The sequence below is a fragment of the Streptomyces sp. 2-1 genome, from assembly GCF_048564895.1.
GTDB lineage: Bacteria > Actinomycetota > Actinomycetes > Streptomycetales > Streptomycetaceae > Streptomyces > Streptomyces phaeochromogenes.
In genome coordinates, this window is record NZ_CP183383.1 from 1593812 (window position 1) to 1709154 (window position 115343).

Here is a 115343-nt window from a genome sequence, read left to right on the forward strand (position 1 = left end):
TCGCGGGCGAGTTCCGGGGCGACACCGGGGCCGGAGTCGCGGACCACGATCTCCACGCTGGAGGCGTCTTGGCGCAGTTCGACCTCGACCCAGGCCTCGTGGCCGTCCGCCTCACCCGCGGCCCCGGCGACCCCTGCGACGGACGCGGCGTCGACGGCGTTGTCGACGAGGTTGCCGACCACGGTCGCCACGTCGGCGGCGTCCTCCGGTACGAGCCGGTCGAGCGCGGTGCTGTCGGAGATCCGCAGGCTGACCTTCCGTTCGGCGGCCAGGGAGGCCTTCGCCATGAGCAGGGCGGCGACGGCGGTGTCGCGGACGCGGCGGCTGAGGGTGACGTCCAGCGACTGGCGGCGCTGGTTCAACGCGCGGATGTAGCGCACGACTTCGTCCTCCTCGCCGATCTCGATCAGCCCGGAGATGGTGTGCAGCTGGTTGGCGAACTCGTGGGCCTGGGCCCGCAGCAGTTCGGAGGAGCTGCGGAAGGAGCCGATCTCCCGCTCCAGGCGGGCCAGTTCGGTGCGGTCGCGCAGGGTGGTGACCGAGCCGAGCAGGCGGCCGTCCTTGGTGACGGTCATCCGGTTCATCACCAGCACCCGGCCGTGCCGGATCACGACCTCGTCGCGCTCGTGGGGCGCGCCCTTGCGGTCGCCCACCAGGACGTCCCGCAGCCGTCCCTCGATGCCGAGTTCGGCCAGGCTCTGGCCCACGCAGTCCTCGGGAAGGTCCAGCAGGCGGCGGCCCATGTCATTGGCCAGGGTGAGCCGGTGCTGCGGGTCGAGGGCGATCACGCCCTCGGCGATCCCGTACAGCATCGCCTCGCGGTGCTCGGCCAGTCCGGCGATCTCGCGGGGCTCCAGCCCGAGGGTCTGCCGTTTGACGCGTCTGGCCAGCAGCCAGGAGCCCACCAGGCCGAGTCCGCTGGCGATGCCCAGATAGGCGAGCAGGTACGAGGACGCGCCGTTGAGGCGCTGCCACACCGTCGGGTCGGCCTCGCCGATCATCACCGTGCCCAGGTACTGACCGAGGTTCTGCTGTGTCGCGCCGAGTACCGGCACCTGGGCCACGAGCTGGCGGCTGCCGTCCAGGGTCAGCGAGCCCGACCAGCCCCGGCCCTCGGCGGCGCCCTCGCCGAGCGCGAGCCGGTCGCCGATCGCCGTGGCGTTCGTGGAGCTGACGATCCGGCCGTCGGCGTCCGTCACCGTCACGGAGGTGACCCCGGACTGGGTCTGTGTGGAGTTCACCAGCGGGGCGAGTGCCTCCAGCGGCGCGGGCCGTACGAGCTGGCTGCGGACCAGGGGGTTGGCGGCCAGCTGCTCGGCCAGCGCGGCGACCCGGCGGCCCTCCACGCGGTTGAAGGTCGCCTCCGACTGCGCGAGGGAGACCGCGGCGACGGCGAGCAGCACCACCACGACGATGGCGAGCTGGAGCACCAGCATCTCGCCCGCGAGGGTCTGACGGCGGAAGGTGGCGACCACGACGTACTCAATCTCTCGGGCCGACACGGCGTTGGGCGGCTCGTCCGGGGCGTCGCACCATCATGGACCCCGCTCACGTCGGGGAAAAGGGGCGAGCATGGAGCCGGGACAGAACTCCCGCCGTATCCTCACGACCGGCGGCGGTGGCCACAAAGACCACAACCTCCGTTGGTTCCGGAAGAGAGACAGGCGGCGGGCGTAGGGGCAACATGTGGCCCACGTCACCCTCCCCACAGGGCTTCCCCCCGACCTCATCGACGTACCGACAGGTGGTGGCATTCGTGCGCCTGCGCACCCTCCTCGCCCTGTTCGGGGCCGCCGTGCTCGTGCTCGTGGGCCCTCCGTTGCTCACGGCGGGCAGCGATTCCGCGACGGGCACGCAGATCCCGGGCCTGCGCTTCATGGTCCCCAACACGCCCGGCGGCGGCTATGACATCACGGCCCGTACGGCCGCGAAGAACGCCGAGGACGCCGAACTCACGCACAACATCGAGGTGTTCAACCTGCCCGGCGCCGGCGGCACCGTCGGACTGAGCCGGCTGGTGAGCGAGCACGGCAACGGCAAGCTCGCCATGTCGATGGGCCTCGGTGTGGTGGGCGCGGTCCGCTCCAACGACGCGCCCAAGACGCTCGCCGACACCACGCCGATCGCCCGGCTCACCGAGGAGCAGGACGTCGTGGTGGTCGGCAAGGACTCCCCGTACAAGACGATCGACCAGCTCATCGAGGCCTGGAAGAAGGACCCGGGCAAGCTGCCGGTGGGCGGCGGTTCCTCGCCCGGCGGGCCCGACCATCTCGCGCCCATGCTGATGGCGAAGGCCGCCGGTATCGCCCCGAAGGACGTCAACTACATACCCTTCGACGGCGGTGGCGAGCTGCTCGCCTCGATCCTCGGCAACAAGGTCGCCTTCGGGGTGTCCGGTGTCGGCGAGTACCTCGACCAGATCAAGGCGGGCGAGCTGCGGATTCTCGCGGTCACCGGTCCGGAGCGGGTCGACGAACTGTCCGAGGCGCCCACGCTGAAGGAGTCCGGCTACGACGTGGACTTCACCAACTGGCGGGGCATCGTGGCCCCGCCCGGCCTGTCGGACGCCGAGCGCGACAAGCTCGTACGCCTCGTCGAGGAGCTGCACGACTCCCCCGAGTGGCAGAAGTCGATGCAGCAGAACGGCTGGGACGACGCCTTCCTCACCGGCGAGAAGTTCGGTGACTTCCTCGACGCCCAGGACAAGCGCGTGGTTTCGGTACTGAAGGAGCTGGGACTGTGACGACGCCGACCACCGAAGCCTCCCCGACGCCGCCCACGGACGAACGGCGCTCGTGGCTCCGCGACCACTCCGAACTGGGCGTCTGCGTCCTGCTGTTGGCCCTGGGCGCGCTCGTGCTGGGCGACGCGCTCACCATGGACGTCGAGATAACCCAGCGCGGTCCCGTCGGGCCGAAGACCGTGCCCATCGTGGTCGGCATCGGGCTGCTCGTCATCGCCGCCCTGCTCGCCGTGGACGTACTGCGCGGCGGCCGTGGCGAGGCCGAGGGCGGCGAGGACATCGATCTGTCCGAACCGGCCGACTGGCGCACGGTGTTGCTGCTCGCCGGGGTGTTCCTGGGTACGGCCGTTCTCATCGAGCCCGCCGGTTTCCCCGTCGCGGGTGCGCTCCTCTTCTGGGGAGCGGCCTTCGCGCTCGGCAGCCGCCGCTTCGACAGGGACCCGCTCATCGCGGCCGTGCTCTCCCTCGTCACGTACGTGATCTTCAACAACCTGCTCGGGGTACCGCTGCCCGGCGGCCCGCTGATGGGAGTGCTGTGACATGGACGCCCTCAACTCCCTGATGGACGGGTTCGGTACGGCGCTCACCCCGATCAACCTGCTGTGGGCCGCCATCGGCGTGCTGCTCGGCACGGCGATCGGTGTGCTGCCCGGTATCGGACCCGCGATGGCGGTGGCCCTGCTGCTGCCGGTGACGTACGGCCTGAACCCGATCGGCGCGTTCATCATGTTCGCCGGGATCTACTACGGCGCGATGTTCGGCGGCTCGACCACCTCGATCCTGCTGAACACGCCGGGCGAGAGCGCGGCTGTGGTCGCGGCCATGGAGGGCAACCCGATGGCCAAGTCGGGGCGCGGCGCACAGGCGCTCGCGGCCGCCGCCATCGGCCACTTCGCGGGCGGTCTGATCGGCACGATTCTGCTGGTGATGCTCGCGCCGACGGTCGCCGAACTGGCGGTGGACATCGGTGCGCCGGACTACTTCGCCATCATGGTGCTCGCGTTCATCGCCGTGACGTCCGTGCTGGGCTCGTCCCGTATCCGGGGGCTCGCGTCCCTGCTGATCGGTCTGACGATCGGGCTGGTCGGCCTCGACCAGATGACCGGGCAGCAGCGGCTGACCTTCGGCTCGCTCCAACTCGCCGACGGTATCGACGTGGTGATCGTCGCGGTCGGTCTCTTCGCGATCGGCGAGGCCCTGTGGGTGGCGGCGCATCTACGGCGCAGTCCGGGCGAGCCCATACCGGTGGGCCTGCCCTGGCTGGGCAAGGCCGATGTGCGGCGGAGCTGGAAGTCGTGGCTGCGCGGACCGGTCATCGGTTTCCCGTTCGGCGCGATCCCGGCGGGCGGCGCCGAGATCCCCACCTTCCTGTCGTACGTGACGGAGAAGCGCCTGTCGAAGCACAAGGACGACTGGGGCAAGGGCGCGATCGAGGGCGTGGCGGGACCGGAGTCGGCGGCGTCCGCCTCGGCGGCGGGCACGCTGGTGTCCATGCTGACCCTGGGGCTGCCGACCACGGCGGTCGCGGCGGTCATGCTGGCCGCGTTCCAGCAGTACGGCATCCAGCCGGGCCCGCTCCTCTTCGAGCGCGAACCCGACCTGGTGTGGGGCCTGATCGCCTCCCTCTTCGTCGGCATGGTGCTGCTGCTCGCGCTCAACCTGCCGCTGGCCCCGGTGTGGGCGAAGCTGCTGCGCATCCCGCGCCCGTACCTGTACGCGGGGATCATGTTCTTCGCGGCGGTCGGCGCGTACGCGGTCGGCGGCGAGGTCATCGACCTGGTGATCCTCCTGATCATCGGCCTGATCGGCTTCGGCATGCGACGCTACGGTCTGCCGGTGCTGCCCGCCGTCATCGGCGTCATCCTCGGCCCCAACGCCGAACAGCAGCTCCGGCGCGCTCTGCAGATCAGCGACGGCAGCGTCACGGGCCTGGTCAACACGCCCTTCTCGGTGACCGTGTACGCGGTGATCGTGCTGCTGCTGGCCTGGCCGCTCCTGAAGAAGCTCGTGGTGCGCAAGCGAGCCGAGGCCTGATCGGTTCCCGGTGCCCCGACGGGCACCGGGAACCTCGTTCTCTCACTCCGGGTGGTGCCGCGTCGCCGGGGGCGCGGTCCGCCGGACACTCCAGTCGAAGGTCCCCCGGCACACCAAAGTCCCCTCGGCGTCGGTGACTTCGGCACCGGTGGAGAACCGGGCCCGGTCGGTCTGCCCGTCGAGGAGCGGACGCAGAGCGCGCCGAGCCTCGTCGGTGAGACGACAGGTGGCCACGAGCCGCCCGCGCGCCGGAGCGAGGAACTCCAGGGAAGCGGCAGCTCCCAGGGGCACGACCCCCTGAAAATCCTCGGGACGCGCCGCGGCGGCGATGATCGCTCCCAGACCCGCCGCGTCCACCAGCGCGACGAGGCCGCTGGAGTGCAGCGAGCCGATGACGTTCGTCACGGCCTCGGGGGTGTCCGACGCCACCTCGGCCGCACCGTCGGCGGCCCGGAGCACCTCGACACCCGCGGTCCGGTGGGCCGGTACGGGTTCCAGCAGCGAGCGCGCCAACGGCGTCATGTCCATCGGCGCAGCGTGGCACGCTCCGCTTACGGCCGGGTGTCCCGAGGGTGCCCAGTGCGTGCGGCGCACACGATCCGCCGACAACCACCGGCAACCGCCGGGAACTCCAGGGCATCCCCGTCCGACCACTGCAGCAGAAGCCCCGCACTGACGAGGCCGTTGCGCTGTGGTGTGCGGCTCGTCCGGACCTGGATCGAGGTTGCAGCTGTATGCACTGGTACGAGGACGACGGATTCTGGTCGGACTTCTCCGAGACCATGTTCTCCGGGCGCAGGCGTACGGAGACGGAGGGCATCGTCGCCAAGTCGCCGCTGCTGGAGTTCCCGCCCGGGAGCCGGGTGCTGGACCTGTGCTGCGGACCCGGTGTGTATCTGGTCCCCCTGGCCCGCCGCGGATACGCGGTGACGGGGGTGGACCTCAGTCCGGTCATGCTGGAGCGCGCCGGCGCCGTGTGCGAGGAGGCCGGGGCCGAAGTCCGGCTGGTGCGGGCGGACATGCTTACGCACGTCGAGCCCCGGTCGTACGACGTGGTGCTGAACGTCTTCACGTCGTTCGGCTACTTCGACGCCCCGGACGACAACGAGCGGGTGCTGCGCAACGCGTACGACTCGCTCGTACCGGGTGGCCAGTTACTCGTCGACGTGATGGGCAAGGAGGTCCTCGCGGGCTGGATCGGGCGGCCCCAGGTCGTCGAGCTCGACGGCGGCGCGTACGTGGTGCAGCGCGACACCGTGCTGGACAGCTGGACGCGGCTGCGCACCGACTGGACGCTCGTGCGCGACGGGATGGCGCGGGAGGCGTCGATCACCTCCTTCCTCTACAGCGCGGCCGAGTTGCGCGCGCTCTTCGAGGCTGCCGGCTTCACCGACGTGTGCTGCTACGGCGACTTCGACGGCGGCCCGTACGACAACCACGCGAAGCGGCTGATCGTGCGAGGGACCCGTCCTGAACTCTGCGCCGATGCGCGGGAACTCTGAGGCGGTCGCGGCCGACTACTGGTGAGCGGGCGGCCTTTGCGGCTGCCCGCGCCCGAACTGCCGTACGGACAAAGGGACTTCATGGCCGAAGCCGTATCCGAGACACCCTCCGCGGAGCCCGCAACCACCGAGCCTTCATGCGATGAGGCGCGTCACGAGGAGCCGCGTCAGGAGCCGGACCGTCGTGGTGCAGGGCGCGGCAGGCTGCTGACCGCGCTCGTGGTGCTCTCCGTGACGCTGGTGGTCTCCGTTCTGGCGGGAATCGCGCTGGGGCCGACCGTCGTGCCGCCGGCCGATGTCGTGCACTTCCTGTGGGCCGCCCTCACCGGCGGCGGGATCGGGGCCGACGAGGTGACCGGGTACTCCATCGTCTGGCATGTGCGCACCCCGCGGGTGCTGCTCGCCGCGGTCGTCGGAGCCGGGCTGGCCGTCGTCGGAGTCGCCATCCAGGCGCTGGTGCGCAACGCCCTCGCGGACCCGTTCGTGCTGGGCATCTCGTCCGGCGCGTCCGTCGGGGCGACCGCCGTGGTGGTGTTCGGGGTCTTCGCGAGCCTCGGGGTCTACGCCCTGTCGGCCGCCGCGTTCCTCGGCGCGCTCGGCGCCACGCTGCTGGTGTATCTGGCCGCGCGTGGCCCGCTGGGGCTGACACCGCTGCGGCTGGTGCTGACCGGGGTGGCGCTGGCGTACGGCTTCCAGGCGCTGATGAGCGTCCTGGTCTTCCTCTCCCCGAACGGCCAGGCCGCACGGACGGTGCTGTTCTGGCTGCTGGGCAGCCTCGGAGCGGCCTCCTGGGAGTCGTTGCCGCTGGTGACGGCGGCGGTCCTGGTCGCGATCGTCGTGCTGCTGCGGCAGAGCCGGTCGCTGGACGTGCTGGCGCTGGGCGACGAGACCGCGGCCAGCCTGGGCGTGGACGCCGACGCGCTGCGGCGCGGGCTGTTCCTGCTCACCGCCGCCGTCACCGGGCTGATCGTCGCGGTCAGCGGCGCGATCGCCTTCGTCGGCCTCGTCCTGCCCCACGTGGTGCGGATCCTCGTCGGTTCCACGCACCGCCGGGTGCTCGCGGTCACGCCGCTCGCCGGGGCCTGCTTCATGGTGTGGGTCGACCTGGTGGCCCGTACCGCCTTCGCGCCCGAGGAACTGCCGCTCGGGGTGATCACCGCACTGATCGGGGTGCCGGTGTTCATCACGCTGATGCGCCGCCGCGGCTATCTGTTCGGAGGCCGGTAGATGGTCCTGTCCCTGCGTGACCTGTCGGTCGAAGCGGCCGGGCGTGCCCTGGTGGACCGGCTGAACATCGATGTGGCCGCAGGCCGGATCGTCGGGCTCGTCGGCCCCAACGGCAGCGGCAAGTCGACCGCGCTGCGCTGTGTCTACCGGGCGTTGAGGCCGACGTCCGGGGCCGTCCTGCTCGACGGCACCGACCTGACGTCACTGAAACTGCGCGACAGCGCCCGGTCGATCGCCGCCCTGACCCAGGAGAGTCAGACCGAACTCGACTTCACCGTCGAGGAGGTGGTGGCCCTGGGCCGCGCTCCGCACGCCCGGGGCAACCATCCCCTCACCGCCCGCGAGCGCACCCTGTGCCGGCAGGCGATGGAACGGCTGGACGTCTCCCACCTCGCGGACCGCAGCGTGCTCACGCTCTCCGGCGGGGAGCGCCAACGCGTCCTCGTGGCGCGCGCCCTGGTCCAGGAACCCCGTGTCCTGGTCCTCGACGAACCCACCAACCACCTCGACGTACGGCACCAGGTGGAGCTGCTGTCCTTCCTGCGCGGCTCCGGGCTGACCGTGCTCACGGCCCTGCACGACCTCAACCTGGCGGCAGCCGCCTGCGACCGGATCGCCGTACTGAGCGCCGGCTCCCTGGTCTCCACCGGCGACCCGGCGGAGGTCCTAACCCCCGAGTTGGTCCGCAAGGTGTTCGGCGTCGACGTCACGGTCGTCCACCACCCGCGCACCGGCGCACCCCACCTGATCTACGACCTGACCGCCACGGCATCCACGACCTGACCGCCGCGGCACCTTCCGCACTTCCCGACGCCCCACCAGAAGGACGGCACTCATGATGCGACCACCGTTGCCCCGGACCTTGGCCGCCGTACTGCTCGCGGCCGGGCTCCTGACCACCGGCTGCGGCGCCGAGGTCGAGTCCGCGGCGAAGAACAAGAAGGACGACACCGTCACCGTCTCCAACTGCGGCGAGGACGTCACGTACACCCGCCCGAAGCGCGCGGTGGCCTACGACGTCAGCGGCGCCGAGAAGATGTTCTCCCTCGGGCTGGCCGACCGGATGCGCGGCTACGTCATGAACAAGCTCGGCGACCCGGCCATCAAGGGTTCGCCCTGGCGCGAGGACTACACCGGGGTCGAGCGGCTGGGGACCGAGCGCATCACCCGCGAGATCGTCGTCGACGCCAAGGCCGACTGGGTACTGGCCGGCTGGAACTCCGGCTTCAGCGAGGAACGGGGCATCACACCGGCCCTGTTGGAGAAGGTCGGCGTCGCCAGCTATCTCCACACCGAGACCTGCTGGGACTACGGCGACAAGAGCGTGGACGCCAAACCGCTGGACGCGCTCTACACCGACCTGGAGAACCTGGGCCGGATCTTCGGCGTCGAGAAGCGGGCCGACGAGCTCGTCACCGACCTCAAGGACCGCGTCGCCGCGCTGAAGAAGACCTGGCCCGAGAAGGGCGATCCGGCAAAGGTCTTCGTCTACGACTCGGGCACCGACCAGCCGTTCACCGCGGGCCGCCATGCCGCGCCGAACGACATCATCACCGCCGCCGGAGCGACCAACGTCTTCGACGGGCTCGACAAGGGCTGGACGACGGTCGGTTGGGAACCGGTGATCGAGGCGAAACCCGAAGTGATCGTGATCGTCGACTACGCCGACCAGCCCGCCAAGGACAAGATCGCCCACCTCAAGTCGCTCAAGAGCCTGAAGTCGGTACCGGCGGTGAAGAACAACCGCTTCTTCGTGATGTCGTACGGCGACGCCGTCAGCGGCCCCCGCAACGTCAAGGGCGCCGAGGACCTGGGCCGTTACCTGCGCGCGGTCGGGCGGTGACGGTGACTCCGACGCGTACCCCACCCGAACCAGCACCCGCACCCGCTCCCCCGGTCCACGAGCACATCACCGACGCGATGAAGGCCCCGGACCTGCTGCGACTGTCCGACAACGTGGTGCTGGCCCGCTTCGAGACTCTGAAGGTCTACGCCGCCCTCGGCGCGGTCCGCACCCTGCTGGAGCGCGGGACCGTCCAGCCGGGTCAAACCCTCGTCGACAGCTCCAGCGGCATCTACGCGCTGGCCCTGGCGATGGCGTGTCACCGCTACGGGCTGAACTGCCACATCGTCGCCTCCACCACCGTCGACGCCGCGATGCGCGCCCAGTTGGAGATCCTCGGGGCGACCGTGGACCAGATGCCGCCCTCGCAGGATCTGAGACTCGACCAGGAACGGCGGGTGCGCCGGGTGCGGCAGTTGCTGGCCGAGCGGCCCGGTCTGCACTGGATGCGGCAGTACCACGACGCCGTCCACTACACGGGCTACCGCGAGTTCGCCGACCTGGTCGACCGTGCGCTGCCCGACGCCCCGCTGACCGTCGTGGGTGCCGTGGGCACGGGGTCGTCCACCGGTGGTCTGGTGGATCCGCTGCGCGAACGCGGCCGGGCCGTACGGCTGTTGGGGGTGCAGCCCTTCGGGAGCGTCACCTTCGGCAGCGAGGGGTTCAGCGACCCCGAGGCGATCATCGCGGGCATCGGCAGCTCGATCCAGTTCGACAACGTCCGCCACGACCTCTACGACACGCTGCACTGGCTCGACTTCCGTCATGCCATGGCCGGTGCCGTCGGTCTGTTGCGGGAACATGCCGTGTTCGCCGGCCTGTCCACGGGCGCGGCCCACCTCGTCGCCGGCTGGGAGGCCGCGCGCCACCCCGAGCGGGTGCACGTGGTGATCGGCGCCGACACCGGACACCGCTACACCGAGCGCGTCTTCGCCCGCCACGAGGAGGCCCTCGACCCGAGCGTCCTCAAGCCCCACCAGATCACCGGGCTCGCCGATCTCGCCCCGCCCTGGTCGGTGATGGCGTGGGAACGGCGGCGCTACGACGTACGCGGGACCGCAGCGCCGGCACAGGTACCGGCACCGCTCGCCGCACCGACCGACGTATCTGCCGCCGTATCAACTGCCGCGACGATCAAGGAGGACCGGGCATCGTGACCATCGCCGCCCTGGAAGCACTCACCTTCGGACTGGGCCGCCTGGCGGAGGCGGCCGGCGGGGCCGGGCACCGGCTGTGCCTGCTGACCGGGGACCGGGCCGTCTACCGCCACGAACTCGCCCACCTCACGCCCGAAGCGCTCGCGGTGCTCGACATCATCGAGGTCGACACGTTCGACGAGTCCGCGTGCGCCGCCGCGCTGGCCGCGGTGCCCGATCTGCGGGGACTCGTCAACTCGACCGACACCTGGAGCGTTCCGGGCGCCGACCTGGCCGCCAAACTGGGCCTCCCCGGGCCGGACCCGGCCGCGGTCCGGCTGCTGCGCGACAAGAGCCGGGTGCGTGCTCTTCTGCACGAGCACGGCCTGAGCCGTGGCCGCGCCCTGACCGTCCGCGCCGACCCTGCCGATCCCTCCGACCCCGCCCGTGCCTCCACGGCCTCCGCAGCCGCCGAGATCCTCCGCGAGATCGGTCTGCCCGCGGTTCTGAAGGACTCGGCGGGCACCTCCTCCCGCAACGTGTGGCCGGTACGCGACGAAGAGCAGCTGCACGCCGCCCTCGCCGAGGCAGCCCAACGCGCCTTCGCCGGGCGGCTGTTCGCGGAGCCTTTCTTCTCCGGCCCCGTCTACAGCGCGGAGACTCTCAGTTGGGAGGGCGAGACGAGGCTGCTGGGCGTCCTGAGCCGCCAGATGTCCCACGAGCCGTCCGTCCGGGAGGAGGCCGCGGCGTTCCCCGTGGCCTTCCCGGATCCCGAACTCGGCCTGCTCCAGGACTGGGTGGGGCGCGTACTGGTGACCGCCGGTCATGACACCGGCTTCGCCCACGTGGAGTTCGTCCTCACCGCCGAGGGCCCGGAGCTGGTGGAGATCAATCGCCGAATCGGTGGTGCCCTCGTCGGTGAGGCGTTGTGCAGGGCACTGGGCACCAATGTCTACGAGGCCATGGTCGACACGGCTCTCGGCCGCCGCCCCGCGCTGCTGGACAGCCCGGTCGATGCCTCCTCGGGACCGGCCACCGGCTTCGTCCTCGTCTACCCGGACCGGCGAGGCACGCTCACCGGCTGGACCGGCCTCGACACCCTGTCCACCTTCCCCGGTTCGCCTGAGTGGTACCCAACCGCCGTTCCGGGAAGGCATGTTGAGCACCTGGCCGATCAGCGAGGCTGTACGGGGATCGTGCTGGCCGAGGCCGCGACGGCCGAACTGGCCCTGCACCGGGCGCTCAGCGCGGCCGGGAGCGTACGTCCGGTCGTCGCGGCCGACGACGAGGGGTGACGCCACCGGCCGAGCCGCCAGGCCGACTGCGATCCCGCCCGGCATGGTTCATCGGGCCGAAAAGCCTCAAAGGGCTGACCGGTCTCAGCGGCCCGCAGTACTTCCTGCTGGCCGGATCGTTCCTCATCCCACTGGGCAGCTTCGCGGTGCTGCCCTTCATGTCGGTGCTGCTGCACGAGCAGTTGGGGATGGGGCTCGGCGCCGTCGGCGTGGTGCTCGCAGTCGCCTCGTTCGTGCAGTTCGCCGGTGGTGTGGTGGGGGCGGTGGTCGCCGAGCGCATCGGGCTCCAACGCACCATGCTGCTCTCCCTGTTGATCCGTACGGCGGGCTTCGCCGGCTTCGTCCCGGGGCTCGGCCATCCCGCCGCGGCCGTCACCGCGCTGTTCCTCGTCTCCTGTGGCGCCGCGCTCTATCTGCCCGCCAACAAGGCGTACTTGGTGCACCGCGTGGCGGACGAGCGGCGCCCGCTGCTGCTGTCGGCGAGCGGCTCCGCCCTCAACGCCGGTATCGCGCTGGGTCCGCTCGCCGCCGCCCCCTTCGTACTCAGCGCCTCGGCAGGACTCTTCACCGCGGTCGCCGTACTGTTCGCGGCCATCACCGTGGGCCACGCACTGCTGCCCGTCGAAGCCCCCGACCACCACCCGGAAGAGGAGGCCGTCGAGGCCCAACATCCGCCCCGCCAACGGGAGAAGCCGTTCGCCGGGCTGCCGGTCCTGCCCTTCGCGGTCACCGTCCTGAGCGTGTACGTCTTCATGTTCTTCCAGCACTACCTCGCGGTCTACGCCGTGCCCCGCACCTCGACGGGGTTCTACGGTCTGGTCCTTGCCCTCTACGCCGTGCTCCTGGTGGTGGCCCAGCCGCTCCTGTCGGACCGGATTGCGCGCATGCCGTATCCCCGTGCCCTGCGACTCGGCTTCGCGGCGCTGGCCGCCGGCATGGCCACGCTCGCTCTCGGTCACCCTGCCGCCCTGCTGGCCGGAGCCCTGCTCATCTGCCTCGGCGAGATCGTGCTCTTCCTCAAGAACGACCTCGAAGCTCTCGCCCGGTCTCCCCGTGCCCCGGCCGTCGTCTTCGGCCACCAGCGGCTGGCCGCCGGAATCGGCGCGTTCGCCAGCGGCATCGCGGGAGGCGAGGGCTACGGACTGGCCGAACGCTCGGGGTATCCCGGTCTCTTCTGGGCCGCGGTCGCGGTGCAGTGCGCACTGCTGCCGCCGCTGCTGATCCGCACACTGCGCCGCCTCCGGCCCGGTCCCACGACCGACCACTGAGCCCTTCACATCGGGTCTATCTTCGACCCACCGCCATCATTGACGCCCTAAGCGGCCAGATCTACCCTTCGTCAGGAAATAGATCCGATGAATTGCTCGAAGCACTCGCATCGCTCTCATCTCTCCGAGGATTGGATTGGCATGCCCCCATCAAATCCATCGAGACGTACCGTTCTCGCCGCCGGAGGCTTACTCGCCGGAGGTGTCGCCTGGGCGATGACCCCGTCGACGTCCTCCGCCGCCTCCGCCACCACCTCCGCCGCGTCGCCCACGGACGGCTGGAGCAAGACCGCGTTCACGTACGGCATGCAGAAGCCGTGGAACCTGGACCTGGGCGACCGGTACAGCAACAGCGGAGGCGTCCACCGCATGTGGGTGTACGACACCGACGAGCCCATGTCGCAGGGCAGTTCCACCGACCCGCGCACCGAGATGCGCTGGCGGCAGGAGTACACGTCGGGACAGCACATGTGGGACGCCGACGTGTACCTTCCGTCCGGCACGAACGGCGCGACCTTCGTGCAGATCCTCCGTGTGATCCACCCGTCGGGCACGCCCGCCACTGACTTCATGCTCAACGCCTACAGCGCGAGCGGCGGCACGGTCAGGGCGTACGACAGCACGGTCCTCAGGACCAACGCCTACAACACGTGGTTCAACGTCAAGCTCGAACACAACGCCTCCAGTCGCAGCGTCAAGGTCTACTTCGACGACGAGCTGGTCCTGACGACCCAGGACCGGGGGCCCGCCACCCGCCACTTCAAGAACGGTGTCTACCACCACGGCAGCGGCCGGGCCGAGGCACGCTTCCGCAACCTCACGTACTGGACGCGGTGAACCATGTCGCAGCTTGGAGGCACCCGCGAATGACCTCTAGACGAGTTGTGCTCGGTTCGGTGCTGGGCGGCACGGCAGCCGCCGCACTGCCAGGAGTCGCCGAGGCGGCGCCCGCGCAAGTCCCGGACGCCGTCGGCGAGGATCTCACGGCCGGTTCCACCGGCGGCCGTTGGAAGCTCCGTAACCGCATGGGCTCGGACGGCGCGTGGACCGACTTCCTGCGCAGGCAGGACCTGGTGTGGCGCAGGATGCCCACGCTGTGGCACGAGGGCCCGTTCCTCGGCGACGGCCGGCTGGGCAGCATGGTCTACAAGGAGCCGGGTGCGAACAGCGTCCGCTTCACCGTCCAGCACGGCGAAGTGCAGGACCACCGGCCCGAGTTCGGCAGTGGCTGGGGCACCTGCCGACTGCCCGTCGGACATCTGACCCTCGATCCGGTCGGCACCATCGGCACGGTCGACTGGCGCCTGAGCCTGTGGAACGCCGAACTCACCGGCATCATCACCACCGACAAAGGCACCCTGACACTCTCCGCCCTCATCCACGACGGAATCCTCGCCGCACGCGTCACGGCCGGCGGCGACGAGGAGGTCCGCTGGACGTTCCACCCCGAGGAGGCCGTCAGCCCCCGGAAGATCAGCGAGGCACCGCCCACGGGTTACGTCGCCAACCCGCCCTGGACCACCCGCACCACCGGTGACGTCGAGCAGATGCTGCAGCCCCTCGTCGGCGGCGGCCAGACCGCGACGGCCTACCGCCGCTCCGGCGACACCCTGCTGCTCAACGTGGCTCACAGCCACCCCTCGGACACCCGGGCCGGCGAGGCCTCGCTGAAAAAGATCCAGCGTGCGGCTCCCTACGGATCGCTCCGCAGGCAACACACCCGCTGGTGGCACGCGTTCTACCGCAAGAGCTTCGTCTCGATCCCCGACGAACGGCTGCAGAGCTTCCACTGGATCCAGCTCTACAAGATCGCGTCGGCCAGCCGCGAGGGCGGGCCCGTGATGGCCACCTGCGGCCCCTGGCTCGAACCCACCCCCTGGCCCGCCGTGTGGTGGAACCTCAACGTCCAGCTGGAGTACTGGCTCATCCACGGCTCCAACCACCTGGAACTCGACTCGCTCGCCAGCACCCTGAGGCAGAACCAGGAACAGCTGATCGCGAACGTGCCCGCCGCGTACCGGGCGGACAGCGCCGGAGTCGGCCGCAGCTCCGACATGTTCGCCAACCGCGGCGTCCCCGTTCCGGGCAGCGGCGGCGAGGCGGGCAATCTGACCTGGGCCCTGCACAACGTATGGCTGAGCTACCGACACAGCATGGACGAGGACCTGCTGCGCGACACGGTGTACCCGCTGCTGCGTCGCGCGATCAACTACTACCTGCACTTCCTCCAGCCGGGCGACGACGGCAAGCTGCATCTGCCGTCGACGCTGTCCCCGGAGTATCCGGTGGTTCCCCCGAAGGACACCAACTACGATCTGGCGCTCATCCGTTGGGGCTGCGGCACGCTGCTGGAGGCGTCCGAGCGCCTGGGCGTCGACGACCCGCTCGCGCCGCGCTGGCAGGAGGTGCTGGCCAGGCTGACGCCGTATCCGGTGGACGGCGACGGCTTCATGATCGGCGCGGACACTCCGTACGCGCAGTCCCACCGCCACTACTCGCACCTGCTGATGGTCTATCCGCTGTATCTCGTGAACTGGGACCAGCCCGAGCAGCGCGAGCTGATCGAGAAGTCCCTCGTCCACTGGCACGCGCTGACCGGGTCCCACCGCGGCTACAGCTACACGGGCGCCGCGTCGCTGTACGCCATGATGGGCCGCGGCGACACAGCTCTCTCGTACCTGAAGAAGTTCTTCGACACCACCACTCGCTACCCGTGCCGGGCCAACACCCACTACACCGAGGCCGGGCCGGTCATCGAGACACCGCTGTCGGCGTCCCAGTCCCTGCACGACATGCTCTGCCAGAGCTGGGACGGTGTCGTACGGGTCTTTCCCGCCGTGCCCGACTCCTGGGCCGATGTCACCCTGCACGACTTCCGCACCCAGGGAGCCTTCCTGGTCAGCGCGGTCCGCAGCGGCGGCGTCACCAGCTTCGTACGTGTGCGAAGTCTGGCGGGCGAGCCGTTGCGCCTCCGGCACGGTCTGACCGGCGGGCGGGTGACCGCCGTCCTGGACGACGGCACCCGGGCCCGCACACATACGGCGGACGACGGCACTCTCGCCGTCGAACTGCCCAAGGGACGTGAGGTGTTGCTGTACGCGGGTGAGCGACCCGACCTCGTGATCGCCCCTGTCTCCCCGAGTGAGCCGGGAGAGCCCTGGGGACTGCCGTAGGCGGTTCGGCGTGGCCGGGCGGCCCCCGAGGAGCAACACCGCTGCCCGGTCACGCCGATACCCCCGCGAGCCACGACGCCGGCCGACCACGGCCGTCGCTCAGTGTCCGCGGAACGCCTCCTCCAGCCACCAGGCTCCTCGGTCCGCGACCACCTTGGCGTCGATGAGCAGGGGCGCGGAGCGTGGCCCGGCGAGCCAGTCCTCGACGGCCTTGAGATCCGCCCGCGTGTGTACGGTCACCGCCTCGAAGCCGTAGCCCCGCGCCACGGCGGCGATGTCCGTCGGCGGGAACTCCACGGTCTCCAGGGGATGTCCGTCCGGCCCGAAGTGGTGGACCTCTGCCCCGTAGGCATCGTCGTTGTAGACGACCACCACCATCGGCAGTCCGAGCCTGCGTACGGTGTCGAGTTCCGCGGCGCCCATCATCGCGCCGCCGTCCCCGAGCGCGGCCACGGGAAGCCGGTCCGGCCGCGCCAGTGCCGCGCCGATCGCGGTCGCGAGGCCCAGGCCGATCGACTGGAACGCCTGCGTGAAGCACAGGCCGTTCTCGTCCGGCACCGACAGGTACATGCACGGGTAGCCCATGAAGTTGCCGGAGTCCACGCCGATCACCCGCTCGGCGGGGAGGATGTCGTCGAGCGCGATGCTCAGCGTGCGCGGGTCGATGCGCTCGCGGGTGCTCGTGTCCTCGTACGGAACGTCCCGCCAGCGCACGCGTGCGGCGATTGCCTCGCCGGTGTCGGCGGTCCGAAAGCCCTGTCCTGCGTCTTGGGACTGCTGCCCTTGTCGGGTCTGTTTCCCTTGCTGGGACTGCCGGTTCGCGTCATCCGTCTCCAGCGCGCGCCGGGCCGTGAGTTCCACGTCGCCGGTGACTCCCAGGTGTACTTCCCGGTGCGCGCCGAGCGCCGATGCGTCGTCGTCGACCTGTACGACGGTGGTGTCCGCGCCGATCAGCCGGCCGTGCCGCATGGTCCACATGTTCAGCGCGCAGCCCCAGCCGACGATCAGGTCGGCCTCCTGGATCAGCTCGGCCGCCAGGGGCGAGGCGAAGCCTCCGGACACGTCGAGCGACCATGGGTCGCCGTGGAACAGGCCGCGGGCGACGGCCGATGTCGCCAGCAGCGCGCCATGGCGTTCGGCGAGCGCCACCAGGGCGTCCCGGGCGCCGGGCGAACGCGCTCCCCGGCCGGCCACGAAGACCGGCCGCCGGGACTTGTCCAGCACCCGCGCCAAGGCCTCCACAGCGGCGAACTCGGGCTCCAGCGAGGCCCGTTCGGGCGGTACGACGGTGAGAGCCGACGCGTCGTCGGGTACATCGAGGACCTGTACGCCCAGCGGGAGGTTGAGCAGCACGGTCCGCCGCTCGCACACGGCTCGCCATACTGCGTCCAGGGCTTCCGTGACGGCGTCTTCCGCCGAGGTCACGCGCGCAGTGACCGCGCCCACCGATCGAGCCAACGCGTCCTGGTCGACGTAGAAGTTGGACCGCGGTTCGGTCACCTCGGCCGCCAGCACGAGCAGCGGAGTACGGCTCTTGGCCGCCTCGGCGATGCCGGTCATGGCGTTCGTCAGGCCGGGTCCCTGATGAACGCTGAGCGCGGCCACCGTTCCGCTCATCCGGGCGTACGCGTCGGCCATGGTCGCCGCGCCACCTTCATGACGTGCGGCCACGAACCGCGAACCCGCCGCGACCATTGCGTTGGTGAGATGGAAGTTGCCCGAGCCGACCACGCCGAAGACCTGACCGACCCCGGCCGCGTACAGCGCCCGTCCGACGGCCTCGGCGACCTTCACGAACGTTCCACCAGGGCGAGCACCCGAGCGGGAGACCCGGACCCCGTGACGATCGGCAGCGGCCCCGCGACGACGACGGAGCCGGTCGCCGGCAGCGCCGCCAGGTTCTGCAACTGGGTCAGCCCGTACTTGTCGCTGCCCATGAGGTACGAGTGGCACGGGAAGGCCGGGTCGAACGAGTGGGCCCCGCCGGCGTCGGTGCCCACCGTCTCTACCCCGAGGCCGATGACGGGCGACTCCTGGGCCACCCAACGGGCGCATTCCGGCGACAGGCCGGGGGTGTGCGGGCCGTTCTCGTCGGCGTTCAGGAACGGCTCCTGCGCATGCGAGCGCGCGTCCCAGCCTGTGCGCACCAACAGCCAGCCGCCGTCGGGCAGCGGCCCGTGCTTCGCCTCCCATGCCTTCACGTGGTCGACCTCCACGAGGAAGTCCGGGTTCTCCCGCGCCTCCGCGGTGAAGTCCAGCACGACGGCGGGTGCGACCAGCCGGTTCACCGGTACGGACGCCACGTCGGCCAGGTCCTTGCCGGTCACCCAGTGGTTCGGGGCGTCGAAGTGGGTGCCGGTGTGCTCGCCGCTGCGGAAGTTGTTCCAGTACCAGGCCGGTCCCCGGTCGTCGTACCTGCTGATCTCGTCCAGCTCGAACACCGCCGTCTGGCCGAACTCGGGCGGCAACTGGAGTACCGGCGTCGTCGACGACAACGGCGCCGTCAGGTCGACGACTTCGATCGCCCCACTCCGCAGCGCGGACACCAGCGAGGCGAGGACGGACGGCTCGGGCATGAAGACCTCCATGAGGCAGCGCGGAACTGACAGCATGGCACCGGACATGACGATTACGGTTCCGTGGTACTCACAGTCCGGTTGAGTCGGTCGACGGTGATGGACGGGGGCACGATGTTCGGAGGGCGTACGGCCGCGATGGCGGCGGCGGTGATCGCGGTCGGGGTACTGGGACTGACCGGCTGCACGTCGGGCTCGGGCGGCGATTCGGCGAAGTCACCGGATGCGGCGACAGGCACGGCGAGTACTGCGGTCAGTACCGCGTCTCCTTCCTCCGCCAAGCCGCCGGTCTCACCCACGCCCTACCCGTCCGATTCGGCTTCGGCTTCGGCTTCGAGGAGTCCCTCGCCGGTGCCCGTCACCGGGCCCAAGCAGAAGCTGGTGACCATGACGGTCACCGGCGGCTTCGCGGGGGTCAACCAGAAGGTGGTTCTGCGGGGCGACGGCAGCGTCCTCGCCGAGGACAAGGGCGACCCCGTGGTGCGCCGTACGAGCGCGGCCCAGTTCAGGGAACTGCGCACGCTGCTCGGCGATCCGGCGCTCGCCGATGTCCCCGAGTTCACGATCGACACGGGGGCGGCCGACATGTTCCAGTACGCGCTGCAGTTCAACGGCCGCACGGTCATGACGGACCGCTCCGCCGACCAGCCCGCGCTCGACCGCCTCATCGACGCGCTCAGCGAATGGCTGCCGGGGCGCTGACCTCGTAGACCGAGCGAGGCAGGGGCTCATAAGCGAGGCAGATGTTGGGCGCAGGGGCACGTAACTCGTGATCATGCCCCTCGTTGGTCCGGCCGGACATCGAACACGACGCCCGGTCGGGCCCGGAAGACTGCTTGAGGTCACTTCACATGCGCAGCATCACCAAGAAGATCACCGCGGGGATCGGCACCCTTGCCGCGGCACTCGGCTGTGTCGTCGTCGCGGGGCCGCCCGCGGCGGCGTCCGGCAAGTGGTGCAACCACTCCGTCTGCATCGAGACGTACGACACGGGCACCTACCTGGGCAGGGTCGAGGTCTCGGTCACCAACACCAACCAGCCGCACCGCATCAGCGCCCGTGTCTGGACCACCAACGGCTGGGCCGCCAACACGAAGGTGGAGGACGTCTCCGCGTTCAGGACCTACCGGGACCAGGCCTACCCCCAGCGCAAGTTCCCCGCGGGCACCCGGCTCTGCGCGGAAGGCTTCCGCGGCGGCGCGAGCGTGGGCCTGCCCTGCGTCACGCTCACGAACTGACGTCAGTGGTGGAACGACTCGGCCCGTACATGGCGCATCACGCGGCTCGTCACCCGGTACCGGCCGTTCGGGACGGAGGGCGACTTGGTGACATGCACGGCGAGCGGTCCGGCCCAGGCGTAGCCCCGGCTCTCGCCGTGCCGGAGGAGGCTGTCGGTGAGCGCCTGGTCGACGCGACCGCCGTTCCGTTCCAGTTCCTGGTGGACGGACTCGGGCAGTTCGACACCGTAGGCGTTGGGGACGACGACCAGGTTCTCGCTGCACACGACGGCGTGGTCGTCGCACTCCCTGCGCAGGGCGGCGAGCAGTTCGACCGGTTCCTTGTGGCGGAACTGCGCGAGCAGCGACGCTCCGAAGCGCTCCATCGCTCGTTCCAGACCCGTGAGTCTGCTCGCGGCCTCGGGCTGCTCCGGCGCCGGGTCGTTGTTCGCGGTCTTGCGATGTTTCCCTTCGGGGACGGTCACGGCGGGCGGATCTCCTCGGTCGTGTGAATTCGTGTCGTTGTGCTCCATTCGTCTCCAGGTTCCCCGTAAGGGGAGAACGACTCTTCCCCGGCGCGTGCCGGGGCAGGTCCCGTCGGCAGCACTGCCTACGGGACCTGCCCATGACGGAATCGACGACCGGCCCCAACGGGTCAGCTGCTGGCCGGTGTCCAGCGGATCTGGGTACTGCACAGGGACACCAGGACCGCCGCCGCCGCGACCACCCCCAGCCCCCACACCAGGCTGCTGGCGTTCGCCACGAAGCCGATGAACGGCGGTCCGGCCAGCAGGCCCGTCGTACCCGTGGCGGCGACGAGGGCCAGCGCGTCCGAGCCCTGTTTGGCCGCGGCGACGTACACGCACGGGGTGACTGCCGCGCATCCCAGTCCGACGCAGGCGAACCCGATGAGGGCGGGGACCACTCCCCCGCTCACCAGGGCGAAGGCCAGCCCGGCGGCGGCCAGCGCGCTGCCGAGGAGAACGACCCGTCCGTCGCCCCAGCGGCTGCGCCAGCCGTCGGCGAAGAGGCGGGCCACCACCATCATTCCCGAGACCACGGCGATGCCCATGGGCGCCAGTTCCGCCGACGCCTTGGCCACGTCCTTCATATAGAGGGCGGACCAGTCCGTCATGGCGCCCTCGGTCACGGTGCCGAACGCCATGGCGCAGCACATCCACAGCGTCATACGGGACGGAAGGTTCCATCTGCCGCGGGCCTTCCGCTCCTTCTCCTCGGCGGGCGCGTCCTCGGAGAGGAGACCGGGGCGCGCGGCGGCCGTCAGCAGGACGAGGATCACGGCCGCCACGCCGAAGTGCGCCACGATCGACGAGGTCGCCGCGTTCATGCCGGAGGCGAGGAGCGCCGCGAGCAACGAGCCACCGCTGAAGGTCGCGTGCAGTCTGGCCATGGTGTTGCGTTCGTGCCGCGACTCAAGGGCAGCGCCCTGCGCGTTCATGGCGACGTTCAGGCATCCCACGAAGACGCCGTCGACGCCCATGACCAGCAGGGCGACCGGATAGTTGGGCGCCGCGGCCAGCGCCAGGAGCAGGACGGTCAGGCAGAGGGCCGACAGGAGCGCGAGCCGCGCCGATCCCAGCCGCTTCATGAGCACCGGGACCAAGGGGAACGACGCCACCGCGCCGATCCCCGCCGCCATCAGCAGCACGCCCACCTCGGCCGCGGTCAGGCCGAGTTCCACCTTGATGGCGGGGATGCGCGCGGCCCAGGTGGCGTACTGGAAGCCGAGGGAGCAGAACAGTGCGGCGATCGCCAACTGGCTGCGAAGGAAGGGGTCATGGACACGGGACACGCGCATCAGCTCGCTTCGTGGGGACGGAGGGGCCGCGCGGCACCACGCCGGTCGGCTCAGGCTGTGCACCCAGGTCGGTCGGCACCGCCTTGGACATGTAGACGGCGTTCGCGCCGTAGCCGCCGGGCGTGATCCCCGGGTGTGCGGTGTAGCCGCGGGCCGACCAGAACGTGTCGCTGCGGCCGACGGCGATCAGCGAGATCCGTTCGTACCCTCGCGACCGGGCCGTCAGGGTGAAGTGGTGAAGAAGGCGCTGGCCCAGGCCCCTGCCGCGAAGCCCCTCCTCGACAACGATGTCGTGGAGGTGAATATTGCGAGTTGCGGGCGAGGGGTGGGGCGGGACCACCGCCTCCTCCGCCCGTTCCAGGTCCGGATACCTGAGGGCCGGATAGGGCAGCGCCAACAGGTAGCCGGCCGGCCCGGACCCGACGTCCAGGACGAAGCACGTACCCGGCGAGATCTCCGCCCGCGACCGCAGCGCCGCGCGCCCCTCCGACAGCCCGAGCCCGGCGTACGCACGGGACTCGATCGCCACGATGCCGTCCCAGTCGGCCTCGGTGATGTGGCGTATGTGTACGACGTCGGTCACGGCCGTCCCGCCCTCGTCCAGGTGTACGGGAGCGGATCGAAACCGTTGAAGCCCTGGGTCATGTAACTGATCGCGTAGGCCCCGCTGGACATCACCCAGACCGGATCCCCCGACGCCAGGTCCTTGGGTACGTGGACAAGACCGCCGTGTTCATGGAGGTACGCGTCGTCGCTGTCGCAGGTGGGACCCGCCACGACGGCGGGAACGTACTCGGAGTCGGGGTGCGTGGGGAACACGAGCCGGTACTGCAGCGCGTCCATCTCGTAGAGCCCGTTGAACTTGCCGCAGCTCAGGTAGAGCCAGTGCTGCCGCTCGCCGTCCGGTCCCCGCCGCTCGGCGAGCCGGGCCACATGGGCCCGGATGGCTCCCTGGTCGGCGACCAGATGGCGCCCGGGCTCCATGACGAACCGGAGGTGGTCGCCGTGAACGCCCTTCAGGTACCGCATTCCCTCCCGGATCACGGCGAAGATCTTGTCCATCGGCGGATCCAGGGGCATGCCGAACCTGTCGAGGTATCCGAGTGCCGGAAGACCGCCGCCGAGGTTGACATGGTCCAGGGTCATCCCGCGCCGGCCCAGGGCGGTCAGGACGTCCGCCAGGGATTCGACGGCACTGTGCCAGGCGTCCGCCGTCATCTGCTGGGACCCGACGTGCACGGACAGGCCCGAGGGTGTCAGGCCCTGTTCCCGCGCCGCCTCAAGCACCTGTACGGCGTCGGCGGGCGAGCAGCCGAACTTGTTGCTGAGGCCCCACAGTGCCCCTTCCCCGCTGGTCGTCAGCCTGCAGAACACCCGGGCGCCCGGGGCATGGGCCGCGATGGCCGCCACGTCCTCCAGGCTGTCGGTCGCGAAGTCCCTGACGCCGAGGCGATGGGCGTCGGCAATGTCCCGGTCGGACTTGACTGTGTTGCCGTAGTGCATGCGGTCGAGCGGCACCCCTGCCCGCAGCGCCTGTTCCAGTTCACGCGGGCTCGCCCCGTCCACTCCGGCGCCGATTGCCGCCAGACTCGCGAGCACCTCGTCCACCGGACAGGCCTTCATCGCGAACCGCACGAGGACTTCGGGCAGTTCGCGCCGCAGCGTTTCGTAGCGGTCCTCGATACCGGTCAGGTCGAAGACGATCCGGTCGTCGTCGGCGGTCGCCAGTGCAGTGCGAAGGGCCGCGGACCCATGCATCGCCGACCAGTCCCCCGCTGCCCCATGCGTCGTGGCCGCCCTCACCCCGGCCGCCCCGGTGACGGGTTTACGGGGGTGTGCCGGGCCGCGTGCACCAGCGGTCCCCACGCCTCGGTCAGGAGGGCGAAGTCCTCCATGTCGCTGCGGGCCTCGTCGAGGAGCCGTTCGCGGCGCGTGGCCAGGTGGTCGGCGAACTCTGCGTACGCGCCGCCCAGTTTCCGGTACGCCGTGTCGAGGGCGTCCAACCGCTGGACGTTCTCGGTGCGGTCGAGCCGCGTGCTCTCACTCACCAGCCGGGCGATGACGGACGCGCGCACCTGTCCCCGCTCGTCGGTCAACTCCGGGCCGGCCTCGGCCATCCCGTCGTAGATGACGTTGAAGTAGAGCATCGACAGCAGGAACTTGACGTAGCGCAGCTGGTACGCCGTGAAGCCCGCGTCCGTTCTGCGTTCGCCGGTGTAGAAGTTCTCGATGTTCCGGTTGTGCAGCACACCGGGCAGCGCGGCGTCGTGGACCAAGTGGATCAGGAAGTAGTCGCTGCCGATGGTGTCGGTGGCCGGTGGCAGCGGCACGTGTTCGTGCACCCCGTGGAAGCTGATGTTGCACATGTCCACGCGCATGGGGTCGACCAGGGCGAGCGTCGAGTGGTCCCGGACGAACGGGTCCGTGCCCGCGCCGCGGAAGGACTCGTCGACGAGTTCCCTCTTCTGCTCGGCCGACCAGTGGCCGGGAGCCCAGAGGCTGACCAGGTCGAAGTAGACGTCGTGGTCGATCCGTTGGACCTCGCCGATGTCCACGGACAGCTCGCCCACGAAGGAGCTGCCCACCATCGCGACCCGCTTGTCCGCGTGTTGGGCGGCCAGCGCGTTCTCTGTGACGTGGTGCGCGGCGTCGGCCGCGCGTCTGCCGAGCGAGGTGAGTTCATGGTGGACGGGGAAGACGGTCTCGCCGTTCAGGACCTGGTACCGGCTGTCGGAGTCCCTGCGGTGCACGGACTCGCAGCCGAGTGCGGCGGCGATGAGGAACGCCCGGTTGGTGCAGGCACCGTAGGAGAGACCGGCGGGGAGCATCAGTTCCAGCAGGAGGTCGGGCTTGGTGGTTCCGGCCCGGCCGATCGCCCGCTGGAGGAAGTCCCGCTGCCGTGCCTCGTCGAGGTGATGCACGACGATCCGCGGGCCGACGGGGAGGCGGCGTACGGTCTCGGCGTGTTCCGCGTAGGCGGGTGCGTCGCAGGAGTCCAGGATCAGCAGGTGCACCTCGGTGTCGAAGTGCTCGGCCGCGTAGGCCGCCTCCTCACCGATGGCCTCGATCGTCGCGGAGCAGGGCCTGTTGGTGGGAAGGGTCAGACATATTCTGCGCATGCCGCTTCTCCGACCGGCTCGTCCAGTTCCGGACCGTTCCAGGACGCGAGGCCCAGCAACTTGGCTCCCAGTTCGCTGAGTTCGGCCCTGCCGTACCTCAGGGACTCGTGTCGCACGGCGTCGCCGAGCAGGGTCGCGTTCCAGTCCGGTGTGCTGAGGGTGCGCCATGACTCGACCCGTGAGTCCCTGAGGGTCTGGTGGGTCTCCAGCGCAGGCATCATCGACAGGTACTGCACCGCCCGCACACCGTTGCGGGTTGAGGTGTTGGGGGCCACTCCGTGGGCCAGCATGCCGTTGAAGATCAGCAGGTCGCCGGCTTCGAGTTCCGGTCGTACGACGGGGAATTCGGCCTTGTCGATCCTGGGCCGGATCGGGTCACGGTCGTCCGGCTGGAGTGCCTTCCACCGGTCAAGCTGCCGGAACAGCTCGGGGCAGCACTGGAAACCGCCGAGTTCCGGACTGGTGTCGTTGAGGGCGATGATCCCCTGGACCCGCTGCGGCGGTATGCCGAGCGTGGTGTCGACGTCCCAGTGCAGCTCGATGTCGAAGCCCTCGTCCGTGCTCGGGATCAGGGCCCGGTCGCGGTTCTTGACGTTGGGCGGGTTCAGGTTGAGCCGGTCGAGGGTCACCCACAGCTCTTCGCAGTCCCATACGTCGACGAAGGCGTCGTAGACCCGCTGCGCCTGGCGGCTGTCCCAGAGGAGTTGGTGCTGGTAGGCCTCGACGAACCCGTAGATGTGCAGGTCACGGTCGAGGTCCGAGCGGTACTCGCGCTCCTCGTACCAGGTGTCCGGGCGCTCGGGGTCGAGTCCTTGGAAGTCCCAGGTGAAGTCCAGCAGGCGCCGGGCGGCCGAGGCCGGGATGGCCTGCTTCACCACGACGTAGCCGTACGTCTGCCATAAGGCCAGGTCCTCCTCGGACAGCACCCTGAGCGGGATGGTCTTCTTCAGGTCGCGCAGCGGGGTCTGCGCCAGATAGGTCTCGCCGTCCGAACTGAAGTAGGGGACGCGAGACGCGGCTCGATGGAGATACTCGTCAGGCATGGGCGTGCAGTGCTCCGGACCTCGGGGTTCCCCGCCGACGGAGGTGTCGATGAGGACGGGAACGCGGTCACCGGTTGCTCGCGGCACGTGAATCGCGTGGATCCGGACGGGCGGCGGTCTGCGCAGCCCGCTTCCGGACGCGCACCGGCGCGCTGTACGACGGCACCGGAAGCAGCGCACGTCGCACGGCATGAAGAGAGACGGCCGGCCTGCAGGGTCACTGCATCGAGTGCCGCGCCAGCCCCCTCGAACTCGCGTGCCACTAATTTGGACTAGACCAACCGCCGTGTCAAACATGGTCGTTGACTGCGTGTCGCACCCAAATCGCCTGCGCCGAAGACCTGTTGAGGACCCCCGGAAGGCGGATCACCTGGCACAACAGCCCCAGGACAACGCCCACGCGGCGGCCCAACCTGCCTCTTGACACGAGCGGTTAGCCTGAGCGGAGACTCATTGGTCTGTACCAAGCTGTTCTGTTTCAAGCCATGTCGTGGTGTCGATGCGTCGTCATCGGCGGCACCGACACACGGGCCCTACCCGAAAGGCGAACGCACTCGATGGTCTCCAGCAAGCACAGCAAGGAGTTGCGGCGGCTGGCGCTCTCCGTCCTGCAGCCGGGGTTCGTGGGTACCGAGGCACCGGACTGGGTTCTGCGCGAGATCGGCGACGGGCTGGCATCCGTCGTGCTCTTCTCCCGCAACATCGTCTCGCTGGACCAGGTCGCCCGGCTGACCGGTCAACTGCGTGCGGAGAACCCCGAGTTGATCATCGCCATCGACGAGGAGGCCGGTGACGTCACCCGTATCGAGTCCGCCACCGGCTCCACCCGGCCGGGCAACTTCGCCCTCGGAACCGTCGACGACACCGAGCTCACCGAGTCCGTCGCCGCCGGTCTCGGCCGCCAACTGCGCGCCATCGGCGTGAGTCTCGACTACGCGCCCAGCGCGGACGTCAACTCCAACCCCGACAACCCGATCATCGGGGTCAGGTCCTTCGGCGTGGACCCGAAGGTGGTGTCCCGGCACACCGCCGCGTGGATCCGGGGGCTTCAGTCGGCCGGGGTCGCCGCCTGCGCCAAGCACTTCCCCGGGCACGGCGACGTCGCCGTCGACTCCCACCACGGCCTGCCCACCTACGGCGCCGACCGCGAAGAGATCGTCGCCCAGGCCCTGCCGCCGTTCCGGGCCGCCCTGGACGCCGGTGTTCGCGCGGTGATGAGCGGCCATCTCCTGGTGCCCGCGTACGATCCCGACCTGCCCGCCACCCTCAGCCCGCGCATCCTGGGCGACCTGCTCCGCGGGGAGCTCGGGTTCGAGGGGATGACGGTCACCGACGCCATCGAGATGGGTGCCGTCACCGACCTCTACGGCATCGACGGCGCCACCGTGAAAGCCGTCGCCGCCGGTGCCGACGCGGTCTGTGTCGGCGGCGAGAACGCCGAGGAGGCCACCGTCGGCCTTCTCGCCGATGCTCTCGCCGATGCCGTGGTCTCCGGCGACCTCACCCGGGAGCGGCTGGAGGAAGCGGCCGGGCGCGTACGGGAGTTCGCCGACTGGTCGGCCGGCCTGGTCCAGGCCGACACCGTCGACGCGATCAGCAGTGACATCGGTTTCATGGCAGCCCGTCGCGCCATCCGGCTGGCCGGAGCGGCGAGGGACGCCCTGCCCCTGTCCGCCGCGCCTCATGTGGTGGAGTTCGTGGCCACCACCAACCTGGCCATCGGCAAGGAGACGCCCTGGGGTGTCGCCGCCCCGCTGAGCGAGCGGCTGCCCGGCACGACCACCGTCCGGGTGCGGCACCAGGAGCTGGACTCACGGACCGCCGCCATCAGCGCCCTGAAGACCTGCGCGCTGGAACCGGCCGCCGGACGGCCCTTGGTGGTTGTCGTCAGGGACGCCTCCCGGCATGCGTGGATGGCCCGCGCCCTCGCGGACCTCATCGCGGCGCGTCCCGACGCGATCGTCGTGGAGATGGGTCTGCCGAGTGCCGCTGTTCCGGGGGCGGTACGGATCTTCACCCATGGCGCCACCGCTGCCTCCGGGGTGGCCGCCGCGGAGGTGTTGGTGGGGGCTCGGTAGGCCGTTGGGCGCGGCTGGTCGGCCGTGGGTCCTGGTAGGCCCTGCGTCCTGGTAGGCCGTGGCTTCTTGGGAGGCCACGGCCTGTCCCCGCACCGGAGCAGGCCCGTGTGCCGGCGTGCGCTTCGGGGCGGCCCGCGCCCTCAGCCCGATGCGGCTGCCGCCTCCGTCGCCGCTGCCCGGAACGGGCGGAAGAACGCGCGCACCTCTTCCGCGTACGACTCGGGCTCCTCGAACGGTGCGAAGTGCCCGCCGCGCGGGGGTTCGGTCACGCGTACGGCGTTCGTGGTGCGTTCGAGCCAGGCCCTCGGTGGGCGCACGACGTCGCCGCGGAAGAGTGAGAAGCCGGACGGTACCTCGACCCGGCGGGCGAGTTGTGCGGGCGGGATCGCGCCGTTCGCGTTGTACATGCGCATCGACGAACCGATCGTCCCCGTGAGCCAGTAGAGCGTGACGTTCGTGAGGATCTCGTCCTTGGTGAACGCCCGCTCGATGTCACCGTCGCAGTCGCTCCACGCCCGGAGCTTCTCGACGATCCACGCGGCGAGGCCGGCCGGTGAGTCGGTGAGCCCGACGGCGGCGGTCTGGGGCTTCGTGCGGTGCATGGCGGCGTAGGCGCCCTCGGTCGCGCTCCAGGCCCCGACGCCCTCGATCCAGGCGCGTTCCTCGGGCGCGAGGTCCGCCGGGTCTCCGGAGAACACGGGCAGGCCTCCGTCCATGCGGTGGACGGCCACGACCCGGTCGGGGTGGTCGAGCGCGAGGTAGCGGCTGACATGGCTGCCGATGTCTCCGCCCGCCGCACCGAACCGCTCGTAGCCGAGGACGCTCATGAGCTCGGCCCACAGTCCGGCGACGGCGATGGAGTCGAGCGGCGGGCCCGTGGGACGCTCGGAGTACCCGAAGCCCGGCACGTCGGGAACGACCACGTCGAACGCGTCGGCGGGGTCGGCGCCGTGCGCGCCGGGATCGGTGAGGAGCGGGATGACCTTCGTGTAGCGCCAGAACGAGTCCGGCCAGCCGTGGGTGAGGACGAGCGGCAGGACCGGCCCGGTCGGCGCGACGGCCCGGGCGTGTACAAAGTGGATGCCGAGGCCGCCGAGCGGGACGCGGAAGCGGGGCAGCCGGGCGAGCGCCGCCTCCTGCGCGGGCCAGTCGAACCCGTCCGCCCAGTAGGCGATCAGCTCGCGGAGGTAGGCGATGTCGGTGCCGAGCGACCACCCGGCGTCCTCGGGCGCATCCGGCCAGCGCGTCGCGCGCAATCGCGTACGGAGGTCTTCGAGCACCGCGGGATCGGTGTGCGGTGCGAACGGCTCGGGGCGGGGCGAAACGTCCGACATGCGACGCAGCCTACAAGCCGCGCCCCGGCGTGACCGCGCTGCCTCAACGGGGTACCGGGGTCACGGTGGCCCCGAAACCCGCTTCCTCGGGACTCCGACGACGCCGGACACGGCGGCCTTGAGAATGCGGCGGAAGGTGGGGCATTCCATATGGCTCGGCGCGGGGCAGGCAGCGGCATGGCGCAGGGAATCGCGCAGGACGCCCAGTTCGCGGATCGTCCTGTCCAGCTCGTCCGCCTTGTCCGTGAGCATCTGCCGGTCGATGCGCGGCTGCCCGTCGGGCGCGATCATGCGCGCGATCTCGTCGAGCGAGAACCCGGCGGTCCGCCCCAGCGCGATCAGCGCCAGGCGCTCCAGTACGCCGGGATCGTACTGACGGCGCAGGCCCAGCCTGCCGGTCGGGGCGATCAGCCCCTTCTCCTCGTAGAACCGCAGCGTCGAGGCGGGAACCCCGGCGCGGTGCGCCACCTCGGAGATGTCCAGGTCTGTCATTCTCTTGACCTCAAGTCGACTTGAAGTAGCACGCTTTCACCCAGGCCCGTCGAAGGCAACAGTTGAGGGCAAGCAGAGGAGACGACCATGGACGCCGAGCACAGGACCGATGACGAGCAGGCGGCACGCTGGAACGGGCCCGCCGCCGGTGCCTGGGTCGAGGCCCAGTCATTGGTGGACGGCGTGCTCAAGCCCTTCGAGGACCTCCTCGTCGAAGCCATGTCCGCCGATCACGGAGGCCAGGTGCTCGGCGGCGGAGGCCGGGTGCTCGACGTCGGCTGCGGCACCGGCTCCACCACGCTGGCCGTGGCGCGGCGGCTCGGAGCGGCTGGGCACATCGTGGGCGTCGACATTTCCGAGCCGATGCTCACCGCGGCCCGGGCGCGCGCCGAGGAGACGGACACGCCGGCGTCCTTCGTCCACGCCGACGCGCAGGAGTACGCGTTCGAACCCGCCACCTTCGACGCGGTCATGTCGCGCTTCGGCGTCATGTTCTTCAAGGACTCCGTCCGGGCCTTCGCGAACCTGCGGCGTGCCGCGAAGGACGGGGCCGTGCTCCGGTTCATCGCGTGGCGCGGCCCGGCGGAGAATCCGTTCATGACGACGGCCGAACGCGCCGCGGCACCGCTCCTTCCGAACCTCCCCGCCCGCCGGCCGGACGAGCCGGGGCAGTTCGCCTTCGCGGACGCGGACAGGGTCCGGCGCATCCTGGCGGAGGCAGGTTGGACCGGGATCGACATCCAGGCGAAGGGCGTGACCTGCACGCTCCCCGAGAGCGAGTTGATCCGCTACTTCACCCGGTTCGGTCCCGTCGGCCAGCTCCTGGGCGAGGCGGACGAGCAGACCCGTGCGCGGGTCGTCGAAACGGTCCGCGCCGCCTTCGACCCCTTTGTGGAGGGCCCTGAAGTCCGCTTCACGGCGGGCTGTTGGCTGGTCGAAGCCCGGGCATCGTCTGCGTGAACGGGGCGGCGGAAGGACCGACCGGGCCCACTCCTGAGCAGCCAACCATGGCCCCCGGGCGTCGATTCAACGGCGTCCCGGGTCAGCGCTTGGCGAACTGAGCCCCGGTCGACTGCACGGCGTTCGGCGTCAACGCGACCCCGTTGAGCGTGAGTTGCTCTCCGAAGATGTCCGTGACCCTGATCGCGCCGCCGCACCCGCTGCCGTCGTCGGAGATGAAGTAGTTGTACTCGGCGCGCGACAGCTGACGCCAGCCGCTGCCCGCGCGTACTTCGAGCCGGGCCACCGGGTTGCGGTGACCGATGACCTGGATGCCGCACCAGTAGCGGCTGGACCCGGTCTTGTACCGGACCGAGACCGTGTCGGCGGCACTTGGGCTCGACAGCGTCCAGGTGATCGGGATCTTGCCGGCCGAGGGCTGGGCGAGCTTGGCGAAGGCCTCGGCGCTGAGGTCGATCTGACCGGGTGCGCAGTCCCCTGGGCACTCGTTGGTGATACGAACCGTGATCGACGCCCCGTTGGCCGCGCGGACGAGTACGTACGCCCCGCACGCCTTGGCCGTTTCGTAGTCGGTGCTGTTCATCGCCGCGGTCATGACGTCACCGCTCGCGTCGTACATGCAGGCGCCCGAACCGTCCGCGTCGTAGAACGTGGCGACGCCCCGGTACGTGGCACCGGGCCGTATACGCCCTGCCAACGGCGCGGCGGCGGACCCGGTTCGCGGGGTGTCCACGGCCGATGGCTTCGCCGACGTGGCGGTCGGGCGGGCGGACTCCTTCCGCGGAGTCTTCTTGGCCGACGGCTTCGCCGAGGTCTCGGTCGCACTGACGGACGCGGTCGGAGACACCGACGCGGCCGGGACACCCGCCTGGGTACCGGCGGCGGGCTTGGCCTCGGCGTCCCCCGTGTCGGCCTTGCGATCGACGAGCAGCCCCACGATCAAGGAGACGACTATGAGCACCCCGGCCGCCCCGATGAACAGCCACCGTCTGTGCACCGGACCTCCTTGACTGCCGCGACCTGATTCTGCGACCTGATTCTGCGACCTGTTGCTGCGACCTGACTGCCGCGGGCGCGGGGTCAGTGATAGTCGCAGACCCGGGAGCACGGCGGCAAGCCTGAGTTTGTGGGGTGGTTGGTGGTCGGGGCCGCTGCCGCATGGTCTGTCGTGTATGCCGGCGGACATCGACGGTGCCCCTTCGGGCAGGCCACTGTGCCTCGATGACCGGTGACTCCTGCCAGGGGGGCCGCTAGCGTCCGAACGTGAGCCTGAACATTCCGCCGACACCACGCCCAGCCGCACTACCTCCGCGCAGCCAGCCCGGCACGTGACCGAGGAGAGGGAAGGCGCGGCAGCCGTTCGCGAGGCGGCGGGAACGGCCGAACCAGCTGGTACCGAAGAAGCGTTCAGTGGGCAACAACAAGCGCGGCGCCGCGGTCCCGGACCCTTCGCCCTGATCGTGGCGCCCAGTCTGGTAGCGCTGATCGGGGTCTCGGGATACCTGGCTCTGACCGGCGGGCTCTCTCCCGGCCAGTCCGAGGGGCCGGATCCGGCACAGACGTCCGTCGCCAACGTCGATGCCTCGTACGTCCCTTGGCTGCGCAAGGCGGCCGAGGCCTGCACGGTCGTCACCCCTTCCCTGCTCGCCGCCCAGATCGATCAGCGCTCCGGGTGGAGCAACGACAGCGCCAGCCTGTCGCAGCAGGGGATCGCAGGCTTCACTGACGCCGAATGGCGGACCTGGGGCCGGGACGACAACGGCAACGGCCGTTCCTCGCCGCGCGATCCGGAGGACGCCATCATGGCCCTCGGCCGGCAGGACTGCGCTCTCGCCGAGAAGGTGACCGACCTCAGGACCGAGGGCACCGTCAGCGGCGACCTGGTGGACCTCACGCTCGCCGCGTACACGGCCGGGACGGACTCGGTGAAGCGGGCGGGCCGTGTGCCCGCCGACGCGCGCACATTCCTCAAGCAGGTCAAGGCGCGGCTTCCACGGTACGAGGCGCTCGTCCGCCGAACCCCCGAGCAGAACGGCGGCGGCCAGAACGCCTCCGCCGTACTGACCCCTCCCGTCAGCACCCTCACGGTCACCTCGTCCTTCGGATCGCGTACGCATCCGCTCACCGGGGTCACCAAGCTCCACACGGGAGTGGACTTCGGCGCGCCTCAAGGGGCACAGGTGTCCGCCGCGCGTGACGGCCGGATCGAGTTCGCGGGCACGACCTCGGCGTACGGGATCCGTGTGGTGATCGACCACGGCACGATCGGCGGCAAGCGGCTGCAGACGACCTACAGTCACCTGTCGGCCCTCCAGGTCACGACGGGCCAGACCGTGACCGCCGGCTCCCCGATCGGGCTCGTCGGCTCCACCGGCCTGTCCACGGGACCCCACCTGCACTTCGAGGTCCTCCTCGACGGCCAGTACATGGACCCGCTGCCCTGGCTCGGCACCGCCCGCTGACCTTTACAGAAGAGGCGACCGCGACGGCTGTCCGCCGCGGTCGCCTCACGTGTGTACGAGGGCCGGCCTCAGCCGATGCGGTGCACCCGCTGGGTGGTCAGCTCGTAGCGGGCGCCGACGATGGCCAGCGCGCCCGAGTCCACCTTGGCAGCCAGGTCGGGCTCTGCCGCCAGCTGCGACCGTATGAGTCGTATGTTGGCGTCGATCGTCGCGTCGACGCGCGCGTCACCCTCCTTGGTGCGATCGATGGCCGGGCTGATCCGGTCGGCCAGGTACTGGATGTGGGCGGGCAGTTCCTCGCCCGACTCGTCCGCCTGGACCGTGGCCTTCACGGCCCCGCACGACTGGTGGCCGAGCACCATGAGCAGCGGGATCCCGAGTTCGAGCACCCCGTACGCGAGGCTGCCGAGCACGGCCTCGTCGAGGACCTGGCCCGCGCTGCGTACGGTCATCAGGTCGCCGAGGCCCTGGTCGAAGACCAGCTCCGGCGGCACCCGGGAGTCGATGCAGCCGAGCACGAGGGCGAAGGGGTGCTGAGCGGTCGTCAGCGACTGCCGGACGGCGGGAGACTCGTCGGGGTGCCGCTCGCGGAAGGCGCTCCAGCGGCGGTTGCCCGCCGCCAGCTCGCGCAGGGCCTCTTCGGCGGTGGTGGGCCGCTTGCGCGCGGGAGCGGTGGGGGCTGCGGCAGCCGCGGGTACGGCGCCGACGGCCAGGCCGGCGCCGAGAACCGCGGTCCCGGTGAGCGCAGCGCGGAGGAGGGAGCGCCGTGCGGGGGGTGTCGCGCCGGAGAGCGGGGCGACGGAGTCATTCCGCGGCTGGCGGACGGCTCTGTGGGGTGTTGAGTCAGAGATCACGAACGGGAACGTACGTCCGGCTCGACACCCCTCTGTTCGGCTTGCCGAATCATGGATGAGCATTGATGAACCATGATCAAGTGTTGAACCGTTCTTGGGTACTCCGAGGTACTTCCTTGGCCATGGCTCGGCGCCGCTCCCGGACACGACCAATCCAGTTTCCTATATGATTTTGCGGGCACCTTGACCCGCCGAGGAACGCAGACGCCACGCCCTCCGAGGCCTCCTCGCAGCCAACCCGAGCCGCGACTTAGCAGCATAAACCTCCTCCTGCGCCATCGGTCCGTGCCACAAGTCTTGACGCGTCAGCCTTCCTGTCCCACGATCTCCGCATCGATTTCCTATCTGATTCTTCAGGGGTGGGGCATGCGCTTCCCAACCAGATCCGTCCTGCCCGGAGTTGTCGCAGCCGTGGTGCTGGCTTCAGGGACAGCGGCCTGTACCTACAAGAACTCGGGCCCCGAGTCCGGCGGTCAGGCCGCGCCTGCCGCTCGGACCGGCGGCGGGGCCGAACTCGTGGACGGTTCCCGGACCAAGGTCGCCCTCGTGCCCGGCGGCGCCCACCCGTACTTCCAGCCCTGGAAGACGGCGGTCACCACCGCGCGAAAGACCTACGGCCTCGGAGCCGTCACCTTCGACGAGACGGCGGAGTGGGACCAGCAGAAGCAGAACAACCTGCTGTCCACGCTGGCGGCGCGCGGCTACAACTCCTTCGGGGTGTTCGGCGTCTCCCCCACCGACATCAACTCGACCTTCGCGGACCTCAGATCGCAGGGCTTCCCCGTCGCGTCCCTGGGTTCCTGCCCCGCCGGTGACAAGGACGAGGCCGACTTCTGCCTCTCCACGGATGTCGAACTCGCCGCCTACAAGGCCTCGAAGGCGGCGATCGAGGCCATGGGCGGTCGCGGCACTCTGGTCCACCTGACCGGCAACAACGTAGACGCCAATACGCAGTTGAGGATCAAGGGCGTCGCCCGGGCCGTGAAGGAGACGGGCGGCAAGGTGAAGCTCCTGCAGACCATCACCGACATCGACACGGACCTGCAGACCGCGCAGAAGGCGGTGTCCGACCTGATGGCGGCCAAGGGCGACAGGATCACGGGCATCGTCGCCACCGCCTACAACCCGGCGGTCGCCGCCGCGGACGCCGTCAGCACGTCCGGGTCGAAGGCGAAGGTCATCGCCATCGACGACGACGCCAAGATCCTGAGCGGCATCAAGCAGGGCACGGTCACGGCCACCGTGGTGCAGAACCCGGTCGGTCAGGCCGAGGTCGGGACTTGGGCGCTGGCGCTGCTGCAGACCAAGCAGTGCACGGTGCGCTCTCCCGGGGTGGAGGTGGACTCGGGTTCGTTCGTCGTCACCAAGGCGAACGTCTCCGGCTACGACAAGGCACGGCAGGCGAAGACCGCGCAGCTGAAGCAGCAGTTCGCCGACAAGATCCTCTCCTGCGGCTGACGGCCGACCACCGCTGATGGCCAACCACCCCGACAGAAAACGGAATTGCTGAATGAGCAGCATCATCACGACCGCGACCGCCCGGCTGGCCGACATAGCCGTCGAGCAGGACCGTACCGACGCGGTGCAGTCCTTCGTCAAACAGGAGACGGTCCTGGTCGACCTGGAGACGGCGGACGGCGTCGCGGGAACCGGCTACACCTACACGATCGGTACCGGCGGCACGTCCGTACTGGCCCTGCTGCGCGACCATCTGCTGCCCGCCCTCGTCGGACAGGACGCCCGCAACGTCGAGGCGCTGTGGCAGCGGTTGTTCGCCCTGACCCGGGCGACCACCACCGGAGCCATCACCTCGCTCGCCCTCGCCGCCGTGGACACCGCCCTGTGGGACGTGCGGTGCAAGCGGGCGGACGAGCCGCTGTGGCGGCTGGCCGGCGGACACCGCCGACAAGTCCCGGTCTACGACACCGAGGGCGGCTGGCTCCACCTGAGCGCCGAGGAACTGGTGAAAGGCGCCCTGCACGCACAGGAGTCGGGATGGGCGGGCGTCAAGATCAAGGTGGGCCGTCCGCATCCCGCCGAGGACGCGGAACGGCTGCGTGCCGTACGCGAGGCCGTCGGCCCCTCGCTGCACATCATGACCGACGCCAACCAGTCCCAGACGGCCTCCTCCGTCCTCCGGCTCGCGGCGGCGCTGGAGCCGTACGACCCGTACTGGCTGGAGGAGCCGCTGCCCGCGGACGACATCAGCGGTCATGCCCGTCTCGCGGGCGCGACGCGGATTCCCGTGGCCGTCGGGGAGTCCATGTACTCGCTCATGCAGTTCCGCAGCTATCTGGAGGCCGGCGCCGCCTCCGTCGTGCAGGTCGACGCCGCCCGGATCGGTGGCATCACACCGTGGCTGAAGGTCGCGCACCTGGCCGAGAGCCACAACGTCATGGTCTGCCCGCACTTCCTGATGGAACTGCATGTCAGCCTCGCCGCCGCGGTGCCCAACGGCCAATACGTCGAGTACATCCCGCAGTTGCGCGCCGTGACCCGGACCGAGCTGGCCATCCGCGACGGCATGGCCGAGGCCCCGGACGTGCCGGGCATCGGCATCGACTGGGACCTGGACGCGCTCGACGACCGGAGGGTGGCATGACGACGTCCATCAGCCCGCCGGACACCGTCCCGGAGGAGAAGACGGCAAGTCACCGCATGCCGTTCTGGGTCAACCAGCGGCTCGGCCTGCTGGTGCTGGTCATCGCGCTCAGTGTCCTGTTCGGAGCGCTGCGGCCGGCGTTCCTCGACCAGCGCCTGGTGCTCTTCCCGCTCCTGCGGGACGTCGCCACGCTGACCGTGGTGGCGCTCGCGCAGATGGTCGCCCTGTCCGTGGGGCACATGAATCTCGCGGTCGGGCGGATGGCGGCCTTCGGGGCCATGTTCGCGGGCCTCGGGTACGACCGGCTCGGACTGCCGATGCCTGTCGGGCTGCTGCTGTGCCTGGCCGCCGGTGCCGCCATCGGCGCCGTCACCGGCTGGCTCATCGCCCGTACCGGCGTGAGTTCGTTCGTGGTCACGCTGGCGATGGACTTCGCCCTGCTGGGGCTGGTGTCCCTGCTGTACTCGGCACTCACCGAGGACGCTGCCTTCACCACCCGCCCGTCCGGCATCGACGAACTGCGGTCCTACTCGCTCGCCGACATCTGTGCGGGGCCCATCTGCGGCTCGCCCGCCGTACCGCAGATCGCGCAGTTCACCGTGCTCGCCATGGTCGGCCTCGGCTTTCTGTACGGGTGCACGCGCATCGGCAGGGAACTGCTGCTCACCGGTGCCAACCCGGCGGCGGCGGAGCTGTCCGGCATTCCCACCGGGCGCCGTGTCCTGCTCGCGCACACGCTCTCCGGGCTGCTCGCGGCGCTCGCCGGATTCATGGCCGCCGCCGGCACGGGAACGTTCCGCGCCTCCATCGGCAACGACTTCATGCTGCCCTCCTTTCTGGGTGCGGTCCTCGGGGGCACCCTGCTCACCGGCGGGGTGGTGTCCGTGCTGGGCACGCTGCTCGGCACCGCCCTGGTCGGCGTGATCCGCAAGGGCCTCGACCTGCTCGGCGTCGGCCTGGAAAGCCTGAACATCTACCTCGGCTGTGTCCTCCTGCTGGCCCTGTCGGCCGACCGGATACGCACCGTGGTGTCCTATCGCAAGGTGGTGCGCTCGACATGAACCGCTTGAACGTGTTGCGCGGTCAAGGGAGTTGGAGTGGGGTGGCGCTGCGCCGGTTCTCCCGTTCCACGACGGCGATGCTGCTGTGCGTGGTCGTGACGGGATATGTGGCCCTGGGTGTGGCCTCGTCGGGCGCCTTCTTCGAAGGCCCCTCGGTACGCGTCTTCCTCCAGTACCTGGCGACCCCCATCCTCATCGGCCTGGCCCAGATGGTGGCGCTGTGCGTGGGTCAACTCAACCTGGCCGTCGGGGCCTTGGGCGGCTTCACCGCCTGTCTGACGGGCGTCCTCATGGCCGACCATGGGGTGCCCGCCGCGGTCGCCGTGATCGTGGGCCTGCTGACGGCGACGGCCATCGGCCTGGCGACCGGCCTCGTCATCGTGGCCACGCAGATCAACGGGTTCATCGTCACCCTCGCCACCATGACGATCTTCCTGGGAGCGCAGTACCGGCTCACCGGCACCCGTACCGTCGACGGCTACTCGCCCGCGCTGCGCGACCTCGGCACGGCGGCGCCGCTGAACATCCCCCTCGTCTTCGTCACCGCGCTCGTCGCGGCGGCCCTGCTGGCCGCCTTCATGTACCGCACGGTCGCGGGCAGGCGGCTTCTCGCCGCAGGCGGCAACCCCCTGGCGGCCCGGCTGTCCGGTATCTCCACCGACCGGCAGATCGTGGCCGCGCACACGCTGTCCGGCCTGCTGATCGGCGTGGCCGCCGTGACGGCCACCGCCTCGCTGCCCGGCGTCAATCGCAGCGTCGGCGGCGACTGGCTGCTGCCGAGCTTCGCCGCGCCCATCATCGGGGGCGTGGCGCTCACCGGCGGTTCAATAGCCGTGTTCGGAACGGTCCTTGCCGCCTTCGTCACGCGGCTGATCGATGCCGCGCGAGCGCAGTTCTCCCTGGACCCGAGCTGGGTGAACCTCCTGATCGGCCTGGTCGTGCTGGGTACGGTCGCCGGTGGCCGGCTGCACCAGAGTCGCCTGGGGAGGACGGGTGACACCGGATCCCCACCGGCGGAGGGCGGTAAGCAACCGCCCGCAGTCCTGCCGCAGCCGGGAGGTGCCCAGTGAGTACGGTCCTTCTCGAATGCCACGACCTGGTCAAGGTCTTCCCCGGTGTGCGGGCTCTGGACGGTGTCGGGCTGCGGCTCACCGCCGGCACCGTGCACGCGCTCCTCGGTGAGAACGGCGCCGGAAAGTCCACCCTGATCAAGGTCCTCACCGGGGTGCACTCCCCCGACGGCGGCGGACTCACCTGGTGCGGCGAACCGGTCCACCTGCGCTCGCCGTTGGAGGCGACCCGTACGGGCATCGGTGTCGTCCACCAGGAACGCAACCTGATCCCGGGCTTCTCCGTGGCGGAGAACATCACCCTGCAGAAGCCTCCCTCGCACCGCGGCCTGGTCGACCGCGAGGCCATGACCGCACCGGCCCTGGCATGTCTCGCGGAGCTCGGCGTCGACCTCGATCCGCATCAGCCCGTACGTGAACTGTCCGTCGCACAGCAGCAGTTGGTGGAGACGGCCAAGGCCCTCTACACCGAGAGCCGGGTGCTGCTCCTCGACGAACCCACCGCGTCCCTCTCCCCGCAGGAGACGGAGCGGCTGTTCGAGGTGATCCGGCGGCTGGCCGCCCGCGGCGCCTGTGTCGTCTTCGTCAGCCACAAGCTGGAGGAGGTCTTCGCCGTCTGCGACACCGTCACCGTGCTGCGCGACGGGAAGTCGGTGCTGGAGTCCGCGCCGCTGGCCGACCACACCCACGACGACATCGTCGGCCTCATGGTGGGCCGCGCCCACGCGGCGACCGAGATGCGCCCGCGCACGGTCGACCGCACCGCCACCCCAACTCTCGTACTGGACCAGGTCTCCACGGCCGGCGGGCACCGTGACATCAGCCTGGAGGTCCGGCCAGGGGAGATCGTGGGCCTGTACGGACTGGTCGGCGCCGGGCGGAGCGAACTGGTCAAGGCGGTGCTCGGCCTGGACCGCATCACCGGCGGCGAGGTCAGGGTGCACGGCAGGCCGGCCCGGATCACCTCGCCGCGCCAGGCCCTGCACGAGTTCGGCATCGGCTACGTCACCGAGAACCGCAAGGAGGAGGGCGTCTTCCTGGAGCAGCCCATCGTCCGCAACATCACGGTGACGGTGTGGAAGAGACTCGCCAAGGCACTCGGGTTCGTCTCGGCACGCGAGGAACGCGACACCGCCCAGGACCTCGTCGACCGGCTCGGCATCCGTATCGCGGGGCTCGGGCAGAACGCCGGTGAGCTCTCCGGCGGCAACCAGCAGAAGGTCAGCCTCGCCAAGTGGCTCGCGGCCGACACACGACTGCTCGTCATCGACGAACCGACGGTGGGCGTCGACGTCCGCACCAAGCACGCCTTCCACGAACTGATCTGGGACCTCGCCCGCGACGGCCTGCCCATCCTGCTGATCAGCAGCGACCTCGCCGAAATGGTCACTCTCGCGGACCGGATCGTCGTCATGACGGACCATCGCGTCCGCGGCGAGGTCGACAACGACCGCGACTACGACCACATGAGCGGCCAGGTCATCCGCCTGATCCACGACCGCGCGGACTCCACCGCCGACGCGAAGGCGGGAGTGGCGGACTAGGGGCCCCGAACTCCGGCCACCTCGGCGGCCGTTCGCCCTGCCCGCCTTCGGGCGTCTACCGGATCGAGGACGCGGGCGCGGGCTCGTCGCCCTCGTCGCGCTGACGCTCCATGCTGCGCGTGAGATGCTCCGTCATCGCTTCGGCGGCCCGCTCGGGATTGCGGCGCAGCACCGCGCGTACGATCCGCTCGTGCTCCGCGACTGTCGGGCCGCCCGCGCCGACGACGTTGCTGAGCCGGAAGATGTGCAGGTGTGCGTGGAGCCGCTCCACCGCGTCCGCCAGCAGCGGCCGGTGCGCGGCCTGTCCGACGGCTTCGTGGAAGCGCTGGTCGAGTGCGGCGAAGTCGCGGTAGGACGCGTACCGCCCGTTCGGGCTCGGCTGGACCTGCATCTCCTCGACGATCCGCTCCAGGCCGTCGAGTTGCGCCTCGGTGGCGTTCGCGGCGGCCAGCGCGGCAGCCCTGGGCTCCAGCAGCAGGCGCATCTCGAAGAGTTCCTCAAGGCCCTGACGGGTCAGCAACTCCGTGGCCCGATAGCCGGAGAGCGCGCGCTTCACCACCAGACCGTCGGACTCCAGCCGGGCCAGCGCCTCCCGGACGGGGGTCGGCGAGACCTTGAGGGCTCGGGCCAGCGACTCGATGCCCACGCGTGCGCCGGGGGCGATCTCGTGGTCCATGACCATCGCCTTGATGCTTTCGTAGACGCTGTCCGACAGGGCCTGCCGGACGGGCGGCACACTCCGCTCGTCGCCCTCGTCCGGGACACCTGCCGCGGAAGGACTGTGCGGCGGCATCCCGGCTCCTCCTCAAGACTCGGCGTATCCCTCACAGTTTATGCCGGTGGTGGCGGAGCACACCGGGAGTGGGTCAGGAAGCGCTGTCGCGCACGTCCAGGTGGGCCCAGAGATCCTCGGCCTGCGGCTCCGCGGCAGCCTCCTCCGCGGCTGCCGCGGCAGCGGCCTCCACCTCGGCACGCTTCGAGAAGGCCACGGCGCGGCGGGCCTTGGCGATGACCTCGGCCTGCTCCGCACCGAACCTCGCGGAGTCGAGCCGGGCGTTGAAGGCGGTCAGCACCTCGGGGTTCATCACCTCCAGCGCGGCGCGCAACTCGGCGAGCGTCTGGGGGCCCTCGGCGAACTCAAGCTGGTAGGGATCTTCGAACTGGTACGGATCCGAATCGGCCTGCGGGCTCGGCTCGTGCGGTAGCGCGGACATGTGCGTGACCTCCGGTCTTGATGGCTCACACGGTACGCGGTCGGTGTGCCCCGCCGTGCAGGGGTACGAACGATCAGCAGCCCCGCCGGCCTGCTGACCCTGAGGCACCGGGCGAGTGCGGATCGTGACATCCGAGGGAGATCCGGTCGCGGAAACGCCTCATCGCGCCGGAGGTGGCGAAGAACACGTCCGGGCGAAATGCGCGGCCCGCCCGCCGGGGCGCCACTTCTATCCGGTCCGGCTGACGCGCCATCAGACTCCCGCCAAATCCCTTGCGGCACAACCCTGTTGGGCCTGTCGGCGAGAGCGCGAAACCTCGGAGAAAGATCAAGTATGTCCGTGATCGTATGACGATGTCGCATTCCATACCGGGCGCCGCATTCGGTATCCCCCCTGGCGTTCACCGCGCGCGGGCACATACTCAGTCATGCGCTGCTGCTTCTCCGCTCCCCTCGCGGCCATGTCGGCCCTGCCCTCTCCCTGTGAAGTCCTACGTTCCGGTGCCCTCCTCGCCCCCACGCTGCTGCGGGCCGCCGCCGGAGCCCTCCACGGGTCCACACGCAAGAGCCACGCCCACCACCCCGACGCCTTGACGGCCGTCCATCTGGAACTGGTCACCCTGACCGAGGACCGCGCCATCATCACCTGGTACACCGGGGTGCCCGGCACCAACGACGGACTGGGCCACATGCTCCCCGCCGTCACGGAGGGTGAGGTCGTCTACGGCACCCACCCCTCCCGGCTGGACCGCAGCGCGGCGGAGGACCGGCCCACGGCGCACCACCACGTCGAGCTCACGGACCTGGAGCCGGGGCAGACGTACTACTACCAGGCCCGCTCGCGGGGCACGGCGGCCACGCCCACGCCGCTGCACCTCATCCGCGGCAACGCCGTCGGCACCAACCGCTACGGGCTGGGTTCGAGCGGGGGCCCGTACTCCTTCACCACGCCGCAGCCCCCGCCGGGGCGGCATCTGCTGTCGATAGCGCTCTGCAACGACTTCCACATCGGGGAGACCACCGCCGGTCTGATGGCCGGCCTGCCCCTGCTGCGCGGGGTGGCGCAGGAGCCGGGGCTCGCGCCGTATCCGGAGATCATGAGCCGGGCCCTGGTCGAGGAGGCCCGGCGCCGTGGGGCGGACCTGCTGCTGGCCGCGGGGGACATCTCGGCCGGGGGCGCGCCGCGGGACCTGGCGGAGGCCAAGCGGATCCTGGACGGCTTCGGCAGCCACGGACAGGACTACTTCGCCGTACGCGGAAACCACGACCGGCCCCGTCACCGCGACGCCGGAGACGCCTTCCGCGACGAGTTCCTCGGCGGCGCGGGGCCCGCGTACTTCGCCCGCGACCTCGGCGGGTTGCGGATCATCGGGCTCGACACTTACGAGAAGGACGGCAACGGCGCCGACGCCGGCGGGCTCGGCGACGAGCAACTGTCCTGGTTCCGGGCCCGGTTGAGGGAGCGCGGCGACCAGCCCACCGTCGTGTTCGGTCACCATCCGCTGACCGTGCGGGACTCCCTCTTCCCGGTGAGCGGTGGGCAGCGCCTCGGCCGCCGCCAGGCCCGCTCCATCCTCGACGCCTACGCCTCCGCGCCCGGTGTCTTCCTCCACCACGCGGGCCACACCCACCGCAACAAGCGCACCCTCCTGCCGCAGGCGCCGCACGTCACGCTGCAGGAGGTCAGTGCCGCCAAGGACTATCCCGGCGGCTTCAGCATGCTCCGGATCCACTCCGGCGGCTATGCCCTCAACCACTACAAGACCAGCAGCGCCCAGGCCCGTGAATGGGGCGAGCGCAGCCGTCGGGTGGCCGGGGGTCTGTGGCCGCACCACGCCCTGGGCCGCTCGGTCGCCGACCGCAACAGCGTGACCGCCCACGATCTGTCCGGCGTCAGCCCTCGCGGCGTTCCGGCCGCGGCACCGGCGGGCTTCCGCCCCGGCCTGGGCACCGCCGCCTCATAGCCGACGCCTCACAGCCGACGCGTCGTAACCGCCCTCTCGTATCCGACACCTCGCAACCAACGCCTCATGCCGGTTCCGGGAACCCGACCGGGCCCGTCGAGACCGGCATGGGGAAGATCAGCCGCAGTTTCTGAACCCTTCTGTTCTCGCGGAACATGAGCCAGGCGAGGGTCGGCGGGCAGATGTGGTCGGCGGCGTGGTCGGTGACGTTGTGCGTGACGTCCATTTCCCAGATGGTGATGTCGCGGCTGGCCACCACATGGCGCAGGCTCTGGCGCACCCCGAACTCCAAGGTCTGCCGCATGACGGGGACGGGATGCGTGCGTTCTCCCGGCCGACTGAGCGGGCCGACCAGTTCGCTGTCCACCGGCCACAACTCGGAGATCTCCTGCGGGAGGTTGCCGCGCTCGGACGCCTCCAGGGTCTCCACGGCCTCGTGCCGGCTCTCCTCGGTGAGCGCGGCGGCGTCGTCGTGCGTCTGGTTGGCGGTCGACAGCAGCACCTGGGCCATCTTCCCCCTGGCCTGGTTGAGCCGACTGCGCACGGTGCCGACCGGTACCTCGCACACGTCGGCGATCTCCTGGTAGGAGGTGATGCCGCTGAAGTGCCGCAGCATCAGCACCAGCCGGAGCTTGGGCGGCAGTTCGTCCACCGCGTCCCAGATCCAGTCCCGCATCGCGTGCTGCTCGATGAGCTGCTCCGGGTGCGAGCTCTCCTGGTCGCGGAGCCGCAGGTGGTCGAGCCCGTCCAGGCCGGGCGTCTCCCGGGTGTCGCGCAGGCGCGTGCGGGAGGCGTTGCGCACGATCGCGCGCAGCCACGCTCCCACGGCCGCCGGATCCCGTACGTCGCCGATGCGCCGCAGCGCGGTCAGCGCGGCGTCCTGCACCGCGTCCTCGGCGTCGGGGCCGTAGCCGAGCAGGCTCAACGCCACCGCGCGCATCGGCGCCTGGTGGCGGGCCAGCAGCAGGCCGAGGGCGCCGGTCTCGCCGGCCTGGGCCCTGCGTGTGAGGTCCTCATCCGTGGGCGGGTTGAGGGGCAACATGAGCTGAACGCCTCCGTGCGGACGAATCACGTACCGTGTGGTGCTTGGCGGACGGGGTCCCATCTTTCCCACTCGGCGATGTACGCGGGGTGGAACCCGGGCAAAAATTCGGGCAGCCCGTGCCTTCGCACTACAACCCCCGGGGACGGTGGACGGACTCCGGCAGCCAGCTTCCGTGGAAGCCGGCCGGGACGGGGTACGGCAGTTCCACCACGGCCTGCACGGCGAGGTCCGTCGCGTCGAGGACGACCAACTCCCCCGCCCGGCCGTCGTCGTCCGAGACGAGCGACAGGAGCCAGCCCTCGTCCTCGCCCGCGCCGTCCGCCGCCGGTACGAAGACGGCCTCCCCGGCGTAGCGACTGCCGGGCGTCCCGTAGGCGTGGCTGGTGCGGCGCGTCAGGTCGTGCTTGGTGATGCCGGCACCGGAGACGGTGTACAGGTATCGGTTCGGGCGCCCGGTGAGGGTCTCGTTGTGCGTGGGGAACTCGGCCGCGCGGTCGTCCAGTTGGGACTCGCTGACGCGGCCGGTGGCCGGGTCCAGTGTCCAGCGGTGCAGGACGGCGAGGGACTGGGAACGGCCCGGCTCCATCGCACCGGCCAGGCCGTTCGGGCCCGCGGGTCCGCCGATGTCCGTCCAAGCGCTCTGGAAGCCGGCATGGTCGTAGCGCACCGCGTCCAGCACGATGCGCCCCCGCGGGTCCTCGTAGGCGTTGCCGACGTGGAAGACATAGCAGGGGTCGACGTCGTACCACCTCACGTCGGTGCTGCCGGGTCTGCGGGACATCACTCCGAGCCGGGCGCCGTAACCCTCGTCCCACTGGTAGGGCATGCCGCCGCGCCCGGCGAACGCGGGGTCGAAGACGACGGGCAGGTCCATCCACAGGATGTGGTGCTCGGTGATGGCGAAGTCGTGCATCATCGTCGGGCCCGGCACGTCGATCCGTCGGCTGTCGAGCAGTTGCCCCTCCGCGGTGACCCGGTGGTAGGTGAGGTAGGGCGGGGCGCACCCGGTCCCGAAGAGGTGCAGTTCGCCGGTGACCGGGTCCTCTTTGGGGTGGGCGGTCATCGAGGTGGCCAGCCGCCCGCCGAAGTCGTACGGCCCGACGGTCTCCAGGGAGGGAGAGACCCAGTAGGGCAGGCCCGCCTCGCACAGCGCCAGCACGGTGTCGGCGTGCCGGATCACGTGGGTGTTGGCGGGTGTCACGGTGAGGTCGACGGTGGCGTTCCCGCGGATGAACGGATGTCCCTCCAGCTTGCGTGTACGGATCCACCGGTTGCGGTACCACTCGGCGCGTCCGCCCCGCAGCCGGATGCCGTGGAGCATGCCGTGGCCGGTGAACCAGTGGCCCGTGTCCTGGCCGGGCAGCGGGTTGGGGCCGTTGCGCAGATAGCGGCCGTCCAGGTCGGCCGGCAGGGAGCCCCGCACGGTGAGACCGGCCGCGCTGTGTTCCTCGGGGACCGGGGCGAAGCGGCCCTGGAGATACAGCGGAAGAGCTGTCTGGTCGGTCATCGCGCTCTCCTCGTGCCCTTGGTGCGGTGGGTTCTTCGGCCGTGCGAGGCTGCCGGAGCCTTGCGGAGGGGACCGCCGGTCAGGGAGCGGCCGCGGCCGGCGCCTGGGCCAGCAGTCGCGCCTGGGCCCGGGCGGGATAGACCTTCGTGAAGATCGCGGGTCCGACGAGGCCCGCGACATGGGCGGAGATGCCGGTCCAGGCCGGGGCGTCGACCGCGCCGCAGACGGCCAGGCCGGCGGCGATGAAGGTGAAACCGGCGCCCCAGGCCATGGTGATGTGGTTGTTGACCCGGATGAACTCCGGCATGTCCCAGTACTCGCGGGGTGTCTGACGCCTGGCGATACCCAGGGTGAAGGGGCGCCCGACCGCCAGGCTGCCCCAGGCGGTGGCGGCCAGCCATGCGAAGGAGATGACGTCGGTGTGGTCCGCCAGGACAGAGTCCGGGTCGGTGACGGCGACGGCGCCGACCACCACGAAGTACACGATGGCGCTGATCTCCAGGACCAGGGCGTCGAGATCGACACCGCGGCGGCGGTCCTGCAGCAGGAGCAGCAGCCCCGTGACGAGTCCTCCTATCGCACCCCAGCGCCAGTCGAAGGACGACACGACGCCGGAGACGATCCAGGGGATGAATCCACGCAGATAACCCATTGAACGTTCCTTGGTGAACAGAAGTGGACGGCCGCGGAGGAGTGGTGTTCCGCGGCCGATCGTTGGCCGGACGCCGACTAGATGCACGGCGGACGCCGAAGTTCGAACTTCGGCGTGTGGCGCTCGTCACAGGTGTTCAAGGGGGCGCTGGGTGAAGGGGGTTGCCCCCGGCCGAGGGGGGTGACCCCGGCCGGAGCGCTAGGAGGTCGCGGTCGCCGGGAGGTCGGGGCGGATCGGGTGGGCGCCGGGCGCGGCCGGGAGGGTGAGGACCATGGTGAGGCCGCCGCCGGGGGTGTCCTCGGCCGTGAGGGTGCCGCGCATCGCCTCCGCGAAGCCCCGGGCGACCGCGAGGCCGAGGCCCACTCCGGCGCCGCGCGGGGCGTCGCCGTACCGCTGGAAGGGTTCGAAGATGCGGTCCTTGCCCGCGTCCGGGACGCCCGGGCCGCGGTCCACCACCCGGACCTCCACGCGGTCGGCCATGGCACTCGCCGACACCAGGACCCGTTCCTCGGCGGGGCTGTACTTCACCGCGTTCTCGACGAGGTTGGCGACGGAACGCTCCAGCAGGCCGGGGTCGACGGCGACCATCGGCAGCGTCTCGGGGATGTCCAGTTCCACGCTGTCCTCGGGGACTCCGCCGAGCGCCATCGGGACCACCTCGTCGAGGTCGATCTCGCGGATCAGCGGCGTGACCGTGCCGGTCTGGAGCCGGGACATGTCGAGCAGGTTGCCCACGAGGTTGTCGAGGCGGTCCGCGCCCTCCTCGATCCCTTCGAGCAGTTCCGCCTGATCCTCCTCGGACCAGGCCACGTCCTCCGAACGGAGCGAGGAGACCGCGGCCTTGATCCCGGCGAGCGGGGTGCGCAGATCATGGCTGACGGCGGCGAGGAGGGCGGTGCGGATGCGGTTGCCCTCGGCCAGCGCACGTGACTGGTCGGCCTGGGACTGCAGCCGCTGGCGGTCCAGGACCACCGCGGCCTGCGCGGCGAACGCGGCGAGCACCCGCCGGTCCTCCGCCGGTAGCACCCGCCCCGACAGCGCGAGAGCCATGTGGTCGCCGACCGGCATGTCGACGTCCGCGTTCTCGGGGCTCTGACAGGGCCGCGGGCCCACGCTGCCCGCGCAGGTCCACGGATCGACGTCGCTGTCCCGTTCCAGCAGGGCGACCGACTCCATGCCGAAGGTCTCCCTGACCCGCTCCAACAGCGCCTCCAGGCTGGTCTCGCCGCGCAGCACACTGCCCGCCAGGACCGAGAGGATCTCCGACTCGGCCCGCAGCCGGGCCGCCTGGTGGGTACGCCGGGCCGCGAGGTCCACCACTGAGGCGACCGACACCGCGACCCCCACGAAGATGGCGATGGCGACGATGTTCTTGGGGTCGGCGATCGTCAGGGTGTGCACGGGCGGGGTGAAGAACCAGTTCAGCAGCAGCGAGCCCACCACGGCCGAGGCCAGCGCCGGGTAGAGGCCGCCGAGCAGGGCCGCGGCCACCGTCAGCGTCAGGAACAGCAGCATGTCGTTGGCCAGGCCGACCGACGGCGTGACGCTGGTGAGCAGCAATGTCAGGAGGGCGGGGCCGCCCACACCGACCAGCCAGCCCCAGATGACCCGGGACCGGCCGAGCCGCGCGCTCCGGGCGACGGGCAGACCGCGGCCCTTGCCCGCCTCGTCGTGGGTGATCAGGTGGACGTCGAGGTCGGGCCCCGACTCCCGGGCGACCGTGGCTCCGACGCCCGGTCCGAAGACGTACTGCCAGCCCTTGCGGCGGGACACCCCGAGGACGATCTGGGTGGCGTTCACCCCGCGTGCGAAGTCCAGGAGTGCCGTCGGTATGTCCTCCCCTATGACGTGGTGGAAGGTGCCGCCGAGGTCCTCCACGAGGGTGCGCTGGACGGCGAGTTCCTTCGGAGAGGCGGAGGTCAGGCCGTCGCTGCGGGCGATGTAAACGGCCAGTACTTCGCCGCCCGCGCCCTTCTCCGCCAGCCGGGCGGCTCGGCGGATCAGCGTACGGCCCTCGGGTCCGCCGGTCAGGCCGACGACGATCCGCTCGCGGGAGCCCCAGATCTTCGAGACCCGGTGCTCGCTGCGGTACTCGGTCAGGTACTCGTCCACCCGGTCCGCCACCCACAGCAGTGCCAGCTCGCGCAGGGCGGTCAGGTTGCCGGGGCGGAAGTAGTTGGACAGGGCCGCGTCGACCTTGTCCGGCTTGTAGATGTTGCCGTGCGCCATCCGGCGGCGCAGCGCCTGCGGGGACATGTCGACGAGCTCTATCTGGTCGGCCCGCCGCACGACCTCGTCCGGCACGGTCTCCTGCTGTCTTACGCCGGTGATGGACTCGACGACGTCACCCAGCGACTCCAGGTGCTGGATGTTGACGGTCGTGATCACGTCGATGCCGGCCGCGAGGAGTTCCTCGACGTCCTGCCAGCGCTTGGTGTTGCGCGAGCCGGGGATGTTCGTGTGGGGCAGCTCGTCGACGAGAGCCACCTCGGGGCGCCGCGCGAGCACCTCGTCCACGTCCATCTCGGTGAAGACCGTGCCCCGGTACTCCAACTCCTTGCGGGGTATCTGCTCCAGACCGTGCAGCATCACTTCCGTACGCGGCCGGTTGTGGTGCTCCACGAAGGCGACCACACAGTCGGTGCCCCGCTCGACGCGGCGGTGCGCCTCGGAGAGCATCGCGTACGTCTTGCCGACGCCCGGCGCCGCACCGAGGTAGATCCGAAGCTTGCCGCGTGCCATCTTCTCGTCTCTTCGTCTCTACGGGCGGGGTGTTGGGGTGCCGGGGCGGGTGCGTCGGGATGCAGGAGGCAGGTGTCCGAGGCGGCGCTTCAGCCTTCGAAGCGGTAGCCCATGCCGGGTTCCGTGATGAGGTAGCGGGGGTGGGAGGGGTCCGTCTCCAACTTGCGGCGCAGTTGCGCCATGTAGACCCGGAGATAGTTGGTCTTGTTGCTCTGGGAGACGCCCCACACCTCCTGGAGCAGGTGTTTCTGCGTGATCAGCCGGCCGGGGCTGGTGACCAGGATCTCCAGCAGATGCCATTCGGTCGGCGTGAGGCGTATGTCGCGCCCGGACCGGGTGGCCTTCTTGGCCAGCAGGTCGATGGTGAAGTCGTCCGTCGTGACCATGGCGGTCTCCTGGGCGAGCGGGGCGGTCTCGGTCCGGCGGACGGCGGCCCGCAGCCGGGCCAGCAGTTCGTCCATGCTGAACGGCTTGGTGACGTAGTCGTCGGCGCCCGCGTCGAGCGCCGCCACCTTCTCGTCGGAGGCCCGGCGGGCGGACAGCACCAGGATCGGTACGCGGGTCCAGCCGCGCAGCGCCTTGATGACGTCCACCCCGTCCATGTCCGGCAGGCCCAGGTCCAGGACGACCACGTCGGGCTGGCGCGCGGCGGCGAGCCGGAGCGCGGTGGCGCCGTCGGGTGCCGGGTCCACTCCGTACTTGCGGGCCTGAAGGTTGATCACCAGGGCCCGGACGAGCTGAGGGTCGTCCTCCACCACCAGTACCCGGGTCATCGGTGTACGCCTTTCCTGTTGCACGGAGGGCCGAGGTCGTACGGAACAAGCTTCATGGCTGCGGGAGTTGACGGAACGGGGTGTCGCCCCGGCCGCCAACTCCCGCATGATGCGCGTAAGGCCATCAGCTCTTCGCCACAAGTTCCTTGAGTGCGATGTTGAGTTGGAGGACGTTGACCGTGGGCTCTCCGATGAAGCCGAGCGTACGGCCGTCGGTGTGGTCGTCGACCAGCTTCTGGACCTGGGCGACGGGCAGCCCGTTCTTCTCCGCGACCCGGTGGACCTGGATGTCCGCGTACGCCGGGGAGATGTCCGGGTCCAGGCCGGAGCCGGAGGAGGTGACCGCGTCGGGCGGCACGCTCTTGACCGTGTAGCCGTTCACGGAGTTGTCCTTGATGACGGCGTCCTTGGCGGCGACGACCCACTGGCAGAGGGTGGCTTCCTCGGCCTTCGCCGGGTCCTTCGGGCAGACACCGTCGACCGCGCCGTTGTCACCGGAGCGGTTGGTGGCGCCGGACAGGATCAGCTTGTACTGGGTGTTGACGCTGTTGGTGCCCAGGCCGTTCTGCGGACGGCCCTGGAACCACTTCAGGTCCGGCTCCGGGGTCTCCTGGCCCTTCTTCAGCGGCAGGTTGTAGGCCTGGCCGATGAGCGAGGAGCCGACGACCTTGCCGTTCGACGTGATCTCCGAGCCGTTCGCCTTGTCGTTGAAGAGGCCCTGGGCGACGCCGGTGATGGCCAGCGGGTAGATGATGCCCGTCACCACCGTCAGGACGAGAAGCGCGCGCAGGCCGGCCCAGAGCAACCGAGCAGTGTTGGATACCGAGTTGTTCATAGCCGATCAGCCGATTCCGGGGATGAGGGAGATGATCAGGTCGATGATCTTGATGCCGATGAAGGGCGCGATCAGCCCGCCCAGCCCGTAGATCCCGAGGTTGCGCCGCAGCAGCTTGTCCGCGCTCACCGGCCGGTACTGCACACCCCGCAGGGCGAGCGGCACCAACGCGATGATGATCAGCGCGTTGAAGATGACCGCGGACAGGATCGCGGAGTCGGGCGAGGACAGCTGCATGATGTTCAGCTTGTCCAGGCCCGGATAGACCGCCGCGAACAGCGCCGGGATGATCGCGAAGTACTTCGCGACGTCGTTGGCGATGGAGAACGTCGTCAACGCGCCCCGGGTGATGAGGAGTTGCTTGCCGATCTCGACGATCTCGATGAGCTTGGTCGGGTTGGAGTCGAGGTCGACCATGTTGCCGGCCTCCTTCGCGGCCGATGTACCCGTGTTCATCGCCACGCCGACGTCCGCCTGGGCCAGCGCGGGCGCGTCGTTCGTGCCGTCGCCGGTCATCGCGACGAGCTTGCCGCCCGCCTGCTCCCGCTTGATGAGGGCCATCTTGTCCTCGGGGGTGGCCTCGGCGAGGAAGTCGTCGACGCCGGCCTCGTCCGCGATAGCCTTGGCGGTCAGCGGGTTGTCACCCGTGATCATGACGGTCTTGATGCCCATGCGGCGCAGTTCGTCGAACCGTTCGCGCATGCCGTCCTTGACGACGTCCTTGAGGTGGATGACGCCCAGCACCCGGGCACCTTCGCTGTCCTCGATCGCCACGAGCAGCGGGGTGCCGCCCGCCTCGGAGATCCGGTTGGCCAGGGTGTCGGCGTCCTCGGACACCTCGCCGCCCTGCTCCCGGACCCAGGCCATGACCGAACCGGCCGCGCCCTTGCGGATCTTGCGCCCGTCGACGTCCACGCCCGACATACGGGTCTGGGCGGTGAAGGCGATCCACTCGGCGCCGGACAGCTCGCCCTGGCTCCGCTCGCGCAGCCCGTACTTCTCCTTCGCCAGGACGACGATGGAGCGGCCCTCGGGCGTCTCGTCGGCCAGCGAGGAGAGCTGGGCGGCGTCGGCCAGGACGGCGTCGGTGGTGCCGCTCACCGGCACGAACTCGGAGGCCTGCCGGTTGCCGAGCGTGATGGTGCCGGTCTTGTCGAGGAGGAGGGTCGACACGTCGCCCGCCGCCTCAACTGCCCTGCCGGACATGGCCAATACGTTCCGCTGCACCAGCCGGTCCATGCCCGCGATGCCGATCGCGGAGAGCAGCGCGCCGATGGTGGTCGGGATCAGACAGACGAGCAGGGCCACCAGCACGACCATCGTGAGGTGCGTGCCCGCGTAGTCCGCGAACGGCGGCAGCGTGGCGACGGCCAGCAGGAAGACGATCGTCAGCGAGGCGAGCAGGATGTTCAGCGCGATCTCGTTGGGCGTCTTCTGCCGGGCCGCGCCCTCGACCAGGGCGATCATGCGGTCGATGAAGGTCTCGCCCGGCTTCGTCGTGATCTTGATGACGATGCGGTCGGACAGCACCTTCGTACCGCCGGTGACCGCGGACCGGTCGCCGCCCGACTCGCGGATGACCGGGGCCGACTCGCCGGTGATGGCCGACTCGTCCACGGACGCCACGCCCTCGACGACGTCACCGTCGCCGGGGATGATGTCGCCCGCCTCGCAGACGACCAGGTCGCCGACGCGCAGTTCGGTGCCGGGCACCTGCTCCTCGGAGCCGCCGTCCTTGGACAGCCGGCGCGCGACGGTGTCGGTCTTGGCCTTGCGCAGGGTGTCCGCCTGGGCCTTGCCGCGGCCCTCGGCCACCGCCTCCGCCAGGTTGGCGAAGATCACGGTGAGCCAGAGCCAGGCGCTGATGGCCCAGCCGAACCAGTCGCCCGGGTCCTTGAAGGAGAACACGGTCGTCAGGACCGAGCCCACCAGCACCACGAACATCACGGGGGACTTGACCATCACCCGCGGGTCGAGCTTGCGACAGGCGTCCGGCAGCGACTTCAGCAGCTGCTTCGGGTCGAACAGACCCGCGCCGACGCGCCCTTCGTCCTTGTGACCGGTCGGCACATCGCTGTGCGGCGCCCGGGTGGGAGTAGTCGTGGACACGGTGTCCTCTTGCTTCTCTATGCGGGTGGTCATGACGCCAGCCCCTCGGCCAGCGGCCCCAGCGCGAGCGCCGGGAAGTATGTCAGACCGGTGATGATGAGAATCGCGCCCACCAACAGCCCGGTGAACAGCGGCTTTTCGGTGCGCAGCGTGCCCGCGGTCGCGGGCACCGGCTTCTGCTCGGCGAGCGAGCCGGCCAGCGCGAGCACGAACACCATCGGCAGGAAGCGGCCGAGCAGCATCGCCAGACCCAGCGTGCTGTTGAACCACTGCGTGTCCGCGTTCAGACCCGCGAACGCCGAACCGTTGTTGTTCGAGGCCGAGGTGTAGGCGTACAGGATCTCGGAGAAGCCGTGCGCTCCGCTGTTCGTCATCGAGTTGCCCGGGGTCGGCAGGGCCATCGCCGCGGCGGTGAAGACGAGCACCAGCGCCGGGGTGATGAGGATGTAGCAGGCGGCGAACTTGATCTCGCGGGTGCCGATCTTCTTGCCCAGGTACTCGGGCGTACGGCCCACCATCAGACCGGCGATGAACACCGCGATGATGGCCATGATCAGCATGCCGTAGAGGCCGGAGCCGGTACCACCTGGCGCGATCTCACCCAGCTGCATGCCGAGCATGGTGATGCCGCCGCCGAGTCCGGTGAACGAGGAGTGGAAGGAGTCCACCGCGCCGGTCGAGGTCAGTGTCGTGGCCACCGCAAAGATCGACGAGGCGCCGACGCCGAAGCGGGTCTCCTTGCCCTCCAGCGCACCGCCGGCGACATCGAAGGCCGGGCCGTGGTGGGCGAACTCGGTCCACATCATCAGGGCCGTGAAGCCGATCCAGATGGTGACCATCGTGGCGAGGATCGCGTAGCCCTGCTTGAGCGAGCCGACCATCCGGCCGAAGGTCCGCGTGAGCGCGAACGGGATCAGCAGGATCAGGAAGATCTCGAACAGGTTGGAGAACGCGCTGGGGTTCTCGAAGGGGTGGGCGGAGTTGGCGTTGAAGTAGCCGCCGCCGTTGGTGCCCAGCTCCTTGATGGCCTCCTGGGAGGCGACCGCGCCACCGTTCCACTGCTGCGAACCGCCCGTGAACTGGCCGACCTCGTGGATGCCGGAGAAGTTCTGGATCGCGCCGCACGCCACGAGCACGATCGCGGCGATCACCGAGATCGGCAGCAGGATGCGGATCGTGCCGCGGACCAGGTCGGACCAGAAGTTGCCGAGCTCACCGGTGCGCGAGCGCGCGAAGCCCCGGACGAGTGCGACAGCCACCGCGATACCGACCGAGGCGGACAGGAAGTTCTGCACCGCGAGGCCGCCGGTCTGTACGACGTGGCCCATGGCCTGCTCGCCGTAGTACGACTGCCAGTTGGTGTTGGAGACGAACGACGCGGCGGTGTTGAACGCCTGGTCCGGGTCGATCGAGGAGAAGCCGAGCGAGCCGGGCAGACTGCCCTGGAAGCGCTGCAGCAGATACAGGAACAGCACGCTCACCGCGGAGAAGGCGAGGACACCGCGCAGGTACGCGGGCCACCGCATCTCCGTGTTGGGATTGGCGCCGATGCCCTTGTAGATCCACTTCTCGACGCGCAGGTGCTTGTCCGAGGAGTAGACCTTGGCCATGTAGTCGCCGAGGGGACGATAGGCGAGAGCCAGGGCCGCTATGAGAGCGACCATCTGGAGCACGCCGGCGAGTACGGGACTCATATCGCTGCTCAGAACCTCTCCGGGAAGATCAGGGCGAGGACGAGATAGCCCAGCAGGGCGACGGCCACGATCAGGCCGACGATGTTCTCGGCGGTCACAGCTTCGTCACCCCCTTGGCGACGAAAGCCACCAGCGCGAACACCGCGATCGTGGTGACGACGAAGGCCACGTCGGCCATCGCAAGCTCCTAGATGAGGTTCGAATCGAACGGACGATTAGAGGAAAGCGCCTCTCTGGCCGGATTCGAGCGCCGTTGACGGCTCCCATACGCAGGTTCGTACGGCTTTGACGGAACCCATACGGCGGGCTGATCCAACTGCGTGAACCAATCCCCCCGGGCGCCTGAACACCGCCGCGGTGAGCCCTCCGGGAGGAGTGCTTCCGGCGCGCGGGATCAGATGCGGAACCGCAGTCGGCAGATCACCGCGTCCGTGTCCTTGCGGACGGCATGGGCGACCACGGCACCCCGCTGGTTCTGCAGCAGCCGCTGCCACAGCCGGTCCGGCTCGACCTCGGGGATCAGGACGGTGACGCGGGTGCCGGGCTCGGCGGCGGCCGTCCCGCCCACGTACGCGGCGATCGGACGGCCCAGGGAGCGGCGCTCGGAGGTGAGCCGGACCAGCGGCACCCCGGGGTCCCAGCGCGCCCAGTCGCGCTCCAGGGCGTACAGCTGGGCGCGGTCCTCGGGGTCGGGGTGGCAGACGGTCACCGCGCGCACCTCGTCGCCGAGCGAGGCTGCGGCGTTCAGGGCCTCGACGGTCAGCCGTGACAGGTTCGACACGGGCACGATCACCACGGAGCGGTCGCGGTGCGGATGCTCGGGGATGCGGCCCAGGCCCAGGCGCTCGCCGATCCGGGCGTACGCGCGGTGCACGGCCGTGAAGGCCGCCACCAGCAGCGGCAGGGCGATGACGATCAGCCAGGCGCCCTCCTCGAACTTGGTCGCCGTCACGACCACGGCCGACACACCGGTCAGGAGGCCGCCGAAGCCGTTCAGCAGGGCCTTCCCGCGCCAGCCTCTCCCCCGCTCCCCGCGCCAGTGGACGACCATGCCGACCTGGGCGATCGTGAAGCCGACGAAGACACCGATGGCGAAGAGCGGCACGAGGGTGTTGGTGTCACCGCCGGAGAAGACCAGCAGCGCGGCGGAGACCAGGGACAGCGCGAGTACGCCGTGGCGGTGGACCTGGCGGTCGGCCTTGAGGGCGAAGACGTGCGGCAGGTAGTTGTCGCGGGCCAGCAGCTTCAGCAGGACCGGCAGCCCGCCGAAGGACGTGTTCGCGGAGAGCGCCAGCAGGATCATCGTCGCGAACTGGATGACGTAGAAGGCCCAGTTGTGGCCGAGCGAGGCGTCGGCCAGCTGCGCGAGGACGGTGACGCCCTCGACCGGCTGGAGGTGGAAACGGGAGATCAGCACGGAAAGGCCGATCAGCATCACGCCGAGCACCGCGCCCAGCGCCACCTCCGCGCGCTGCGCCCGCTTCACGCGCGGGACACGGAAGGACGGCACGGCGTTGGCGATCGCCTCCACACCGGTGAGTGCCGAACAGCCCGAGGCGAAGGCTTTCAGCAGAAGCAGCGCGCCGACCGTGGTCGCGTTGTCCGAGAGCACGGAGGCATGGCCCGCGGCGGCCTCGGTACTGACCGGCGCGGACCGGAACAGCCCGACGCCGATCAGGATCAGGATCGAGACGACGAACACCGCGGTCGGCACGATGAAAGCCCGCGCCGACTCCACGATCCCGCGCAGGTTCACCGCCGTGATCAGCACCAGCACGACCAGGCACAGCCACAGCCGGTCGCCGTACAGCTCGGGAAAGGCCGAGGTCAGGGCGGCGACACCGGCCGTGACCGCGACGGCGACGTTGAGTACGTAGTCCAGGACCAGCGAGGCCGCCGCCACCAGGCTCGTCCGCGCGCCCAGATGGGTCTTGGCGACGGCGTACGATCCGCCGCCGTCCGGGAACGCGGCGATGACCTGCCGGTACGAGGCCACCAGCACCGCGAGCAGCCCGGCGATCGCCAGCGTGACCGGCAGGGTGAAGCCGAGGCCGTGCGCGCCCGCGGCGGCCAGTACGAGGACGATCGCCTCGGGGCCGTACGCCACCGACGCCATCGCGTCGAGCGAGAGCGCGGCCAGGCCGGTGACGGCGGTGAGCCGGTGCCGTTCACCGCTGTCGGGCGGTTCCTCGGCGGCGGGGGCCTCGCCGGGCTCGATAGTCAGGACAGACATGGGATTCGTACTCCTTCACGCACGGAAAGGCCCGTGCATGCGGGAGGGCGATGCGCGGGTGCGCTCAGGTTCTGTCCGGTTCCGGCCGTGTCCGGCCGCTCCTTGCGCCTTCTTCGCGCCGAAGAGCCCAACCTTGACGTGGTCCTGACGGCCCTGTGATGCGCCCGTGCCGTTCCCCGGGGTCAGCGCCCGGCATCAGTTCCCCGGGGTCAGCCGTCCTTCACCGGCCCTGCCGTGTCGAGGGCCGTGCCCGTCTGGTCGGCGAGGGTGACGGCGACGAGGCGGGCCTGGAGGGGCGGTACGGGACCAGGGCCGGGGGTGAGCATGAAGCGGCCGAGGTAGTGACCGTTGCCGTAGGTGCGGAGCTCGATCTCGCCGTCCGGCCAGCCGTCGATGTCGACGTCCCGGTGCCGTCGGCCGACCGCGACGTTCCCGTCCTGTTCCAGGCGGGGCGGCCGGCCCATGAGGGTGCCGTACTCGAAGCGGCAGGCCCGCAGACTGAGCACCTCGGTCAGCTGGCCCCGGACGTGGTCGACGACGGTGTCCGAGGACTTGGCGGACTGGGCGAGTTCGGCGGTCTCGTGGATGCGGCGGAGGTGGTCGGCGTCGGTCACCGTGATCACTTCCAGGCGGCGGGCGCGGGCCGCGAGCTGGGACACGATCAGGCCGACGACCAGCAGAAGTACCGCGGTCTCGGCATCGGCGGAGGTGTTGATGTCGAAGGTCTGGTAGGGACGCGTGAGGAAGAAGTCGAACCAGGCCGCCGCCGACAGTGCCGCGAGCGCGCCCGCCACCCGGCTCCCGAGGGCGGCGACCGCGACGACGGCCACGACGAGGATCAGCGCGGCGTTCGTACGGGACAGGTCGGTGCGGAAAGGCACCAGCAGGAGCGCCGCCAGGAACGGTCCCGCGAGGCCCGCCAGCAGGGCGAGCCGGTCCCGGAGCGGATAGCCGGTCATCACACCGTCACCTCCTGCGTTCGCTCCGGTGCCCGGGAGCCCGGGCCGTCGTATGCCGCTTTCGGAGCTCATGAGCCGCCTCCTGTCCTCTGCGTATCACTGGCGCGCCGCACCCGCACCTGCTCGGCGAAGGGCAGGGACAGCACCATGGTCAGACCCCCGCCCGGGGTGTCCTCCGGGGTAAGGGTGCCGTTCATCGCCTCGGTCAGACCCCGCGAGAGGGCCAGGCCCAGGCCGAGTCCCGTCGTGTTGTCGGTGTCGCCGAGGCGCTGGAAGGGTTCGAAGAGCCGGTCCCGGTCGGTGGACGGGAGGCCGGGGCCGCGGTCGACGACGCGCAGCTCGACGCGGCCCGCGTGGGCGCTGGCCGCGAGCAGCACCTTGCGCCCCGCCGGACTGTGGCGGGCGGCGTTGCCCGCCAGGTTGGCGATCACCCGTTCGAGCAGGGGCGGGTCGGCCAGTACGGCGGGCACTTCCTCCAGGTCCGCCACCTCGACCTCGGGGGTGTCGGCGAGCGCCGCGGGGAGGACCTCCTCCAGGGCGGTGGCGCGCAGGTCGAGGGTGAGTGCGCCGGCCTGGAGGCGGCTGAGGTCGAGGAGGTTCTCGATCAGCCGGTTCAGCCTGGCCATGGACTCGTCGGCGGTGGCGAGGAGTTCGTCCCGGTCCTCGTCGGAGAACTCCACGTCCCGGCTGCGGAGCGAGGACACGGCCGCCCAGCCCGCGGCGAGCGGGGTGCGCAGATCATGGCCGACCGCCCGCAGCAGCGCCGTACGCATACGGTCGGCGGCCTTGACCGGTTCGACCTCGGCGGCGGCCTGGGCGAGCCGGGACCGCTCGACCGCCGACCCCACGTGCGCGGCGAAGGCGGCCAGCACCCGCCGTTCGGAGGACGGGAGGATGCGGCCGCGCAGGACCAGGAAGGCGCCGGGGCCCGCCGGGACGGCCGTCACACCGTCCTCTCCGGGCGGCTCGTCCACCAGCTCCGCGGAGTCCATGCCGAAGGTCTCGCGGGTACGTTCCACCAGGGCGGGTATGGTCGCGCCGCCCCGCACGATGGTGCCGGCGAGCGAGGACATGGTCTCCGCCTCGGCGGTGGCGCGGGCCGAGCGTCTCGACAGCCGCAGCGAGCGGTCCACGACCGCGGCCACCGTGGCGGCGACCACCGCGAAGACCGCCAGGGCCAGCAGCGCGTTCGGATCGTTGAGCGTGAACTGCCCGACGGGTGGGATGAACCAGTAGTTGAGCAGCAACGACGCCGTGACCGACGCGATCACCGCGGACGCGACCCCTCCTATGCAGGCCACCCCCACCACGGTGAGCAGGAAGAGCAGGGCCTCGCTGGTGAGGTTGAGCTTGTCCCTGGCCGCGTCCAGGTCCAGCAGGAAGGTGAGCGCCACCGGCAGCAGCAGACCGGCCACCGGGCCCGCGATCCTTCGTACGGTCGAGAGGGTGCGCCTGCGGGAGGGCAGCAGTGTGCCGCGCCCGGCGCGCTCGTGCGTGACCATGTGGATGTCGATGTCGGCGGAGAGTTCGACGACCGTCTCGCCGGTGCCGCGTCCGGTGGCGAACCGTTCGAGGCGGCCACGGCGGCTGGTGCCGAGGACGAGCTGGGTGGCGTTCTCGGCGCGGGCGAACTCCACCAGGGCGGCGGCGACGTCGTCGCCGATCACGGAGTGGTAGCTGCCGCCGAGGTCCTCGATCAGCCGCCGTTGCCGGGCCAGGGAGGCGTGCGAGGCGCCCGCGGCGAGGCCGTCGCTGCGGGTCACGTGCACGGCGAGCAGGTCACCGCCCGCCGACCGGTCCGCGACTCGGGCGGCCCGCCGGATCAGCGTGTCCCCCTCCGGCCCGCCGGTCAGCGCCACCACGACCCGCTCCCGGGTCTCCCACACCCCGCCGATGTCGTGCTCCGAGCGATAGGACTGCAGCGCCTCGTCGACGCGGTCGGCGACCCAGAGCAGGGCGAGCTGCCGCAGCGCGGTCAGATTGCCGGGCCGGAAGTAGTCGGCGAGAGCCGCGTCGACCTTCTCCGGCGCGTAGATGTTGCCGTGCGCCATCCGCCGGCGCAGCCCTTCGGGCGGGATGTCCACCAGCTCGATCTGATGGGCCCGTCGTACGACCTCGTCGGGCACCGTCTCGTGCTGCGGTACGCGCGTGATCTTCTCGACGACGTCGTTCAGCGACTCGAGATGCTGGATGTTGAGGGCGGTGACGACATCGATCCCCGCCGCGAGCAGTTCCTCGATGTCCTGCCGCCGCTTGGGATTGCGGCCCACCCCGGGAACGTTGCTGTGGGCGAACTCGTCGACGATCGCGACCTGCGGGCGCCGCGCCAGAACGGCCGCGAGGTCCATCTCCTCGAACTCCCCGCCCCGGTAGGCGCCCGAGGCCCGCTCGACGACCTCCAGACCGTCGAGCATCCCTTCCGTGCCGGGCCGCCCGTGGCACTCGACGAACCCCACCACGACATCGACGCCCCGCGCCGCCCTGCGCCGCGCCTCGTCGAGCATGCGGTAGGTCTTCCCCACGCCCGGGGCGGCTCCGAGGTACACCTTGAGACGTCCGGGGCGCCCAGGACGCACGTCACCCGCACCGGCCCCTGCCTCGCTTCCGCCGGTCCGTACGTCACTCGTATTGGCCCGTACGTCACTCATCGCAGCCGACGTGCTCCGCTCACTGGCGATCAACTCCCCGGGGGGAACGGTTACTTCCCCTACCGAAGCGCTTGTCCAGGGCGTTCGGAGCACTCCTTGACGCATCCTTGTCGCCGGTCAGGAGGACGTTGACACCGCCTTGACGGGGGCTGGGCCGAGTGGGCACGGCACTGGAGTGAACCGGTGACCTCTCCGCCGGAAGACGCGCCGATACCGATCAGCGAGGACGACCGCGACACGGCCGTGCAGCGCCTCCAGGACGCCTACGCCGCAGGACACATCTCGCACGAGGAGATGGACGAACGCCTCGACCGGGCCCTCACCGCAAGGACGCACAGCGAGCTCGTGCCGGCGCTGGCCTCGCTCCCGGCGGAGGCTGCGGCCACCACGTCCACGATCGCCGCCGCCGGGGGACGGATCCATCGGCGCGGCCCCTGGCGGGTACCTCGGTTCCTCAAGGTCGAGTCCGCGTTCGGCAGGGTGCGCCTGGACCTGTCCCGGGCGGTCATCGAGCATCCGGTGGTCGACATCGAGCTGCAACTCGGCACCGGCAGGGCCAAGATCAAGGTGCCTCGCGACGCGGTCGTCGACTTCGAGGGTCTGCAGACCGGGTGGAAGGACTCGCGCTACAAGCCCCGGCGGCGCTCCCCCGGCACCGACGGCCCGACGATCCGGATCTCAGGTGCCATGGGGTTCGGACGGCTGACGATCCGCCACGCGCGGCGTTGAGGCGCCATCCGTCCGGCACCGTGACGATCCCGTTCGCGGCGGCGCACGCCGACTGACTTTCGCGCACACGGCCGGGACCGCGTGCCCATGCACGCCGAGTCACACGCCCAGTTGTGCGCGGATGAGCGTGTCGATCCGCTGCCACGCCGGGGACGAGGCGTTGACCGTGCCCTGGATGAGGGCGGGGACCTCGGAGGGCGCATCGAGCCCGGGCAATTCGTCCGAACCGTAGCGTTCGCGGGTCGCTTCGACCGCCCGGCGGGCGAGCTCGTCGATGCGGGGATCGTCGGCGTCGAGGCCGTACGCCTGGTCGTAGTCGAGGAAGAGCTGCCGCAGCGCCGGGTCGGCCAGGATTTCTGCCTGATCGCGGAACAGTGCGACCGCCCGGTCCGGGTGGGTGGCGAACACGAGGATCCACAGATCGCGTTGCAGGTCCACCCAACGAGGTGTGAATCCCCACCGGGCCAGGTCCTCCAGATGGGCGCCGACCTCGGCGGGCAGCGGCGCCAGATCTCCGGCGGCGAGCCGGCGCAGGCGCCCCTGCGTCGCCCGCAGGCCACGGATGCGGTCGGTGAGCCCGTCGTCGATCTCGCGCAGCGCCCGCTGGAACTCCTCGTCGCTCGCCGATCTCAGGTCTCGGATACGCGCCAGGGGCACGCCCGCTTCGGCGAGCGTCCGGATCTTGATCAGGTCGATGACGTCGTTCGCGCCGTACCGCCGGTAGCCGGACGCGTCGCGGTCGGGCTCGGGGAGCAGGCCCTTGTCGTGGTAGACGCGGATGGTCTTGACCGACACCCCGACGTACCCGGCCAGCTGCCCGATGGTGATCACCCGGCCATCGTGCCACTTGACCCTGCCCCTGGGGCGGGGTTGCAGCATGGCCCCATGACGAACACGAATGCCGATCGGGAGACCCTGCGCGAGCTGGCCGATGCGGGCAACGATGCCGCATTGGACCGCCTTGCCGACCTTGCCGACACGGCCGGTGACCTTGAGGAACTGAGCGAGCTCCTGGACGAGGGATCCATGCACGCGGGCTTCCTGCTCACCCGACGCGCGAAGGCGACCGGCGACCTGCGCGAGCTGCAGCGAATCTCGGACGCCGGGTACGAGGAGGCCGGGAACGAACTGGACCGACTGCTCAAGGCGCCGGGCGACAAGCAGCGCGATTGAGGATCCGCCCGGTCCGCCCGGTCCGCGCGGCCCTCAAGGCGCCAACCGCCGAGGGCCACCCAATTCATGACGTCCAGTCACCTGCCCCGCCACTCCCTGTCCCCGATCCACCTCGGGAACTCATCTCGCGGCAAGCATTGACAAGGTTGCGCAAGCTTGCCGAGTATGGGTAACGCAGAGTTCATGCAGCGGTAACTGCGGAACGGAGTGGCAGCGTGGCCCCCACCTTGACCGACGTCGCGAAGCGCGCGAATGTGGCGCTTTCCACGGCATCCCGGGCGTTCAGCGACCCCCAGCGACTGGGGCCGGAGACCTTGCGCAAGGTTCTGGAAGTTGCGCAAGAGCTGGGCTACGAGCCACCACCGCCGCCACGTCCCGCCGAGTTGCCGACGGACACCGCCACCGTGGCCGTGGTCGTGCCGGACATCGCCAACCCGGTCTTCGGTGCCTTCGTGAAGGCCGCGCAGGCCCAGGGCTGGCACCGCGGGCAGACCATCGTGCTCGCGGACACCGACTTCGATCCCGACCGGGAGCGGGCGGTGATCACACAGCTGCGGGCCAGGTCCGCCGGGCTCGTCGTGTGCTCGCCCCGGCTCGACGCCGAGGACGTCCTCGCGCTCTGCGGCGACACGCCGGTCGTGCTCGTCAACCGGGAGACCACCACCGCGGACTGCGTCCTCGCGGACGCCGGAGACGGCCTGCGCCAGACCGTCGAGTACCTGGCGGCGCTGGGGCACCGGCACCTCGCGTACGTCCAGGGATCCCAGCACTCGTGGTCCAACAGCCACCGCGTCGACCTGGCCCGTGTCCAGGCCGAGCGGGTCGGCCTGGAGCTGGAGGTGCTCGGCTGGCAGTCCGAGACGGTGGCCGGCGGTACCGCCGCGGCGGCCGGCGTGATCGCGTCCGGCGCCTCCGCCGTCATCGCGCACAACGACCTCGTCGCCCTCGGCGTGATCGCCGGAGCACGGCAGCTCGGGGTGCGGGTTCCGGACGACCTCAGCGTGGTCGGCATCGACGACATGCCGCTCGCCGCGACCGCGTACCCCGCACTGAGCACCATCGCGGTCCCCATGGACCGGGCCGGGGCCCTCAGCCTGGAGATGCTCTCCCAGGCCATCGCCGACGAGCACCGGGAGCCGCGCACACTGCGGCTGCCCACCCAGCTCGTGGTCCGCGGCTCCACCGGACCGGTCTCGACGACCCGCACGCCTCCTGTCACCCGGGAGCACGCATGACGACGTACAAAGGTCCGCCCCAGAACAACACCGACGGTCTGAACGTCGTCGTCGCCGACCTCAATCTGGCGCCCCTGCGCGAGCAGTTCGAGGGCGACCTGCCCGGCCGGACCACCGTGAGCTGGCCCGACCCCGCGGACACCGACGCCGTCGTCGCAGCACTGCGCGACGCCGACGTGCTGGTGTCGGGGGTGTGCTCGCCCGAGATGGCGGCGGCCGGCAAGGGGCTGCGCCTGGTGCACGCCGCCGGTGCCGGCATCGACAAGATCGACGTCGCGGCGCTGCCCCCGGGCACGCTCGTCGCCAACACCTTTCACCACGAGGACTCGATCGCCGAGTACGTCGTGGCCGCCACTGTCCTGCTGCGGCGCGGATTCCTGCGTCAGGACGCGGCGCTGCGGCGCGGCACCTGGGACTCGCCCGCCCATTCGCCCGGCACGCCGTGGCCCGACGCGCTGGCGGACACCACGATCGGATTCGTCGGGTTCGGGCACATCGGCGCCCGCACCTGGCAACGTTTCCGGGCGTTCGGCGCCCGGGGCGTGGCCGTCACCCGACGCGGTGACGTCGACGCGGTCGCCGAGAAGCTCGTGTGGGCGGGGCGCGTCGACGATCTGGACGCCCTTCTGGACACCGCGGACGTGGTCGTGGTCTCGGTACCGCTCTCCGAGCGCACCACCGGGCTGATCGGCACGCCGGAACTGGCCCGCATGGGCGAGTCGGCCGTCCTGGTCAACGTCGGCCGCGGCCCGGTCGTCGACGAGGACGCGCTGTTCGCAGCCCTGCGCGACGGCGTGATCGGGGGCGCCGCGATCGACGTCTGGTACGACTACCCGGCCTCGGGCAACACCGGCGCGCCGAGCCGCCACGCCTTCCACGAGCTGCCCAACGTGCTGATGACACCGCACTCCTCGGGGCTCACCCGGCAGACCTTCGCCCGCCGGATGTCCGACATCACAGCCAACATCCGCCGGCTGGCGGCCGGCGAGGGACTGCACAACGTTGTGGAGAGGGTCCGATGAGCAAACACGACACCATCGTCTCGGCGGACGTCATCGTGACCAGCCCGGGACGCAACTTCGTCACCCTCAAGATCACCACCGCCGAGGGGCTGGTCGGCTGGGGCGACGCCACCCTCAACGGCCGCGAACTCGCCGTCGCCTCCTACCTCCGCGACCACGTCGCCCCACTCCTCATCGGGCGCGATCCGGCCCGCATCGAGGACACCTGGCAGTACCTGTATCGCGGGGTGTACTGGCGGCGCGGCCCGGTCACCATGACCTCCATCGGCGCCGTCGACCTCGCCCTGTGGGACATCAAGGGCAAGGCCACCGACCAGCCCGTCTACCAACTCCTCGGCGGCGCGGTCCGCGACCGCGTCCTCACCTACACCCACGCCACCGGCTGGGACGTCCCGCAACTGCTCGACTCCCTCGACGCCCAGCGCGAACGCGGCTTCCAGGCCATCAGGGCCCAGACAGGTGTGCCCGGGCTGGACATCGTCTACGGCGTCGGCAGTCCGGACGCCGGATACGAGCCGGCCGGCCGCGGCGCCGCCCCCGTCGAGGAGGTCTGGGACACCGCCGCCTATCTGCGGCACGCCCCGGGCGCGCTGGCGGCGGCCCGTGAGCACGTCGGGCCCGAGGTGAAGCTCCTGCACGACGCCCACCACCGCCTCACCCCGAACGAGGCCGCACGCCTCGGCCGCGCCCTGGAGGACGTCGACCTCTTCTGGCTGGAGGACGTCACCCCGGCCGAGAACCAGGAAGTGCTGCGCCACGTGCGCCGGCACACCACGACACCGCTGGCCATCGGTGAGGTCTTCAACACCGTCTGGGAATGCCAGACGCTCATCACCGAGCAGCTGATCGACTACGTACGCACCTGCGTCACGCACGCAGGCGGCATCAGTCATCTGCGCCGCATCGCCGCGCTGGCGGAGGTCTGGCAGGTGAAGCTGGGCCCGCACGGCCCCTCGGACGTCTCACCCGTCGCGCTGGCCGCGTCCCTGCACGTCGGCCTGTCCACCCCGAACTTCGCCATCCAGGAGTACATGGGCTACGAGCCGCTGGTCCACGAGGTGTTCCGGCACGAGTGGAGCTACGCCGACGGGCATCTGCACCCCGGTGACGCCCCCGGCCTCGGCGTCGAGGTGGACGAAGCCCTGGCCGCCCGATATCCGTACGAACCCGCCTACCTGCCCGTGGCCCGCCGCCGCGACGGCTCGATGACGGACTGGTGACCGCCGAGATGACGACCACGGACCTTCCCACCCTCAACTCCCGTACAGTGACGGGCTCTTCGCTCCTGCACCGGCGCACGCTCGCCGACACCGGCATCGTGCACCTGGGACTCGGCAACTTCCACCGCGCCCACCAGGCCGTCTACACCGCGGCCGCCCTCGACCACACCGACGGCCCCTGGGGGATCCTCGGAGTGGCGAGCCGCTCGGCGACCGTGGCCGACGCGCTGCGCGCCCAGGACTTCCGCTACGGCGTGGTCGAGATCTCGCCGACGGAATCCCGCGTCACGATTCCCGCCGTGCACACCGGAGCGCTGGTGGCCACGCGGCAGCCGGACGCCGTCCTCGACGCCGTCGCCGCCCCGGCCACCAGGATCGTCTCGCTCACCGTCACCGAGCACGGCTACACCTTCTCGCCGCGCACCGGGCACCTCGACACCGACCACGACGGCGTACGGTCCGACCTGCGCGGCGACACACCGCCGCGGACCACGATCGGCCTGATCGTACGAGGGCTGCAGCGCCGCCTGCGTTCGCACGCCACGCCCGTCACCGTGCTCAGCTGCGACAACCTGGCCGGCAACGGAGGCCAGACCGGGCGCCTGGTACGGGAGTTCGCCGAGGCCCTGCCGGCCGCCGAGCGCGACGAACTCCTCCCGTGGCTGGCCGACGCCGTGACGTTCCCGAACACCATGGTCGACCGGATCGTCCCGGCCACCACCGACGCGTACCGCCGAACGGTCGCCGACCGGCTCGGCCTGCGGGACGAAGTCCCCGTGGCCGCCGAGCCGTTCACCATGTGGGTCCTGGAGGACCGCTTCGCCGCAGGACGGCCCGGCTGGGAGCACGGCGGCGCGCTGTTCACCGAGGACGTCGAGCCGTACGAACTGCTCAAACTGCGGCTGCTGAACGGCACCCACTCGCTCATCGCCTACCTCGGGGCGCTCGACGGCCGGGCCACCATCCCGGACGCGATCTCCCGTCCCGTCGTCGCCGAGGCCGCGCGCCGCGTCCTGCACGACGACTACCTGCCCAGCCTCACCGTCCCCGCCGGCGTCGACCTCGACGCCTATGTGGCACAGCTCTTCGACCGCTGGGCCAACACGGCTCTCGGGCACCGCACCCAGCAGGTCGGCTCGGACGGCTCCGTCAAGCTGCGCCAGCGGGTGCCGGACCCGGCGCTCCGGCAGCTGCGCGGCGGACGGATGCCCCACCATCTCGCGCTGACCGTCGCCGCGTACCTGTGCTGCATGGCGCCACCCACCGGCCTCGACGCCGGTCCGCACGCCGCCGCGATGGCGGACCCGGCGCGCGAGGGGCTGCGGCGGACGGCCGAACGCACCACGTCCGTACGGGACTTCGTCACCGCCGTCATCGACGGCGGCCTGCTCGGCGACCGGCTCGCCGAACACCCCCAATTCACCGAGCGGGTCGCCGAGTTCATCGGCATCCTCGCCCGGCACGGCACGGACGCGGCGGCGGGCGCCGCGGCCGACGCCGCCGACTCGGAGCCGCTGCTGGCGGCCTGAACTCCAACCCAACCCCTCTCACAAGGATGTGAGACCGTGTCAGTTCCCAGAACACCCACCACGACCAGAGCCGCCGTACTGCACGGCCCGGACGACCTCCGTATCGAAGAGGTCCCTCTACGCACCCTCGGCCCCGACGAAGTGCTCGTCGAGATCGACGCCGTGGGCATCTGCGGCTCCGACATGCACTACTTCGCGAGCGGCCGCAACGGTCAGAACGTGCTCCGGCAGCCGACCGTCCTCGGCCACGAGGCATCCGGTGTCGTCACAGCGGCTGGCTCTGAGGCGGGTGTCGAGGCCGGTACCCCGGTCGCGATCGAACCCGCCGTCGGCTGCGGCACCTGCCAGACCTGCCGTTCGGGCCGCTACAACCTCTGTCCGCACGGCACCTGTCTGGGCTCACCGCCGACACATGGAGTCCTCGCCGGACACGTCGTCGTCCCCGCCCGGGCCGTCCATCCCCTGCCGGACGGGGTTCCACTGGAGCTCGGTTCGCTGATCGAGCCGTTGGCCGTCGCGGTCTGGGCCGTACGGCGGGCCGAAGTCGCCTTCGGACACCGGGTGTTGATCACCGGAGCAGGACCGATCGGCATCCTCGTGGCCCAGGTGGCGCGGGCCGCGGGAGCGGCCGAGGTGGTCGTCACCGATGTGAACGACGCCCGGCTCGCCCAGGCCCGCAAGCTCGGCGCCACGGCGGTGGTCAACACCGCCGCACAGGACCTCGAACTCACCGGCATGGACCGGCTGTTGGAGTGCTCGGCCCACCCCGCCGCACTCTGGCAGGGGCTTCGCACCCTGAAGCCCGCCGCACGCGCCACCGTCGTCGGACAGGCCGCTCCCGCCGTCGACGGACTGCCGCTCGCGCACCTCCAGCGGTGGGAGATCGACCTCGTCACCGCGTTCCGCTACGCCCACGCGTTCCCCACCGCGCTGGCCCTGGCGGCCGACGGCCGGGTGGACCTCTCGTCCGTCCTCACGGGCCGCTTCCCCCTCGACCGTGCCACCGACGCCCTGCGCGCGCCGGTCACGGACCCGACGCACCTGAAGGTCGTCGTCCGGCCGCACGGCACCGCTGCCTGAACATCCAAGGCCGACAGCCGCGTTGAGGCGGCCCGGCAGTTCGCCGCACCCTTCCGTACCGCGGTATCCCCCTATCCGTACCGCGCTGTCCCCCTTTAGTACCGCGCTGTCTCCCTTTCGTCCCCGATCCATCCCATTCAAGGAGGCATGGCTGATGGACACGTCCACCGGACCCATAGCAAGCGACTCCGCACTCCCCGCCCCCGCCACGGACACCCCCGCCAACCCGGAAGCCATCCGCCGCGCCGCCTGGGCCGGCCTCGTCGGCACGGCGCTCGAACAGTACGACTTCGTCATCTACGGCACCGCGTCCGCCCTGGTCTTCGGCGACCTGTTCTTCCCCAACGCCACACCGGCGGTCGCCCTCCTGGCCAGCTTCGCCGCCTACGCCGTCGGGTTCGCCGCCCGGCCCCTCGGCGGCCTGTTCTTCTCCCGTTACGGCGACCGGCTCGGCCGCAAATGGGTACTGGTCACCACGCTCTTCCTGATGGGCGTGTCGACGTTCGCCATCGGACTGCTGCCGACGTACTCCCAAGTCGGCCTGCTCGCCCCGGCGTTGCTCGTCCTGTGCCGCTTCTTCCAGGGCTTCGGAGCCGGCGCCGAACAGTCCGGCGGCGCCACCCTGCTCACCGAGACGGCGGTGGTCGGACGGCGCGGGAGGCTCGCCTCACTCGTCATGACCGGCGCCGCCCTGGGCACCGTACTGGGCGCCCTCGCCTGGATCCTCGCCCAGACGCTGTCCGAGGAAGCCCTGATGGCCTGGGGCTGGCGGGTCGTCTTCGCCAGCAGCCTTCTCGTCACAGTCGTGGCCGTCCTCATCCGGCGCAGGCTCAGCGAGAGCCCGGTCTTCCAGGAGCTCAAGAAGCAGCACGAGAAGCCCAAGTCGCCGGTGGCGGAGGTCTTCCAGCACGGCCGCAAGCCCATGCTCCTGGTGCTGTTCATGAACGTCGGCATCAGCGCGCAGTCGTACACCTACCAGGTCTTCATGGCCTCGTACCTGGTCTCCACGGTCGGCGTCGACTCCTCGTTCGTGCCCAAGGTGCTGATGATCGGGGCGACCTGCGGCGGTATCGCGGCGATCGGATTCGGCATCCTCTCGGACCGCGTCGGACGCAGGCCCGTGTACATGGCGATCCTGGCCGCCCTCGTGCTGCTGCCCGGACCGACCTTCATCGCGCTCAACACCGGGTCGCCGTACGCCATCACCGTGGCGATCATCCTCGGCTTCGTCCTGGCCGGACAGGGCGCGGTCGGCGTGCAGATGAGCTACTTCCCCGAACTGTTCGGCAGCCGCTACCGCTACGCCGGAGTCACCCTGGGCCGGGAGTTCTCCTCGGTGCTGGGCGGCGGTGTCGCCCCGCTGATCTGCGCCTCCCTGCTCACCGCGTTCTCCGGTTCATGGGTGCCGGTCGCCGCCTACATGACTCTGATGATGATCATCAGCCTGGTCGCGGCCCGGATGGCGCCGGAGACCCGCGACCGGGACCTCACCCTCCTCAACGATGCGACGGCCCCGCCGAAGCCCATGCCCGAAAAGAGCACCTCGTGACCCACACCCTCTCCGCCCAGCGGACCGAACCCGCCGACGCGCTGCTGCGCACGGGAGTCGTGGCCGTGCTGCGCGCCGACAACCCCGAGCATCTGCTGCCCGCGGCCCGGACGCTGGCCGATACCGGACTCGTCTGCCTCGAACTCACCCTCACCACCCCCGGCGCCCTCGACGAGCTGGAGCGGCTGCGCAAGGACCTCGGCGAGTTCACGGACCTCGGGATGGGCAGCGTGCGGTCCGCCGACGAGGCCCGACGCAGCCTGGACGCGGGAGCGGGTTTCCTCGTCTCGCCCGGCTTCCGCGCCGATGTGGTGGCCGTGGCCCGGCAGGCCGGCGTCCCGGTCTACCCGGCCGGGCTCACCCCGACCGAGCTGGCCACGGCCTGGGACGCCGGGGCGACGGCGGTCAAGCTGTTCCCCGCTTCGACCGTCGGCCCCGCGCACCTGAAGGCGTTCACCGATCCCTACCCCGACGTGCGCGTGATGCCCAGCGGCGGCATCGGCGTCGACGACGTCGGGACCTGGATACGGGCCGGTGCCCTGGCCGTCGGACTCGGCGGCGCGCTGTCCGGCGACGCCCTGGCCGGAGGCGACCTCGGGGCACTCGCCGACCGCGCCCGGCGTGCCCTCGACGCCGTCGCCGAGGCCCGCTCATGAACGGCGGCGGGGTCGTCACCCTCGGCGAGACGATGGGCCTGCTCGCCGCCACGACCGTCGGGCATCTGCAACACGTACCCCATATGGCGCTCGGCATCGGAGGAGCCGAGAGCAACGTGGCGATCGCGCTGTCCCGGCTCGGCACCCCGGTGAGCTGGATCGGCCGGCTCGGCGCGGACTCCGTCGGCGACCGCGTCGTACGCGAACTCGCCGCGGAAGGCGTCGACGTGCACGCCGTACGGGACTCCGACGCGCCAACCGGTCTGATGCTCAAGGAGCGGCTGCCGGGCGGAGCGGTGAAGGTCTGGTACTACCGCGCGCAGGGGGCGGGTGCCCGGCTGGCCCCCGCGGACGTCGACGACGCGCTCGTCGCCGGGGCCGGGCTGCTCCACGTCACCGGCATCACTCCGGCCCTCGGCGCGACCGCCGCCGCGGCGGTGTTCCACGCCGTGGACGTCGCTCGCGAGGCCGGGGTGAAGGTGTCGGTCGACGTGAACTACCGGTCCGCACTGTGGTCGCCCCAGGCGGCGGCACTCGTCCTGCGCAGGCTGGTCGCGCGGGCCGACATCGTCTTCGCGGGCGACGACGAGGCCGCCCTCGTACTGGGCCGCGAGCGTGCCGACGACCCCGAGGAACTGGCCGCGGCCCTGACCGGCCTCGGCCCCGCCGGTGCCGTGATCAAACTCGGCGCCGAGGGGGCGTCGGCCCTGGTGGACGGCGTCCACCAACGGCAGGCCGCCGTCCCGGTCCAGGTCGTCGATCCGGTCGGCGCGGGCGATGCCTTCGTCGGCGCGTACCTCAGCGAGCTGATGGCGGGCGCGGACGTCAAACAGTGCCTCGACACCGCCGCCCTCGCGGGGGCCCTGCTGTGCACGGTCCCCGGCGACTGGGAGGCCATGCCGACCCGGGCCGTGCTCGACGGCTGGACGGGGGTGATGGACGTTCAACGGTGATCCCGGTCGCGACCGCCCGGCCTGGAACGCGGGTTTCCATCCGGTCCGCGAGTACGGCCGCTACGGGGTTGGCGACCCCGTGGGACGGCGTACGCGATGACGCTGGGTGTGCGCGCCGGACCCGCGGTCCTTGACGCCTTTCGAATGGCCCCCACCCCTCCCCCGAAGCCGAAACCCCCTCGTCCTGATGTGCCACAGCCGGTCGCACGGATTCTCTTAACGGAAGCTTGACGCCTGCGGCGGCCTCATCCGTGGGCCTGTGCGTCACTCTCTGCATACGCTGGTGTCGCCGTCCGCGTGATGGCCGAAACGACACGCTGAGCCGCACATCAGGAGCGCGCCGAATGGCCACCACCGAACACCCTCCGCCCAGTCGCCTGCGCGCCTGGATGCTGGAGGGGCTGTCCGACATGGGCAAGGGCAGACAGGCGGCGCCGCGGCCCGCCAAGCCGGAGCCCGTGCACAAGGGACAGCGCTGGTGGCGGGTGATGTGCCTGACCGGCGTCGACTACTTCTCCACGCTCGGCTACCAGCCGGGCATCGCCGCTCTCGCCGCCGGGCTGCTGTCACCCGTGGCCACCATCGTGCTGGTCGTCGTCACGCTGGCGGGCGCGCTGCCGGTGTACCGGCGGGTGGCCGAGGAGAGCCCCCACGGCGAGGGCTCGATCGCCATGCTGGAGCGGCTGCTGACCTTCTGGAAGGGCAAGCTGTTCGTCCTGACCCTGCTCGGTTTCGCCGCGACCGACTTCCTGATCACCATCACCCTGTCGGCCGCCGACGCCTCCACCCACCTGGTGGAGAACCCGCATCTGGCCGACGCGCTGCACGACAGACAAGTGCTGATCACGCTGGTGCTCATCGCGCTCCTCGGCGCGGTCTTCCTCAAGGGCTTCTTGGAGGCGATCGGTGTCGCCGTGGCGCTGGTGGGCCTCTACCTGGCGCTCAACGTCGTGGTCGTGGTGACCGGGCTCTGGCACGTGGCCACCGAGGGGCATGTGATCAGCGACTGGTCCACCGCCCTGACCGCCGAGCACGGAAACGTTTTTGCCATGGTGGGAGTGGCGCTGCTGGTCTTCCCGAAGCTGGCGCTCGGCCTGTCCGGCTTCGAGACCGGCGTCGCGGTCATGCCGCACGTCGAGGGCGACCCCGACGACACCGAGGCCAACCCCAAGGGCCGTATCCGCGGCACGAAGAAGCTGCTGACCACGGCCGCGCTCATCATGAGCGTGTTCCTGATCGCGACCAGCTTCATCACCACGCTGCTGATCCCGGAGAAGGAGTTCGAGTCGGGCGGCGAGGCCAACGGCCGCGCGCTCGCCTACCTGGCGCACGACTACCTGGGCAACGCCTTCGGCACGGTCTACGACGCGTCCACCATCGCCATCCTCTGGTTCGCCGGCGCCTCCGCCATGGCCGGGCTGCTCAACCTGATGCCCCGCTATCTGCCCCGCTACGGCATGGCCCCGCACTGGGCGCGCGCCGTCCGCCCGATGGTGATCGTCTTCACGCTGATCGGTTTCCTGGTCACCTGGATCTTCGACGCCGACGTCGACGCGCAGGGCGGCGCGTACGCGACCGGCGTCCTGGTCCTCATCAGCTCGGCCGCGATCGCGGTGACCATCGCCGCGCGCAAGGCCGGCCAGCGCAACTGGACCATCGGCTTCGCCGTGATCTCGGCGGTCTTCCTCTACGTCACCGTCGCGAACGTCATCGAGCGCCCGGACGGCGTGAAGATCGGCGCCTGCTTCATCGCCGGCATCATCCTCGTCTCCCTCCTCTCACGGCTCGCCCGCGCCTTCGAACTCCGCGTCACCAGCGTGACCATGGACGGCATGGCCCAGCGGTTCGTACGGGACATCGCCAGCCGCCGGATCCGGTTCATCGCCAACGAACCCGACAACCGCGACATCACCGAGTACCGCGAGAAGATCGAGCAGATCCGCGCGGACAACGACGTCCCCGCCCAGGAGGACTTCGTCTTCGTCGAGGTCACCGTCCTGGACCCGTCGGAATTCGAGGCGGGCCTGACCGTACGCGGCGAGGTCCTGCACGGCCGCTACCGCGTCCTCACCCTGGAGTCGTCCTCCGTCCCCAACGCCCTGGCCGCCCTCGTCCTGCACGTCCGGGACACCACCGGCTGCATCCCGCACATCTACTTCGAGTGGACCGAGGGCAGCCCCTTCACCAACTTCCTCCGCTTCTTCCTCTTCGGCCAGGGCGAGGTCGCGCCCGTCACCCGGGAGGTCCTCCGCGAGGCGGAACCGGACCGGGCACGACGGCCGCGGGTGCACGTCGGCTGAACCGGCCCGGGCCTGCGGCACCGGCGCTGAACTGCCCGAAGCCGGTCAGCCGTTGCGGTACAGAGCCGTGAGCAGTTCGATCGCCGCCTGGGTGGCGGGGTGCGGGTCGTCCCGCCACCAGGCGAGGCGTACGGCGATGGGTTCGGCGTCGCGGACCGGCCGGTAGACGATGCCTGGCCTGGGGTACTGGTGGGCGGTGGATTCCGCAGTCAGGCCGATGCAGCGTCCGCTGGAGATCACGGTGAGCCAGTCGTCGACGTCGGACGTCTCCTCGGTCTCCGGGCGGGCGTCCGGCGGCCAGAGGTCGGCGGTCGTGGTGCCGGTGCGGCGGTCGATCAGCAGGGTGCGCCCGCCGAGGTCGGCGAGCCGGACCGAGCGGCGTCCGGCCAGGGCGTCGTCGGCGGCCAGGGCGCACAGGCGCCGTTCGAGCCCGACGATGGCGGAGTCGAACCGCCGGTCCTCCTCCAACGGCCTGCGTACGACGGCGAGTTCGCAGGCGCCTTCCGCCAGACCGGCGGTGGCGGAGTTGACGCGGACCAGCCGCAGGTCCGTCTCGGGCTGTGCCTTGGCCCAGCGGCGCTGGAAGGCCGATGTGTGGCGGCCGAGCGCCGACCAGGCGTACCCGATCCGCAGGCGGGTGTGACCCGACCGGGCCTCCTGGACCAGATCGGCCACCTCGCCGAGCACCCGCCGGGCGTGCGCCACCACGCGCAGTCCCGCCGGGGTCGGCGCCACCTCGCGCGAGGTGCGGCGCAACAGCCGTACGCCCAGGGCCCGTTCGAGCGAGGCCAGGGTCCGGGACACGGCTGCCTGGGAGACGCCGAGCGCGATGGCCGCGTCGGTGAAGGTGCCCTCGTCGACGATCGCGACGAGACAGCGCAACTGCCGTAGCTCCACATCCATGACTGAAGCGTATAGATGGATCGCTGTGTGCATTTTGCGCAAGAGCCGCCGAGTCACACGATCGAAGCATGCGAGCCGCACCCGAATCGGGCACCACCGCCTCCGTACGCCCCACAGTCGCGCCCCGCCCAGCGGCACCCACGCGCCGGGCGGCCCAGGGTCTTCCGGATCCGCAGCCGACCGGACGGCCCCAACGGCTGGCCGGTGTGACCACGATGATCGCCAGTGGTCTGTCCACGCAGACCGGCGCCGCGATCGGATCCCTCGCCTTCTCCGTACTCGGCCCTGTCGGGGTCGTCGCGGTCCGCCAGTACGTCGCCGCGGTCGTCCTGCTGGCCGTCGGCCGGCCGCGGCTGCGCTCGTTCACCTGGTGGCAGTGGCGGCCGGTGCTGCTGCTCGCCCTGGTGTTCGGGACGATGAACCTGTCCCTCTACAGCGCCATCGACCGCATCGGCCTCGGCCTGGCGGTGACCTTGGAGTTCCTGGGCCCGCTCACCATCGCACTCACTGCCGCGCGCCGCCGCGTGGACATCCTCGCCGCGGTGGTCGCCGCCGCCGGCGTGGTGACGCTGATGCGCCCCCAGCCCTCGACCGACTACGCCGGGATGGCCCTTGGCCTGCTCGCCGCCGCCTGCTGGGCGTCGTACATCCTCCTCAACCGGACCGTCGGCCAACGCGTCCCCGGTGCACAGGGTTCGGCCGCCGCGTCGGGGGTCTCCGCCCTGATGTTCCTGCCGGTCGGCGTCGTCCTGGTGCTCCGGCACCCGCCGACCGCCGAGGCCCTCGGTTACGCCGTCGCCGCCGGGGTGCTCGCCTCGGCGGTGCCGTACCTCGCGGACATGTTCACCCTGCGCCGCGTACCCGCCCAGGCCTTCGGGCTGTTCATGAGCGTCAACCCCGTCCTCGCCGCCCTCGTCGGCTGGATCGGCCTCGGCCAGAACCTCGGCCGGCCGGAGTGGGCGAGCATCGGGGCCATCGTCGCCGCCAACTCCCTCAGCATCGTCACGCGGCGCACCTGACCGGTGCGTGGTCCTCACGTGTCGCCCACCGGCCACGACGACCGAAGGAGTACGCGTGAAGGAGTACGCGCGTTCGGGCGGAGACGAGCCCGCTGACGTCGCACCACCTGCAACTCGAAGCCGGGTAGCCTCTGTTCACGTCAAGCGGAAGCAAGTGGACCGCCGGCTCGTGACCCTTCGTGGCGGTGAGTGGGGCGAAGTGCCGACCGAGGGGAGACAGTCAGATGACGAAGCCGTCGACAGACGACTTCGATGCCACCTCCGGTGGGGTTGGCGACAGAATCGGCCGGTACCGGCTGCTCAGAAACCTCGGCGCGGGCGGCATGGGCCGGGTCTGTCTGGCACGTTCGGAGGGCGGGCGCACGGTCGCGGTCAAGCTCATCAAGCCGGAGCTGGCCGCCGAACCCGAGTTCCGCGAGCGCTTCCGGCTGGAGGTGGCGGCGGCGCGCAGGGTGAGCGACCGCTGGACGGCACCGGTCCTCGACGCGGACACCGAGGCCGAGACGCCGTGGGTGGCCACCGGCTACATCGCGGGACCCTCGCTCGAACACATCGTCTCGCCCCAGGGACACGGCCCCCTCCCCGCCCCTTCCGTACGCACCCTCGCCCATGGACTCGCCAGCGCCCTGCTCGACATTCACGGCGCGGGGCTGGTCCACCGGGACCTCAAGCCCTCGAACGTCCTGATCACCATCGACGGCCCCCGGGTCATCGACTTCGGCATCGCGCGGGCGCTGGACGCGGTACCCGGTTCGACCCCGACCAGTTCGGGTGTGCTGGTCGGCTCGCCCCGCTTCATGTCGCCCGAGCAGCTCAGGGACGAGCCGGTGGGCCCGGCCTCCGATGTCTTCTGCATGGGTACGGTCCTGGCGTATGCGGCGACCGGGCAGACCCCGTTCGGCGGTGGCGGTTCCGGCGGGGTCCACGCCGTGATGTTCCGTATCGCGCAGGAGGAACCGGACCTGACGGGGATCGAGGAGCCGGTACGGGGACTGATCGCCGACTGCCTCGCCAAGGACCCGGCGGCCAGGCCGACTCCACAGGAGGTCGTCGCACGGATGCAACCGGTGGGGACCGGCGCCTCGTCGCCGCCGTGGCTGCCTGCCCAGATCATCGCCGAACTGGGGCGCAGCGCCGTCCAGTTGCTCGACACGGACACGCCGCCGCACGCGAGCGCGATGGCGGCGCCGACACCGACCGCCTTCGTGCCGTCGCCCGCACCGGCCACGCCCGCGCCTTCGTCCGCGACCTCGTCCACCGCCTCGCTCGTGACCTGGGAGGAACCTCCCGCATCGGAGCAGTCGGAACGCTCGGAGTGGGGAACCCAGGTCGTGCCGAGGCCGGACAACGAGCGCGCGGAGTCAACTCCTTCGCCGAGCCCTCGCCCTCGCCCGACGGGCAGGGGCCGGCGGGCCGCGCTCGCGCTGGCGGCAGCCGCCGTGGTGACGGGAGGCGTGTACGCCGCGTGGGCCGCCGGTCTCCAACTCCCCGACGGAGGCTCGGAATCCGGCACTGGCTCCGGCTCGAACGCCGTCGGCGGCGTGACATCCGACGTACCCAAGGCGTTCGTGGGCATCTGGGCGGGCGAGGTCGAGCGGGACGGGAAGCCCACCGATCAGTTCCGCCGGTTCGTCGTCTCGTCGGGGCAGGTGGGCGAGGTCGTCGCCACCAGCATCAGCCTCGGCGACACCTACGAGTGCAAGAGCGACGGCAAGCTCGCCGCCAAGCCGTCCGGCGGCGGTACGTCGCTACGGCTGGACACCAAGGTCGTCAACAGCGTCCCCTCCGGCTCGTGTTCGGCCCTCGGCGAGCATGTCCTCACCCGGACCGACGCCAACTCCCTCCGCTGGGAAGCCGCAGGACGCACCGCCGAACTGCACAGGATCGAGGGGTCGGAGAAACTCCCCGAAGACCTGCTCGGCACCTGGCAGCGCCCCCTCGCCAACGGCGGCACGCAGCGCATGACCGTCGAGCGCACGCCGGTGGGCAGCCCGGCCGCCACGCTGGTCTCTGACGGCGGCGGCGAGCACTGCGAGGCCGACATGAACCTGGTCTCCGTAGGCGACGCGAACAGTCCGGCACGCTTCGCCCCACCGGCGATCGACCAGACCGCCTCCTCCGGCCCCTGCCTCCGCGGCGGCTCCTCCACACTCCGCACCGAGGGCGACACACTGGTACGCGAACTGGCCGACGGGCGACGGCTCACGTATACGCGGGCCTGAGGGGCTGAGGGGCAGCCTTGACGGCCGACGCCACGCACGCACGTACGTACGCCCGGTGTCGGCCCAGCCCGCCTCAGCGCCCCACGTCCATACGCTGCGTGCCGATGACCGACAGCAGTCGCAGCGCCTCCTCGGACCGTGAGCCGGTGGCGGCGGTGTAGATCACGACCTGCTGGTCGCGGTCGGTGATGTCGAGGGCGTCGCAGTTGACGGTGACCGGGCCGACCAGCGGATGCTGGAAGGTCTTGCACAGGGTGGGCTCGTGGCTCACGTCGTGGGAAGCCCACAGCCGGGTGAACTCCTCGCTTCCGGCGAGGAGTTCGGCCACCAGCCCGGTCACCTCGGGGTCGTCGGGATACCGGGCGGCGGTGGCGCGCAGCCGCTGCGTCGCGTTGCGGGCGAACGCGTCGGCGTCCGACACTCCGTACAGCCGCCGCCCCTGCGGGTGCGGCCCGAGGAAGACACGGCGTACGAGGTTGCGGTCGCGCCGCGGAAGGGCGGAGAAGTCCTCCATGAGGGCCGCCGCCAGATCGTTCCAGGCGATCACCTCGAAGGACGCGGACGTCACGATGGCGGCGGCCTGGGGCAGCCGGCTCAGCAGGTCGAGGATGCTCTGCCGCACCTCGCGCAAGGGTCCGGGCGGCGGGCCGGGCGGTGCGCCGGCGAGGTGGTGGAGGTGGTCGCGCTCGGCGTCCGACAGGCGCAGGGCCCGGGCCAGCCCGGCCAGCACCTCGCGCGACGGGCGCGGGCCGCGGGCCTGCTCAAGGCGCGTGTAGTGCTCGGTCGAGATGAACGCCAGCTGCGCCACCTCCTCGCGGCGCAGCCCCGGCGTGCGACGGCGCGGCCCGGCGGGCAGCCCCACGTCGGCGGGGGTGATCCGCTCGCGCCTGCTGCGCAGAAAGGCCGCCAGTTCTCGTCTGTCCACACCTCCAGTGTGCGCGGGCGGCGCGGGCCCATCCAGGTATCGCCGGTGCCTGGATGGGCTCCGCGGACCGGCGCACGCTCGCTGCCATGGACAACACACGAACCACCGACACATCCGCCGCCCCTGCCGCCCTCGGCCTGCTGGCCGGCAAGGTCGCCTTCATCACCGGCGCCGGTCGCGGGATCGGCGCCGCTGCCGCGCGGCTGTTCGCCCGAGAGGGCGCCCGGGTACTGCTCGCGGCCCGGACCGAGGACCAGCTGAAGGCGGTGACCGAGGAGGTCCGGGCGGCGGGCGGCATCGCGGACTACGTGGTCTGCGACCTGGCCGACCCGGCCGCCGTACGCGCCGCCGTGGACCGCGCCGTGGACCTGTACGGCCGTCTCGACATCGCCTTCAACAACGCCGGTACGTTCGTGCCGCCCGGCCCGATGGACCAGGTGACCGAGGCCGACTTCGACCACGTCTACGCCGTGAACCTCAAGGGCCCGTGGGTGGCCATGGTCGCCGAGATCGCCGCCATCCGGGCCACCGCCGGGACCGGGGCCATCGTCAACAACTCGTCCGTCGGCAGCCTGATGGGCAACCCCGAACTGCCCGCGTACGGCGCGATGAAGCGAGCGGTCAACAGCCTCACCGAGTCGGCCGCCATCACGTACGGCCCGGAAGGCATCCGCGTCAACGCCATCGCCCCCGGCAACACACTGACCGAGATGATCCGTACCTGGGAAGAGGAATCACCCGGCCTCCAGGAACGACTCCAGGCACACACCCCACTGCGCCGCGCGGCCGACCCCGACGAGATCGCCCAGGCCGCCGCCTGGCTGCTCAGCGACCGCTCCTCGTTCGTGACCGGCACGGTCCTGCGGGTCGACGGAGGTGCGCGAGCCTGAACCGTGGGCACGCATGGCGTTCACCGGATGAGCCCGGGCGACCGGGCACTAGAGTGAAGGGTCCCTGTCAGAAGGATCCGGGCCGGAACCGTCCAGGCGTGCATTGGTTAAGGAGACACGGTGACCCTGCGCGAGAACGATCCGCGGTCAGTCGGCGGCTACCGGATCGAATCGCGGATCGGGAGCGGCGGCATGGGCGTCGTCTACCTCGGCAGATCGGCCTCGGGGCGGGCCGTCGCCGTCAAGGTCGTACACACGAGGTATGCCGACAACGCCGAGTTCCGAGCCAGGTTCCGGCAGGAGATCGTGGCCGCGCGCCGGGTCAGCGGGGCGTTCACCGCGCCGGTCGTGGACGCCGACCCGGACGCGGAACGACCGTGGATGGCAACCGCGTTCGTCCCCGGCCCCACACTCGCCGAACAGGTCGCCGAGGCGGGCCCGCTGGATTGGCGGGCGCTGCGCCGCCTCGGCACCGAACTCGCCGAGGCGCTGCGTGAGATCCACCGCGCGGAGGTCGTGCACCGGGACCTCAAGCCGAGCAATGTGCTCCTGCTGGAGGGCGAGGGCGACGACGGGGCGGCCCGCGTCATCGACTTCGGCATCTCGCGCGCGGCCAGCAGTGACGTCCGCACCCAGACGGGCATGGTGATGGGCTCGCCGCCCTTCATGGCACCGGAACAGTTCAGCCGCCCCCGCGAGGTCGGCCCCGCCGTCGATGTGTTCTCGCTGGGGGCGGTACTCGTGTACGCGGCCACCGGGCGCAGCCCCTTCGAGGCCGAGAACGCCTATCTCGCCGCGTACAACACCGTGCACAGCGAGCCCGAGCTGGGCGAACTGCCGGAGCCGCTGCGCCCGTTGGTTTCGGCCTGTCTGGCGAAGGAGCCCACGGACCGTCCGACGTCGAGCGAGGTGCTGGACGCGCTGACCGGGCTGCCGGAGGAGCCGACTGACGAAGAGTCCGACGAGGAGCCGTCCCGGATCCCGGTGACCGTGCTGTCGGATTCAGGAGCGCTACCGTCACCGGCCTCGGGCGCGAAGCCGACCGAACGGAGGCGCCGTAGGAAATGGCTGTGGACCGCTCTCGTCGGAGCGGTCCTCCTCGGTATGACGGGGGTTGCTTCGGTCACCGTGCTGGACGACGACCCGGCGAGCACGGTCGACCAGGCCGACCAGCGGGTGACGCCCCGTGGTTCGACACCGGCGGGCTGGCAGCCGTGGCACAACGCGCTGGAGCCGGACGAGGACGATCCGATGCCCATGGGTCCGGTGTGCGTTCCGGACGCGCTCGGCGTCTTCTGCTCCTCTCCCCAGGTCGCCCTCATGCGTCTGAGTTCGGCGACGGGCCGTGTGGACTGGACGAAGCCCATGAGCCAGAAGAAGGTCGACGGTTTCTCGCTGCGCGATCCCGTCGTCCGCGAGGGTGTGGTGTTCGTCAACAGCTCGGACCGCTCCGAGGGAGTGGACGCCTTCGATGCCAGGACCGGCACGCGGCTGTGGCATGTGGACGGACCGGTGGGCGACTTCGCGTTCCTGAGCGGGGTGTTGCTCGTACGGCTGGACGAGCTCGGGCCTTCCGACACCGCGCGCTTCGCGGCGTACGAGCCGCGCACGGGTGAGGAACTGTGGCGGCGCAAACTGGCCTCCGCGTCGGCGAGCCCGTTCCACGAGGGGTCCAAGGGGACCCTCTACGCCGATCTGCGCGGCGGCTCCGGCGGCATTGCCCGACTCGACGCACGGACCGGCCGGACCCTGGGCAACGTCGAGGCGCCCAAGGGCGATCTGTGGCTGGCCACCGTCCACGACGACACGGCGTACTACGCCCGCTGGGACGACAACTCCGGGGTCTCCGCCGCCTTCTTCATCCAGGAGCTCGACAGCGGGAAGACCCGCCGGATCGACTTCCCCTGGAGCGTCGAGCCGGAAGCGCCGCCACTGGTCCGCGGCGACACCATGTACATCTTCGACTACGGCAACGAGACCCTGCTCGCCCTCGACCTGAAACGCGGAAAGCCGCTGTGGACCAGCTCGCGCGACCTGCGAGTCTTCAGCGAACCGGCCCTCCACGACGGCCGGTTGTACGTCACGATGCCGGACACCAGCATCCTGGCGCTCGACCCACGCACCGGCAAGGAGATCGGGCGCACCACCTCGTCCTTCGACACGGAGGGCCGCTCCTTCGAGGAACTGACCCCCAATTCGGTACCGCCGCTTCTGGTGGGCGGTGTGCTGTACGGGGTCAGCGGGCCGGGGGTCTTCTCGGTGGCGGACGTTCCCTGAGTACCGCGGTCGCCGGGTGGAGCGGCCCTGGCGCCCAACGCGCCGGAGCGCCCGAACGCCGGAGCACCGGAGCACCCGAGCGCCGGGGCGCCCGAGCACCGGGGCGACCCCCTTGCCCAGCCCCCGGCTCCCACCTAGCCTGAGTTTGTGCCGCAAATAAACAAATCCCGAACGCACAATGACGTGCCGGGCCACAGCAAGGACCTCACCCGACTCCGGATCGCCCTCACCACCTTCTTCGCCCTCGACGGCTTCATCTTCGCGGGGTGGGTCGTCCGCATTCCCGCCATCAAGGAACAGACCGGCGCCTCCGCGAGCACACTGGGGCTCGCCCTGCTCGGCGTCTCCGCGGGAGCCGTCGTCACGATGATGTTCACCGGCCGGCTCTGCCGCCGCTACGGCAGCCACCCCGTCACCGTCGTGTGCGGCATCCTGCTCTCCCTCAGCGTCGCGCTGCCGCCGCTCACCCACTCCACCTGGGCACTCGGCGCGGTCCTGCTGGTCTTCGGCGCCGCGTACGGCGGGATCAACGTCGCCTTCAACAGCGCCGCCGTCGACCTGGTGGCCGTGCTGCGGCGGCCGATCATGCCCAGTTTCCACGCGGCCTTCAGCCTGGGCGGAATGATCGGCGCCGGTCTCGGCGGGCTGGTCGCGGGCTCGCTGTCGCCGACGCGGCATCTGCTCGTTCTCACCGTGATCGGCCTGCTGGTGACGGCCGCCGCGGGGCGCGCCCTGCTGCGGTACGAGTCCCCCGCACCACAGCCGGCTCCCGGACGGCCCGAGGAGCGTGAGCCACGCCGACCGGACCCCCGTACTCGCCGACTGGTCGTCGTCTTCGGTCTGATCGCCCTCTGCACCGCCTACGGGGAGGGTGCCCTGGCCGACTGGGGCACCCTGCACCTGGAGCAGGACCTGGACGCGCACCCGGGCATCGCGGCCGCGGGTTACACGTGTTTCGCGCTCGCCATGACGATCGGCCGGCTCTGCGGGACCACGCTCCTGGAGCGGCTCGGGCGGACCCGGACGGTGGTCGCGGGAGGCACCATGGCCGCCGTCGGCATGCTCGTCGGGTCGCTCGCCCCCTCCGTGTGGGCGGCCCTGGTCGGCTTCGCCGTCACCGGACTCGGCCTCGCCAACATCTTCCCGATCGCCGTCGAACGGGCCGGTGCCCTGGCCGGCCCCAGCGGCGTCGCGATCGCCTCCACCTTCGGCTACGGCGGCATGCTCCTCGGGCCGCCCGCCATCGGTTTCATGGCCGACTGGTTCTCCCTGCCCATCGCCCTCACCAGCGTGGCGACCCTGGCCGCGGTGGCCGCCGTCATCGGATACGGGACGCGCCGGGCGACGGCCGACTGACGGCCTCGCCGGAGCCGCCACCGGGACCGGGCGCGCGGCACGCCCGGCCCGACCTCGCCACGGCGCAGCAGGCCACAGCCAGGCAGGGCACAGTGGTAACCGACGCACCATACGGATCAGGAAAGTTGATGTCATGACCGACAAGCTCACCGTCAGTGTCCTCGGCACCGGGATCATGGGCGCCGCGATGGCCCGCAACCTCGTCCGCGCCGGACACACCGTCCGGGCCTGGAACCGCTCCCGCGACAAGGCCGAACCCCTCACCGCCGACGGCGCGCACGTCGTCGACACCCCCGCGGAGGCGGTCGAGGGCGCCGATGTCGTCCTGACCATGCTGTACGACGGCCCCGCCGTGCTGGACGTGATGCGGCAGGCCGCGCCCGCCCTGCGTGCCGGTACCGCGTGGGTGCAGTCGACGACCGCCGGGATCGAGGCCGTCGGCGAACTGGCCGACTTTGCCCGCGAGAAGGGCCTGGTCTTCTACGACGTGCCCGTTCTCGGCACCCGACAGCCCGCCGAGGCCGGTCAGTTGCTCGTCCTGGCCGCCGGTCCGAGCGACGGCAGGGAGGCCGTGACGCCGGTCTTCGACGCGGTCGGCGCCCGTACGGTGTGGACGGGTGAGGACGGCGCGGCGGGAAGCGCCACCCGTCTCAAGCTCGTGGCCAACAGCTGGGTCCTCTCCGTCACCAACGCGACCGGTGAGGTGCTGGCCCTGGCCAAGGCCCTGGGCGTGGAGCCGCAGAGCTTCTTCGACGCCATCGCGGGCGGCCCGCTGGACATGGGCTACCTGCGCGCCAAGGCCGGGCTCATCCTCAACGACCAGCTGTCACCGGCCGCCTTCGCCGTGGGCACCGCCGCCAAGGACGCCCGTCTGATCGTCGAGGCCGGCGAGCGGCACGGCCTCCGTCTCGACGTCGCCACCGCGAGCGCCGAACGCTTCGCCCGAGCCGCCGCCCAGGGCCACGCCGACGAGGACATGGCCGCCGCGTACTTCGCGAGCTTCGACGAGAAGGACGCGAACACAGAGGGCTGACCGGGCCGCATCCGCCCGGATCAGCGGCGGAAAGACATCACCCCCGTCCCTCCTGAAGCCCGCTCCATCCGGCACACTCCCCTACATGGAGATTGCCGAGCACATTCGAAGCCTGGACCGGGAAGGCGGGTTGCTGGCCGAGGCCGCGGAGGAGGCCGGGGCCGACGCCAAGGTGCCCACCTGCCCGGAGTGGCAGGTGCGGGACCTGTTGCGGCACACCGGCATGGTGCACCGCTGGGCCACGGCGTTCGTGGCCGAGGGGCACACCTCGTACCACCCCGACGGCGGCCTGCCCGAGCTGGACGGCGCGGAGTTGCTGGCCTGGTTCCGGGAGGGGCACCGCGGCCTCGTCGAGACGCTCGCCACCGCCCCTCCCGACGTGGAGTGCTGGAACTTCCTGCCCGCCCCTTCGCCGCTCGCCTTCTGGGCCCGGCGACAGGCCCACGAAACGACCGTGCACCGGGTCGACGCGGAGTCGGCGCGCGGCGGCACCCCGACCGCGATCCCCGTGGACTTCGCGGTCGACGGCATCGACGAACTGCTGCTCGGCTTCCACGCCCGCAGCAGGAGCAGGGTACGGACGGACGAGCCGCGCGTGCTGAGAGTGCGGGCCTCGGACTCGGACGCCGTGTGGAGCGTACGACTGTCGGCCGAACCTCCGGCGGCCGAGCGGGGTGAACCGACGGACGCGGACTGCGAGTTGACGGGGACGGCCGCCCAGCTCTACCTGGCGCTGTGGAACCGCGGCCCGTTCCCGGACGTGACGGGAGACTCGTCGATCGCGACCCTGTGGCGGGAGAAGTCCGCAGTCACCTGGAGCTGACCGGCACGCGACGACAACAGCGGCGGGCGGGCAGCCGACCACATCAGCGGCCCACCCGCCGGGCCCGACCAGTTCAGTCGGCGGAGCCACCCGCCAGCATCCGCCCCAGCACAGCGCGCTGCACCGGCAGCACCTCGCCGTGCAGCGTGCGCCCCTTCGGGGTGAGGGCGACCCGGACACCCCGCCGGTCCTCCGGGCACATGCAGCGCTCGACGAGGCCGTCCTTCTCCAGGCGGCCGATCAGCCGGGACAGCGCGCTCTGGCTCAGATGAACCCGCTCGGCGATCTCCTGGACGCGGTAGGAGATGTCATCGCCGTCGGCCGGCGTGGACGCGGCCAGCACGTCTAGGACCTCGAAGTCGCTTGCACCCAGGCCGTGTTGGTGCAAAGTCCGGTCCAGTTCGCAGAGTGTGCGCGCGTGCACCGCGAGGATGTCGCGCCACTGGTCAACGAGGCCCTGCTCGGCCTTCTCGACAGCCGCCATGGCCCGCACCCTAGCAAAAAACCACCTTTGTTGCATCCGCATTAAATGCACTTGCATTGAATGCATGCGCATGTACTGTGTGGCGCATGACCTCTCCGCTCACCACCTCCGCGGCGCCGTCCCCGGCGGCTCGCTGGACGCCTCGCCTGTGGGGCACCCTCCTGGTGCTCTGCGCCGCGATGTTCCTGGACGCGCTGGACGTGTCGATGGTCGGCGTCGCCCTGCCGTCCATCGGTTCCGAACTCGATCTCTCCACCTCGACCCTGCAGTGGATCGTCAGCGGCTACATCCTCGGCTACGGCGGCCTGTTGCTCCTCGGCGGACGCGCCGCCGACCTCCTCGGCCGCCGCCAGGTCTTCCTGGTGGCGCTCGCCGTCTTCGCGCTCGCCTCGCTGCTCGGCGGGCTCGTCGACTCGGGCCCGCTGCTCATCGCGAGCCGGTTCATCAAGGGCCTGAGCGCAGCGTTCACCGCTCCCGCGGGCCTGTCGATCATCACCACGACGTTCCCGGAGGGCCCGCTGCGCAACCGCGCGCTCTCCATCTACGTCACCTGTGCCGCGACCGGTTTCTCGATGGGCCTCGTCCTGTCCGGGCTGCTCACCGAGGCCAGCTGGCGCCTCACCATGCTGCTGCCCGCGCCCATCGCGGTCATCGCCCTGATAGCCGGGCTGAAGCTCATCCCGCGCAGCGAGCGCGACCGGACCCACCGCGGCTACGACATCCCCGGCGCCATCCTCGGCACCGCCTCGATGCTGCTGCTCGTCTTCACCGTCGTCCAGGCACCCGAGGTGGGCTGGGCCACGGCCCGTACGCTGCTGTCGTTCCTCGCGGTGGCCGCACTGCTGACCGTGTTCGTACGCGTCGAGCGGCGCAGCCCCAGCCCGCTGATCCGGCTCGGCGTACTGCGCTCCGGCAACCAGATCCGGGCCCAGTTGGGCGCTATGGCGTTCTTCGGCTCGTACGTCAGTTTCCAGTTCCTGGTCACGATCTACATGCAGTCACTGCTCGGCTGGTCGGCGCTGCACACCGCGCTCGCCTTCCTGCCCGCGGGCGCGCTGGTGGCGCTGTCCTCGACGAAGATGGGCGCGATCGTCGACCGGTTCGGCACGCCACGGCTCATCGTGGCCGGCTTCGCGCTGATGGTCGTCGGCTATGCCCTGTTCCTGCGGGTCGACCTGGACCCCGTGTACGCGGCGGTGATCCTTCCGTCGATGCTGCTGATCGGCGCGGCCTGCGCACTGGTCTTCCCCTCGCTCAACATCCAGGCCACCAACGGCGTGGAGGACCACGAGCAGGGCATGGTCTCGGGTCTGCTCAACACCTCGGTGCAGGTGGGCGGCGCGATCTTCCTCGCGATCGTGACGGCCGTGGTGACCGCGAACACCTCCGAGAGCTCCTCGCCCCAGGCGGTCCTCGACAGCTACCGTCCCGGTCTGGCCGTCGTGACCGCGATCGCCGTGGCGGGCCTGCTCATCACGGCCACCGGACTGCGCGGACAGCGCACGCGGCAGACGACGATCCTGGTCGCCAAGTCCGAGGACGTACGGGAGGACGAGCGGGAGCGGGAGGACGAGCGGGTGGCGGCCCGCGACTGACCCCCGGGCCCGCGACCGACCTATCTCTCCCCGGACCGACTCCTCTCTCTCGACGACGCGCGCCCGGCGGGCTTCCTTGCCCAGCCGGGCGCGCCTTTCCTTGCCCCGCCGGGCGCTCCCCTGTGAGACTGCCGGTATGGGACAGACCAGGGGGCGGCGGACTCAGTCCGAGCGGGACGAGATGACCGTCGAGATCGGATACGCGTTGTTCAGTGCCGCGTTCGCCGCGGCGGTGGCGTTCGGGGCCCTGGCCGGACCCGCTCTGCTCTTCGACCTGCCGGTCACCATCGAGAAGGTCCAGCTAGCGGCCGGGACCTCACTCGCGGCCGTGCTCTTCATCTTCCGGGTGGCCAGTGTGCTGGTCCGTTTCCGGCAGGCGGCTCAGCCCAGCCAGCCCGGCCGCACCAGCCCCGACTCGTAGGCGAGCACGACCAGTTGGGCCCTGTCGCGGGCGCCCAGCTTCACCATGGTCCGGCTGACATGGGTCTTCGCGGTCAGCGGGCTGACGACCAGCCGGCGCGCGATCTCGTCGTTCGACAGTCCGATCCCGACCAGCGCCATCACCTCCCGCTCCCGCTCGGTGAGTTCGGCGAGGGCTCCGGCTCCCGCGGGCTCCTTGGAGCGCGCCGCGAACTCGGCGATCAGCCGACGGGTCACGCCCGGTGACAGCAGTGCGTCGCCCTCGACCACCGCCCGTACGGCGCGCAGGAGTTCCTCCGGTTCGGTGTCCTTGACGAGGAAGCCGGACGCTCCGGAGCGGATGGCCTCGAAGACGTACTCGTCCAGCTCGAAGGTGGTGAGCATGACCACCTTGACGTCGTTCAGGCCGTCGTCGTCGGTGATGCGGCGGGTCGCGGCGAGGCCGTCGAGCAGGGGCATGCGGATGTCCATCAGGACGACGTCGGGCCGCAGTTCGCGCACCGCGCGCAGCGCTTCCTCGCCGTCGGCGGCCTCTCCGGCCACCTCGATGTCCGGCTGGGCGTCGAGGAGCGCCTTGAAGCCTGCGCGGACCAGTGACTGGTCGTCGGCGAGCAGTACGCGGATCACCGGTCCTCCTTGAGCTCTACGGATTTCTCGGAACTGTCGGACGCCCCGGCCGAAGCCCCCGGCTCGGCGCGCGAGTTCTTGAGCGGCAGCAGGGCCAGCACCCGGAAGCCTCCGTCCTCGCGCGGTCCGGCCTCGATCGTGCCACCCAGGGCCGCGGCCCGCTCCCACATTCCGGCCAGCCCGTTGCCGCTGCCGCCCGCGTCCTCGCCTGTCGCGGGTCCGTCGTCGTCGATACGGAGCGTCAACGCGTCGCGTGCGTAATCGACCCGCACGCGCGCGTGCCGCGATCCGGAGTGCCGTACGACATTGGTCAGCGCCTCCTGGATGACGCGGAAGGCGGCGAGGTCGGCACCGGGCGGCAGGGACCTGCGCTCGCCCCCGCTCTCGACGTCGACCGTCAGTCCGGCACCCGCGGCCTGCTCGACGAGTTCGGGGAGCCGGTCGAGGCCCGGCGCCGGCGCACGCGGCGCGTCTCCGGGCGTACGGAGCGTGTCGAGGACCTGGCGCACCTCCCCCAGAGCCTCCTTGCTCGCGGCCTTGATGGTGGTCAGCGCGGTGCGCGCCTGTTCGGGATCGGAGTCGAGCAGCGCGAGGCCCACGCCTGCCTGGACGTTGATGACGGAGATGCTGTGCGCCAGGACGTCGTGCAGTTCCCGGGCGATCCGCAGCCGCTCCTCGTCGGCGCGCCGCTTGGCCGCCTGCCGGCGTTCCGCCCGGTCGCGGTCCCACTGCTCACGGCGTGCCCGGGCGAGTTCGGAGACCGCGAGGATGGCGATCATCCAGGCGGCGATGGCGACCTCCTCACCCCATGAGGAGACCGGGTCGCCCTTCGGCGGCAGCCACCGGTAGAGCCAGTGCCCCACCAGGAGATGGACCACCCACAGCGTGCCGAGCGCGGTCCAGGCCGCCCAGCGCTGCCCGGCCACGATCGCGCTGAAGCAGGCGAGCGCGACCGTGAGAAAGATCGGCCCGTACGGATATCCGGCGCTGAAGTAGACGAGGGCCGTGGCCGAGGTGCCGAACACCACGGCCACGGGATACCGCTGCCGCCACAGGAGCAGAGCGGCGCCCCCGAAGAGGAGGATGCGCGCGAGGACGTCGAGCTTTTCCCGGTCGGGCTGCTGCTCCGCGGCGAAGTTGCTGCCGACGAGGACGAACACGGTCAGGAGCAGTGTCGAACGCCACGGCCAACGGGGACGGCCGCCGCCCTCTTCCTCCTCGTCGCGGCGGTTCCACCACGGGGGCCCGGGCCACCGGCGCTGCGGCGGTCCGCCCCTGGCCCAGGGGGGTCCGCCCCACCGGCGTGTGCGCTGCTCTTCCATGCCTGCCACGCTAAACGCCGGGGGTCGCCGGAGGCGTCAGCCGAGCGTGGTGATCACACGTACTCCCGGCGGAGTACCTGCTCCGGCTCGGGCTCGGCGGCCTCCCTGATCCGGAACCGGCGCAACGGCTTCGGCGCCCACCAGTTCGCGCGCCCCGCGAGCCGCATCGTCACCGGAAGCAGGACCACCCGGATGAGGGTCGCGTCGACGAGGATCGTCAGGGCCGTGCCGATGCCGAGCTCCTTCAGGAAGACGACGCCTCCGGTGGCGTACGACAGGAAGGACAGCGCGAGGATGCCGGCCGCCGCCGTGATCAGCGGGGCGCTTCGCCGGATGCCCTCGGCGACCGCGCGCCCGGTGTCGCCGGTGCGGTCGTGCTCCTCCTTGATGCGGGACAGCAGGAACACCTCGTAGTCCATCGAGAGGCCGTACGCCACGCAGAACATCAGCACCGGGATGCTCGGCTCGATCGAACCGGTCGGCGTGAAGCCGAGCACTCCGGAGAGGTTCCCGTCCTGGAAGACCCACACCAGGCAGCCGAACATCACGGACAGGCTGAGCAGGTTCAGAACCGTCGCCTTCAGGGGGAGCAACAGACTGCCGGTCATCAGGAAGAGGATCAGGTACGTCGCCCCGAGGACGAGCCCGGCGGCGAGCGGCAGCCGGTCCAGGAGCGTGGCGCGGAAGTCGGTGGTCTCGCCCGGGTAGCCGCCGACCAGTACGCCGTCGGGTGCGGGGACGTCACGGACGCGTTCGACGAGCGCTGGTACGTCCCCGCGCATCGCCTCCTGAGTGGGCACCAGCGCCAGCCGTACGCTGCCGTCGGGCGCCGTCAGCCGGTCCTGGCCCGGCACTCCGGTCCGCTGCCCGTCGCGGTAGGTGCCGGAGGGGGCGTCGACCTGGAACACGCCCGGGACACGGGAGAGTTCGGCGGCGTAGGCGCGCGTGGCGGCCGTGGTCGTGGGCGCTTCGGTGGGCGCACCCGTGGGTGATTTCGTGATCGGTTTCGTGAGGACGACCTGGATGGTGTCGGTGGGCTCGGCGGGGAAGTCCTCGTGGACGATCTCGGAGGTGGTGCGCGAGGAGGTCCCTTCGGGGAGGGTCCGCTCGTCGGGGAGTCCGAAGCGCAGCCCCAGGAGGGGCGAGGCGGCGAGGAGCAGGACGGTGAGCACTCCGGCGCCGGCGAGCAGCGGGCGGCGCATCGCGGCGAGTGCCGTGCGGTGCCAGAAGCCGGACGTCGTGCGTGCGGCGGGCCGTTCGACCCGGTGGCCCCAGCGGGCCAGGGCCGCCGGCAGGAAGACCACCGCTCCGGCCACCGCCGTCACCACGACGAGGACACCGGCGTACGCGAACGAGCTGAGGAAGAAGAACGGGAACACCAGCAGCGCGCTCAGCGACACCGCCACCGTCACTCCGCTGAACACCACCGTGCGCCCAGCGACCGCGGTCGCCCGCACGACGGCGTCGGGCCCCGGGCGCCCGGCCGCGCGTTCCTCGCGGTAGCGGCTGATGACGAACAGGCTGTAGTCGACGCCGAGTCCGAGGCCCAGGACGAGGGCGAGGTTCGCCGCGAAGGCCGACACCTCGGTGAACTGCGCGATCGCGCGCAGCCCGGCGAGGGTTCCGATGACGGACAGCAGACCGACCGCGACGGTCAACAGGGCTGCCGTGGTGCGCCGGTAGACCAGGACAAGGAGGAGCAGGACGGCGGGCAGTGCGAACAGTTCGGCACGCAGGAAGTCGGTGCGCGCCTGTTCGCCGACCTGTCGTGAGATCTCCTCCTGGCCGCCTACCTGGACGGTGAGTTCATCGGTCGTGCGTGTCAACCGCGGTGAGAGCGTGGCGAGTTGCTCGCGTGCTTCCGTGGCGCTGCCTTCGAGGCGGACGAGGACGAGCGCGCGACGGCCGTCGGTGCCGCGCAGGGCGAGGCTGTCGGAGTCCCAGTACGAGGTGACGTCGGTGACCAGGGGCAGCCCCTCCACCTCCTGGGCGAGCGCGCGGGCCGCGTCCCGTGTGCGGGCGCTGTCCACGTCGCCGTCGCGTGCCGTGACGAGCAGCGCCAGGTTGGGGTTGCCGGTGCCGAACTCCTCGCGCAGAACGTCCCCCGCGCGCACCGACTCCGTGCCGGGCGAGCTCCAGCGCGCGAGGTCCAGGTCGTTCTGGGCGCCGGCCCCGTAGGCGGCGAGGCCGAGGAAGGCGAGGAGTACGCCGATGAGGACGGCGCGACTGCGCCGCACCGCCAGGCGGCCGAGCCGGGTGAGCATCGTGGTGTGGCCTTTCTCCGGGGATCCGTAGCGGCCACGGTCGTCGGCGCCGCTGACCGTCCGCTGGAAGATCCACTGGAACGCCGGTGCCGGGATACGCTCGACGCATGGGCGAGGGGACACCGAAGGGCTTGCGCGAGAGCGGTTCGGCCGAGGCCGAGGCCGAGGGAGCGCCCGACGGCCTGCGCTTCGAACTGCTCGGCCCGCTCCGGGCGTTGCGCGACGGTGTCGAAGTACCGCTCGGCCCGCCGAAACAGCGCGCCGTACTCGCCGTCCTTCTCCTCCAGGAGGGGCGCTCCATCTCGTACGACGCCCTGGTCGAGGCCGTGTGGGGAGGCGCCCCGCCCCTGCATGTACGCAACCTCGTGCAGAAGTACGTCTCCGGGCTGCGCCGAGCCCTGGGCGGCGCCGCGGAGTTGGCGTGGACGGGCAGCGGCTACCGGCTCACCGGCGCGGACGCCGACGACCTGCGCGAGCGGCGACGGTGGGTGGACGAGGCACTCGCGGCACGTGACGCCGGTGACCTGCGGCGCGCGGGCGAACTGGTCGAGCGCGCCGAGGAGTTGTGGCGCGGCGAGTTCGCGGAGGGTTTGCAGGCGCCCTACCTGGCGGCGGAACGGCTGCGCTGGGCCGAGAAGCGGCTCACGGTGCTGGAGGCCCGGCTGGCCGGCGAGATCGAACTCGGCAGGTCCTTCGAGTACGTCCATGAACTGGTCCGGCTCGTCGCCGCGCACCCGCTGCGGGAACGGCTGGTGGAGCTGCTGATGCTCGCGCTGTACCGGACGGGCCGCTCCTCGGACGCGCTGACCGCCTACGAGGCCGCACGGCAGCGGCTCGCCGAGGCGCTGGGCGCGGACCCGGGGCCGCCGCTCCGGTCACTGCACACGCGGATGCTCCGTCAGGATCCCGCTCTGCTGCCCCGGCCGCCCGTGCCGGTGTCCTGAGGGAACACGAGGCCCACCCCATGACCGAGTTGGGCGACGGCGTGCCGGAAGAACGGCTCGCGGTCCTCCACGACTCGGTTGAACTGCCCGAACAGCTCGAAGCCGACGAGTCCGTAGAGCTGCGCCCAGGCCGCGACGAGCGCGGTGACCACCGCGGGCGGCAGGTCCGGGGCCAGGTCGTCGGCCAACCGCCGTGCCTCGGGCCCGAGTTCGGCGGGCAGCGGAGGAAGGGCCACACCTGCGCCCTGGTGCGCGTCCCGCACGATGCCGATGAGGAGCAGCCCGACGCGGGAGGCCGCCGGCACGGTGGTGGCGGGTGCGACGTACCCGGGCACGGGCGATCCGTAAATCAGCGCGTACTCGTGCGGGTGCCCCAGCGCCCACTCGCGCACCGCCTCGCACACCGCGGTCCAACGGCGGATCGGTCCGGCGTCGGCCACCTTGGCGTGCGCCGTTTCGGCGGCGGCGCCGAGCGAGTCGTAGGCGTCGATGATGAGCGCGGTCAGCAGGTCGTCGCGGCTGGGGAAGTAGCGGTACAGCGCGGAGGAGACCATGCCGAGCTCGCGGGCCACGGCCCGCAGGGAGAGCTTGGCCGCGCCGTCCTCGGCGAGCTGTCTGCGCGCCTCGTCCTTGATGGCCGCGGTGACCTCGATCCGGGCGCGGGCACGGGCTCCTTTGGCGGTACTCATGCGCGCCAGTGTTCCATATTTTCAGAGCAGTGCACACAAACGAGAGCGGTGCACGCAAACGTGAGCAGTGAGCCATTACGAGAGCACCGCTCTTGCTTTGGATCACCGATCTCGTGCACACTGCTCTCAAGCGAGAGCAGTGCTCACGTTTTCCACTTTCCGCTTCAGGAGGAAGTCCCCATGGCCACGTCCACGCACGTGAAGAAGCCCGGCTGGTTCACCGTGAACGTCCTCAACCGGACCATCGCCTGGATGACCCGCCGCGGCCTCAGCGTCTGGGGCTCCCGCGTCCTGGCCGTCCGCGGCCGCAAGAGCGGCGAGTGGCGCACCACCCCCGTCAACCTGCTGACCTTCGACGGCCGGCAGTACCTCGTCGCCCCGCGCGGCCACGTCCAGTGGACGCACAACATGCGGGTCGCGGGCGGCGGCGAGCTGCACCTCGGCAAGAAGGTGGACGTGTTCACCGCCGTGGAGGTCGCCGACGACGACAAGGTCCCGCTGCTGCGCGCCTACCTCAAGCGCTGGAAGGCCGAGGTCGGCGTGTTCTTCAACGGCGTCGGCCCCGACTCGTCCAACGAGGAGCTGCGGCGCATCGCCCCCGACCACCCGGTCTTCCGGATCACCGTCGAGAGCTGAGCCGCCCCGCCGCCCCTTGAAGGCCCCGGGCAGCCCCTGCCGTCCGAAGCCCCGCCCCTGTCCCTGTCCCCCTCAGGTCACCGGTCGAGCGCGGTCAGCGCACGCCCCGCCATCGGATGCGACCGCACCATCTCGCCGAGCGAGGTGGACCCGCGGGTGATCCCCGTGAACGCCTTCCAGGCGGGCCGGAAACCGGTGAGCGCGGCGTGGAACATGCCGGGCCGCCGCTGGAAGATCGTGAGCATGCTCTTGCCGACGCTCATCTCGACGCCGAGACCCGCCTTGATCGCGAAGGCGTAGTTCAGCGCCTGCCGCCGCGCGTCCACCGCGTCGTGCGCCTCCGCGATCCGCACCGCCCACTCCCCCGCGAGGCGCCCCGAGCGCAGTGCGAAGGAGATGCCCTCACGGGTCCACGGCTCCAGGAGTCCCGCCGCGTCCCCGCACACCAGCACCCGCCCCCGCGACAGCGGTGAGTCGTCGGCACGGCAGCGCGTCAGATGCCCGGACGAGATGCTCGGCTCGAAACCGGCGAGCCCGAGCCGGGCGATGAAGTCCTCCAAGTACCGCTTGGTGGCGGCGCCTTCACCGCGCGCCGAGATCACTCCGACGGTGAGTGTGTCGCCCTTGGGGAACACCCAGCCGTAACTGCCGGGAAGGGGGCCCCAGTCGATCAGGACCCGCCCCTTCCAGTCCTCCGCGACCGTCTCCGGCACCGGGATCTCCGCCTCCAGGCCGAGGTCGACCTGGTCGAGCTTCACCCCGACGTGTGCTCCTATCCGGCTGGCGCTGCCGTCCGCGCCGACCACGGACCGGGCGAGCACCGTCTCGCCGTCCTGGAGAACCACGGCCACCGTGCGCCGGTCGGGGACGGCAGAGCCGTGCTGCTCCACCCGCGAGACCGTGACGCCCGTACGCAGTTCGGCGCCCGCCTTCTGGGCGTGCTCGACGAGCTGCTGGTCGAACTCGGGCCGGTTGATGAGCCCGAAGAGCATCTGCTTGGAGCGACGGGTGCGCGTGAACCTGCCGTCGAGCGAGAACGTGACCGCGTGCACCCGGTCCTGGAACGGCAGCTCGAAGCCGGGCGGCAGCGCGTCACGTGTCGGTCCGATGATGCCGCCGCCGCACGTTTTGTAACGGGGCAGCTCCGCTTTCTCCAGCAACAGGACGCGGCGCCCCGCGACCGCTGCCGCATAGGCGGCCGAGGCGCCCGCGGGCCCCGCGCCGACGACGACGACGTCCCACACCCGCTGTGCGTCGTCCGAAGAGTTCTCGCTGCTCACGATGGTCTGCTGCTCCGATCCAGCCGCCTGCCGCACCTGCTCCACGCATCCTACGGCGACGTCCGGCCAGGACCGCTGTGGGAGGATCTACAGCGAATGCAGCGCGCACACCCGTATGCGCGCATCGCAGACGTACCCAGCCGTACAACGTCGCACCCACGAGGAGCGTGCCCATGTCGTCGAATCCGGTCGCCGAGACCGTCGCCTCGTTGATGCCGAGGGCGAAGGCGGAGCTCACCGAGCTGGTGGCCTTCAAGTCGGTGGCGGACTTCGACCAGTTCCCCCGGAGCGAGAGCGAGGGCGCCGCGAACTGGGTGGCCGACGCGCTGCGCGCCGAGGGCTTCCAGGACGTCGCGCTCCTCGACACCCCGGACGGCACACAGTCGGTGTACGGCAGCCTGCCGGGCCCCGAGGGCGCGAAGACGGTCCTCCTGTACGCGCACTACGACGTGCAGCCGCCGCTCGACGAGGCCGGCTGGGCGACCCCGCCGTTCGAGCTGACGGAGCGGGACGGCCGCTGGTACGGGCGCGGGTCAGCCGACTGCAAGGGCGGCCTGGTCATGCACCTGCTGGCGCTGCGCGCGCTCAAGGCCAACGGCGGGGTCCCGGTCAACGTCAAGGTGATCGCGGAGGGTTCCGAGGAGCAGGGTACGGGCGGCCTGGAGCGGTACGCCGAGGAGCACCCCGAGCTGCTGGCCGCCGACACGATCATCATCGGCGACGCGGGCAACTTCCGGGTCGGCGTCCCCACGGTGACGACCGCGCTGCGCGGCATGACGCTCGTCCGCGTCCGGGTCGACACCCTCGAAGGCAACCTGCACTCCGGCCAGTTCGGCGGCGCCGCCCCCGACGCGCTGGGCGCGCTGATCCGCGTACTGGACTCGCTGCGTGCCGAGGACGGCTCGACGACGGTCGACGGGCTCACGGGCACCTCACGCTGGGACGGCCTGCAGTACGACGAGGCGCAGTTCCGCAAGGACGCCAAGGTGCTCGACGGTGTGGAGCTGATCGGTTCGGGCACGGTCGCCGACCGCATCTGGGCGCGGCCGGCCGTGACCGTGCTCGGCATCGACTGCCCGCCGGTGGTCGGCGCCACCCCGTCCGTGCAGGCGGGTGCCCGCGCGCTGGTCAGCCTGCGGGTGCCGCCGGGCGTGGACACGGTCGAGGCGACCAAGCTGCTCCAGGCCCATCTGGAGGCGCACACCCCGTGGGGCGCGCGTGTGCAGCTCGAACAGATCGGCCAGGGTCAGCCGTTCCGCGCCGACACGACCAGTCCCGCGTACGCGGCGATGACCCAGGCGATGAGCGACGCGTACGACGGGGCGGAGATGCAGTACGCCGGTCAGGGCGGCTCCATCCCGCTGTGCAACACCCTCGCGTCGCTGTATCCGCAGGCGGAGATCCTGCTCATCGGGCTGAGCGAGCCGGAGGCCCAGATCCACGCCGTGAACGAGAGCGTGTCGCCGGAGGAACTGGAGCGGCTGTCGGTCGCCGAGGCTCTGTTCCTGCGCAACTACGCGGCGAACTGACCGAGTCGGTCCGACGGGCGTGCCCCACAGCACAACCGGGGCACGCCCCTCGTCCCTCGTACTCGTACACCCCACGACAGTCGTTTCGTTCGGCCGTCGTCGCCGGGACAGCTAGCTACCCCTTGGGCACCCCGGCCTCCAGGTACAGGGCGGCTCCCCGTTCCCGTGCGCGCAGCGCCCAGCGCAGGCGCTCGTAGCGGACGGGCGGTAGCAGTCCGGCCGCCTCCTCCTCGGTGACGAAGCGCCAGGCGCGCAGTTCGGGGCCCGGCAGCAGCATCCGCCGGGCCTCGTCGCCGTCGAGCCGGCCGCCGTCGTAGAGGAGACGCAGTCCGCCGTAGGCGGGTGGTACCGGTGGCTCCCAGTCGACGACCAACAGGCTGGGTACGTCGACGAGTTGGATGCCCGTCTCCTCGGCGACCTCGCGGACGCCCGCGCGCGCGGGCGCCTCACCGGATTCGACGACGCCTCCCGGGAACTCCCAGCCGGCCTTGTAGGTCGGGTCGACGAGCAGCACCCGGTCCTGCTCGTCGAAGAGGAGCACGCCCGCGGCGACGGTTTCCGAGGTGGGCTCGGGGGTCTGCACGATGTCGCAGACGGGGACGGTCCCGCTGCTCACGGCCCCGGCGATGCGCACGGCGGCCTCGTAGGGGGTGAGCGCGCTGGTGTCGACCGGGTGGGCGTCGGCGGTGAGCCAGCCGGCGAGTGCGGCGTGGTACGGCTCGATGTGGTCGTACGACCACTGCCGCACCCGTATCTCCCCGTCGGGGAGGTCCGGCGGGACCTCCCGGTCGGCTATTCGCTCGCGCAGGATCGTTTCCGCCGGGGCGAGAAGCACATGGCGTACCGCGATCCTGCGGGATGCGAGTCCGCCGAAGATCTCGTCACGGTAGTCCTGGCGGAGCAGTGTCATGGGGACCACGAGTACGCCCCCGAGTTCGGCGAGCATCGCGGCGGCGGTGTCGACCACGAGCCGTCGCCAGATCGGCAGATCCTGGAAGTCGCCGACCTCGGCGAGGCGCTTGGCGGGCAGGAGCTGCGTCAGCCCGGCGCCGATGAGCTCGGGGTCGAAGAGTGTGCTGTTCGGGATCAGGTCGATCAGTTCCCGTGCGGTGGTGGTCTTCCCCGCACCGAACGCACCGTTGATCCAAACGATCACGGTTCCCCCTCTGCTGTTGGCCCCCTGAGGCTTGCCCGCTCCACCCTGCCACGGAAACCAGGCCCTGAAGAGGTCGCGTTCGACGGGCCGGACGCATGCGAAAGCCCGGCCCTCGACGGGCCGGGCTGATGGTCGGGACGGTCCTGACTCGTGGGTCAGCCCCGCTGCTCCTCGGGCTTGTCGTCCGTGGCCAGACTGCCGTCGCTGATCGTCTGGTCGAGGCTGCTGAGCGTGTTCTGTACGTCGAGGCTGCCGAGGGCGTCGCCGCCCTCCGCGGAATGGGACGGCGTGACGGCCGCGACCACGAATCCGGCGGCGAGGGAGGCGATGGCGAGCATGCTGCGCTTCTTCATGCCCGGTTCAACTGCCGACCCGCCCATGGGTCACGGTCGGCCTTTCCGGTACTCCACGGAACAGCCGCGCCACGCAAGAGATTTCGCCGGGACATCCGATGTCCCGGCGGACTTCCGGGCACCGCGGTCACCTTGAGCGATAGCCGTGCCGTCGCCCCCTCCGCAGGACACAAGTCAACACAAACGCACGCGGGGTTTGAATCCCACTCCCTAGTCGGAGCATCGTCTAGGGTTTTGACGGGATATCGAACAAACGTTACCGCACCTCTTCCACCACAGTGCGACAGGTCCTACCGTAAGCGCGCACGGATGACGCGGACATGAAGACATCCAACCTTTCGCGAGTACGGAGGACGTAACGATGCGTCACTTTCTCACCCGCACGACTCGCCGAAGAGTGGTCGGAGCACTCACCGCAGGGCTGCTCGGCACCTTGGGGCTGACCGGGCCCGCCCCGGCCGCCAACGCGCAGACACCGGCCGGAGCCTCGGCCGGAACTCCGGCGGCACCGGCCGCACCCACCCCGGACGACGGTCTCGCCCTCACCCCGCCCATGGGCTTCAACAACTGGAACTCCACGCACTGCCGTGCGGAGTTCAACGAGGAGATGGTCAAGGGGATCGCGGACATCTTCGTCGCCAAGGGGCTCAAGGAGGCCGGGTACGAGTACGTCAACCTGGACGACTGCTGGGCGCTGCCCGCTCGTGACGCGAACGGCAAGCTGGTGCCCGACCCGGTCCGCTTCCCGGGCGGGATCACGGCGATCGCGGACTACGTGCACTCCAAGGGGCTCAAGCTCGGCATCTACACCAGCGCGGGCACGAAGACGTGCAACGACGCGGGTTTCCCGGGCTCGCTCGGCCACGAGTTCAGCGACGCCCAGCAGTTCGCGGACTGGGGTGTCGACTACCTGAAGTACGACAACTGCAACAACCAGGGCGTGGACGCCAAGCAGCGCTACACGACGATGCGTGACGCCCTGAAGGCCGCCTCCGAGACAACCGGCCGCCCCATCGTCTACAGCATCTGCGAGTGGGGCGAGAACAAGCCCTGGGAGTGGGCCGGGGACCTCGGCCAACTGTGGCGTACGACCGGGGACATCAGTGACAACTGGGGCTCGATGCTCTCGATCATGAAGCAGAACCTGCCGCTCTCGCAGTACGCCGGTCCCGGGCGGTGGAACGACCCCGACATGCTGGAGGTCGGCAACGGCGGCATGACGGACACGGAGTACCGCACGCACTTCTCGATGTGGTCGATCATGGCCGCGCCGCTGCTCATCGGCTCGGACCTGCGCTCCGTCCCCGAGGAGACCTTCGACATCCTCGGCAACAAGGAGGTCATCGCGGTCGACCAGGACCCGCTCGGCAAGCAGGGCGCGGTGCTCTCCTCCGAGGGCGGTCGCTGGGTCGTCGCCAAGGAGATGAAGGACGGCAGCCGCACGGTCGCCCTCTTCAACGAGACCGGCAGCGCCCAGCGCATCGCCACGACCGCGAAGGCCGTCGGACTGCCCGAGGCGGACGCCTACACGCTGCGCGACCTGTGGCAGCACAAGAGCTACAACACGGCAGGCGCGATCTCGGCGACCGTCCCGGCCCACGGCACGGTCCTCGTACGCGTCGCGGCGGACGGCCGCTGGGCCAAGAACCCGCCCGCCGTCGAACTCGGCCTGGACGGCAGCACGTTGATCGAGGCCGCCACGCCGACCGCCCTGACGACGTCGGTCACCGACCTGGGCCGCACGCCCGCCAAGCGCGTCTCCGTCGCCCTGACCGGCCCCCAGGGCTGGAAGGTGAGGGCCAAGTCGCCGACCACGACAAGCTCCCTCCCGACCGGCAAGGCGCTGCGCACCAAGTGGACGGTGACCGCGCCGGCGAGCACACCCGCGGGGTCGTACGACCTGACGCTGAAGGCGACCTACCGCTCGCCGAACGGGGTACGGGCCGAGAGCGTGCTGCCGCTGACGGCGTCCGTCGTGGTGGCCCCGCCCTCGGGAGCCTCGAACCTCGGCGATCTCCCCTGGCTCTCGACGACCAACGGCTGGGGGCCGGTCGAGCGCAACACCAGCAACGGCGAGAGCGACGCGGGCGACGGCACCCCGATCACGATCAACGGCGTCGTGTACGCCACGGGGCTCGGCGTCCACGCGGAGAGCACCGTCGAGTACTACACGGGCAAGGCCTGCGAGACCGTCACCGCGAAGGTCGGTGTGGACGACGAGGAGGGCGCGGACGGGTCCGTCGCCTTCGAGATCTGGGCCGACGGCACCAAGGTGGCCTCGACCGGCGTTCTCACCAACGCCCAGCCGGCACAGGCCCTTTCGGCCGACGTGAGCGGCGCCCAGGTGATCCGCCTCGTCGTCACCGACGGTGGAGACGGAGTCACCTCTGACCACGGCGACTGGGCGGACACCCAGCTCACCTGCTGACACCAGCAGACCGACAGGGCTCGACCAAACAGTTCCCCGCACCCCCGAGGGGCTTTCCTTCAGGGGCGCGGGGAACTGCGCGGCCGGCCCCGACCGGCCCGCACACAACAACGCTCGTACCGAATCGCCACCCAAGCGGCACGGGTCGGCTCAGCCGCCGACCACCGCCGTGGTGGCGCTCGACTTACGGCTGAGCGCAGCCGCCGCCGCACCCACGAGCCCGGCGTCCGTCCCCATCTGCGCCGGCGTCACGGTGAGCCGCTGCACGAACGACAACGTGGCGTAGTCGCGCAACGCGGCACGCAGCGGCGTGAACAGGACGTCGCCCGCCTTCCCCACTCCCCCGCCGATCACCGCGATGTCGATCTCCACCAGTGTCGCGGTCGCCGCGATCCCGGCGGCCAGGGCCTGGGCGGCACGCTCGAAGGACGCCACCGCGACGGGGTCACCGGCACGGGCGGAGGCGGCCACCGCGGCCGCGGAGGTGTCGCCCTCGGCCCCGGGCTGCCAGCCGCCCTCGATGGCGCGGCGCGCGATGTTCGGGCCGCTCGCGATGCGCTCGACACAGCCGCGGGACCCGCACGGGCAGAGGTCGCCGTCGAGCTCCACGCTGATGTGGCCGATGTGACCGGCGTTGCCGGTGGGTCCGGGGTGCAGTTGTCCGCCCAGGACGAGGCCGCCTCCGACACCGGTCGAGACGACCATGCAGAGCGCGTTGTCGTGTCCACGGGCCGCGCCCTGCCAGTGCTCGGCCGCGGTGATCGCCACGCCGTCGCCGATCAGCTCGACGGGCAGTCCCGCCGTGGCTGCCTTGACCCGCTCGACCAGGGGGTAGTCGCGCCAGCCGGGGACGTTCACGGGGCTCACGGTGCCCGCGGAGGCGTCCACCGGGCCCGCGCTGCCGATGCCGATGGCCGTGGCCCGGCTCCACAGGGGCGAGACGGTCAGTTCGCCGAGCACCGCGTCGACGGCCGCCATGACGGTCTCGCCGCCCTCTTGGGCGGGCGTCGGCCGCTGGGCGCGCAGCAGGATCCGGCCGTGGCCGTCCACCAGCGCTCCGGCGATCTTGGTGCCGCCGATGTCGAGCGCGGCCACGAGGTCGGTGTGCATCAGTGTCTGATCTCCCGTTTGGATCCCATTTGGACCATGAGAAAAGGGCAAGCCGGTCTCGCAGTGAGGAAGGGTAGGCCGGAGATTGCGATGGACAGTCTCTCCCGCATCTGACAACGTTGTCCAGGCTCTATGCTCGACGCCACACCCCGATCTGGCGACCAACCGAGCATCCTCAGGACCGACGCAGCCCCATGGACTACAGGACAGGACAGCGCATCGTGGCCGAGACCGCCCGCCGAACCGAGAGCCGCTACGGCAACCGTCCCACGATGAAGGACGTCGCGGCGCGTGCCGGGGTCGGTCTGAAGACGGTATCGCGTGTAGTCAACGGCGAGCCAGGAGTCACCCCCGACACCGAGCGACGGGTACAGGAGGCGATCGACGCGCTGGGCTTCCGGCGCAACGACAGCGCCCGCGTGCTCCGCAAGGGGCGTACGGCGAGCATCGGTCTCGTACTGGAGGATCTGGCGGACCCGTTCTACGGTCCACTGAGCCGGGCGGTGGAGGAAGTGGCGCGCGCCCACGGCGCCCTGTTGATCAACGGTTCCAGCGCCGAGGACCCGGACCGCGAGCAGGAGCTGGTCCTCGCACTGTGCGCGCGCCGCGTGGACGGGCTCGTGATCATCCCGGCCGGTGACGACCACCGCTATCTGGAGCCCGAGATAAAGGCGGGTGTCGCCACGGTCTTCGTGGACCGCCCCGCCGGACAGATCGACGCGGACGTCGTCCTCTCCGACAGCTTCGGCGGTGCGCGCGACGGCGTCGCCCACCTCATCGCGCACGGCCACCGCCGGATCGGGTTCATCGGTGACATGCCGCGCATCCACACCTCCGCCGAGCGTCTGCGCGGCTATCGCGCCGCCATGGAGGACGCCGGCATTCCGGTGGAGGACGCCTGGATGTCCCTCGGCGTCACCGACCCGCAGCGGGTGCGCAAGGCGGCCGAGGACATGCTCTCGGGCCCCTCCCCGGTCACGGCGATCTTCGCGGGCAACAACCGTGTGACGGTCACGGCCGTACGTGTCATCGCCGAAGGCTCGCGCCCGGTGGCCCTGGTCGGCTTCGACGACATCGAGCTCGCCGACCTCCTCCAGCCCGGGGTCACCGTCGTCGCCCAGGACGCCGCGCAGCTCGGCCGCACCGCCGCGGAACGCCTCTTCCGTCAGCTCGACGGCTCGCTCGTCCTTCCCGAACGCATCGAACTCCCGACGCGTCTGATCACCCGCGGCTCGGGCGAACTGCCGCCCTCGGCCTGACACATGACGGCACGAGAACCGCATGCCGACCGCACGCTGGAAGCCCTCGGTCTCGACGAGGCGCCGCGCGACCACCCACTGGCCTACCCGGGCGCCTGGCCCGAGGAATCCGGACTCCTGGACGGGGACCGGCTGTTGCCCCTCACCGACCACACGTCCCCGGGCCGCGTCCCGGTCCTCGCGGTCGGCTCCAACGCCTGCCCCGGGCAACTCCGGCACAAGATGCGGGAGTACGAGCTGTCGTCCCCGATCCCGCTGGTGAAGGCGCGGGTCACCGGGCTGGAGGTGGGCGTCTCGGCGCACGTCAGCGCGATGGGGTACGTGTCCGCGTCGCCCTTTCGCGCGCCCGGGCACACTCGCGAACTGTTCCTCACCTGGCTGGACCCCGCGCAACTCGCGGCGGTGGACGCCAGCGAGGGCGTCACGGCGCCGACGGGGGCGTACGACCGTGTGTCGCTGCCCGCCGCCGACGTCCGGATCGAGCTGGAGTCGGGCACCACGCTCGACGGCGCCCATCTCTACGTGAACCGGCGCGGAGTCCTCCACGACGGTACGGGAACGCCGCTGAGGCATCCCGGCGAGCGGCCGCTGCTCACCCAACTCCTCGGCCGGTCACCGCGGTTGCGGGACCTGTTCGGCGCCACGCCCGAGGAGTTCTGCGCCCGGGCGCGCGACGATCTGCGGCTGTGCACCGCGGGCACCCGGCTGTTCGCCGAGGAGGGGTGGACGACGGCCTCCGGACTGGAGAAGTACCTGCCCGGTCAGCAGACCGGCAGCCCCGGAACCGGCGCGTCGTTGTCGCCGCCCTTGATGTAGACGTCGCTGACGAAGACGTTCGTGTTACCGCTGTCGTCGTCGGTCTTCGCCCACCAGACGTTCGTCCACTCGCCGTAGGTCTCGCGGCGGCCGAGGTTCTGCTGGCAGTAGAAGTAGTTGGTGCCCGCGTTGAGGGTGCCCGCCTCGGCGCCGGCCGCGGTGTAGGACGTGGACGTCTTCCAGACCTCGCAGTTGTACTTGCCGCCGCCGATGGCGTGGCAGACCGGGGCGGTGCTGGGTTCGCCGCCTCCGCCGGTCGTGCCGCCGTCCGAACCGCCGCCCGTCGTACCGCCGTTGCTGGGCCTGGACGAGGGGGCCGGGGCCTTGTCCGTGGGCTGCTTGGTGTCCTCTGTGCGGTCCGGCTTCTCGCTCGGCTTCGCCGACTCCTTCTTGTCGCCCTGTTCCGTGGGCTTCGTGTCGTCCGACAGATCGATCGAGCCGCGGCTCGCGCCCTCGGACGGGGTGGCGTCGCCGCCCTGAGAGGCCCTGGGCCCGGCGGTGGGCTTGGACTCGCCGGAGCCGTTCATGAGGGCGACGGTGACGCCGGTCGCGGCCAGTACGACGGTGACCGCTGCGGCGGCGAGAAGGACCCGGCCCTTACGGCGTCGGGGGCCGGCCGGAACGGCGGGCTGAGCCATCGAATCGGGCGGGCCGAAGCCCGGCCCGGCTATCGGGGGTGGTACGGAGGAACCCGCGGTCGGCGGGGTGCCGTGGCCGCCTGCCTGCTGGGAACCCGGTGCTGTCGGGCCCGCTTCCGGGAATCCGGAGCCGTATCCGCTCCCTGCGGAGGCGGAAGCAGCGGCGGATGCAGGGGCAGAGGCAGGGGTCGAGGCGCCCGTACCGTCCGGCGCCGGACTCGCGGACCCCGGCCAACCCTCCCCGGAGGCTCCAGCCCCGGATCCGCCGACTCCCGCGGCGCCGAATGCGGCTGCTCCTGCACCTGCTGTACCCGGCCCCTCAGCCCCGGCCCCGCTCGGTTCCGGGGCTCCGAAGCCCGCATGACCCGTCGCCGGAGCGCCGGGCACCGAGCCGCCGAAGGAGCCGGCATCCGCCCTTGCCTCGCCCGCGGGTCCGAAGCCCGCGCCGCCCGACTCCGGTGGCCCGAAGCCCGGCGGTACCGCCGGCACGCTCCGCTCGGTCGCCTCGCGCGGCCGGGGCGCGGGCGGGCGCAGGCCCGTGGTCGCCGAGTCGGTGCCGGTGGTGGCGTCCGCCACCGCTTGCAGCAGGCGGCTCGCCTCGCCGGCGTCCGGGCGGGACTCCGGCTGCTTGTGCATCAGTTGCCGCAGGACAGGGCCGAGCGGTCCGGCGCGCTGCGGCTCCGGCAGCGGTTCGACCACGATCGCCGTGAGGGTGGACCAGGTCGACGTACGCCGGAACGGCGAGGCTCCCTCGACGGCCGCGTACAGCGTGGCGCCCAGGGCCCAGATGTCGGAGGCGGGGCCCGGTTCGTGGCCCTGCGCCCGCTCGGGTGCCAAGTAGTCCAGGGAGCCGACCAGTTCGCCGCTGCGGGTGAGATGGGTGGCCGAGCCGTCGCCCGGGTCGTCCATCGTGGCGATGCCGAAGTCGGTGAGGACGACCCGGCCGGAGCGGTCGAGCAGGATGTTGCCGGGCTTCACGTCACGGTGGAGCACTCCGGCGCGGTGGGCCGCGGAGAGCGCGTCCATGACCTTCGCACCGATCCCGGCCACCTCGCGTGCGTCGAGGGTGCCGCGCTCGCGCAGGACGTCGTCCAGGGAGGGCCCGTCCACCAGCTCCATGACGATCAGCGGCCGGCCGTCGACCTCCGCCACGTCGTGCACGGCGACGACTCCGGGGTGGCGCACGCGGGCCGCCGCGCGCGCCTCGCGCTGCATGCGCAGCCCCAGGTCGGCCAGTTCGGGCGCGCCCGCGTCCGAATATGTACGGAGTTCCTTGACCGCGACCTCGCGGCCCAGGACCTCGTCGAGTGCCCGCCATACGACGCCCATGCCGCCGCGGCCCAGTTGGGCGACGACGCGGTAGCGTCCGACGAGGAGCCGGCCGATTCCGTCGGGCTGGTCGGGCCCGTCCGGTCGGTCCTTCTCCCCTGGTTGCTGGTTCTCCCCCGAAGACACCGCTGCCCCGTTCCTGAGTGACACCAATGAGTGGCGTCCAGAGTACGGGGCGGAAGTGACACCCGGGGCGGGGGCGCTGTCGCTGTGACCTGGTCGCTACGTGCGGGCCGCCACGGCCGTTTTGAACCTGCGGGGCTGACCCCTACGGAGTCGAGATCGTCAGGTCCGCGCGCCTCGGCGTCGCGAAGGCCTCCAGGTCGGCGCGGGTCAGGCCCGCCGCCCGGGCCACCTCGGCGATGTCGAGGGCGCCGCAGTCCAGGCCGCGCAGGAGGTAGCCGCTGAGGGCCTTGGCGGTGGCGGGCTCGTCCATGACGTCGCCGCCGGCGTGGTTGGCGTACCGGGCGAGACGCCCGGCGGCCTGCTCGAAGCCTTCGCGGTAGAAGGCGAACACGGCCGCGTAGCGCGTGGGGATGTGGCCGGGGTGCATGTCCCATCCCTGGTAGTAGGCGCGGGAGAGCGCGCGGCGGGTGAGGCCGTAGTGCAGCCGCCAGGCGTCGTGGACCTTCGGTGTCGGGCCGACCGGCAGGACGTTCGTGGAGCCGTCCGAGACACGGACGCCGGTGCCCGCCGCCGCGACCTGCATGATCGCCTTGGCGTGGTCGGCGGCCGGGTGGTCGCTGGCCTGGTAGGCGGCGGAGACGCCGAGGCAGGCGCTGTAGTCGAAGGTGCCGTAGTGCAGTCCCGTGGCCCGCCCCTCCGCGGCCTGGATCATGCGGGCGACGGTCGCGGTGCCGTCGGTGGCGAGGATGGACTGGCTGGTCTCGATCTGGATCTCGAAGCCGATCCGGCCCTGCTCCAGGCCGCGCGCCTTCTCGAACTCCTCCAGGAGCCGCACCATGGCCGTGACCTGCTCGGCATAGGTCACCTTCGGGAGGGTCAGCACCAGCCCGTCGGGCAGGCCGCCCGCCTCCATCAGGCCGGTCAGGAAGATGTCGAGCGTGCGGATGCCCCGGTCGCGGACCGGCGCCTCCATGCACTTCATACGGATGCCCATGTACGGGGCCGCCGTGCCGGTCTCGTACGCCTCCGACACCAGCCGTGCCGCACGGGCCGCCGCCTCGTCCTCCTCGGTGTCCGGGCGCGGGCCGTAGCCGTCCTCGAAGTCGACGCGGAGGTCCTCGATGGGCTCGCGCTCCAGCTTGGCGCGCACGCGGTCGTACACGGGCGCGGCGAGGTCGTCGGAGAGGCCGAGGACCGCGGCGAAGGAGGCGGCGTCGGGTGCGTGTTCGTCGAGGGCCGCGAGGGCCTGGTCGCCCCAGGAGCGGATGGTGTCGGCGGCGAAGACGACACCGGGGACGTACACGGTGTGGACGGGCTGGCGGGTGCCGGGGTCGCCGGGGTAGCGGCGCTCCAACTCGGCGTCGACCGGGGCGAGGGAGGCACTGATCTCCTCGCTGACCGCGCCCGCGAGGCTCGTCGCCACCTTCTCCTGCTGGCCCTGACCCATTCCACGCCCTCCTGTTTTCCGCTTCACGGAATCAAATATCCGTAGAGCGAAGTTATCTGCGGACCTTCCCGCCGGTCAACACCCTCCGGCATCCCGAGTCACCCCCAGGGCCGGCGCTCCGACCTCATCGGATACCCTGCCGGGCCACGTCCGTATTCCTTCCCTGGTCGTCGCCGGATGCCTTCCCCGGCGGCCGGGGACTTCCACCGCGGCCGCCCCTGAATTCCCTCGGGGCCGCCCTCGGGACTTCCTTCGGGGTCCACCCCGGGATCTCGACATGTTCACGCCCAGCTTCGAAACTGCGATGCGCACGACTCGCCGCCATCCGCAGCAGAACCGGTGTCCTTCACAGGACCCGGCCTCCGCCAGAGAAGGAGCCACCCGTGCCCCATCGCAGTCGAGTCACGCGTCGCCTGGGCCTCAAGTCCGCTCTCGCAGCGGCGGTCACCCTGCCTCTGTCCAGTACAGCACTGTCGACCTCACCCGCCTCCGCGGCGGACCGAATATCGCGGAGCCGCCGGCTGGAGGTCATGTCGTTCAATCTGCGTTACGCGAGCACCGCCGAACCCAACAGCTGGGCCGTCCGCCGCCCTGTGATGCGCGAACTGCTGCGCCAGGAGCAGCCGCACGTCATGGGCGTCCAGGAGGGTCTCTACCAGCAGGTGCGCGACATAGAGGCCGACCTCGGACCGCACTACGACTGGATCGGCACAGGTCGCGCGGGCGGCAGCCGCGACGAGTTCATGGCGGTCTACTACGACACCCGCAGACTCGCCCCGGTCGAGTACGACCACTTCTGGCTCTCCGACACCCCCAACGTGATCGGCTCGAACACCTGGGGCGGCGGGTCCATACGCATGGTGACCTGGGTCCGCTTCCGGGACCTGGGCGACGGGGAGCGGCAGTTCTACTTCCTCAACACCCACCTCGACAACGCGAGCCAGAACGCACGCGCGCGTGCGGCGTCCCTGATCGCCGCACGGATCGCCGGGCTCGACCGGACCCTGCCGCTCCTGGTGACCGGCGACTTCAACATCGCCGCCCACAAGAACCCGGTCTACGACACGATGCTGGCGGCCGGACTCACCGACACCTGGGACACCGCGGCCGAGCGGAGCACGCTGTACGCCACCTTCCACGGCTACCGGCCCCTGGTCCCGGACGGCGACCGCATCGACTGGATACTCGCCACGCCGGGCGTGACCGCCCACCGGGCGTCGATCAACACCTTCTCCGTGGGGGGACAGTTCCCGAGCGACCATCTGCCCGTACAGGCGTCGCTGACCCTGGCATGAGGCGAGGCCCCGGAGACCGTGACGGTCTCCGGGGCCTCGTACGTCACGGGGTACTCGCAAGCTTCCTGCGAGGTGCCCGCGAAGGCGATCAGCCCTTGCGGGTGTTGATCTCCTCGGTGAGCTGCGGGACGACCTCGAAGAGGTCGCCGACCACGCCGTAGTCGACCAGGTCGAAGATCGGCGCCTCGGCGTCCTTGTTGACCGCGACGATCGTCTTCGAGGTCTGCATACCGGCGCGGTGCTGGATCGCGCCGGAGATGCCGGAGGCGATGTACAGCTGCGGGGAGACCGACTTGCCGGTCTGGCCGACCTGGTTGGTGTGCGGGTACCAGCCGGCGTCCACCGCGGCACGCGAGGCGCCGACGGCCGCGCCGAGCGAGTCGGCGAGGGCCTCGATGATCCCGAAGTTCTCGGCGCCGTTGACGCCACGGCCGCCGGAGACCACGATCGCGGCCTCGGTCAGCTCGGGGCGGCCCGTCGACTCGCGCGGGGTGCGGCCGGTGACCTTGGTGCCGGTCGCCTTGTCCGAGAAGGAGACCGCGAGGGCCTCGACGGCGCCGGCGGCCGGGGCGGCCTCCACGGCGGCCGAGTTCGGCTTGACCGTGATGACCGGGGTGCCCTTGGAGATGCGGGACTTGGTGGTGAAGGAGGCGGCGAACGCGGACTGCGTGGCCACCGGGCCCTCGTCGCCGGCCTCCAGGTCGACGGCGTCGGTGATGATGCCCGAGCCGATACGGACCGCGAGACGCGCGGCGATCTCCTTGCCCTCGGCGGAGGACGGCACGAGCACGGCGGCCGGGGAGACGGCCTCGTACGCGGCCTGCAGCGCGTCCACCTTCGGGACGACCAGGTAGTCGGCGTACTCCGCGGCGTCGTGCGTGAGGACCTTGACCGCGCCGTGCTCGGCGAGCGCGGCGGCGGTGTCGGCGGCGCCCGGGCCCAGCGCGACGGCGACGGGCTCGCCGATGCGGCGGGCCAGCGTCAGCAGCTCCAGGGTGGGCTTGCGGACGGCACCGTCCACGTGGTCGACGTAGACGAGAACTTCAGCCATGGGAATGCTCTCCTGCTTGCGAAAGATGAGGGGCGGTAGGGGAACCTGCGGCGGGCTTGCGTCCTAGATGAACTTCTGGCCCGCGAGGAACTCGGCGAGCTGCTTGCCGCCCTCGCCCTCGTCCTTGACGATCGTGCCGGCGGTGCGTGCCGGGCGCTCGGTGGCGGAGTCGACCTTGGTCCAGGAGCCTTCGAGACCGACCTCGTCCGTCTCGATCTCCAGGTCCTCCAGGTCCCAGGACTGCACCGGCTTCTTCTTGGCGGCCATGATGCCCTTGAAGGACGGGTAACGCGCCTCGCCCGACTGGTCGGTGACCGACACGACGGCCGGCAGGGAGGCCTCGAGCTGCTCGGAGGCGGTGTCGCCGTCGCGGCGGCCCTTGACGACGCCGTCCTCGACGGAGACCTCGGAGAGCAGCGTGACCTGCGGGACGCCCAGACGCTCGGCGAGCAGCGCCGGGACGACACCGGCGGTGCCGTCGGTGGACGCCATGCCGGAGATGACCAGGTCGTAGCCGGCCTTCTCGATGGCCTTGGCCAGCACGAGCGACGTACCGATGATGTCCGTGCCGTGCAGGTCGTCGTCCTCGACGTGGATCGCCTTGTCGGCACCCATGGACAGCGCCTTGCGCAGGGCGTCCTTGGCGTCCTCGGGGCCGACGGTCAGCACGGTGATCTCCGCGTCGTCCGCCTCGTCGGCGATCTGCAGGGCCTGCTCGACCGCGTACTCGTCGAGCTCCGACAGCAGGCCGTCCACGTCGTCACGGTCGACGGTCAGGTCATCGGCGAAGTGCCGGTCGCCAGTGGCGTCGGGCACGTACTTCACGGTGACAACGATCCTCAAGCTCACGCCGGCTCTCCTACTGCATCGTCTTTTTTCTGGGCTGCCTGCTTAGGGGCAGCATAGGCGCCTGAAGCGGCCGTTCCCGGTGGGGGCGAGCCGCGCTCCGGGCGAAATATTACTCGCCAGTACGCACATCTACGCTCCCGCAGGTGGTTCCCTCTAAGCAAGCGCTTTGAACTGTGACCTTCGCAACGCAGCGTAATCGGAACTCGACGCCCACGCAGGCGAGGTGGGCCGTACGGCCCGACGCGTCATTCCCGCAGCGCCTTGAAGTCGCCCTGGTGGTAGAGGAGTGGGCGGCCGGGACCGGCGGGGTCCCCGAGGACCACCTCGGCCAGCACGATGCGGTGATCCCCGGCCGGCACGCGCGCGACGACCCGGCAGACGAGCCAGGCGAGGACGTCGTCGAGTACGGGGACACCCTCGGGCCCCTCCCGCCAGGCGGTGGGCGCACCGAAACGGTCGGCCCCGCTGCGGGCGAAGGTGGCCGCCAGTTCGCGCTGGTGCTCGCCGAGTATGTGGACGCCGACGTGGTCCCTCTCGGCGATCGCCGGCCAACTCGACGCGCCGGTGCCGACGCCGAAGGAGACCATCGGGGGCTCGGCGGACACCGAGGTGAGCGAGGTGGCGGTGAAGCCCACGGGACCCTCGCCGCCCTGGGCCGTGATCACGGCCACTCCGGCCGCGTGCCGCCGGAAGACGGAACGGAGGAGGTCCGGGGAGGCGAGTTCGGGAGAAGTGAGTCGAGGGGTTCCGAGATCGGGCGTGGCCGTCATGGAGTTGTCCTTCTGCGGGAGGCGACGAGCAGGTCCTGGGCTGGTCAACAGCCCGGACAGTGCGCGCTCGCGCAGCGGCCGGGAGCCGCGGTCCGAGGGCGTTCGCGCTCGACGAGAAGGAGTTCCAGGGGCATACGGTCAGGCTGACGATAGGTGGTGCGTGCAGTCAAGTACGTCCCGGCATATGGGAGATGCGTCACCGGCGGCCTCCAGCCTCGTCCAGCGTCACAGGTCAGGGTGTTCCGACCGCCTCGCCGAGCGCGGCGATCACGTCCGCCTTGCGCGGCTGCCCCGTCGCGCGCCGGACCACGCGTCCGTCCGCGTCGAGGACCAGCACGGTCGGCGTCTTGAGGATGTCGAGTTCCCGTACGAGGTCGAGGTGGTCCTCGGCGTCGATCTCGACGTGCGTCACGCCCGGGACCAGGCCGGCGACGTCGCCGAGGACCCTGCGGGTCGCCCTGCACGGTGCGCAGAAGGCGCTGGAGAACTGCACGAGGGTTGCTCGCTCACCGAGGTCCTCGCCCAACTCGGCCGCGCCGAGCCGTTTTCCGCCGTCCCGCCCGCGCACTCTGACTCTCCCGCTCCGCCGTCGGTTCAGCACTCCGAAGGCGCTCGCCGCCACGAGCACCACCACACACACCACGATTCCGGCCATCTTCGGCTTCAGCATTCACGAGACTGCAAAGATTCCCGCGGCGGCGGATCGTTTTCCATGCGGAATGCTTGATCCATGGACATCGATGCAAGAGGGCCGCGTTTCGGCGCGGCCGTGACGACCGTCGTACTGGCGGTCGTACTGATCACCGGCAGCGCCTGGCTGCTGGCCTGGCAGACACTGGCGTTCGCGCTCGGCGCCGCCGGTGGCGTGGCGCGTTCCCCGTATGGCTGGCTGTTCCGCAAGGCGGTGCGTCCCCGGATCGGGCCGCCGACGGAGTTCGAGGCGCCGGAGCCGCCGCGGTTCGCGCAGGCGGTCGGTTTCGCGTTCGCGGCGGTGGGATTGATCGGCTACGGAGCGGGGCCCGAGTGGCTGGGACTCGCGGCAACCGGGGCGGCGCTCGCGGCGGCGTTTCTGAACGCGGCGTTCGGGTACTGCCTCGGGTGCGAGATGTACCTGCTCGTACGTCGGCTCACGGTTCGCGCAGAGTAAAGGCGGCTTAAAACTCCGAGGTGGATCAAGGGGTGACGTGACGAGGATCTCGCCCTTGCGCGGCACGAGGACTGGCCACTCGTCCGTTCTTGGGGCACGATCTGCGCAATGCCGTAAAACCTACGGCAGCGTAACTTCCCGCCGGGAGCCCCCCTTCCCAGGCAGACCAGAGAGAAGGGTCCACTCCGTCCATGGCTGAGCTTGCCTACCGTCCCGCCATCGGTCTCGCCCAGACGTTGTTCAAGGCCTGGGACCTGAAGATCGACCTCAAGGGAACGGAGAACATCCCGCGCTCCGGCGGTGCGGTGCTGGTGAGCAACCACATCAGCTATCTCGACTTCATCTTCGACGGTCTGGCCGCCCTTCCGCAGAAGCGCCTGGTCCGCTTCATGGCGAAGGAGTCGGTGTTCCGGCACAAGATCTCCGGTCCGCTGATGCGCAACATGAAGCACATCCCGGTGGACCGCAAGAACGGCGAGGTGGCGTACGCCCACGCGCTGGACTCGCTGCGCTCCGGTGAGATCGTCGGCGTCTTCCCCGAGGCCACGATCTCCCAGTCGTTCACGCTGAAGAGCTTCAAGTCGGGTGCCGCGCGCATGGCCCAGGAGGCCGGCGTCCCGTTGATCCCGATGGCGGTGTGGGGCACGCAGCGGCTGTGGACCAAGGGCCACCCGCGCCACTTCAAGCGCAGCCACATCCCGATCACCATCCGCGTCGGCGAGGCCATAGAGGCCTCGCGCGACAAGTACGCGGGCGCGATCACCCGCCAGTTGCGCGAGCGTGTGCAGGAGCTCCTGGAAGCCGCCCAGCGCGCCTATCCCGTACGCCCCAAGGGCCCGAACGACACCTGGTGGATGCCGGCCCACCTCGGCGGCACGGCCCCGACCCCCGAAGAGGTCAAGGCCGCCGAGGCCCGCTGAGCGACCACCCGTACCGGGCCGCTACCGAGGCGCGTGGACGGTGATCCGCGCCCCCGGGCTGAACTTCTCCAGCAGTTCGACGAGTTCGGCTCCCGCGGTCTCGACGTCGGCCACCGGCATCGGTGCGAGGCTCTCCAGGAGGAAGACCGCCGAGGTCGACTCCTCGGTGAGGCGGGTGCGCGGGCCCTGGCGCCAGTTCCAGCGGCGGCAGGTCACGCCCTTCTCGTCGCACCACACCACCTCGCCGGCGTCGGGGCGTTCGACGGTCTCCTCCCCCGCCGCGACGGTCACGAAGTCCTCGTCGCCCGTGGCGCGCACGAGACGCATCCCGCCCTGGATGTGGTCGAGGTCCTCCCCGCCGACCGGGATCAGATGGGCGACGCTGATCGCGTTGTAGAGGTCGACCAGCACGTTGATCCGGGGCAGCCCGGCGTCCGAAAGGGCCCTCTTCGCCAGCGCCTCCGCCGAGTTGCGCGTACGCGAGGGCTTGGAGCCGAACGCCGTGTAGACCTCTCGCCACGCGGCCATGTGCGGGTCCTCGTGCGGGGCGCGCCCGTCGAGGCGTGCGGCGAGCCGGCGGGCAGCGTCGTCGAGGAGTTCCGAGGTGCCGTCCGTACTGGGCCCGTTGACGAGTCCGTACGCCTCGACGGTGAGGTGTGTGAAACCGGGCGCGAGGGCTCGCACCTCGTCGGACACGGTGAGCGAGAGGGTCATCTTCTGCCTTGTCTGCCTTGCCTCAGAGTGCGGTGGGGAGGGTCTTCCACAGGTGCGGCCGGTCGGGGGCTGCCTTGAGTGCGCTCAGAACGGCCGGATTCGGTTCAGCGTACAGGACCGGGTAGTCCACCTCATTGGACTGTGGATCGACAGGGAAGGCCAGCCGTTCGCCGTCGAGCGAGAATCGGGCGTCCACACCCGGCTTGTTGCCACGGCAGTCCTGCCGGTGCCAGGCCCCGTTGAACCGCACGGCTACCAGGCCGTGCACGACATGCCCGCTTCCGCCGCCATCGTCGCCGTCGTCGTCATGGAGAAGCGACTGGTAGCAGAAGGCGGTGGGGATGTCCTCGGCGCGCAGCAGCGCGGCGAGCGCGTGCGCCTTGGCGTGGCAGATGCCGGTGCGCAGCTCCAGGACGTCGGAGGCG

101 protein-coding genes (2 of these 101 running past the window's edge) are annotated in these 115343 nt (G+C 70.8%); 52 read left to right on the forward strand and 49 right to left on the reverse strand.

What is annotated here, in order from left to right:
- Positions 1-1475 carry the 5' portion of a sensor histidine kinase gene (locus ACN20J_RS07205; RefSeq protein ID WP_189838663.1) on the reverse strand. It extends 196 nt beyond the left edge of the window, so only the first 1475 of its 1671 coding nucleotides appear in the window; it begins with the start codon at positions 1473-1475; the stop codon falls past the left edge of the window.
- 281 nt (positions 1476-1756) lie between these two features.
- Here ACN20J_RS07205 and ACN20J_RS07210 point away from each other — a divergent pair, with 281 nt between their 5' ends.
- The 3 genes from ACN20J_RS07210 to ACN20J_RS07220 are packed head-to-tail and all read left to right on the forward strand — an operon-like array spanning position 1757 to position 4777.
- Positions 1757-2743 carry a Bug family tripartite tricarboxylate transporter substrate binding protein gene (locus ACN20J_RS07210; protein ID WP_189839182.1) on the forward strand — a complete coding sequence of 329 codons (987 nt, stop codon included), beginning with the start codon at positions 1757-1759 and terminating at the stop codon, positions 2741-2743.
- Positions 2740-3282 (forward strand): tripartite tricarboxylate transporter TctB family protein, encoded by a 543-nt coding sequence (locus ACN20J_RS07215; protein WP_361889817.1) that lies wholly within the window; start codon positions 2740-2742, stop codon positions 3280-3282. Before ACN20J_RS07210 ends, ACN20J_RS07215 begins: the two co-directional genes overlap by 4 nt.
- Before the next feature lies 1 nt (position 3283).
- The gene (locus ACN20J_RS07220) at positions 3284-4777 is read left to right on the forward strand and encodes a tripartite tricarboxylate transporter permease (RefSeq protein ID WP_189838661.1); all 1494 of its coding nucleotides are present in this window, start codon (positions 3284-3286) and stop codon (positions 4775-4777) included.
- Positions 4778-4819: 42 nt separating this feature from the next.
- Here ACN20J_RS07220 and ACN20J_RS07225 read toward each other — a convergent pair whose 3' ends face one another.
- The gene (locus tag ACN20J_RS07225; protein WP_419665533.1) at positions 4820-5305 is read right to left on the reverse strand and encodes a PaaI family thioesterase; all 486 of its coding nucleotides are present in this window, start codon (positions 5303-5305) and stop codon (positions 4820-4822) included.
- A gap of 206 nt (positions 5306-5511) precedes the next feature.
- Between ACN20J_RS07225 and ACN20J_RS07230 the strand changes: the two genes are divergently transcribed.
- The 9 genes from ACN20J_RS07230 to ACN20J_RS07270 all read left to right on the forward strand — a co-directional run bounded on the left by ACN20J_RS07230 (position 5512) and on the right by ACN20J_RS07270 (position 16221).
- Positions 5512-6279: a class I SAM-dependent methyltransferase gene (locus ACN20J_RS07230; RefSeq protein ID WP_419665534.1), complete on the forward strand. Its 768-nt coding sequence runs from the start codon at positions 5512-5514 to the stop codon at positions 6277-6279.
- An 81-nt stretch (positions 6280-6360) separates the two neighbouring features.
- The gene (locus ACN20J_RS07235; RefSeq protein ID WP_419665535.1) at positions 6361-7506 is read left to right on the forward strand and encodes a FecCD family ABC transporter permease; all 1146 of its coding nucleotides are present in this window, start codon (positions 6361-6363) and stop codon (positions 7504-7506) included.
- Positions 7507-8289: an ABC transporter ATP-binding protein gene (locus ACN20J_RS07240; protein ID WP_190228658.1), complete on the forward strand. Its 783-nt coding sequence runs from the start codon at positions 7507-7509 to the stop codon at positions 8287-8289.
- 52 nt (positions 8290-8341) lie between these two features.
- Positions 8342-9349, forward strand: a complete 1008-nt coding sequence (locus tag ACN20J_RS07245) for an ABC transporter substrate-binding protein (protein ID WP_419665536.1) — start codon at positions 8342-8344, stop codon at positions 9347-9349.
- 77 nt (positions 9350-9426) lie between these two features.
- Complete coding sequence (locus tag ACN20J_RS07250; protein ID WP_361991587.1) at positions 9427-10506, forward strand: pyridoxal-phosphate dependent enzyme; 1080 nt, start codon at positions 9427-9429, stop codon at positions 10504-10506.
- The gene (locus ACN20J_RS07255) at positions 10503-11780 is read left to right on the forward strand and encodes an ATP-grasp domain-containing protein (protein WP_419665537.1); all 1278 of its coding nucleotides are present in this window, start codon (positions 10503-10505) and stop codon (positions 11778-11780) included. Before ACN20J_RS07250 ends, ACN20J_RS07255 begins: the two co-directional genes overlap by 4 nt.
- 50 nt (positions 11781-11830) lie before the next feature.
- Positions 11831-13048, forward strand: coding sequence for an MFS transporter (locus ACN20J_RS07260; RefSeq protein WP_419668848.1), 1218 nt, complete (start codon positions 11831-11833; stop codon positions 13046-13048).
- A gap of 216 nt (positions 13049-13264) precedes the next feature.
- Positions 13265-13885 (forward strand): cinnamyl alcohol dehydrogenase, encoded by a 621-nt coding sequence (locus ACN20J_RS07265; RefSeq protein WP_190228661.1) that lies wholly within the window; start codon positions 13265-13267, stop codon positions 13883-13885.
- A gap of 29 nt (positions 13886-13914) precedes the next feature.
- The gene (locus ACN20J_RS07270; protein ID WP_189838653.1) at positions 13915-16221 is read left to right on the forward strand and encodes a glycosyl hydrolase family 95 catalytic domain-containing protein; all 2307 of its coding nucleotides are present in this window, start codon (positions 13915-13917) and stop codon (positions 16219-16221) included.
- 99 nt (positions 16222-16320) lie between these two features.
- Here ACN20J_RS07270 and ACN20J_RS07275 read toward each other — a convergent pair whose 3' ends face one another.
- Genes ACN20J_RS07275 through ACN20J_RS07285 form a run of 3 tightly spaced genes read right to left on the reverse strand, consistent with a single transcriptional unit; the run spans position 16321 to position 19078 of the window.
- Positions 16321-18015: a thiamine pyrophosphate-binding protein gene (locus ACN20J_RS07275; RefSeq protein WP_189838652.1), complete on the reverse strand. Its 1695-nt coding sequence runs from the start codon at positions 18013-18015 to the stop codon at positions 16321-16323.
- A complete protein-coding gene (locus tag ACN20J_RS07280) occupies positions 18012-18797 on the reverse strand; it encodes a cyclase family protein (RefSeq protein ID WP_189838651.1) in 786 nt (261 codons plus the stop codon). Before ACN20J_RS07280 ends, ACN20J_RS07275 begins: the two co-directional genes overlap by 4 nt.
- Positions 18798-18850: 53 nt before the next feature.
- Positions 18851-19078, reverse strand: coding sequence for a hypothetical protein (locus ACN20J_RS07285; RefSeq protein ID WP_419665538.1), 228 nt, complete (start codon positions 19076-19078; stop codon positions 18851-18853).
- Positions 19079-19148: 70 nt separating this feature from the next.
- Here ACN20J_RS07285 and ACN20J_RS07290 point away from each other — a divergent pair, with 70 nt between their 5' ends.
- Positions 19149-19499 carry a hypothetical protein gene (locus ACN20J_RS07290; RefSeq protein WP_189838649.1) on the forward strand — a complete coding sequence of 117 codons (351 nt, stop codon included), beginning with the start codon at positions 19149-19151 and terminating at the stop codon, positions 19497-19499.
- A gap of 149 nt (positions 19500-19648) precedes the next feature.
- Entirely contained in the window at positions 19649-20035 is a 387-nt protein-coding gene (locus ACN20J_RS07295; protein WP_419665539.1) for a hypothetical protein, read from the forward strand.
- 2 nt (positions 20036-20037) lie between these two features.
- Here the strand turns inward: ACN20J_RS07295 and ACN20J_RS07300 are convergent, their stop codons facing one another.
- From ACN20J_RS07300 to ACN20J_RS07325, 6 genes are all read right to left on the reverse strand, one after another.
- Entirely contained in the window at positions 20038-20499 is a 462-nt protein-coding gene (locus ACN20J_RS07300) for a DUF3662 domain-containing protein (protein WP_372505278.1), read from the reverse strand.
- A 170-nt stretch (positions 20500-20669) separates the two neighbouring features.
- Positions 20670-21833, reverse strand: coding sequence for an MFS transporter (locus ACN20J_RS07305; RefSeq protein WP_189838647.1), 1164 nt, complete (start codon positions 21831-21833; stop codon positions 20670-20672).
- Positions 21811-22416, reverse strand: a complete 606-nt coding sequence (locus tag ACN20J_RS07310; protein WP_189838646.1) for a GNAT family N-acetyltransferase — start codon at positions 22414-22416, stop codon at positions 21811-21813. Before ACN20J_RS07310 ends, ACN20J_RS07305 begins: the two co-directional genes overlap by 23 nt.
- Positions 22413-23591, reverse strand: a complete 1179-nt coding sequence (locus ACN20J_RS07315; protein WP_189838645.1) for a type III PLP-dependent enzyme — start codon at positions 23589-23591, stop codon at positions 22413-22415. Before ACN20J_RS07315 ends, ACN20J_RS07310 begins: the two co-directional genes overlap by 4 nt.
- Positions 23592-23632: 41 nt before the next feature.
- A complete protein-coding gene (locus tag ACN20J_RS07320; RefSeq protein ID WP_189838644.1) occupies positions 23633-24952 on the reverse strand; it encodes a DUF6271 family protein in 1320 nt (439 codons plus the stop codon).
- Complete coding sequence (locus ACN20J_RS07325) at positions 24934-25995, reverse strand: phytanoyl-CoA dioxygenase family protein (RefSeq protein WP_189838643.1); 1062 nt, start codon at positions 25993-25995, stop codon at positions 24934-24936. The genes ACN20J_RS07320 and ACN20J_RS07325 overlap by 19 nt, the downstream gene beginning before the upstream one ends.
- Positions 25996-26552: 557 nt before the next feature.
- Here ACN20J_RS07325 and ACN20J_RS07330 point away from each other — a divergent pair.
- The gene (locus tag ACN20J_RS07330; protein WP_189838642.1) at positions 26553-28073 is read left to right on the forward strand and encodes a glycoside hydrolase family 3 protein; all 1521 of its coding nucleotides are present in this window, start codon (positions 26553-26555) and stop codon (positions 28071-28073) included.
- A gap of 140 nt (positions 28074-28213) precedes the next feature.
- Here the strand turns inward: ACN20J_RS07330 and ACN20J_RS07335 are convergent, their stop codons facing one another.
- Both ACN20J_RS07335 and ACN20J_RS07340 read right to left on the reverse strand, forming a co-directional pair.
- A complete protein-coding gene (locus tag ACN20J_RS07335; RefSeq protein ID WP_189838641.1) occupies positions 28214-29407 on the reverse strand; it encodes an epoxide hydrolase family protein in 1194 nt (397 codons plus the stop codon).
- Between the two features lie 60 nt (positions 29408-29467).
- Positions 29468-29899 carry a helix-turn-helix domain-containing protein gene (locus ACN20J_RS07340; RefSeq protein WP_190228670.1) on the reverse strand — a complete coding sequence of 144 codons (432 nt, stop codon included), beginning with the start codon at positions 29897-29899 and terminating at the stop codon, positions 29468-29470.
- An 87-nt stretch (positions 29900-29986) separates the two neighbouring features.
- Here ACN20J_RS07340 and ACN20J_RS07345 point away from each other — a divergent pair, with 87 nt between their 5' ends.
- On the forward strand, positions 29987-30859 hold the full coding sequence (locus tag ACN20J_RS07345; RefSeq protein WP_190228671.1) for a class I SAM-dependent methyltransferase: 873 nt from the start codon (positions 29987-29989) through the stop codon (positions 30857-30859).
- A gap of 82 nt (positions 30860-30941) precedes the next feature.
- Here the strand turns inward: ACN20J_RS07345 and ACN20J_RS07350 are convergent, their stop codons facing one another.
- A complete protein-coding gene (locus ACN20J_RS07350; protein ID WP_246575101.1) occupies positions 30942-31856 on the reverse strand; it encodes an expansin EXLX1 family cellulose-binding protein in 915 nt (304 codons plus the stop codon).
- 331 nt (positions 31857-32187) lie between these two features.
- On the opposite strand from ACN20J_RS07350, the gene ACN20J_RS07355 reads away from it, so the two are divergent.
- Positions 32188-33321, forward strand: coding sequence for a peptidoglycan DD-metalloendopeptidase family protein (locus ACN20J_RS07355; RefSeq protein ID WP_190228673.1), 1134 nt, complete (start codon positions 32188-32190; stop codon positions 33319-33321).
- 68 nt (positions 33322-33389) lie between these two features.
- Here the strand turns inward: ACN20J_RS07355 and ACN20J_RS07360 are convergent, their stop codons facing one another.
- Positions 33390-34175, reverse strand: coding sequence for a carbonic anhydrase (locus tag ACN20J_RS07360; protein ID WP_259333433.1), 786 nt, complete (start codon positions 34173-34175; stop codon positions 33390-33392).
- Between the two features lie 366 nt (positions 34176-34541).
- Here ACN20J_RS07360 and ACN20J_RS07365 point away from each other — a divergent pair, with 366 nt between their 5' ends.
- From ACN20J_RS07365 to ACN20J_RS07385, 5 genes are read left to right on the forward strand one after another with little or no spacing between them, the layout of a single operon-like run.
- A complete protein-coding gene (locus ACN20J_RS07365) occupies positions 34542-35633 on the forward strand; it encodes a sugar ABC transporter substrate-binding protein (protein ID WP_189838635.1) in 1092 nt (363 codons plus the stop codon).
- A gap of 52 nt (positions 35634-35685) precedes the next feature.
- Positions 35686-36777, forward strand: a complete 1092-nt coding sequence (locus tag ACN20J_RS07370; RefSeq protein WP_189838634.1) for a mandelate racemase/muconate lactonizing enzyme family protein — start codon at positions 35686-35688, stop codon at positions 36775-36777.
- The gene (locus tag ACN20J_RS07375) at positions 36774-37838 is read left to right on the forward strand and encodes an ABC transporter permease (RefSeq protein WP_419665540.1); all 1065 of its coding nucleotides are present in this window, start codon (positions 36774-36776) and stop codon (positions 37836-37838) included. Before ACN20J_RS07370 ends, ACN20J_RS07375 begins: the two co-directional genes overlap by 4 nt.
- Positions 37835-38908: an ABC transporter permease gene (locus ACN20J_RS07380; RefSeq protein WP_419665541.1), complete on the forward strand. Its 1074-nt coding sequence runs from the start codon at positions 37835-37837 to the stop codon at positions 38906-38908. Before ACN20J_RS07375 ends, ACN20J_RS07380 begins: the two co-directional genes overlap by 4 nt.
- Positions 38905-40452: a sugar ABC transporter ATP-binding protein gene (locus ACN20J_RS07385; RefSeq protein ID WP_419665542.1), complete on the forward strand. Its 1548-nt coding sequence runs from the start codon at positions 38905-38907 to the stop codon at positions 40450-40452. The genes ACN20J_RS07380 and ACN20J_RS07385 overlap by 4 nt, the downstream gene beginning before the upstream one ends.
- Before the next feature lie 55 nt (positions 40453-40507).
- On the opposite strand, the gene ACN20J_RS07390 is transcribed toward ACN20J_RS07385, so the two are convergent.
- Positions 40508-41245 carry a GntR family transcriptional regulator gene (locus ACN20J_RS07390; protein ID WP_419665543.1) on the reverse strand — a complete coding sequence of 246 codons (738 nt, stop codon included), beginning with the start codon at positions 41243-41245 and terminating at the stop codon, positions 40508-40510.
- A gap of 73 nt (positions 41246-41318) precedes the next feature.
- Entirely contained in the window at positions 41319-41666 is a 348-nt protein-coding gene (locus ACN20J_RS07395; protein WP_055610637.1) for a hypothetical protein, read from the reverse strand.
- Between the two features lie 427 nt (positions 41667-42093).
- Here ACN20J_RS07395 and ACN20J_RS07400 point away from each other — a divergent pair, with 427 nt between their 5' ends.
- On the forward strand, positions 42094-43629 hold the full coding sequence (locus ACN20J_RS07400) for a metallophosphoesterase (RefSeq protein WP_419665544.1): 1536 nt from the start codon (positions 42094-42096) through the stop codon (positions 43627-43629).
- 64 nt (positions 43630-43693) lie between these two features.
- Here ACN20J_RS07400 and ACN20J_RS07405 read toward each other — a convergent pair whose 3' ends face one another.
- The 12 genes from ACN20J_RS07405 to ACN20J_RS07460 all read right to left on the reverse strand — a co-directional run bounded on the left by ACN20J_RS07405 (position 43694) and on the right by ACN20J_RS07460 (position 60826).
- Positions 43694-44671 (reverse strand): RNA polymerase sigma factor, encoded by a 978-nt coding sequence (locus tag ACN20J_RS07405; protein WP_189838628.1) that lies wholly within the window; start codon positions 44669-44671, stop codon positions 43694-43696.
- A gap of 130 nt (positions 44672-44801) precedes the next feature.
- A complete protein-coding gene (locus ACN20J_RS07410) occupies positions 44802-46181 on the reverse strand; it encodes a carotenoid oxygenase family protein (RefSeq protein WP_190228682.1) in 1380 nt (459 codons plus the stop codon).
- Positions 46182-46260: 79 nt separating this feature from the next.
- Complete coding sequence (locus ACN20J_RS07415; protein ID WP_419665545.1) at positions 46261-46833, reverse strand: hypothetical protein; 573 nt, start codon at positions 46831-46833, stop codon at positions 46261-46263.
- 198 nt (positions 46834-47031) lie between these two features.
- Positions 47032-49575 (reverse strand): sensor histidine kinase KdpD, encoded by a 2544-nt coding sequence (locus ACN20J_RS07420; RefSeq protein WP_361991400.1) that lies wholly within the window; start codon positions 49573-49575, stop codon positions 47032-47034.
- An 89-nt stretch (positions 49576-49664) separates the two neighbouring features.
- Positions 49665-50348 carry a response regulator gene (locus ACN20J_RS07425; RefSeq protein ID WP_189838624.1) on the reverse strand — a complete coding sequence of 228 codons (684 nt, stop codon included), beginning with the start codon at positions 50346-50348 and terminating at the stop codon, positions 49665-49667.
- A 124-nt stretch (positions 50349-50472) separates the two neighbouring features.
- On the reverse strand, positions 50473-51183 hold the full coding sequence (locus ACN20J_RS07430; protein ID WP_055611651.1) for a potassium-transporting ATPase subunit C: 711 nt from the start codon (positions 51181-51183) through the stop codon (positions 50473-50475).
- A 6-nt stretch (positions 51184-51189) separates the two neighbouring features.
- The gene (gene kdpB / locus ACN20J_RS07435; RefSeq protein ID WP_189838622.1) at positions 51190-53325 is read right to left on the reverse strand and encodes a potassium-transporting ATPase subunit KdpB; all 2136 of its coding nucleotides are present in this window, start codon (positions 53323-53325) and stop codon (positions 51190-51192) included.
- Positions 53322-54986, reverse strand: coding sequence for a potassium-transporting ATPase subunit KdpA (kdpA, locus tag ACN20J_RS07440; RefSeq protein ID WP_190228833.1), 1665 nt, complete (start codon positions 54984-54986; stop codon positions 53322-53324). The genes kdpB and kdpA overlap by 4 nt, the downstream gene beginning before the upstream one ends.
- Positions 54987-54994: 8 nt before the next feature.
- Positions 54995-55084 carry a K(+)-transporting ATPase subunit F gene (gene kdpF, locus ACN20J_RS07445; RefSeq protein ID WP_037659531.1) on the reverse strand — a complete coding sequence of 30 codons (90 nt, stop codon included), beginning with the start codon at positions 55082-55084 and terminating at the stop codon, positions 54995-54997.
- 296 nt (positions 55085-55380) lie between these two features.
- Entirely contained in the window at positions 55381-57219 is a 1839-nt protein-coding gene (locus tag ACN20J_RS07450) for an APC family permease (protein ID WP_419665546.1), read from the reverse strand.
- Between the two features lie 209 nt (positions 57220-57428).
- Positions 57429-58250, reverse strand: coding sequence for a DUF4118 domain-containing protein (locus ACN20J_RS07455; RefSeq protein WP_419665547.1), 822 nt, complete (start codon positions 58248-58250; stop codon positions 57429-57431).
- Positions 58247-60826 (reverse strand): ATP-binding protein, encoded by a 2580-nt coding sequence (locus tag ACN20J_RS07460; protein ID WP_419665548.1) that lies wholly within the window; start codon positions 60824-60826, stop codon positions 58247-58249. Before ACN20J_RS07460 ends, ACN20J_RS07455 begins: the two co-directional genes overlap by 4 nt.
- Before the next feature lie 183 nt (positions 60827-61009).
- On the opposite strand from ACN20J_RS07460, the gene ACN20J_RS07465 reads away from it, so the two are divergent.
- A complete protein-coding gene (locus ACN20J_RS07465; protein WP_419665549.1) occupies positions 61010-61555 on the forward strand; it encodes a DUF1707 SHOCT-like domain-containing protein in 546 nt (181 codons plus the stop codon).
- A gap of 99 nt (positions 61556-61654) precedes the next feature.
- Here the strand turns inward: ACN20J_RS07465 and ACN20J_RS07470 are convergent, their stop codons facing one another.
- Positions 61655-62386, reverse strand: coding sequence for a MerR family transcriptional regulator (locus tag ACN20J_RS07470; protein ID WP_419665550.1), 732 nt, complete (start codon positions 62384-62386; stop codon positions 61655-61657).
- 54 nt (positions 62387-62440) lie between these two features.
- Here ACN20J_RS07470 and ACN20J_RS07475 point away from each other — a divergent pair, with 54 nt between their 5' ends.
- From ACN20J_RS07475 to ACN20J_RS07520, 10 genes are all read left to right on the forward strand, one after another.
- Positions 62441-62728, forward strand: a complete 288-nt coding sequence (locus tag ACN20J_RS07475; RefSeq protein ID WP_419665551.1) for a hypothetical protein — start codon at positions 62441-62443, stop codon at positions 62726-62728.
- Positions 62729-62943: 215 nt separating this feature from the next.
- Entirely contained in the window at positions 62944-63963 is a 1020-nt protein-coding gene (locus ACN20J_RS07480; RefSeq protein WP_190228690.1) for a LacI family DNA-binding transcriptional regulator, read from the forward strand.
- Positions 63960-64985: a 2-hydroxyacid dehydrogenase gene (locus tag ACN20J_RS07485; RefSeq protein ID WP_419665552.1), complete on the forward strand. Its 1026-nt coding sequence runs from the start codon at positions 63960-63962 to the stop codon at positions 64983-64985. The genes ACN20J_RS07480 and ACN20J_RS07485 overlap by 4 nt, the downstream gene beginning before the upstream one ends.
- Entirely contained in the window at positions 64982-66205 is a 1224-nt protein-coding gene (gene manD / locus ACN20J_RS07490) for a D-mannonate dehydratase ManD (protein ID WP_365281890.1), read from the forward strand. The genes ACN20J_RS07485 and manD overlap by 4 nt, the downstream gene beginning before the upstream one ends.
- Positions 66206-66213: 8 nt before the next feature.
- Complete coding sequence (locus ACN20J_RS07495; protein WP_419665553.1) at positions 66214-67734, forward strand: mannitol dehydrogenase family protein; 1521 nt, start codon at positions 66214-66216, stop codon at positions 67732-67734.
- Between the two features lie 36 nt (positions 67735-67770).
- Positions 67771-68814 carry an NAD(P)-dependent alcohol dehydrogenase gene (locus ACN20J_RS07500; protein ID WP_419665554.1) on the forward strand — a complete coding sequence of 348 codons (1044 nt, stop codon included), beginning with the start codon at positions 67771-67773 and terminating at the stop codon, positions 68812-68814.
- Positions 68815-68968: 154 nt separating this feature from the next.
- On the forward strand, positions 68969-70363 hold the full coding sequence (locus ACN20J_RS07505; RefSeq protein WP_419665555.1) for an MFS transporter: 1395 nt from the start codon (positions 68969-68971) through the stop codon (positions 70361-70363).
- Complete coding sequence (locus ACN20J_RS07510) at positions 70360-71019, forward strand: bifunctional 4-hydroxy-2-oxoglutarate aldolase/2-dehydro-3-deoxy-phosphogluconate aldolase (RefSeq protein ID WP_419665556.1); 660 nt, start codon at positions 70360-70362, stop codon at positions 71017-71019. The genes ACN20J_RS07505 and ACN20J_RS07510 overlap by 4 nt, the downstream gene beginning before the upstream one ends.
- A complete protein-coding gene (locus ACN20J_RS07515) occupies positions 71016-71972 on the forward strand; it encodes a sugar kinase (RefSeq protein WP_419665557.1) in 957 nt (318 codons plus the stop codon). The genes ACN20J_RS07510 and ACN20J_RS07515 overlap by 4 nt, the downstream gene beginning before the upstream one ends.
- Positions 71973-72316: 344 nt before the next feature.
- Entirely contained in the window at positions 72317-74272 is a 1956-nt protein-coding gene (locus ACN20J_RS07520) for an amino acid transporter (RefSeq protein WP_419665558.1), read from the forward strand.
- A gap of 45 nt (positions 74273-74317) precedes the next feature.
- On the opposite strand, the gene ACN20J_RS07525 is transcribed toward ACN20J_RS07520, so the two are convergent.
- Positions 74318-75175 carry a LysR family transcriptional regulator gene (locus tag ACN20J_RS07525; RefSeq protein WP_190228698.1) on the reverse strand — a complete coding sequence of 286 codons (858 nt, stop codon included), beginning with the start codon at positions 75173-75175 and terminating at the stop codon, positions 74318-74320.
- A gap of 68 nt (positions 75176-75243) precedes the next feature.
- Between ACN20J_RS07525 and ACN20J_RS07530 the strand changes: the two genes are divergently transcribed.
- A complete protein-coding gene (locus tag ACN20J_RS07530) occupies positions 75244-76194 on the forward strand; it encodes an EamA family transporter (protein WP_419665559.1) in 951 nt (316 codons plus the stop codon).
- A 224-nt stretch (positions 76195-76418) separates the two neighbouring features.
- On the forward strand, positions 76419-78416 hold the full coding sequence (locus ACN20J_RS07535) for a serine/threonine-protein kinase (protein WP_419665560.1): 1998 nt from the start codon (positions 76419-76421) through the stop codon (positions 78414-78416).
- Positions 78417-78489: 73 nt separating this feature from the next.
- Here ACN20J_RS07535 and ACN20J_RS07540 read toward each other — a convergent pair whose 3' ends face one another.
- Entirely contained in the window at positions 78490-79341 is an 852-nt protein-coding gene (locus tag ACN20J_RS07540; RefSeq protein ID WP_419665561.1) for a helix-turn-helix transcriptional regulator, read from the reverse strand.
- 86 nt (positions 79342-79427) lie between these two features.
- Here ACN20J_RS07540 and ACN20J_RS07545 point away from each other — a divergent pair, with 86 nt between their 5' ends.
- The 5 genes from ACN20J_RS07545 to ACN20J_RS07565 all read left to right on the forward strand — a co-directional run bounded on the left by ACN20J_RS07545 (position 79428) and on the right by ACN20J_RS07565 (position 85720).
- Positions 79428-80231 carry an SDR family NAD(P)-dependent oxidoreductase gene (locus ACN20J_RS07545; RefSeq protein ID WP_419665562.1) on the forward strand — a complete coding sequence of 268 codons (804 nt, stop codon included), beginning with the start codon at positions 79428-79430 and terminating at the stop codon, positions 80229-80231.
- Between the two features lie 120 nt (positions 80232-80351).
- Positions 80352-82508 (forward strand): protein kinase domain-containing protein, encoded by a 2157-nt coding sequence (locus tag ACN20J_RS07550; protein WP_419665563.1) that lies wholly within the window; start codon positions 80352-80354, stop codon positions 82506-82508.
- Between the two features lie 183 nt (positions 82509-82691).
- Positions 82692-83864 carry an MFS transporter gene (locus ACN20J_RS07555; RefSeq protein WP_190228704.1) on the forward strand — a complete coding sequence of 391 codons (1173 nt, stop codon included), beginning with the start codon at positions 82692-82694 and terminating at the stop codon, positions 83862-83864.
- Between the two features lie 133 nt (positions 83865-83997).
- Complete coding sequence (locus tag ACN20J_RS07560) at positions 83998-84897, forward strand: NAD(P)-dependent oxidoreductase (protein ID WP_189838601.1); 900 nt, start codon at positions 83998-84000, stop codon at positions 84895-84897.
- A gap of 85 nt (positions 84898-84982) precedes the next feature.
- Positions 84983-85720, forward strand: a complete 738-nt coding sequence (locus ACN20J_RS07565; RefSeq protein ID WP_361991332.1) for a maleylpyruvate isomerase family mycothiol-dependent enzyme — start codon at positions 84983-84985, stop codon at positions 85718-85720.
- Between the two features lie 73 nt (positions 85721-85793).
- On the opposite strand, the gene ACN20J_RS07570 is transcribed toward ACN20J_RS07565, so the two are convergent.
- A complete protein-coding gene (locus ACN20J_RS07570) occupies positions 85794-86204 on the reverse strand; it encodes a MarR family winged helix-turn-helix transcriptional regulator (RefSeq protein WP_419665564.1) in 411 nt (136 codons plus the stop codon).
- A gap of 86 nt (positions 86205-86290) precedes the next feature.
- On the opposite strand from ACN20J_RS07570, the gene ACN20J_RS07575 reads away from it, so the two are divergent.
- Both ACN20J_RS07575 and ACN20J_RS07580 read left to right on the forward strand, forming a co-directional pair.
- Complete coding sequence (locus tag ACN20J_RS07575; RefSeq protein WP_189838598.1) at positions 86291-87799, forward strand: MFS transporter; 1509 nt, start codon at positions 86291-86293, stop codon at positions 87797-87799.
- A gap of 136 nt (positions 87800-87935) precedes the next feature.
- Complete coding sequence (locus ACN20J_RS07580) at positions 87936-88220, forward strand: DUF6332 family protein (RefSeq protein ID WP_189838597.1); 285 nt, start codon at positions 87936-87938, stop codon at positions 88218-88220.
- Here the strand turns inward: ACN20J_RS07580 and ACN20J_RS07585 are convergent.
- Genes ACN20J_RS07585 through ACN20J_RS07595 form a run of 3 tightly spaced genes read right to left on the reverse strand, consistent with a single transcriptional unit; the run spans position 88181 to position 92555 of the window.
- Positions 88181-88846: a response regulator gene (locus ACN20J_RS07585; protein ID WP_419665565.1), complete on the reverse strand. Its 666-nt coding sequence runs from the start codon at positions 88844-88846 to the stop codon at positions 88181-88183. The two genes, ACN20J_RS07580 and ACN20J_RS07585, sit on opposite strands and share 40 nt — an antisense overlap.
- Positions 88843-90168 (reverse strand): histidine kinase, encoded by a 1326-nt coding sequence (locus ACN20J_RS07590; RefSeq protein WP_419665566.1) that lies wholly within the window; start codon positions 90166-90168, stop codon positions 88843-88845. The genes ACN20J_RS07585 and ACN20J_RS07590 overlap by 4 nt, the downstream gene beginning before the upstream one ends.
- A 53-nt stretch (positions 90169-90221) precedes the next feature.
- Positions 90222-92555 carry an MMPL family transporter gene (locus ACN20J_RS07595; protein WP_419665567.1) on the reverse strand — a complete coding sequence of 778 codons (2334 nt, stop codon included), beginning with the start codon at positions 92553-92555 and terminating at the stop codon, positions 90222-90224.
- Here ACN20J_RS07595 and ACN20J_RS07600 point away from each other — a divergent pair.
- A complete protein-coding gene (locus ACN20J_RS07600) occupies positions 92540-93376 on the forward strand; it encodes an AfsR/SARP family transcriptional regulator (protein ID WP_361908233.1) in 837 nt (278 codons plus the stop codon). The genes ACN20J_RS07595 and ACN20J_RS07600 overlap by 16 nt on opposite strands.
- Here the strand turns inward: ACN20J_RS07600 and ACN20J_RS07605 are convergent.
- Positions 93331-94065, reverse strand: coding sequence for a TetR/AcrR family transcriptional regulator (locus tag ACN20J_RS07605; RefSeq protein ID WP_269652897.1), 735 nt, complete (start codon positions 94063-94065; stop codon positions 93331-93333). The two genes, ACN20J_RS07600 and ACN20J_RS07605, sit on opposite strands and share 46 nt — an antisense overlap.
- 180 nt (positions 94066-94245) lie before the next feature.
- Between ACN20J_RS07605 and ACN20J_RS07610 the strand changes: the two genes are divergently transcribed.
- A complete protein-coding gene (locus tag ACN20J_RS07610) occupies positions 94246-94701 on the forward strand; it encodes a nitroreductase family deazaflavin-dependent oxidoreductase (protein WP_189838592.1) in 456 nt (151 codons plus the stop codon).
- Between the two features lie 77 nt (positions 94702-94778).
- Here ACN20J_RS07610 and ACN20J_RS07615 read toward each other — a convergent pair whose 3' ends face one another.
- Positions 94779-95981 carry a geranylgeranyl reductase family protein gene (locus tag ACN20J_RS07615; protein WP_189838591.1) on the reverse strand — a complete coding sequence of 401 codons (1203 nt, stop codon included), beginning with the start codon at positions 95979-95981 and terminating at the stop codon, positions 94779-94781.
- 173 nt (positions 95982-96154) lie between these two features.
- Between ACN20J_RS07615 and ACN20J_RS07620 the strand changes: the two genes are divergently transcribed.
- Positions 96155-97510 (forward strand): dipeptidase, encoded by a 1356-nt coding sequence (locus ACN20J_RS07620; RefSeq protein WP_419665568.1) that lies wholly within the window; start codon positions 96155-96157, stop codon positions 97508-97510.
- 115 nt (positions 97511-97625) lie between these two features.
- Here the strand turns inward: ACN20J_RS07620 and ACN20J_RS07625 are convergent, their stop codons facing one another.
- Both ACN20J_RS07625 and ACN20J_RS07630 read right to left on the reverse strand, forming a co-directional pair.
- Positions 97626-98666 carry an NUDIX hydrolase gene (locus tag ACN20J_RS07625; RefSeq protein ID WP_361991314.1) on the reverse strand — a complete coding sequence of 347 codons (1041 nt, stop codon included), beginning with the start codon at positions 98664-98666 and terminating at the stop codon, positions 97626-97628.
- Between the two features lie 155 nt (positions 98667-98821).
- A complete protein-coding gene (locus ACN20J_RS07630) occupies positions 98822-99019 on the reverse strand; it encodes a hypothetical protein (protein WP_055613458.1) in 198 nt (65 codons plus the stop codon).
- 361 nt (positions 99020-99380) lie between these two features.
- Between ACN20J_RS07630 and ACN20J_RS07635 the strand changes: the two genes are divergently transcribed.
- On the forward strand, positions 99381-101447 hold the full coding sequence (locus tag ACN20J_RS07635; RefSeq protein ID WP_419665569.1) for an NPCBM/NEW2 domain-containing protein: 2067 nt from the start codon (positions 99381-99383) through the stop codon (positions 101445-101447).
- A gap of 150 nt (positions 101448-101597) precedes the next feature.
- On the opposite strand, the gene ACN20J_RS07640 is transcribed toward ACN20J_RS07635, so the two are convergent.
- On the reverse strand, positions 101598-102557 hold the full coding sequence (locus ACN20J_RS07640; protein WP_189842193.1) for an ROK family protein: 960 nt from the start codon (positions 102555-102557) through the stop codon (positions 101598-101600).
- A gap of 194 nt (positions 102558-102751) precedes the next feature.
- On the opposite strand from ACN20J_RS07640, the gene ACN20J_RS07645 reads away from it, so the two are divergent.
- Positions 102752-103816 carry a LacI family DNA-binding transcriptional regulator gene (locus tag ACN20J_RS07645; protein ID WP_189842194.1) on the forward strand — a complete coding sequence of 355 codons (1065 nt, stop codon included), beginning with the start codon at positions 102752-102754 and terminating at the stop codon, positions 103814-103816.
- Between the two features lie 3 nt (positions 103817-103819).
- The gene (locus ACN20J_RS07650; RefSeq protein ID WP_419665570.1) at positions 103820-104632 is read left to right on the forward strand and encodes a hypothetical protein; all 813 of its coding nucleotides are present in this window, start codon (positions 103820-103822) and stop codon (positions 104630-104632) included.
- On the opposite strand, the gene ACN20J_RS07655 is transcribed toward ACN20J_RS07650, so the two are convergent.
- Both ACN20J_RS07655 and ACN20J_RS07660 read right to left on the reverse strand, forming a co-directional pair.
- Complete coding sequence (locus ACN20J_RS07655; RefSeq protein ID WP_419665571.1) at positions 104578-106725, reverse strand: protein kinase domain-containing protein; 2148 nt, start codon at positions 106723-106725, stop codon at positions 104578-104580. The genes ACN20J_RS07650 and ACN20J_RS07655 overlap by 55 nt on opposite strands.
- A gap of 142 nt (positions 106726-106867) precedes the next feature.
- The gene (locus tag ACN20J_RS07660) at positions 106868-108172 is read right to left on the reverse strand and encodes a DUF6986 family protein (RefSeq protein ID WP_419665572.1); all 1305 of its coding nucleotides are present in this window, start codon (positions 108170-108172) and stop codon (positions 106868-106870) included.
- Between the two features lie 383 nt (positions 108173-108555).
- On the opposite strand from ACN20J_RS07660, the gene ACN20J_RS07665 reads away from it, so the two are divergent.
- Entirely contained in the window at positions 108556-109467 is a 912-nt protein-coding gene (locus tag ACN20J_RS07665) for an endonuclease/exonuclease/phosphatase family protein (protein WP_361889621.1), read from the forward strand.
- An 88-nt stretch (positions 109468-109555) separates the two neighbouring features.
- Here ACN20J_RS07665 and ACN20J_RS07670 read toward each other — a convergent pair whose 3' ends face one another.
- The 4 genes from ACN20J_RS07670 to ACN20J_RS07685 form a co-directional block, all read right to left on the reverse strand.
- On the reverse strand, positions 109556-110518 hold the full coding sequence (locus ACN20J_RS07670) for an electron transfer flavoprotein subunit alpha/FixB family protein (RefSeq protein WP_189842199.1): 963 nt from the start codon (positions 110516-110518) through the stop codon (positions 109556-109558).
- Positions 110519-110581: 63 nt separating this feature from the next.
- Positions 110582-111367, reverse strand: a complete 786-nt coding sequence (locus ACN20J_RS07675; protein ID WP_055613450.1) for an electron transfer flavoprotein subunit beta/FixA family protein — start codon at positions 111365-111367, stop codon at positions 110582-110584.
- A 245-nt stretch (positions 111368-111612) separates the two neighbouring features.
- Positions 111613-112137 carry a flavin reductase family protein gene (locus tag ACN20J_RS07680; RefSeq protein WP_189842200.1) on the reverse strand — a complete coding sequence of 175 codons (525 nt, stop codon included), beginning with the start codon at positions 112135-112137 and terminating at the stop codon, positions 111613-111615.
- A gap of 232 nt (positions 112138-112369) precedes the next feature.
- The gene (locus ACN20J_RS07685) at positions 112370-112792 is read right to left on the reverse strand and encodes a TlpA family protein disulfide reductase (protein WP_419668849.1); all 423 of its coding nucleotides are present in this window, start codon (positions 112790-112792) and stop codon (positions 112370-112372) included.
- Positions 112793-112867: 75 nt separating this feature from the next.
- On the opposite strand from ACN20J_RS07685, the gene ACN20J_RS07690 reads away from it, so the two are divergent.
- Positions 112868-113284: a DUF4395 domain-containing protein gene (locus ACN20J_RS07690; protein ID WP_419665573.1), complete on the forward strand. Its 417-nt coding sequence runs from the start codon at positions 112868-112870 to the stop codon at positions 113282-113284.
- A 191-nt stretch (positions 113285-113475) separates the two neighbouring features.
- Complete coding sequence (locus tag ACN20J_RS07695; protein WP_189842202.1) at positions 113476-114204, forward strand: lysophospholipid acyltransferase family protein; 729 nt, start codon at positions 113476-113478, stop codon at positions 114202-114204.
- A 21-nt stretch (positions 114205-114225) separates the two neighbouring features.
- On the opposite strand, the gene ACN20J_RS07700 is transcribed toward ACN20J_RS07695, so the two are convergent.
- Entirely contained in the window at positions 114226-114918 is a 693-nt protein-coding gene (locus ACN20J_RS07700) for a B3/4 domain-containing protein (RefSeq protein ID WP_419665574.1), read from the reverse strand.
- A gap of 22 nt (positions 114919-114940) precedes the next feature.
- Positions 114941-115343, reverse strand: partial view of a transglutaminase domain-containing protein gene (locus ACN20J_RS07705; RefSeq protein ID WP_419665575.1) — the 3' portion only. It continues 209 nt past the right edge of the window; 403 of the gene's 612 nt are visible here — the last part of the coding sequence; the start codon falls outside the window, past its right edge; its stop codon occupies positions 114941-114943.

Coding starts and splice junctions, on each gene's coding strand:
- ACN20J_RS07220 (WP_189838661.1), top strand. CDS start 3,284: ATGGACGCCCTCAACTCCCTGATGGACGGGTTCGGTACGGCGCTCACC.
- ACN20J_RS07225 (WP_419665533.1), bottom strand. CDS start 5,305: ATGGACATGACGCCGTTGGCGCGCTCGCTGCTGGAACCCGTACCGGCC.
- ACN20J_RS07230 (WP_419665534.1), top strand. CDS start 5,512: ATGCACTGGTACGAGGACGACGGATTCTGGTCGGACTTCTCCGAGACC.
- ACN20J_RS07235 (WP_419665535.1), top strand. CDS start 6,361: ATGGCCGAAGCCGTATCCGAGACACCCTCCGCGGAGCCCGCAACCACC.
- ACN20J_RS07240 (WP_190228658.1), top strand. CDS start 7,507: ATGGTCCTGTCCCTGCGTGACCTGTCGGTCGAAGCGGCCGGGCGTGCC.
- ACN20J_RS07245 (WP_419665536.1), top strand. CDS start 8,342: ATGATGCGACCACCGTTGCCCCGGACCTTGGCCGCCGTACTGCTCGCG.
- ACN20J_RS07250 (WP_361991587.1), top strand. CDS start 9,427: ATGAAGGCCCCGGACCTGCTGCGACTGTCCGACAACGTGGTGCTGGCC.
- ACN20J_RS07265 (WP_190228661.1), top strand. CDS start 13,265: ATGACCCCGTCGACGTCCTCCGCCGCCTCCGCCACCACCTCCGCCGCG.
- ACN20J_RS07270 (WP_189838653.1), top strand. CDS start 13,915: ATGACCTCTAGACGAGTTGTGCTCGGTTCGGTGCTGGGCGGCACGGCA.
- ACN20J_RS07280 (WP_189838651.1), bottom strand. CDS start 18,797: ATGCCCGAGCCGTCCGTCCTCGCCTCGCTGGTGTCCGCGCTGCGGAGT.
- ACN20J_RS07295 (WP_419665539.1), top strand. CDS start 19,649: ATGCGCAGCATCACCAAGAAGATCACCGCGGGGATCGGCACCCTTGCC.
- ACN20J_RS07305 (WP_189838647.1), bottom strand. CDS start 21,833: ATGCGCGTGTCCCGTGTCCATGACCCCTTCCTTCGCAGCCAGTTGGCG.
- ACN20J_RS07315 (WP_189838645.1), bottom strand. CDS start 23,591: ATGCATGGGTCCGCGGCCCTTCGCACTGCACTGGCGACCGCCGACGAC.
- ACN20J_RS07320 (WP_189838644.1), bottom strand. CDS start 24,952: ATGCGCAGAATATGTCTGACCCTTCCCACCAACAGGCCCTGCTCCGCG.
- ACN20J_RS07325 (WP_189838643.1), bottom strand. CDS start 25,995: ATGCCTGACGAGTATCTCCATCGAGCCGCGTCTCGCGTCCCCTACTTC.
- ACN20J_RS07330 (WP_189838642.1), top strand. CDS start 26,553: ATGGTCTCCAGCAAGCACAGCAAGGAGTTGCGGCGGCTGGCGCTCTCC.
- ACN20J_RS07335 (WP_189838641.1), bottom strand. CDS start 29,407: ATGTCGGACGTTTCGCCCCGCCCCGAGCCGTTCGCACCGCACACCGAT.
- ACN20J_RS07340 (WP_190228670.1), bottom strand. CDS start 29,899: ATGACAGACCTGGACATCTCCGAGGTGGCGCACCGCGCCGGGGTTCCC.
- ACN20J_RS07345 (WP_190228671.1), top strand. CDS start 29,987: ATGGACGCCGAGCACAGGACCGATGACGAGCAGGCGGCACGCTGGAAC.
- ACN20J_RS07365 (WP_189838635.1), top strand. CDS start 34,542: ATGCGCTTCCCAACCAGATCCGTCCTGCCCGGAGTTGTCGCAGCCGTG.
- ACN20J_RS07370 (WP_189838634.1), top strand. CDS start 35,686: ATGAGCAGCATCATCACGACCGCGACCGCCCGGCTGGCCGACATAGCC.
- ACN20J_RS07375 (WP_419665540.1), top strand. CDS start 36,774: ATGACGACGTCCATCAGCCCGCCGGACACCGTCCCGGAGGAGAAGACG.
- ACN20J_RS07380 (WP_419665541.1), top strand. CDS start 37,835: ATGAACCGCTTGAACGTGTTGCGCGGTCAAGGGAGTTGGAGTGGGGTG.
- ACN20J_RS07390 (WP_419665543.1), bottom strand. CDS start 41,245: ATGCCGCCGCACAGTCCTTCCGCGGCAGGTGTCCCGGACGAGGGCGAC.
- ACN20J_RS07395 (WP_055610637.1), bottom strand. CDS start 41,666: ATGTCCGCGCTACCGCACGAGCCGAGCCCGCAGGCCGATTCGGATCCG.
- ACN20J_RS07400 (WP_419665544.1), top strand. CDS start 42,094: ATGCGCTGCTGCTTCTCCGCTCCCCTCGCGGCCATGTCGGCCCTGCCC.
- ACN20J_RS07405 (WP_189838628.1), bottom strand. CDS start 44,671: ATGTTGCCCCTCAACCCGCCCACGGATGAGGACCTCACACGCAGGGCC.
- ACN20J_RS07410 (WP_190228682.1), bottom strand. CDS start 46,181: ATGACCGACCAGACAGCTCTTCCGCTGTATCTCCAGGGCCGCTTCGCC.
- ACN20J_RS07415 (WP_419665545.1), bottom strand. CDS start 46,833: ATGGGTTATCTGCGTGGATTCATCCCCTGGATCGTCTCCGGCGTCGTG.
- ACN20J_RS07420 (WP_361991400.1), bottom strand. CDS start 49,575: ATGGCACGCGGCAAGCTTCGGATCTACCTCGGTGCGGCGCCGGGCGTC.
- ACN20J_RS07425 (WP_189838624.1), bottom strand. CDS start 50,348: ATGACCCGGGTACTGGTGGTGGAGGACGACCCTCAGCTCGTCCGGGCC.
- ACN20J_RS07430 (WP_055611651.1), bottom strand. CDS start 51,183: ATGAACAACTCGGTATCCAACACTGCTCGGTTGCTCTGGGCCGGCCTG.
- kdpB (WP_189838622.1), bottom strand. CDS start 53,325: ATGACCACCCGCATAGAGAAGCAAGAGGACACCGTGTCCACGACTACT.
- kdpA (WP_190228833.1), bottom strand. CDS start 54,986: ATGAGTCCCGTACTCGCCGGCGTGCTCCAGATGGTCGCTCTCATAGCG.
- ACN20J_RS07450 (WP_419665546.1), bottom strand. CDS start 57,219: ATGTCTGTCCTGACTATCGAGCCCGGCGAGGCCCCCGCCGCCGAGGAA.
- ACN20J_RS07455 (WP_419665547.1), bottom strand. CDS start 58,250: ATGAGCTCCGAAAGCGGCATACGACGGCCCGGGCTCCCGGGCACCGGA.
- ACN20J_RS07460 (WP_419665548.1), bottom strand. CDS start 60,826: ATGAGTGACGTACGGGCCAATACGAGTGACGTACGGACCGGCGGAAGC.
- ACN20J_RS07475 (WP_419665551.1), top strand. CDS start 62,441: ATGACGAACACGAATGCCGATCGGGAGACCCTGCGCGAGCTGGCCGAT.
- ACN20J_RS07485 (WP_419665552.1), top strand. CDS start 63,960: ATGACGACGTACAAAGGTCCGCCCCAGAACAACACCGACGGTCTGAAC.
- manD (WP_365281890.1), top strand. CDS start 64,982: ATGAGCAAACACGACACCATCGTCTCGGCGGACGTCATCGTGACCAGC.
- ACN20J_RS07495 (WP_419665553.1), top strand. CDS start 66,214: ATGACGACCACGGACCTTCCCACCCTCAACTCCCGTACAGTGACGGGC.
- ACN20J_RS07505 (WP_419665555.1), top strand. CDS start 68,969: ATGGACACGTCCACCGGACCCATAGCAAGCGACTCCGCACTCCCCGCC.
- ACN20J_RS07515 (WP_419665557.1), top strand. CDS start 71,016: ATGAACGGCGGCGGGGTCGTCACCCTCGGCGAGACGATGGGCCTGCTC.
- ACN20J_RS07520 (WP_419665558.1), top strand. CDS start 72,317: ATGGCCACCACCGAACACCCTCCGCCCAGTCGCCTGCGCGCCTGGATG.
- ACN20J_RS07525 (WP_190228698.1), bottom strand. CDS start 75,175: ATGGATGTGGAGCTACGGCAGTTGCGCTGTCTCGTCGCGATCGTCGAC.
- ACN20J_RS07530 (WP_419665559.1), top strand. CDS start 75,244: ATGCGAGCCGCACCCGAATCGGGCACCACCGCCTCCGTACGCCCCACA.
- ACN20J_RS07535 (WP_419665560.1), top strand. CDS start 76,419: ATGACGAAGCCGTCGACAGACGACTTCGATGCCACCTCCGGTGGGGTT.
- ACN20J_RS07545 (WP_419665562.1), top strand. CDS start 79,428: ATGGACAACACACGAACCACCGACACATCCGCCGCCCCTGCCGCCCTC.
- ACN20J_RS07560 (WP_189838601.1), top strand. CDS start 83,998: ATGACCGACAAGCTCACCGTCAGTGTCCTCGGCACCGGGATCATGGGC.
- ACN20J_RS07565 (WP_361991332.1), top strand. CDS start 84,983: ATGGAGATTGCCGAGCACATTCGAAGCCTGGACCGGGAAGGCGGGTTG.
- ACN20J_RS07570 (WP_419665564.1), bottom strand. CDS start 86,204: ATGGCGGCTGTCGAGAAGGCCGAGCAGGGCCTCGTTGACCAGTGGCGC.
- ACN20J_RS07575 (WP_189838598.1), top strand. CDS start 86,291: ATGACCTCTCCGCTCACCACCTCCGCGGCGCCGTCCCCGGCGGCTCGC.
- ACN20J_RS07580 (WP_189838597.1), top strand. CDS start 87,936: ATGGGACAGACCAGGGGGCGGCGGACTCAGTCCGAGCGGGACGAGATG.
- ACN20J_RS07590 (WP_419665566.1), bottom strand. CDS start 90,168: ATGGAAGAGCAGCGCACACGCCGGTGGGGCGGACCCCCCTGGGCCAGG.
- ACN20J_RS07600 (WP_361908233.1), top strand. CDS start 92,540: ATGGGCGAGGGGACACCGAAGGGCTTGCGCGAGAGCGGTTCGGCCGAG.
- ACN20J_RS07605 (WP_269652897.1), bottom strand. CDS start 94,065: ATGAGTACCGCCAAAGGAGCCCGTGCCCGCGCCCGGATCGAGGTCACC.
- ACN20J_RS07610 (WP_189838592.1), top strand. CDS start 94,246: ATGGCCACGTCCACGCACGTGAAGAAGCCCGGCTGGTTCACCGTGAAC.
- ACN20J_RS07620 (WP_419665568.1), top strand. CDS start 96,155: ATGTCGTCGAATCCGGTCGCCGAGACCGTCGCCTCGTTGATGCCGAGG.
- ACN20J_RS07630 (WP_055613458.1), bottom strand. CDS start 99,019: ATGAAGAAGCGCAGCATGCTCGCCATCGCCTCCCTCGCCGCCGGATTC.
- ACN20J_RS07635 (WP_419665569.1), top strand. CDS start 99,381: ATGCGTCACTTTCTCACCCGCACGACTCGCCGAAGAGTGGTCGGAGCA.
- ACN20J_RS07640 (WP_189842193.1), bottom strand. CDS start 102,557: ATGCACACCGACCTCGTGGCCGCGCTCGACATCGGCGGCACCAAGATC.
- ACN20J_RS07645 (WP_189842194.1), top strand. CDS start 102,752: ATGGACTACAGGACAGGACAGCGCATCGTGGCCGAGACCGCCCGCCGA.
- ACN20J_RS07650 (WP_419665570.1), top strand. CDS start 103,820: ATGACGGCACGAGAACCGCATGCCGACCGCACGCTGGAAGCCCTCGGT.
- ACN20J_RS07660 (WP_419665572.1), bottom strand. CDS start 108,172: ATGGGTCAGGGCCAGCAGGAGAAGGTGGCGACGAGCCTCGCGGGCGCG.
- ACN20J_RS07670 (WP_189842199.1), bottom strand. CDS start 110,518: ATGGCTGAAGTTCTCGTCTACGTCGACCACGTGGACGGTGCCGTCCGC.
- ACN20J_RS07680 (WP_189842200.1), bottom strand. CDS start 112,137: ATGACGGCCACGCCCGATCTCGGAACCCCTCGACTCACTTCTCCCGAA.
- ACN20J_RS07685 (WP_419668849.1), bottom strand. CDS start 112,792: ATGGCCGGAATCGTGGTGTGTGTGGTGGTGCTCGTGGCGGCGAGCGCC.
- ACN20J_RS07690 (WP_419665573.1), top strand. CDS start 112,868: ATGGACATCGATGCAAGAGGGCCGCGTTTCGGCGCGGCCGTGACGACC.
- ACN20J_RS07695 (WP_189842202.1), top strand. CDS start 113,476: ATGGCTGAGCTTGCCTACCGTCCCGCCATCGGTCTCGCCCAGACGTTG.
- ACN20J_RS07700 (WP_419665574.1), bottom strand. CDS start 114,918: ATGACCCTCTCGCTCACCGTGTCCGACGAGGTGCGAGCCCTCGCGCCC.